This window comes from Pseudarthrobacter sp. NPDC058196 (assembly GCF_042882685.1).
Taxonomy (GTDB): domain Bacteria; phylum Actinomycetota; class Actinomycetes; order Actinomycetales; family Micrococcaceae; genus Arthrobacter.
Genome location: NZ_JBHVVN010000010.1, coordinates 113,702 through 227,401 on the forward strand (window position 1 = coordinate 113,702; position 113,700 = coordinate 227,401).

Genomic DNA, 113,700 nt, shown 5'->3' on the forward strand with positions numbered 1-113,700 from the left:
CGTGGGCAATGCCCTGGGCGCGTGGCTGGGCGGGGTCACCATTACCGCTGGATTCGGCTACACGTCGCCCATTTGGGCCGGGGCGATCATCACCCTTGCGGGAGTGGTGGTTATGGCGTTCGCCGCCGCGGCTGCCAAGCGGGGCGAACAGCGGCCGGGCGATGAGGCGCAGGCGGCGGAAGAGGTGGCTGTCCGCTAAGCGGCGGGGTCGGAGGAGCGGCGCACCATCAGGGCGGGCTCCAGCTTGAGGACGGTGCCGGGAGCGGCCGAGCCCCTTAACCGTTCCAGCATGGCCCCGGCTGCAAGCCTGCCCAGCTCTCCGGCGTGCTGGTCGATGGATGTCAGTCCGATCAGGGGAGAGGCCGCAACCTCGATGTTGTCGCAGCCAACAATTGCCACATCGCCGGGGACGGACAGGCCGCGGGCGGCCAGGGCCTCCATGATGCCGATCGCCGTAAGGTCGTTATGCGCGAAGACCGCGGTGGGGAGCGGGGAGCCGGAGTCCAGGAACTGCTCCATGACGGCCCGCCCGCCGCGTTCGGTCATGTCGCTGTGGACCAGCTGCGGCGCCAGGCCAAACTCCTTCATGGCGTGCAGGTAGCCTTCCCGGCGGGCCGTGTACGGGAGCCAGTCGGAGATGTCCACGTGCGCTATGCGCCGGTGCCCCAGTGCGTACAGGTGCTCCACGGCGAGTGCTCCGGAACGGAAGTCGTCGGTCAAAACGGAATCCACGCCGTCGACCTCCAACTCCCGGGTGATGACGACGGCGGGCGTCCCGCGCAAGGCCGCTTCCAGTTCTGCTGATGTGCCGGTGTAGCCGGCCAGCAGGACACCGTCCACCCGCAGGTCCGCGAAGGACCGGACGGCCTCCAGCTCCGTTCCCGGATCGGCGGAGCCGACGGCAACCATCACCTGGTTGCCGCTTCCCTCAAGGCCTTCGGTGATGCCGTCATACATGTCCGCGAACACGGAGTTGTGCAGGTCCAGGAACAGGACGCCCAGGGTGTTCGTCCGGTGGCTGGCAAGGCGGCTGGCCAGCCTGTTGGGAGAGTAGCCCAGGGCGGCGGCGCTTTCCAGTACGGCTGCCCGCCGGGCGGGGGACACCTTGGGCGAATCGCGCATCACCAGGGAGACCAGGGCGCGGCTCACCCCGGCGTCGCGTGCCACGTCTTCCATGGTCACCGACCGCGCAGACTGGAGGGTTTCTTTCACAAAACTCCACTATGCCAGTCCGCGGGCCGCGCTTGCCGATCCGCGGCCAGGGGACTTCAGGCTCCGAAGGGCAGCCGGGGATCGATGTTCTGGCTCTCCCAGGTCTGCCTCACCCAGCCGTGGTGCGGGTCGTCGCTGATCAGCCATTCGCGCACCGGTCCCGGGCCCGCCATCACGTTCAGGTAGTAGAGGTCGTACCCGGGGGCAGCCATGGCCGGGCCGTGCCAGCCGTAGGGCACCAGGACAACGTCGCCGGTGCGGACTTCTGCCGAGACGTCGATGGGCCGTTCGTCCGAGGCATAGACGCGCTGGTAGCCAATGGCGTCGGCCTCGGCCGGTGCGGCACTGCCGGCCGCCACCTGCGTTTCAAAGTAGTAGATCTCCTCCAGGGAGGTCTCGCCGTCCTTCTCCTCGTCATGTTTGTGCGGAGGGTAGGAGGACCAGTTGCCGGCCGGGGTGAGGACCTCGCAGACGATGAACCGGTCGGCCTCAAGCGCTGCCGGCGTGCCGAAATTATGGACCTGGCGCGAGCAGTTGCCCGCCCCGCGCAGTTCCACCGGGGTTTCGGCGGCGGGCACCAGCCGGGTGGGGTAGGAGGCCTGTGCCGGGGCGGTGGCAACGGCCACCCGGCCGCCGTCGGCCGACGTGATGCCGACGGTGCGTCCGGCGCCGGAATAGAGCACGTCGGTGGGGCCGGAGAAAACGGATGGGCGCCCGGTCAGCGGATATTCCGTGCCGTCCACGGTCACGGTGAACGACCCGCTGAGGGGCACCACGATCCGTTCTTCGCCTGCTGCGGGAAGGTCGACGGCGGCGCCCGCCGGCAAGGTGGCGACCTTCAGTCCGGTGTGTGCCCAGCCCTCGACGGAGAGGGCGGAATCGAAGGTGCCAATCGAAATGTCCCAGATGCCGTCCGTGGCTGTGCCCAGGGGATAGACCCAGTTGGTCATGGAGGTGTTCCTTTGCGCTAGCGCTGTACGAGGGTCATTTCAAAGCTGTAGGAATCGGCCCGGTAGACGTGGTGGCCGGTCTCGACGCGGCGGCCGGTATCGTCCACGGCCGTGCGTTCCATGGTCACCAGTGCAGACCCCGCGGCGGTGTCAAGCATGGACGCCTGGTAGTCGTTGGCGTTCACGGCGCCGATGCGCTGGTTGGCCAGCCGGAAGTTCACGCCGCCGCGGCGCAGGATCGAGTAGAGGCCCTCGGCCCTCAGCATGGCCTCGTCCATGTCGGCAATATCGTCGCGCACCCAGTTCTCCATCAGGGCCAGCGGCTTGCCGCCCACCTTCCGAAGCCGGGTGAAGTGGTAGACCTTGGAGCCGGCCGGAAGCTGCAGCGTGGCGAGGGTGGCGTCGTCCGCCTCCACGTGCGAAAAGCTGAGCACCTCGGTAGTGGGCTTCTTCCCGTTGTTGGTGAGGTCGTCGTAAAGGCTCGAGAGCTCCAGCGGACGGCGCACCTGGCTGGAGACCACCTGGGTTCCCACGCCGCGCTTGCGCACCAGGAGGCCCGAACGCACCAGCTCGTCCATCGCCTTGCGCATGGTGGGCCGGGAGAGGTTGAGCTGGGCGGCGAGGTCGATCTCGTTGTCCAGCCTGCTGCCGGGTTCCAGGACCCCGCTGTAGATCGCGGCTTCGATGCCCTGGACCACCTGGTGGTACAGGGGTACGGGGGAGGACCGGTCGATGCTCAGTCCCAGGTTGTTCGCCACGGTGCGTTCCCTCGTCGTTGGTGTCTGCGCGGCTGTCCGGTCCGGCCAGTCGTGCCGGCGGGCCATAGCCGCAATATGTTCGCTTGATAGGACATACTTACTTCCTCGATCGTAGCAGGCGCGTTCCCGGGGTCAAGGGGCCAGGTTCCGGCAGGGCGGACAATCCCGGGAAATCCTTCATGTGCTGACATTAAGACTTTCTATTGACGTGGAAGAATTAGAGCGCTCTAATAGCAGTGGCACGCATCACATTCCTGACCGGGTTTCCGGTCCCCGAAAGAATCTGAGAGGCAACAATGCTGTTGCAAAAACATCCAACGGGCGCAATGGGCACCCGGCGCCGCGGATACCTGGCCCGGCTCACCGTCATCTCCACCCTGGGCGGCCTGCTCTTCGGTTACGACACCGGCGTCATCTCCGGCGCGTTGTTGTACATGAACGACTCCCTCAACATGACCGCCGTCGAGGAAGCGACCGTGGTGAGCGCACTGCTGTTCCCGGGTGCCGCCGTCGGCGCCCTGACCGGTGGCCGCATGGCGGACAGGCTGGGACGGCGGGGCTCCTTGCTCGTCTGCGCCCTCCTGTTCCTGCTCGGTGCCCTGGGTTGCGCCCTGGCGCCGACCGTGTCCTTCATGATCGGTGCACGCATCGTGCTGGGGCTGGGGGTCGGCGCTGCTGCCGTGACCTGCCCGCTGTACCTGGCGGAAATGGCGCCGGCCCATCTGCGCGGCCGCATGGTGACCATCAATGAGCTGATGATCGTGACCGGCCAGATGCTCGCCTTTGCCATCAACGCACTCCTTGACGCCCTGATCCACGACAACGAGGTCTGGCGCACCATGCTGGGCATCGCCTCGATCCCCGCCCTCGCACTGCTGGCCGGCATGCTGATGCTCCCCGAGTCGCCCCGCTGGTACGCCATCCGCGGCCGCCTCGAGGACTGCCGCCGCGTCCTGGACCTCAGCCGCAGCCCGCAGGAAGCGGCCGCCGAATATGAGGAAATCGCCCAAGCGGCCCGCACCGCAAGAGAGGAGCGGGGCCACGCGTTGCGGGACCTGAAAAACAACCCCTGGATGCGCCGCCTGCTGTGGATTGGCGTTGGCCTGGCCACCGTCCAGCAGGCCACCGGCATCAACACGGTCAACTACTACGCCCCCACCATCCTGGAGAAGAGCGGGCTCGGCGTCAGCGCCGCGCTCGTGGCCACCATCGGCGTCGGCGTGACTTCCGTGCTGATGACCATCTTGGGCATTTGGCTGCTCGGCTTCGTCGGACGCCGCAAGATGCTGGTCATCGGTTTCTCCGGCGTCGTGGGTTCCCAGGCCCTCCTGGCAATCGTGTTCCTCCTGCCCCAGTCGGACCTGGCCAGTTACACCATCCTGGCGGCCATGATGCTGTTCGTTGCCTTCGTCCAGTGCTTCATCGGCACCTGCGTCTGGCTCCTGCTCTCGGAAATGTTCCCGCTGGCCATCCGCGGCTTTGCCATGGGAATCGCAGTCTTTGCACTGTGGACCGTGAACGCCGCCATTTCATTCCTCTTCCCCATCGTGGTCAACGCCTTGGGCTCCACGGGCACCTTCGGCCTGTTCGTCCTGGTCAACCTTGCGTCCCTGGCCTTCGTCATCAAGTTCGTACCGGAAACCAAGGGCCATTCACTCGAGGATCTGGAGGCGCACTTCCGTGACGGCCAGGTGCCGGTGAAGGCCTCGGCCTAAGGTCCCTCCACGGGGCCGGGCCCTGCCTTCCGGTAAAGACCGGAGGGCAGGACCCGGCCCTGTTTTTCGTGGGCGGTGCCCTAGGCTGGCTCCATGACCAGGACCGGAGGGAAGCAACCGTGAATTTCGCCGGAAGCCTTGGCCCCCGGCCCCGCACCCTCGAAGTCCAGGACCTGGCCAGCTTCGACCGGTTGGTTGCCGGAGGCGCCGTCAACCTGCATGGCTGGCACGCCCAGTCGCTGGATCTCCGGGGGCGGGCTGCGGCCCTGAAGAGGGTGGACGTGGAAGGGGCCATGTTCCTTGGCTGCCTCTTCGACGACGGCATGGAGGCCAACCTCCGCAGCCGTGGCGCGCTGATCTTTCCCCGGCTCGAAGGCGTCCCGTTCGATCCCTACCGCGCCGCCCTGTATTCCCCGGCCGAACTCTATGCCGGGCTGGCCTCGTCCCCCTACGAGGAACTACCCGATGCCCGCATCTACCACTGGAGCATCCAGCCCGGCCAGCGCCATCGCGTGGACGCGACCCTGGCCTCCGCCCTGCACGATCACGCCATCGGCGATGCGCTCGACGAACTCACCGGCACAGCGCCCTGGAACCGGCGGTCCATCGTAGGCGTCATGGGCGGCCATGCGGCGCCCCGCGGCAGTAGGGAGTTCGCCCAGGCGGCGCGGCTGGGCAGGCTGCTTGCCCGCGACGGCCATGTGGTGGCCACCGGCGGCGGACCCGGCGCCATGGAAGCGGCGAACCTGGGCGCGTACTTGAGCGAGGCGTCCGACGGCGACGTGCAGCGGGAGCTTGCGGCGCTCGCCGCCGTCCCCGGGTTCCGGCCCTCGGTCTCGGCGTGGGCACGCGCGGCCGCCGCCGTCGTCGACCGCCATCCGGACGGGACGCCGTCCCTGGGGATCCCCACCTGGTTCTATGGGCATGAGCCGCCCAACTACTTCGCCACGCACATCGCGAAATACTTCGCCAACGCCATCCGAGAGGCCATCCTCCTGCAACTGTGCCACGGCGGCATCGTGTTCCTGCCGGGAGCCGCGGGCACGGTCCAGGAGATCTTCCAGGACGCCTGCGAAAACTACTACGGTGCCCGGGAAAAGGTGGCTCCCATGGTGCTGGTGGGGCGCCGGCACTGGGAACAGGAGTTTCCGGCATGGCCCATGCTGGCCAGTCTTGCCGCAGGGCGCACCATGGCGGACTATATCTTCCTGGTGGACACAGTGGACGAAGCAGTGGAGGTCCTCCGGCGCCGCTGAACGGCGCCACAGGACCTCCAGTGGTTGAGCAGGTGGTGGCTAGCCCACCGCGGTGCCGAACAGCAGGCCCAGCAGGTACGTGATGACGGCGGCACCCAGGCCGATGGCCAGCTGGCGCAGGCCGCGGGTCAGCGGGGACGTTCCGGACAGCAAGCCGACAGCGGCGCCGGTGGCCAGGAGGGAGATGCCCACCAGGGACCCCGCCACCACAAGGGCGGCAACCCCGGTCAGGCCGAACAGGAACGGCAGGATGGGGATGATGGCGCCGGAGGCGAAGAAACAGAAGCTGGAGAGCGCGGCACCCCATGCGGTACCCACTGCCTCATGCTGGTCCTCTTCCTCGGGCAGCTCCGGCTGCAGCGACAGGCTCGGGTCGCAGTCGCAGGACAGCAGGCCGGTGCGCTCGGCAACCCGGTGTTCGGCAGCCTCCCGGGACATCCCGCGGGCCAGGTACACCAGCAGGAGTTCGTTGTGTTCGAGGTCCAGCTTGGGCGCGACCGCCAGGGTGACCTGGGTGGGGCGCGTGGCTGCCAGCAGCTCCCGCTGGGAACGGACCGAGATGAACTCGCCGGCACCCATGGACATGGCGCCGGCCAGGAGCCCGGCGATGCCGCTGAGCAGCACCACGCTGCTGGCCACTCCGGAGGCGGCCATGCCCATCACCAGTGAGAGGTTGCTGACCAGGCCGTCGTTGGCACCGAAGACTGCGGCGCGGAACGTGCCGGCCAAGCGGTTGCGGCCGCGGGTTGCCAGTCCCCGGACCACCTCCTCGTGGATCTGTTCGTCAGCCGCCATGGCTTCGGTGGCATTAGGGTCCTTGGAGTAAGGGGAGCGGCCCTCTGCGCGCTGGGCCAGGGCCAAGACAAAGACGGAGCCGAAGTGCCGGGCCAGGAAGCCCAGGAACCGGCTGCGGGCGGATGCCCGTTTTGGCTTGCCAGCGTGCTCGCCCAGCAGGGCCAGCCAGTGCGCCTCGTGCCGCCCTTCAGCATCGGCCAGGGCCAGCAGGATAGCCCGCTCTTCCCCTTGGCGGTTCTGTGCCAGGTCGCGGTAGACGGCGGCTTCCGCGCGCTCGTCGGCAAGGTACTGGCGCCACCTCTTGATGTTCGACGGTGAGGGCTGGCTTTGCGTGGTCGGGGCGGCCTCCGGGACGGCATGGGATTCGGACTGGGCGTGCTGCGACACTGGTACTCCTGGGCTTGGAAAGGGCATGGTTGCGGCGCCTTTGCCCTGCCAGCGTACTGCGAATTTCCGCGGTTTTTTGGCTGGCAAACCTCGCTGGGGAATTTCGGTTGACCGTAAAACCACACGCCGCATTTCCTCACTTCCGCGGCCTCCACTGGTGCCGCCGCGGCCCTTGACCCTCCGCCCGGCCGGTGCTGTGATGAAGGTGTGGCGCAGCCTGCGCCCGTCCCGAAAGAGCACGCCAGGCCTAGACACGGAGGTTGGATCATGAGCACCACCGGACAGCACCCGGACATGCCGCACCTGGACGCCGTGGAAGCGGACCCCGCCTACGATTACGCCGAGGATGCACCGGTGGACGACGCCGGCTGGGACGCCGAGCATGAATTCCTGGACCAGGAAGAGCCTGCGGTCCAGTCCCCGCCGGTCGTCATCGACGCCGAGGACCGCGAGGTCCCGCTGGATGACGACGAGCTCCGCGGCGAAGGGGAGTAGGACCAACGACGCCGGCGCCTCCCTTCGCCTGGAAGCGAAAGGAGGCGCCGTCGTCGTGCGCTGAAACCTCCTCGCCGAACCAGCCGGCAATGAACGGCGGGACATCTCTCCCGGCCGAAACAGTCACGAACAATCGCGCCGCGCGGCAAGCGTGTGGCATGCACGCGTCACAAAAGCGCCGCGGATTAGGATGGCTCGAGAGCGGAGCCGGGCTGCCGGCCATGAAAGGTTCGTAGATGAAGGCACTGCCAGTTGAGCCGAGCAACGTCCCGGTTGCCATCGGTTCCAGGATCCGGGCCGCCCGGCAGTCCCAGCGGCTCACCATCGAGCAGGTGGCGGACGCCACCGGGCTGACCAAGGGTTTCCTCAGCCGGGTGGAGCGGGACCTGACCTCACCGTCCGTAGCCTCGCTGGTGACCCTCTGCCAGGTGCTCTCGATTTCGATTGGCGACCTCTTCGCCGCGCCGGAAACCCACCTCACCAAGCGCAATGACGGCCCGCGTATCTCGCTCGGCGGCCAGGGTATCGTGGAGCGGCTGCTGACCGCCCGTTCGGAACGCCGGGTCCAGATTATCCAGGCCGTCATTGAGCCGCATGGCCGCGGTGAGTCCGAACTCTATGCCGTGGACTGCGACGTGGACGTGCTGCATGTGATTAAGGGTTCCATCAAGCTGATCCTGACCAACGAGGAATACGACCTCAGTACAGGCGATACGGTCACGTTCCCGGGCCGCGAGCCGCACACCTGGGTCAATCCCTCGGACAAGCCTGTCGAAGTTCTCTGGGTCCTGGTGCCCGCCGCCAGCCGCTGACTCACTTCCCGCGCTTGCGCCAGCCTCCGCGGCGGGGCGTCACGCTGAGCAGCCTTTGGGTGCCCTCCGGCAGGCGTATCCCCGGCAACACGCGCTTCCTGTCGCTTTCGGCTGCCCAAAGCGTGCTGTGCGTGACGCGGGCACACCGCCCGCGATGGGGCGAGAGTAAACATCTGATGCTCATTGGAAAACCGCGGTGTATGATGGCAGTCACACAGTCCCCTCAACTCCTCGAAGGAGAGGCCTCCATTGGAAGAGCTGCGCATCGAAGCCAACGGCAACCTTGGCCCCATCGATTCATCCCGGATACCGCGCTACGCCGGTGCCGCCACCTACGCCCGGCTGCCCCGCCTGGACCAGGTGGCCAAGGCTGACGTCACGGTGGTGGGTGTCCCCTTCGATTCCGGAGTTTCCTACCGGCCCGGCGCCCGGTTCGGCGCCAACCACGTTCGCGAGGCCAGCAGGCTGCTGCGCCCCTACAACCCGGCCTGGGACGTCAGCCCTTTCGAGAACATCCAAGTGGCCGACGCCGGTGACATGGCGGTCAACCCGTTCAACATCAACGAGGCGATCGAGACCATCCAGCAGAACGCACTGGACCTGACCGCGGCCGGCAGCAAGCTGCTGACCCTCGGCGGGGACCACACCATCGCCCTGCCGTTGCTCCGTGCCGCCGCAGAGCGGGCCGGCGGGCCCATTGCCATGCTCCACTTCGATGCGCACCTGGACACCTGGGACACCTACTTCGGCGCCGAGTACACCCACGGCACGCCCTTCCGCCGCGCGGTGGAGGAAGGCATCCTGGACACCGAAGCCATCAGCCACATCGGCACCCGCGGCCCGCTTTACGGCAAGAAGGACCTCGACGACGACCACCGCTTTGGGTTCGGCATCGTTACGTCAGCGGACGTCTACTACCAGGGTGTCCTGGAAACCGTGGCGAAGGTCCGTGACCGGATTGGCAACCGCCCGCTCTACATCTCCGTGGACATTGACGTCCTGGATCCTGCCCACGCGCCCGGAACCGGAACCCCTGAGGCCGGCGGCATCACCAGCCGCGAACTCCTGGAAATCATCCGCGGCTTCCGCGGCATGAACCTGGTGGGCGCCGACGTCGTCGAGGTGGCCCCGGCCTACGACCATGCCGAGATCACCGGCGTCGCGGCCAGCCATGTCGCCTACGAACTGGTGACCCTGATGGCGGACAACGCCGTTCCCGGGGAGCGCTTCGGTGCGGCCAACGGCTACGAGGCACAGGCGCTGGGCCGGGAGACCCGCCGGCCCGCCGGTTTCGCTGCCGCCGCCAAGGACTAGCACCATGACCGAACCTGTACTCCCCGCTCCTGCCGGCACCCCCGGAGGAGGCGCCCGCAACGGCGGGGACCTCGTCGTCGAAACGCTGGAGGCGCTGGGCGCCAAGACGGTGTTCGGCATCCCGGGCCAGCACGCGCTGGGACTCTTTGACGCGATGGGCCGCGGCAACCTCCACTTCGTCTCCTCCCGCGTGGAGAACAACTCGGCCTTCGCCGCCGACGGCTACTCCCGCGCCACAGGCGAAGTCGGCGTCCTCTTCCTCTCCACCGGCCCCGGCGCGCTGACCTCCCTCGCCGGGCTGCAGGAGGCCTACGCCACCGGCGTTCCGATGGTGGTGGTGGCAAGCCAGATTCCGCTCGAAGGCCTCGGCGCCCGCCGCAAAGGCATGCTGCACCAGCTCGATGACCAGAAGGCCTCGGCCGCCAACGTCACCAAGAGCCAGCGGCTGATCCAGCACGCCTCCGGCATCCCCTCGGCCATCCAGGACGCCTGGACCGAGGCGATTTCCTCCCCGCAGGGCCCGGTGTGGCTCGAAATCCCGCAGAACGTCCTGCTGGACCCCATCATGGTGCCGCCGGTGGAGGATGCGCTCGCCGAAGCCGCCGACAACCCGCCGCGCGTTGAGCTGGTCCGCGAGGCGGTGACCTGGCTTTCGGAGGCGAAGCGGCCGGCGATCATTGCCGGCGGCGGAACCAGGCGCGGCAAGGCGGAGAAATCGCTGTTGTCCCTGGCGGAGAAGCTGCGCGCCCCGGTCATCTGCACGCCCGGTGGCAACGGCGCGTTCCCCTGGAACCACAAGCTCTCGCTCCAGTCCTGGATCGAGGACCGGTACATGACGGAGCTGCTCGAGGACGCCGACGTGCTGGTGGTTATCGGCTCTTCGCTTGGCGAAGTCACGTCGAACTACTTCACCTTTGAGCCGCGCGGCAGGATCATCCAGATCGACGCCGAACCCCGGGTCCTGGAGTCCAACCGGCCCGGCCTGGGCATCCGTGCCGACGCCGGCCAGGCACTGGCGGCGCTTGACGCCGCCCTGATGGAGCCGCGCGGCGAACAGGCGGACTGGCATGGGACCTCGCCCGAGCACCTGGTCGAGGACACCCTCGCCAAGGTGAAGGCCCGGCTCGAAGCGCAGGACCTGGCCAAGGAACTGCGCTTCATGACGGACATCCGTGAGGCAGTCCCGGCGGACATGCAGACGTTCTGGGACATGACCATCAGCGCCTACTGGGGCTGGTCCTGCTGGGATGCCCGCCAGGGCCAGTTCCACTCGGCCCAGGGCGCCGGTGGCCTCGGCTTCGGCTTCCCGGCGGCGATCGGCGGTGCGGTGGGCCTGGAAACCACCGGCAAGGGCGCCAATGCCGCCCGGGTGCTGGCCGTGTCCGGCGACGGCTCGGCAATGTACTCAATCTCCGAACTTGCCACGGCAAAACAGCACAACGTGCCGGTCACCTGGCTGATTGTCGACGACGGCGGCTACGGCATCCTGCGCGAATACATGGTGGGCGCCTTCGGCAAGGCCACGGCCACCGAGCTGGCCCGGCCCGATTTCGTGAAACTCGCCGAGGCGTTCGGGGTCCCGGCAACCCGGGTGGCCCCGGAGGAGGTGGGGGACGCACTCAAGGCCGCGTTCGCCGCGGACGGCCCCAACGTCGTCGTGGTTGAAACACTCCTGAAGATGTTCGCGCCCACCCATCTGGACCACTGAACGCGCAGGCTTCTGCGCAAACGCTCCCTCACGTGCCGGCAACGGCTGCGTGGGGGAGCGTCGCCATTTAACGGGCACCCAGCAATAACTTCGTTTCCCTAAGCAACCTTTTTCTGGTACAGTTGCTTGCAGCAACTAATTCTTTAGGGAGGATCATGTCTGTCGCACCGGCCACCGCAGCCGACCTCGTCAGCCATATCTATGACCTCCAGCGCGCACTGCGCTGCGTCACCATGGTCAACGTCAAAGGTCAGGACACGGGCATCGCACTCCAAGGCGTGCTCAAGTTCATCGGCGAAGGGGAGACCCGCGCCGCACACCTCGCCGAACGGCTGGGGGTCAGCGCTCCGGTGCTCAGCCGGCACGTGGCGGAACTGGCGGACGCCGGCCTGGTGCTTCGCACTCCGGACCCCGACGACGGGAGGGCCCAGCTGCTGGCCCTCTCACCCAGGGGAAAGGAAAAGCTCGCGGAGCTGGTGCGCCACCGGGCAGAAACCCTGCAGGGCTACCTCGCCGACTGGAACGAGGACGACGCCGTTGCAACCGCAGCGATGCTGAGCAAGCTCACGGCATCCCTGAAGAATTCCATCCGGGCAAGGGCGGCCGGAACCACCAACGAACACGCAGGAGTCAACTAAATGGCCAACGTCACCGCCGCCGCGGACCAGGAGCAGGAGCGCCAGCGCCAGCGCTCCGCTAAACAGGAATCGCGGCAATCAAAGCGCCACGAACCCGGCGCGCCCATGAACCACCGGCAGATCATGGAAGCCCTGACCGGCCTCCTTGCCGCCTTCTTCACCGCCATCCTCAGCAGCACCATCGTGGCCAACGCGCTGCCCACCATCATGTCCGAGCTCAAGGGCACCCAGACCGACTTCGCCTGGGTCATCACGGCCGCCCTGCTGGCCAACGCTGCCACCACCCCCATCTGGGGCAAGCTCGCCGACCTCTTCGACAAGAAGGTCCTGGTCCAGCTGAGCATCGTGATCTTCGTTGCCGGCTCGGTCATGGCCGGCTTCTCCGAGAACATCCCGTTCCTGCTCACCGCCCGCGTGATCCAAGGCATCGCCATGGGCGGCCTCACCGCCCTGGCACAGGCCATCATCGGCTCCATCATCCCGCCGCGCGAACGCGGCAAGTACTCCGGCTACATGGGTGCCGTCATGGCGGTCGGCACCGCCGGTGGCCCGCTGCTGGGCGGATTCATCGTTGACAGCTCGCTTGGCTGGCGCTGGACGTTCTTCGTCTGTGTGCCGCTCGCCGTCGTCGCCCTGATCCTGCTCCAGGTCACCCTGAAGATCCCGCACGTCCGGCGTCCTGCCAAGATCGACTGGTTCGGTGCCGTCCTGCTGACCTCCGGCGTGAGCCTGCTCCTGATCTGGGTTTCCTTCGCCGGCAAGGCCGACTACTACGACTGGTGGTCCTGGCAGTCCGCCGTGATGGTGGGCGGCGGCGTCCTGCTGCTCGCACTGCTGGTGCTGGTTGAATCCAAGGTGTCCCAGCCGATCATCCCGCTCAAGATCATCTCCGAGCGCACCACCGCCCTGGCCATCGTTGCGTCCGTGGCCGTTGGCGTGGCCATGTTCGGTTCCTCCACCTTCCTGGGCCAGTACTACCAGGTGGCCCGCGGCGCCACGCCCACCGAGGCCGGCCTGCTCACGCTGCCCATGATCGCCGGCAACCTGGTTGGCTCGGTGGTGTCCGGCCAGCTCATCAGCCGGTACGGCAAGTGGAAGAGGTTCCTGATCGGCGGCACCATCCTGCTGATCGGCGGCCTGGCCCTCGCCGGCACCATGGACCACACCACCGAACTCTGGCTGACCGGCCTCTACACCGGCATCTTCGGCGTCGGGCTGGGCATGCTGATGCAGAACCTGGTCCTCGCCGTCCAGAACACCGTCCAGGCCAAGGACATCGGCTCCGCCAGCGCCTCCGTTGCGTTCTTCCGCTCCGTGGGTGGCGCGATCGGTGTGTCCGTCCTGGGCGCCGTGATGGCCAACCACGTCAAGGACCTGGCCACCGACGGACTGTCAAAGCTGGGCGTCCAGGCCAGCGGCGACGGTGGCGCCAGCATGGACCTCAAGGACCTGCCCGCCCCGATCGCCGACATCATGCGCGCTGCCTACGGTGACGCCACCGCCGGGATCTTCATGATTTCGGCCATCGTGAGCGCCGTTGCCCTCATCGCCGTGATCTTCATCAAGGAAGTGCCGCTGCGCAAGACCGTTGACATCACCCCCGAAGCGACCCTGCAGGCAAATGCCGCCGGTGAAGCCGAAATGACTGCCATGACCGGCCAGCTGCCCGTGGTTGCTGATGCCGGGAACGGGACCGTCCCGGGCGGCCTTGGAACCGGGACACGGAGTTCGGCGCATGCCGGTTCAGGAGCTGCCCCCGCGAAGATGTACGACGGCGGTGCTGCCGCGGCGGCTGCGGCGTCCGGCAGGGTTGCCACGGAGGACTTCGAGGAAGTCTTTGCCAGGAGTTTCCGCTCCGAGGGGCTGGACCTCCGGACCGCCGACAGCGTCGACAAGGCTGCGGACGCCGTGGCCAGCGCCGCTGACACGCTCCGGAAACTGCAGGACACCCAACAGCTCCTGGCCCGCCAGCAGGTGGAACTGGGCGGATTGGTCCTCGACGTCCAGGAGCAGCTGCGCTCGCAGCGGGAGGTTGCAGCCAAGCAGGCAGCCACGGCCGCAGAGCTCAGCAGGGTCCAGCGCAAGCTCCTGAAGGAGCGCAAGCTGCAGGCTGCGGCCGCGCTGTACCTGGCGGGCCACGGCAAGCACAGCGCCGCCGCCCCTGTGCAGTCGACCGCAGACGGTTCGGAGACCGTGCAGGGACGGTAGGCCGTCCCCGGCGGACCAGCCACGGCCCCTTGCTTGCGTTCCCATGCCGCAGCCCCGCATCCGGAAGTTCCTCCGTGTGCGGGCTGCGGCATTTCCACGTGCTCCGGGGATTACATTTGGGGCAGAAAAGCACCCCGTCCCGGCGTCAATGTCGGTGGGGATCGCTAGAGTGAAACCATGCTCCTGACCCTCATTCGGCGCTACTCCAAACCGTATTCGCCGTACATCCTGGCTGTCGTCGTTTTCCAGCTCGCGTCCACTATCGCCGCGCTCTACCTTCCCAGCCTGAACGCGCAGATCATCGATGAAGGGGTGGCGCGCGGAGACACCGATTTCATTTGGCGTACCGGTGCCATGATGCTCCTGGTGGCCTTCGCCCAGGTCGGTGCAGCAATTGCCGGCGTGTATTTCGGCTCCCGCACAGCCATGGCCGTTGGCCGGGACCTTCGCCGCGCTGTGTTCCGGAAAGTCACCAGCTTCTCTGCCAAGGATGTCAACGGCTTCGGAGCCCCAACCCTGATCACCCGCGGCACCAACGATGTCCAGCAGGTGCAGATGCTCCTGCTCATGGGGCTGAACTTCATGGTTGCCACCCCCATCATGTGCATCGGGGGCATCATCATGGCGCTGCGTGAGGACCTCAACCTGTCCTGGCTCGTCTGGGTGTCGGTCCCGCTGCTGGCGGTGGTGGTGGGGTACCTCGTGGTCCGGCTCATGCCGCTGTTCCGCACCATGCAGCGGAAGATCGACCGGATCAACGCCGTGCTGCGCGAGCAGATCATCGGCATCCGGGTGGTCCGGGCTTTCGTGCGTGAACCGTTCGAAACGGAACGTTTCGGCGGCGCCAACAAGGACCTCACGGACGTGTCGCTCCGGATCGGGGCTCTCTTTGTCCTGATGTTCCCGGCCATCAGCATGATCCTGCACCTGTCCACCGCCGCCGTACTCTGGTTTGGCGGCCAGCGGGTGGACGCCGGGGCCATGCAGGTGGGGTCGCTGACGGCGTTCCTGCAGTACCTGCTCCAGATCCTGATGGCCGTCATGATGGGCACCTTCATGGCCATGATGATCCCGCGCGCCTCCGTCTGCGCGGACCGCATCGGCGAAGTGCTCGGCGTGGAGCCTTCCATCCACGATCCCCACAGCCCGCAGGCCCCGGCCTCCCTGGCCGGCGTGGTGGAGTACCGCAATGTCACCTTCGCCTACCCGGGAGCCGAGTCTCCGGTGCTCAGCAACATCAGCTTCACGGCCAGTCCCGGACAGACCGTCGCCATCATCGGTTCCACGGGTGCGGGCAAGACCTCCCTCCTGTCCCTGCTGCCGAGGCTGTATGACCCCGTGGACGGCCAGGTTCTGCTGGACGGCGTGCCGGTGGACCGCATGGACCGTGCCGAGATCACCAAACGCGTGGCCCTGGTGCCGCAGCGTCCCTATCTGTTCTCGGGCACCCTCGAGCACAACCTCCGGTTCGGCAAGACCGAAGCCACGGACCAGGAGTTGTGGGACGCACTCCGGGTCGCCCAGGGAGAGTCCTTTGTCCGGGAGAAGAAGAACGGGTTGGACTCGCGGATCGCACAAGGTGGAACCAACGTGTCCGGCGGCCAGCGCCAGCGCCTCTGCATTGCCCGTGCGCTGGTGACAAAACCCCGGGTCTACCTCTTCGACGACTCCTTCTCGGCCCTGGACGTGGCCACGGACGCCCGGCTCCGGGCAGCCCTCAAAGGCACAACCTCGGACGCCACCGTCATCATCGTGGCCCAGCGGATCTCCACCATTACCGACGCCGACCAGATCCTGGTGCTGGACAACGGCCGGATCGTGGACCGCGGCACCCATGAGGAACTGCTGGAAACCTCGCCTACCTACCAGGAAATCGTCGAATCCCAGCTGAGCGTGGAGGAAGTGGCATGAGCGCCCGCAAGAAGGACTCCAGCCCGGTGGAAGAAACCGTGCCGGCCACGCAACCGGCGCCGGACGCCGGACCGCTCCCTGCCGCGCAGCCCGGGGACGAGGACTTTGTCGAGGAGGAATTCACGCCCACCGAAGCGGACGGCGGCATGTTCGGCGCCATGCCCGCCAAGAAGGCCGACCACTTCTGGCCCTCGGCTAAACGGCTCATGGGCCTGCTGAAGCCCGAAGCCGTTGGCATCTACGCCGTGGTGGGCCTGGTGGTGGTTTCCGTGGTCCTCAACGTCATCGCCCCCAAGATCCTGGGCCAGGCAATGGACGTCATCTTCGCCGGGGTCGTCGGCAAGCAGCTGCCCGCAGGGGCCAGCAAGGAGCAGTTCGTCGCTGGCCTGCGCCAGCAGGGCCAGGACAACTTTGCGGACATGGTCTCGCGGATGGAACTGGTACCCGGCACCGGCATCAACTTTGACAAGCTCACCACGCTGATCGCCGTGGTCCTGCTGATGTACTTCGTGGCCAACATCTTCATGTGGCTGCAGGGGTACGTGCTTAACCGCATTGTCATGAAGGTCATCCGGCGGCTGCGCGACGATACCGAGAGCAAGCTGAACCGCCTTCCGCTGAATTACTTCGATACCCGGCAGCGCGGAGACGTGCTGTCACGGGTGACCAACGACGTCGACAACATCCAGCAGGCGCTCCAGCAGGCCTTTGCGCAGCTGGTCAACTCCGTGCTGACCGTGGTGGGCATCGTGATCATGATGTTCATCGTGTCCTGGCAGCTGGCCCTGATCGCCCTGATCGCGCTCCCACTGTCCGGCGTGGCCGCCGGCATGATCGGGGTTCGAAGCCAGAAACTCTTTGCGGCCCAGTGGAAGAACACCGGCACCCTCAACGGCCAGATCGAGGAATCCTTCTCCGGGCACGACCTCGTCCGAGTGTTTGGCCGCGACGCGGACATGCTGGAGCGGTTCGAGGAACGCAACGAGGCACTCTACAAGGCAAGCTTCGGGGCGCAGTTCGTTTCCGGAATCATCTTCCCCGTCATGCAGTTCGTGTCCTACCTCAGTTACGTGGGCATCGCCGTGGTGGGCGGCCTGCGGGTGGCCTCCGGTGCCATGTCCCTGGGCGAGGCGACGGCGTTCATCCAGTACTCCCGCGAGTTCACCCAGCCGCTGGGGCAGATGGCCGGCATGGCCAACATGCTCCAGTCGGGCGTGGCGTCTTCCGAGCGCGTCTTCGAATTCCTTGACGCCGACGAAGAGGAAGCGGAAACCGCCACCGAGCACCTGCCCGCCAAGACCGACGGGCATGTGGACTTCAAGAACGTCACCTTCAGCTACACCCCTGACAAGCCGCTGATCGAGGACCTGTCCTTCACGGCCGAGCCAGGAAACACCGTCGCGATCGTTGGTCCCACCGGTGCAGGAAAAACCACGCTGGTGAACCTGGTCATGCGCTTCTACGAGCTCAACTCAGGTTCCATCATGCTCGACGGCGTGGACGTGACCCACCTGAGCCGCTCGGAGCTGCGCTCCAAGGTGGGCATGGTGCTTCAGGACGCCTGGTTGTTCGGCGGGTCCATTTACGACAACATCCGGTACGGCAATCTCGAAGCCTCCGAGGACCAGGTCATGGCAGCGGCGAAGGCGACCTTCGTGGACCGCTTCGTCCGTGCCCTCCCGGAGGGCTATGACACCGTGATCGATGAAGAGGGCAACAACGTCAGCGCCGGCGAGAAGCAGCTGATCACCATCGCCCGGGCCTTCGTGGCCAACCCTTCGCTGTTGATCCTGGATGAGGCCACCAGTTCCGTGGACACCCGCACGGAACTGCTGGTGCAGAAGGCCATGGCGGCACTGCGCAGCGACCGCACCAGCTTCGTGATCGCGCACCGGCTCTCCACCATCCGCGATGCGGATACCATCCTGGTCATGGAGAACGGACGAATCGTGGAACAGGGCAACCACCAGGTGCTGCTCGCGGCCGGGGGCGCCTACCACCGCCTGTACATGTCACAGTTTGCTGGTGCGGACGCAGGCGAGATGCCGGTGGATGATTCGACGGCGGTGCACAGCTGAGCGCGCACGGGGGCGGCCGGATCGAAGTCCTGGTGCCCATGCGGTGGGGCGACATGGACGCCTATGGCCACATCAACAACGTCCAGATCGTGCGAATGCTGGAGGAGGCGAGGATCGCGGCCTTCGGGCCGCCCAGGGGCGCCGGCCTGCCGGGCATCGAGCCGCACGTGTCCCTCTTCAATGACCTGCCGGCAGGAACCCTGGCCCTGGTGGTGGACCACAAGGTCCGGTACGTCAGGACACTGGAGTACCGCAACGTCCCCGCTGTGGTGCAGGTATGGATCGGCGCCGTGAAGGGTGCCAGCTTTGACATCCACTACGTGCTCCAGGACCCCGTCAGCAGGGAGGACTGCGTGAAGGCCAGCAGCCACCTGGCGTTCGTGGACGAAGCCTCCGGCCGGGTACTGCGACTCACCCAGGAACAAAAGGACCGGATGGCCCCCTACAGGCACTAAGCCCCTGTACAAGGCCGGCCGGACCTACTGGACTGGACCTACGACGAACAGCGAAAGGAAACCCGATGGCCAGCAACAAGAACCGTGCCGCGCGGAAGAAGAAGACGTGGAAGGAGATGTCCCCGTCCGGCAAGGCGGGCACCATCCTGACGGCGATAGTGCAGGTGTCGCTGCTCATTGCCGCCCAGCGGGATATCTCCCGCCGGCCTGCCGAGCTCATCAACGGGCCGAAGGCTGCATGGCGGGCGGCGTCCTTCGTCAACTTCATCGGACCGATGGGGTACTTCGTCTTCGGCCGGAAGCGGTCTGCCGGCGGGGCCTAACCCGGCATGCGGGGACGGCGGCCAAGCGGTGTGGAGCGGCCGCCCAGCTTGACCCTGTAAATTTGAGGGCATGACCCCCACCGCCACTGCTGCCATGACCCGCGCCCTCGGCATCTCCAAGGAGATAGAAGACGCAGCGTGGTTCGTCCTGGGCCCGGGCCTGCAGGGGAAGGCGTCGCCGCTGGACGGACGAACCCGGACGTGGTCGGTCGCGGCGGCCTCGGAGCTGCTGGACCGCCTGGAACGGGGCATCCCGGACGCCAAAGCCCCGATGATGACCAATCTCCGCGAGAACCTGGACGGCGCCACCCGTGGAGCCAAGCAACTGGCGGTGGAACTGCTCTTCCTGCAGTCCCTTCCGCTTGCCCATGAAGTGAAGTCCCTCAAGGTCAAGCGCGCCCGCGTGGCCGAGGCCGCCGGCTGGCTGGAGCCGCCGCTGGAGCTTCCCGAAGAGCTTTACGCGGGCATGACGGACCACGGCGTGATCCGCGACCGGACGGCTGAATTTAACTGGACCATCTGGGACCACCTCAAGTGGCTTTGCAGGTTCGTCCGGAACGTCGCGCAGCGGCCGGCGGCCGTGGTGCAGGCCGCCGTCAAGGATCCGCTGCAGTTCCACCGCCTCGCAGCCTCCACCCCGGATGACCAGCCTGCCATTCGGCGCAGTATCGAGTTCCTGGCGTGGCCCAGCTACTTCGAGCCGGTGGTGGCGGATGTGGAGCGGCAGGAAATCCGTGACGCGTTCGCCTCGCTCGTGGGCGGGGCCAACGGCGACAGCGAAGAGGACATCACCGCGGACATCCACCGCATCCGCCTGCACCTCGACGAGCAGGCGGGCCAGCGCATCGACTGGTACTCCCGGCAGCTGGTCAGCCAGTGGCGCAAAGTGGGCGACCCCGGACGGCGGGCCTGGCTGCTCCGGACCCACGGCGACCACCCCGAGCTGCTCACAGCCTGGCACGCCGAGGAGAAAGTGACCCTCGACGTCGAACATCTCCGGCCCTTGGAGCCGGGGGTCAGTGCAGGCGTGGTCCAACACGCCGTGGACGAGGACTACAAGCACCTTGGCTACGTGGAGCGTGAGGACACCAAGACCGCTGCCCTGGCGTTCCTCACGGTCATGAAGCCCGGCGACCTGGTGCTCTACCAGCACGCCGGCACGGTGCGGCTGGGCGGCGTGCTGGGGGAGCCCGAGTACAACGACGACAACCGCCGGCTGCGGCGCAAGGTGCGCTGGTTCGACGACGGCCACACCACCACCAGCCTTCCCCGCCACGTCCAGCGCCAGCTCAGCACGCCCGGCATCGTGGTGGACGCCACCAGGGTGGTGCAGGCACTGCAGGCGCTGCTGCCCGCCGAGGCGGAGACCGAGCCCGACGCCGACACGGAAGGCGCCGCCGTCGCACCTCCCGTCCAGGACGGCTTCCGCCCGCTGACGCCCGAATTCGCCGCATCCCTGCACATGGAGCTGGAACCGCTCCAGGAGATTGCCGAATTGCTCGAGGAAAACCGCCAGCTGGTCCTCTACGGTCCGCCCGGCACCGGCAAGACCTACCTGGCCAAGCACCTCGCGGCGGAGCTGGCGGACGACACCACGGACGAACGGGTCAAACTGGTCCAGTTCCACCCGTCCTACGCCTACGAGGATTTCTTCGAGGGCTACCGGCCGGACAAGACGGACGAAGGCCAGGTGTCCTTCAAACTGGTGGCCGGCCCCCTGCGCCGGCTGGCGGAAGAAGCTGCCAAACCCGGCAACGAGAAGAAGCCGTACTTCCTCATCATCGATGAGATGAACCGCGCCAACCTGGCCAAGGTGTTCGGCGAGCTGTACTTCCTGCTGGAGTATCGCGATGACCGGATCTACCTGCAGTACAGCCCCAACGAACCCTTTACGCTGCCGGACAACCTCTACATCATCGGCACCATGAACACCGCGGACCGGTCCATCGCCATGATGGACGCCGCCATCCGCCGCCGTTTCTCCTTCATCGAGCTGCACCCGCAGACGGAGCCGGTGAAGGGGTCCCTGCTCCGGTTCCTGCAGGCCCGGCAGCTGGACACCACCCCGGCGCTGTTGCTGGACGCGCTCAACGGAGCGATTGACGAGTGGGACCGGGACCTGATGATCGGTCCGTCCTACTTCATGAAACCGGCGGCCCAGAACCCGGCCGGGCTGCGCCGGATCTGGAAATACGAGCTCATGCCGCTGCTGGAGGAGCACTACCACGGCCAGCTGACCCGGGCGCAGCTGGAGGAACGTTTCGGGCTGGACCAGTTGCTGGGGCGCATTGCAGCGCGCTGACCCCCGGGTGTCCGTGCGGCACCTGGTCCTGGACGAACTGTCCGGCGGCATGGTGGAACGGCTGGACGCGCCAAGTGCTTCCTTCCTGAACGCCAGCGGCCTGGCGAAGGCTTCCCCCATGGGCATGGGGCTGTACCGGATCGAGCCGGTGGGCAAGGTGGGCTCCGTACGGACCTCCACTGTGCAGCTGGACGTCCGTCCCAAGGACCGGCTGGGACTGGGCAGGCTCCTGTTCCTGCTCAGCTATGCGGGGGAACAGGGCTTCCGCCAGGACGCTGTGGCCGCCGACGAGGAACGCGAACTGTGGAGCGCGCTGGCGGAATCCTTGGCGCAATTGGCCGAACGCGCCCTGGGCCGCGGCGTCCTGCAGGGCTACCTCACCGTGGACGAGTCCTTGAGGACCGTCAAGGGGCGGATCCGGATTTCGGACCAAATCTCACGCCGCCCCGGAATGCTGGTCCCGTTGGAGGTCTCCTATGACGAATTCACCGAGGACATCGCCGAAAACAGGATCCTGCGGGCGGCCTTGGAACGGATGGGACAGGTGCCCGGCGTGCGGCCTGAGGTGCTTGGCAGGCTGCGCCAGCTGAAGGGAAAGCTCGACGCCGTCACCCGCCTTCCAGCCGGCAGCCCGGTGCCGCCGTGGACACCCACCCGGATGAACCTCCGCTACCACCCCGTGCTGCGCCTCGCCGAGCTGATCCTGCGCAACGCCTCCGCAGAATCCGGCGACGGCAAGCAGCAGACTGCGTCGTTCGTGGTGGACATGGCCCAGGTTTTCGAGGATTTCGTAGGCACCGCGTTGCGCTCCGCGATGGCCGCCTACCCGGGGGAGCTGCGGCTCCGCTACAACGCCCTCCTCAGCGAGGCCGTGCGCGATTCAGACCGGTTGTCCGTCCGCCCGGACGCCGTCCACCTGCTGGGTGGACGCCCGGTGGTGGCCTACAACGCCAAATACCGGGCAGCCTCCGACGCCGGTGCTTCCCTGACCGCTGACCACTACCAGATGCTGGCGCACTGCACCGCCCTTGCGGTGCCTACGGCCTGGCTCGTCTACGCCGGAAAGGGCGAGGTCAAGCTCCGCCGGATCCTGAACACGGACATCGACATTGTGGAGTTCCCGCTGGACCTCAGCCAGCCGCCGTCGGACATCCTGGGGTCCATCCGGGAACTTGCCCGGCAGTCTTGGGGCGAAGTGGTCCGGGTTTCGACGGGCTCAACCACCGGTGGTTGAGCCCGTGGAAATCAGACGGGCACCCGGAACGTAAACGTCGTCCCCTTGCCGAGCGTGCTGTCGACGTCGATGGTCCCGCCATGGGCCTCGACGATTGCCTTGCTGATGGGCAGGCCCAGCCCCACACCGGGAATCGCGGTGCGCCGGACGTTGCTGGTGCGGAAGAACTTGGCGAAGACCTCCGACGCGTCTTCCGGGCTCATGCCCATGCCCGTGTCCGACACCCTGCAGGCCAGGTGTCCGTCCTCCTGCGCGAGCGAGACCACCACCTGGCCGCCGTCGGGGGAGTACTTGATGGCGTTGGACACCAGGTTGTCCAGCACCTGGGAGATCCGGGCGCTGTCCACGTGGGCCTCGAGCTGCGGCGGAGTTTCGGCACGCAGTTCCACCCCGGCGGCGGCAGCCCGCGGCATCGCCGAGGACACACTTCCCTGTACCAGTTCGGCCACGTCCACGGTGTGCGGCGTGACGATCAGCTGGCCGTTCCGGCTGGACAGCAGGTCCGAGACCAGGGTCAGGAGCCGCTCGGAATTACGGTGGATGATCTCCAGCATCTCCCGCTGCGACTGGTCGGGTTCGTCGGCGAGCAGGATCTCGACGTAACCCAGGATGGACGTCAGCGGGGTGCGGAACTCGTGCGAGACGCTGGAGACGAAGTCGTCCTTTGCGGCGAGGGCGTTCACCAGGTCCGTGACGTCGCTGAAGACGATCACGGAGCCGGCAAAGCCGCCGTCGGAATCCTTCATGGGCCGCGCCGTGGTCACCAGGGCCCGTTGCCGGCTTCCCTCACCCAGCCACACCAGGTAGTCGGTGAAGGTTTCCCCCAGGACGGCGCGGCGGACCGGACGTTCCTGCACGGGGATCAGAGTCTTCCGGTCCGGTCCGAAGACCAGGAGCTGGGACTCATTGGGGTCCGCAATATCCTTTGGCCGGGCCAGCTCGTGGTTGGCCCGCTGCTTCCGGTTCATCAGCACGTCGTGGCCGTCGGCGTCCACGGCCAGCACACCCAGGTGCACGGTGTCGAGGACGGTGTTCAGGAGCGACTCCTGGCGCTTGCTGGTGCGCAGGCTGGCCCGCAGTTGCTCATCTTTGTCCTCCAGCTGGTTCTGTTGGCGCATCATGCTCAGCGTCAGGACACTTACTGACACTCCAATCCCCAGCATCATGACGGGCAGCAGGAGGGACCGGGCGAAGTCCTGCGGGGTGTAGTTGCCCTTCAGGAGCAGCGGCACCCAGATGATGGCCAATGGACCCAGGAAGGAGAACCACAGCGCCGCCTTGGGATAGTACCCGGAAGCGCAGAGCCAGATGACGGGGAACACGGCCAGCAGGCTGATCCCGGTGAGGCTTTCCTGGCCGCCTTCGCGGCCTGCACCAATGGAGATGAAGTCCAGCACCGGGATGGCCAGGAAACTGGTGTAGGGCAACCGGTCCCACGGGACGGCGTAGCAAAGCGCCATGAGCGCCAGTTGTGAGATGAGGAACGTAACGAACAGGGGATTACCCATGGTGTCCGGGAAAAACGCCCACACCAGGAACGCCGTGAGGAGCGTGGTCACGAACAACGGCATCTGGCTCAAGGCCACCCGGTCCGTCAGCCGGTACTCATGGAAGGGCCGCTTGAAAAACCGCAGCCGGCCCGATGACCAGGCCGTCGGGGCGCTCATCGTTCGGTAGACGCAGAAGTCGGGGTGTTCGAGACCATACCAGCAGGATATCCGCAGCCAGCTATACTTCTGACGTTGGCACTGAGGGGGCTCTATGAGTGAGGCACGTGTGGGTCTGGTCATCGAAGATGACCACGACATTCGGGAACTGGTTCGCACTGTGCTGACCCAGGCTGGATTTGACGTTACCGTCGCCAGTGGCGGCGCTGAAGGCGTCCTGATGGCCAAGAGCCTGAATCCTGACGTTATTACGCTGGATTTGGGACTGCCGGACATTGACGGCTTTGAAGTTTCCCGGCAGATCCGGGAGTTTTCGGACGCCTACATCGTGATGCTGACTGCGCGCACCGAAGAACTGGACACGTTGATCGGGCTCGAGTCGGGTGCGGACGACTACCTCACCAAACCGTTCCGGCCCAGGGAGCTCCGTGCCCGGGTCGCTGCCATGATGCGGCGCCCGCGGTCCGTCCCGGAGCCCGGCGAGGTCGCGGTAGACCCGTCGTCCGACGGCGCCGCCCACCCGGAACGTGGAAACTTCAGCCACAATGGCCTTGAGTTGAGCTACGCGTCCCGTACCGTGACCGTCGACGGCACGGAAATGAACCTGACCCGCACCGAATTCGAGCTGCTGTACGCGCTCCTTGAGGCGGGCCGCACGGTCCGGACCAAGTCGGACCTGGTGCGCCGGCTCCGGGACGAGGATTACGACGTCGGAAGCTACATCAGCGAGGCTGACGAACGTTCGGTGGAAGTCCACATGGGAAACCTGCGCAAGAAGCTGGGCGACTCACCGCAGCAACCGCGGTGGCTGCAGACAGTCCGCGGCGTTGGTTACCGGTTGGCGCCGGGACAGCACTGAGCCTGCAACCGGTGGATGGTCTGCCGGCTGCACTGGGTGATGGGCCGCAGGAATGTCGCCGCCAGCCTCGGCAACGCCACCGACATGTCGGCGTGGCGGGCATCGGCCCTGATTTCAGCCTCCAGGTCCTGGGCCATGCCTGCCAGGCGTTCAGCGCCAACCATTTGGCTGGCGGTCTTCAGGCTGAGGACCGCGTCCATGGAACCCTCCAGGTCGCCTGTGGTCAGGGCGAGCCGCAGCTTGTCCAGCCGCTCCGGGAGGTAGTCGATGAAGTTCGCCACGAAGACCCGGCCGTAGCCCTCTTCCTCCTCAAGTTCTTCCCGCAGCCGGTCCAGGACCGATGGGTCCACCAGCGGTCTGGGTGCATCATCTGACGTGCTCATGACACTCCTTTCGGCTGAAATTGAGGACTCTGGAACCAGGCGGTTACGCGTCGGAACCGGTATTTGTTCAGGTTAGGACTGTTCCCGTACGGCATCCGTGGTTGGGAAATTAATTGCGGCTTTCTTGATGAGATTGCGGTTTTTGGCCCTATCATCAAGCCAGTGCTTTTCGCGCTACCACACAAGCGGCCTGGCCGCCTTCAAATCTGGGGATAAGTTGCCGTGATTCGTTCGCTGAAGACCTTTGTCCTTGCCTTGTTGGTGGCCTCCGGATTGGTTTTGTCCGTGGTCCAACCAGCCAGCGCGGCCACATCGCCGCAAATCACGCTCAACCCCGCGTCCGGTCCGGCCGGTTCGGCAGTGACGGTGGCTGGAACCGGGTTCAAGGCCTCCACCACCGGGACGGTGATTGTGGGTTCGGCGACTTTCGCCTTCCAGACCAGCTCAACCGGGGCGTTCAGTACCGGCATCACCATTCCTGCCGCGTCCACCGGAAGCGTCACCATTACCGCCAAGACCTCGTCCATCAAGGCATCTGCCACGTTCGTGGTGCAGCCGGCACCGGCTCCGGCCCCTCCCGCCGTCAGCAGCGCGGCCCTGCGCTTCGGTGTTGCCAATCCCGGAGGCCCGTTGGCCAGCAGCGAGTTGGACGAGGTGGCCACCCTTGCCGGGGAAAGTCCGTCCATGGTGATGATCTACAAGGATTTCCTGCAGGCGCCGCCGGTGGCTGAAATGGACGCCGCCCGCTCCCGGGGTGCCACCCCCTTGGTCACCTGGGAACCCTGGGCGTGGGGCGGTGGCGTGAACCAGCCTGCCTACGCTTTGGACCGGGTGGCCGCCGGCGATTTCGACGGGACCATCACCCAGTGGGGACAGTCAATCGCTGCGTGGGGAAAACCGGTTATGTTGCGTTTCGCCCATGAAATGAACGGCAACTGGTACCCGTGGGCGGAGGGCGTCAACGGAAACCAATCCGGCGACTACGTGGCGGCCTGGCGGCATGTGCACGACGTCGTTGCCGCCACGGGTGCCGGGAACGTCCAATGGGTGTGGTCGCCAAACGTGCCCTACTTTGGTTCGACCGACCTCGCGGGGTTGTTCCCCGGCGCAGGCTACGTCGACATTGTGGCCCTGGATGGCTACAACTGGGGCACGTCGCAAACCTGGAGCAGCTGGGTTTCACCGGTGGACCTTTTTGCCCCGGGCATCTCCCAGCTCCGCTCGCTGGCCCCGGGCAAACCGGTCCTGGTTGCCGAGACCGCAGCCAGCGAGCTGGGCGGTTCCAAGGCGACGTGGAACACGGACCTGGTGTCCTACCTGGCCGCGCAGCCTGACGTCATGGGATTCGTCTGGTTCCACATGCAGAAGGAAACCGACTGGCGGATCAACAGCAGTGCGTCGTCGGCCACCGCGTTCAAGTCAGCGTTGTTGGCCCGGAGGAGCTAGGGGATAGGGGGTGCTGCACCGGAACGACGAATGGCCTGCTGCTGTATCGCGACAACCCACTGATCATGTCCTGCCCGGATCAAGGACAGCGGCGATATCCGCCAAAGATTGCCTCAAGATTGCGGTGTCAGGGGCGTGCTTCGAGGAACTGGAGCAGGTGGGCTTCGAGGGCTGAGCGGTCCTTCATTTCGCACTCCCAGACGGTCAACACCTTCCAGCCTGCGCTTTCCAACTGGTGGAGTTGATCGGCGTCGCGTTCCCGGGTGCGGGTGCGTTTTGCCTCCCAGAAGTCCGCATTGGCCTTGGGCGCATGTTGGCCCACCCGGCAGTCATGGAAATGCCAGAAGCAGCCGTGGACGAAGATCACCTTGTGGCGCCCGGCGAAAACCAGGTCCGGACTGCCCGGCAGTTTGGTGCCGCCGGATGTGCCGTGCAGGCGGTACCTGTAGCCCCTGGCGTGCAGGAGCCGCCGCACCAGCAACTCCGGTTTGGTGTCCTTGCCGCGGATCCGGGACATGTTCCAGCTGCGCCGCTCGGGGGAGAGCTTGTCCCCGGTGGGTTCGGCTGCGCTGGAGGTGCCCGGCATTCTTCCAGTCTAGGAGTGCTAGATCTCGCGCTCCGGCTGTTCGCCGAACACGAAATGCCGGCCGCTGACGGAGGAGGGGGCGATCTCCACGTAGAAGTCCTTGAGCGTGGGAACCCAGGTCTTCAGGCCGAGCTCTTCAATGGCGGCCAGCTCGTCCGAGTTGCTCAGCACCCGCGCCGTACCCCTGAGCACCACCGACCAGGCCTCAGCAGACAGGATGCCATCGGTCTCAAAAAGGACCCGGGCATTGATGGTCAATTGCGCCAGTTTGTTCCCGGGCGCAGTGCGGAGATAGACCTTCCGGTTGGAGGTCACGTAGTTGACCGGAAAAATGTCGGGTTCGCCCGCGACAGAAACCACCAGCCGGCCATGTTGCGTGGCCGCCAGAAGCCGCCAGGACTGCTCATCGTCGAGTTCCAGGACGGGATTGCCGTCCGCATGTTCAAACATCATGGCGCCATTGTTCTCGTCCGGTCAGGAACGCGCCAGAGTCCGGAGTCCCCTTTACGAAGCGTGCAATCCGTGCCGGGAGCAGCTGGCCCACCAGCCCAGCGGAGAAACCTGGACCCTGAGCCTGCGGCCGCAAGACGCGCAAAAGCGCGGCGGCTCTAGTTGGAGAAGGTCCGCGCACCTGGCGTGGTGGTACGACGGCGGTGCGTCGCCGCCGTCGTCCTTTTCCTCCTTGGGCGCGTCCCCGTGCGGGGAATGGGGGTGCAACGGAAGCCCGCAGAGTTCGCAGTAGGGCGTGTCATCCGAGGGGAGCAGCAGGTCCGGGGTGCTCACAGGGTTTTCTGCAATTCCTTGATGGGCATGTTCAGGTCCACCAGGAGGTTGAGGTCGGCGGTGGCAGGGCGGCCCAGGGTGGTGAGGTAGTTGCCGACGATGACGGCGTTGATGCCCCCCAGCATCCCCTGGCGGGTGCCGAGGTCGCCGAGGGTGAGTTCGCGCCCGCCGGCGTAGCGCAGCACGGTGGCAGGCATGGCGAGACGGAAAGCCGCGATTGCGCGCAGGGCGTCTTTGCCGTTCATGACCGGCTGGTCCTGGAGCGGTGTGCCCGGCCTGGGGTTGAGGAAGTTGAGCGGAACCTCGTGTGGTTCCAGGGCTGACAGTTGCGTGGCAAGTTCGGCCCGCTGCTCAAGGGTTTCGCCCATCCCGATCAACGCCCCGCAGCACAGTTCCATGCCGGCATCCTTGACCATGGCGCAGGTTTCCAGCCGCTCCTCGTAGGTGTGGGTGGTGACCACCTGCGGGAAGAAGCTGCGGGCGGTTTCCAGGTTGTGGTTGTACCGGTGGACGCCCCAGCCGGCCAGTTGGTCCACCTGCCGCCGGGTCAGCATGCCCAGGGAGCAGGCGATATTGATGTCCACTTCCTGCTTGATGCGGTCGATGGCGAACTTGACCTGGTTCATGAGTTTAATGTCGGGGCCGCGTACGGCAGCCACGATGCAGAATTCCGTAGCGCCGGTGGCGGCGGTTTCCTTGGCGGCCTTGACCAGTTCCGGTATGTCCAGCCAGACGCCGCGGACCGGGGAATCGAACAGGCCGGACTGGCTGCAGAAATGGCAGTCCTCGGGGCAGCCACCGGTTTTGATGGAGATGATGCCTTCCACTTCCACTTCTTCGCCGCAATGCCGCAGCCGGACTTGATGGGCGAGTTCCAGGAGTGCCGGGAGTGCCGCGTCTGGAAGGCGGAGGACGTCCAGCAGTTGTTCCCGGGCCAGGCCGATGCCCTGTTCCAGGACCTGCCGCCTGGCCGTTTCCAGAATGGAGTGCTCCTGCAGGGGAGGGGAATTCGTCATTGCTGTCCTTTGGCTCGCCATCGTGTTCTTTCCGACGCTAGTTCGGTGCGAGGCTGCCTTTTTTGTGGACCGCCCACAAGGCCGGAGGACGGACTTTGTTGACACCTGCAGTCAATACTTAACGCCGCCGAAACAGTTCCGTGACCGCCCTGTCGTTTCGGCTGGATAGCGTCGCTTCGAGACGTTCCCTCCCATCGAAAGAGACAGGTACATGAGCCAGGACCTGGATACCCAGCAGCTGCTGGAACCCGCGGCACCCGCCGGGGCCGCCGTCGTCGGACATCCTCCGGCGACCACGGCGGCGGGAAACACCGCCGCCCTCCACGCCACCAAGGAAAGCCTGGAAGACTACACGCTGCGGTTCGCGCCGCGCTCCTACCGCAAGTGGAGCGCCGGGGTGGTGGCCACCAGCGCACTGGGCGGCATCGCGTATCTTGCAGACTTCTCGATCGGTGCCAACATCGGCATTTCCTACGGAACTGTCAATGCGATCCTGGGGATTGTGGTGGCGGCAGTGGTCATCTTCGCCACCGGATTCCCGCTGGCCTACTACGCTGCCCGCTACAACATCGACCTGGACCTGATCACCCGTGGCTCCGGTTTTGGGTATTACGGGTCGGTGGTCACCAACGTCATCTTCGCGACGTTCACCTTTATTTTCTTTGCGCTTGAAGGCTCCATCATGGCCCAAGGCCTGGAGCTGGGGCTCGGCATTCCGCAGTGGATGGGCTACGCCGCGTCCACCATCATCATCATTCCGCTGGTGATCTACGGCATGAGCACCCTTGCCAAGCTGCAGGTGTGGACCACACCGCTTTGGCTGCTCCTGATGGTGGTGCCGGTGGGGTATCTGTTGATCTCCCACCCCGAGAGCATCGACAGCTTCTTTGCTTATACGGGGGCGTCCGGCGACGGCGGCCCCAACCTTGCATCCGTGATGCTTGCCGCCGGGGTGTGCTTGTCCCTGATGGCGCAGATCGCGGAGCAGATCGACTACCTCCGGTTCATGCCGCCGCGTACGGACGCCAACCGGGGTGCCTGGTGGCGGGCCGTCATCCTGGCCGGTCCGGGCTGGGTGATCTTCGGTGCCCTCAAGCAGGTCGTGGGGTTGTTCATTGCCATCTACCTGATCGCCACGCTCGATCCTGCCGCTTCCGCCACCGCCAACGAGCCGGTTCACCAGTTCCTGGGCGTCTACCAGGAAATGATGCCGGCCTGGCTGGCCATGACCCTTGCGGTGGTGCTGGTGGTCATCTCCCAGATCAAGATCAACGTGACGAACGCGTACTCCGGCTCGCTGGCATGGACCAACTCCTTCACCCGGATCACCAAGACCTACCCGGGCCGGATGGTGTTCGTGGTGGTGAACCTGCTGATCGCCCTGGTGCTGATGGAAGCGAACATGTTCGATTTCCTGAACACCATCCTCGGGTTCTACGCCAACTGCGCCATGGCCTGGGTGGTCACGGTGGCGTCCGACATCGCCATCAACAAATACCTGCTCAAGATCTCGCCCAAGGTGCCGGAGTTCCGCCGCGGCATGCTCTACGCCGTGAACCCGGTTGGATTCGTGTCCATGCTGGTGTCCGCCGGCGTTTCGATCGCTGTGTTCTTCGGGGCGTTCGGTTCCGCCCTCCAGCCGTATTCGCCGATCTTCGCGGTCGGGCTGGCGCTGGTCCTTCCTCCGGTCCTCGCGGTGCTCACCCGGGGGCGGTACTACCTCCGGCGTCTTGATGACGGCATTGAGCTCCCCATGTTCGACGCCGACGGGAACCCCAGCGACGCCAAGCTGCTATGCCATGTGACCGGGATGGAATTCGAACGGCCGGACATGGTGCGCTCAGCCCAGGACGCGCCCGACGGCGGCCCGCAGTATGTTTCGTCGCTCGCCTTGTCCACCGACAAGACAGGCGAACTGGTGCTTCCGGCCACGAAATAGCCAGGTTTCATCAGTTCCTAGGAAGGAAGCCGGTGCCTGTGGGCGCCGGCTTCCTTTATGCCGTTTCTGCACTGCTATGACTTTTCTGTGCTGCGGGCCGGTGGTAAAACCGTTGGCGGTGGCCTGTGGATAAGTCTTAGCGCCACATTGTGACCTGGGCTACCCTTAAGTCACTGTTCGGAGCAAGCCGTCTTGAAACTATTGGGGGAATAGCGGCCCATGACACTACAGCACCTCTTTATGTCGCGCGCTTATTGGTCCCGGGCGCAACGGTCCAGCGCGGGAGCCCTTATGGTCGCGGGCTCGCTCCTGCTGGCCGGCTGCGCAGGCGCATCACCCGCGGATCCAGGCACAGCCCCGCCGGCGGCATCAGCGAGCGCCGCGTCCAGCGTCCCGGCCACCCCATCCCCGACGCCGAGCGCCGTCTACAAGCCGGCCGACGCATCCGGCCCCGCCCAAAACGTCCCGGTCCCTGTGCTTCCGGACGTGGCGAAGACGGAGACGAAGGAAGGGCTCGAGGCATTCGCTAAGTACTGGTACGCCACGCTCGGCTATGCCTACGAAACAGGTGACATGGTGCCGCTCGAGGCTGTATCGGATTCGTCATGCTCAACCTGCCTCAAAGTGAGGAAAGAGGTTACCGACTGGCACTCCAGTGGTCGTTGGCTGGAGGGTGGGCGTGTGAGCGTTGAGGCTGTCGACAGTAACTTTGTACAGAGCCAACCGTCCACATATCAAGCCATTGCTCAGGTGAAGCAGGAAGCTATCAGTTATCACTTGTCGGATGGAGCCGTGAAAGGACGGTTGGAGGCCCTCCCAACAACGCCTGACATCCTCGTGGCTAAATACGTTGGAAATGAATGGAAAGCTCAAACGGTCGAACATATGGTCAAGTAATGCAGTCACTTCTGCGTGGCGTGCCTTCGCTCGTGGGACTCCTTGTGTGCTTGATACTGAGCCTGTCCTCCCTGACCACGTCAGCAGCAGACGATTCCCCTTCCATCGGCTCGGGATGGTCTGGCAATGGTGCAAACGTGGGCGGCGGTTGGCGCCCGAACCCGGCGACAGGCGTCTTCGAACAGACTGAGGGCGGTGCACCGGAGGCTGACCCGTACCAGTACAAGTACGAGTACCAGTGCGACCTCGATGGAGGCGAGTTTGCCACTCCTTGCCTAGGTCGGGACCTCGCATGTAAAGGCGGACCGGAGGGGGAAGATGGAGTTCCTGTTGTTTGGTACCGGGCCCCGGCCGGTATAACAAACCCAACCTGGACTTACCACTCCGGGCCTACCTGTTTCTTTGACGCCAAACCGGAGGACCTCCTGCCACGGATCGCCGCAGAGATTCAGCGGCAGTTCCAGAACCTCCCCGTGAATGCCGGGAGTGTCGTGGCTCAGCCGAGCCCCAATACGCTGCGCGGCGCCGAAACCAATTTCTACGCGGAAGCCGTCGAGCAACAGTTCGACATCACCATGTTCGGCCAGCAGGTCCACGTCGTAGCAACACCCGTCCAGTACACCTGGAACTACGGTGACGGGACGGTCTTCGGCCCCCAGCCGTCAATGGGAGGTCCCCTGCCGCAGGAGCGCTGGGGAGAAAAGACCCGCACCAGCCACGCCTATGCCGCGACCGGGGACTTCCAAGTACTGCTGACAACGTCGTTCCAAGGCACGTACTCAGTGAATTCCGGTCCGCCATTGCCCATCCCGGGCCAAGGCCAGTTCAGCGCCCCGCCGCAAGGCATCAGCGTCTGGCGCTCGCTCACCCGCAACTACGCCGACGACTGCAACGCCAACCCCCAAGGCCAAGGTTGCCCAGGTGCCGTGACACCGCGCTGAGCCCGCTCCCGGATCCGAACGCCCAAAGTCCATGGAATGTGATCCCGGTCCCAGAAGGAATAGTTGCACGCGCCCTACAGTTGGCATGGACAGTACGTCTCCAGCCTTCGAAAGGAACTGCGCATGCTGTTTTCCCCACTCACCCTCGGTGAACTTGAGCTTCCCAACCGCCTGGTGATGGCGCCCCTGACCCGCCTTCGTGCCGGCGAAAAAGGCGTCCCGGGCCCGCTCCTGGCAGAACATTACCGCCAGCGCGCTTCCCTTGGCCTTATCGTCAGCGAGGGCACCTACCCCACCCCGGCCGGCCAGGCATACCCGGGCCAGCCAGGAATCGTCACCGAGGAGCAGGTCGCCGGCTGGAAGAAGGTCACGGATGCGGTCCACGCCGAGGGCGGCCACATGTTCGCCCAGATCATGCACGGCGGACGGGTATCCCATTCGGACATCACCGGGGGACTGGAAATTGTCGCTCCCAGCGCTGTAGCAATTGACGGGGTGGTCCGCACTCCCGACGGCAAGAAGCCGTACCCTGTTCCGCACGCCCTGACCACCGACGAACTCCCCATGGTCATCCAGGAATTTGTCAACGCCTCACTGAATGCCATCGAGGCAGGGTTCGACGGCGTGGAACTGCACTCGGCCAACGGTTACCTGCTGCACGAGTTCCTGGCCCCCAACTCGAACGTCCGCACTGACAGCTACGGCGGATCGCCTGAGAACCGGGCCCGCTTCGTCATCGAAACCGTCAACGCCGTGGTGGCAGCCCTCGGCGCCAACCGGGTGGGCCTGCGCATTTCCCCCGAGCACAACGTCCAGGGCATCTCCGAAACGGACGCAGCGGATGTCCGTGCCACCTATGAGGTCCTTGTGGACAGCATTGCGCCGCTCAACCTGGCGTACCTGAGCATCCTGCACCACGAGCCCACCGGCGAACTGGTCCAGGACCTCCGCGAACGCTTCGGCGGCCCCTTCCTGGTCAACACCGGCTTCGGCGTGATCACCACGAAGGAAGAAGCCGTGACCCTGGTGGCCGACGGCCACGCGGACGCCGTTGTGGTGGGCCGCCCCGCGATCGCCAACCCGGACCTCGCCCGGCGCTGGAAGGAAAGCCTTCCGCTGAACGAGCCCGACCCGTCCACCTTCTACGCAGAAGGCGCCACCGGCTACACGGACTACCCGGTGTACCAGGGCTAGGCTTTTCCCCGGCCACCCCGAACCAAACGACGACGGCGGCACCCTGGCCGGGTGCCGCCGTCGTTGGCTGTCAGGGGTGCTGGTCCCGGGCAGCAGCGCCGTGAGGCCATCCGACGGCCTCCGGCTGAGAATTTATGTGGCCCGCCGGACTCCCTCGGAAGCCGGCGGTGATCAGATGATACTCCAACGAATGGACTCTTACCAGAGCCAATTTAAGGTTCGATACCCTGCTCACAGCACGGCCTCACGGCCAGTGCCCTCCCTCATCAGCAGCCTGCCGTCCTCGATGGAAACCAACACGCTCTTGGGCCTGCCGCTGACCTTCGTGATGGCCTTGAGCCCGCGGTTGGTGACCTCTACTCCCACCTGCGCGCCCTTCGCCGGAAGCTCCACGGAAACTTCCGCGGCGATGCCGAGCAGCGGATTGGTGGAAACATCCAGGTCCCGGCGCACGACTTTGCCGTTGACCGTCACGGTGATGTTGGCCTCGTCGAACCCCTCCTGAAACACGACAAGCAGTTCCCGCATGGTGGCCTCTTCCTCGAGCGTGGGTACCAGTGGCTGCAAGTCCACTACAGCACTTTGCGGGCCTGAGCGGAATACTCGCTTTCCCCGGCTCCTGATCGTCAGCGCCAGCCGCGGTGGAGCCATGCGGGCCGGTAGGGCAAGATGTTCTGGTGACCCAACAGCCTGTGCCTTCCCCCGCTTCCACCTCCTCCGGCGCGTCAGCCGAAGACCCCATCTTCGGCCAGATCGCCGATGAACTGGGGGTCAAGGCCTGGCAAGTAAAGGCGGCGGTAGGACTGCTCGACGCCGGGTCCACAGTTCCCTTCATCGCCAGGTACCGCAAGGAAGCCACGGGGACGCTGGACGATACCCAACTCCGTGACCTCGACGAACGCCTCCGCTACCTCCGCGAACTCGGGGACCGGCGTCGTACGGTGCTTGAAGCGGTTGAGGCGCAAGGACAGCTGACGCCCGAACTCCGCAGGGCGATCCTGGCGGCGGATACCAAGTCCAGGCTTGAGGACATCTACCTGCCGTTCAAATCCAAGCGCCGCACCAAGGCCCAAATTGCCAGGGAAGCCGGGCTGGAACCGCTCGCCGACGCACTGCTGCAACGCCCGGACCTCCATCCTGAACGGGAAGCCGCAAAGTACCTCAACAGTGAGCACTCCATTGGCGACGCCGCCGCGGCGCTCGCCGGCGCCAGGGCCATCCTGGTGGAGCGGGTGGCCCAGGATCCAGACCTTGCCGCGACCCTGAGGGACCGTCTGTGGAGCCAGGGCCGGATGGTGTCCCGCGTGAAGAAGGGCAAGGAATCCGAGGGGCAGAAGTTCTCCGACTACTTCGAGTTTGCGCAGGCCCCGGACCGGATGCCGTCCCACCGGGTGCTGGCGCTGCTCCGCGGCGAGAAAGACGGGGTCCTGGACTTGGATCTGGCCGAAGCCGATCCCTCGGACGACGCCGCGCTGACCGCAGCCCGCGCACGCTACGAGTCCGCAGTGGCCAGGTTCCTCGGGGTCGCCGACCGCGGCCGTCCCGCCGACGCCTGGTTGCTGCAGACCGCCCAGGTGGCATGGCGTTCCCGCGTCCTTGCCCGGCTCACCGCTGACCTGCGGGGCCGGATGTTCGCCGCTGCGGAGGACGAAGCGGTGCGGGTGTTCGCCGCCAACCTGCGCGACGTCCTGCTGGCCGCGCCCGCCGGGAACCGTGCCACCCTGGGACTCGACCCCGGGCTGCGGACCGGAGTGAAAGTGGCCGTGGTGGACGGTACCGGCAAAGTGGTTGCCACGGACACGGTGTACCCGCACGCTCCGGTGCGAAAATGGGACGAAGCCCTGGCCACCCTGGTGCAATTGGCGCGCCGGCACTCGGTCGAACTCGTGGCGATCGGCAACGGGACGGCGTCGCGCGAAACGGACAAACTCGCCGCGGAACTGATCAAGCTGCTGCCGGGCGTCGACCGCAAGCCACAAAAGCTCGTGGTGTCGGAGGCGGGTGCCTCGGTCTACTCCGCCTCGGCGCTCGCCGCCGCCGAACTCCCGGGCATGGACGTTTCGCTCCGCGGCGCCGTGTCCATTGCCCGGCGCCTGCAGGATCCACTGGCCGAACTCGTCAAGATCGATCCCAAGTCCATTGGCGTGGGCCAGTACCAGCATGACGTGACAGCATCCAAGCTGGACCGGAGCCTCGACGCCGTGGTGGAGGACTGCGTGAACGCCGTGGGCGTGGACGTCAACACAGCCTCACCCGCGCTGCTGAGCCGGGTGGCCGGCGTCGGACCGTTGCTGAGTGAAAACATCGTGGCTTACCGCAACGAACACGGGCCGTTCTCCAAGCGGACTGACCTGAAGAAAGTCCCGCGGCTGGGCGCGAAGGCGTTCGAGCAATGTGCAGGCTTCCTGCGGATCACCGGGGGAGCGGAACCGCTCGATGCCTCGAGCGTGCACCCGGAATCGTACGCCGTGGCCAGGAAGATCCTGGTTGCCGCCGGGGCGGCGCCGGCGTCATCCTTGGACCCGCGGAAGTTCGTCGACGATGCCGTCGGCCTCCCCACGGTCAAGGACATCCTTACCGAGCTGGACAAGCCCGGCCGGGACCCACGTCCCGCCTTCGCAGCAGCAACATTCTCGGAGGGGATCGAGAAGATCTCGGACCTCAAGCCCGGAATGGTCCTGGAGGGGACGGTGACGAACGTTGCGGCGTTTGGGGCGTTTGTGGACGTGGGGGTTCACCAGGATGGACTGGTGCACGTTTCGGCCCTGGCCAACCGGTTCGTGTCCGATCCCCGCGAGGTGGTCAGGTCCGGCCAGGTAGTCCGGGTTAAAGTCCTGGAGGCTGATCCTGAACGGAAGCGGATTTCGCTGACCTTAAGGCTCGACGACGAACCGGCCGGCGGCGGGGCAGCTTCGGGGCGGCGAGGCCCGGGCACCGAAAAGACGGAGCGCACCGGAAAGACGGAGCGCACTGGAAAAGCTGAGCGCGGCGGAAGACCTGAGGGCGGCGAGCGTGGCGGCCGCCCCGGCCGCCAACAGCCCAAGCAACCGTCCGGGGCGCCGGATGGCGTCCGGTCGGCTCCCAGAGCCCAGGCCGGCACCAATACGGCAATGGCCGAGGCGCTCCGGAAAGCCGGCCTGGCCAAGTAGCCTGCGGCCAGCCCGGAGATGCTTTATCCGGGAGCGCCGATCATGCGTGGCCGTCCGAACCTGGTCCTGACTCCCGGCGAATAGAGCACCGAATCCGGCGGCCCGTCAACGTTGATCCCGGCAGCTCCAATCAGTCCATCGTTCAGCTGCTGGACCTCGGCCTGGAAGAGCGGCCATGCCTGGTGGGTGTTCGGCACGAAGGCGGTCCTTCCAAAAAAGCGGCCGTGCATGCCGAACCTCGCTGTCAGGAAGACAGACAGGGAATCGATGGCGGGCTCGCGGAGCTTGGGGACGACCGTGAAGTCGCCGCATGCCCCTGTGCTGCCAAACCGGCGCACGGTATAGCCGACCGGAAATTCATCGGTGGGGCCCGCACCCGCGGCGCCCGGACGCGGTGTTCGGCTCCCGCCGTCAGGAAAGGGCGGCCGTTGCCGTATTCGCGACCAGACGTAGGGGATTCCTGCTGCCCGTGTGGCCAGGACCACCGGCAGCCGGTTTGCATCCAGGCTCAGGAACACCACACCGCGGGTCCCGTCCGGCTCACGGGAGTACAGCCGGACGTTCACCTCGTTGAAGCTGCCCAGATAAGGAATCCCGGGGCCGCGCCCAAGCGCCGCCTGCTCCATGCGAAAGCCGATCAAACCCACCCAGGAACTGTCGTCGAACACATCCGGCCGGATTCCCGCAGGCATGAACGCGGCTGCCTCCTCCTCCGGGATGCGCCAATGAAGGAAGACAGCGTCCAGCCAGCGTTGGTCGGAGAACACCGGCGCCGGCAGCTCCGGCGGCCGTGGCCACACTGCTGCCGCACTTGCACTTCCGGTCACGGTCAATCGACTCCTTCGCTGGGCACGGCCGCGGACGCTCGACGTTGCTAGTTCAACGGACGAGTGTCCTCCGGAAGCTGTCCGCCGGCGATCAAGGCGGCCGCGGTGTCAGCCAGTGCGGTCAGTGCCACGCGCTGTGTCCACGGACCGTACGAGATCCGGGCGACGCCCAGTTCCTGCAGCCGGGCCGGGGGAAGGGAACCGGGGACGTTGATGACAGAGAGCTTGTTCCATCCAATACCTTCCACCAATGCGGTGACCGTAGGTTCATCCAGAAGCCCGGGCACGAAGACAGTAGTGGCACCGACGTCCAGGAATGCCCTGCCGCGGGCGATGGCGTCCGCCAGCACCTCGCCGGGGTTACGGTCCTTGCCCTTGAGGAAGGCGTCGGTCCGGGCGTTGAGGACGAAATTGACCCCTTCCGTCGACGCGGCGTGCACTACTTCTGACATTTGGTTGACCGCATCGGCCAGCGGCCTCATCTGGTCCTCGATATTTGCCCCGACAACGCCGACACCGATGGCCTTTCGGGTGGTCTCCCCGGGGTTGCCGTAGCCGGACTCCAGGTCGGCGCTAACCGGCAGGTGCGTGGCGGCGGCGATGCGGCCGACGCAGGCGATCATCTCGTCGACGGGAATGTTCTCGCCGTCCTCATAGCCCAACGAGGCGGCGATGGAGTGGCTTGCCGTTGCGAGGGCTGTGGTGCCAGGGACATCCGCTATGACTTTGGCGGTGATGGCATCCCAAACGTTGACCACTTGAAGGATCTCAGGAGCCTGATGGAGACGGAGCAGTTCGGACGCTTTGGTGCGAAGAGTTTCAGTCATGGCTGAAGCCTAACGGACGCTGCAAGGGCAACGCCGGGTCGTGGCCCGAACCTATATTCCTGAGCACGGATTCCTGCTTGCCCACACCGGGACCGACGGGGCGGGCCGGTGTTGGGTTTGCCCGCAAGTCCAGGCGCGGCGCCCCTACCCGGCGGGGGCGGCGGCGCCGGAGCGGGGTTCCGTCGGGCCTTTTTGCCAAGGCCAGCGGCCTGTGATCTCCAGCTCCAGGGAGAAGCTGAGAAAGGTCCTGATCAGCACGATGATGGCCAACACTCCGACGCTTTCGAACGTCGGCGTGACCGCGACAGTGCGGATGATGTCCGCAGCGACCAGCAATTCAAGGCCCAGGAGGATCGAACGGCCCAGCGACTGGCGGTACGAGCGGTAGAAGCTCAGTCTCTCCGCGCCGGCCGGGAGCTGCCGCGGCTGATACCCGCGGATCGCCGGCGGGAGGGACACCAGTGCCCCGATCACCATGACCGCGACCCCTGCGAAGTCGACCAGCTGGCCGGTGGCTTCAATGATCTGCCTGAATTCCATTCCCTGCCTTACTTTGAGCCAGGCATTTGCCGCCCGACGTGGAACCGACCGGGGTGCGGGGGTCCCGGCTACGGATGGCGGCTGCCGTTCCCTGCGATGACGTCCCTGTACCCCTCCCGGAAAGTGGGAAACGTGAAGTTGAACCCGGTGCTCCGCAGCAGGTCGTTCCGGCAGCGCTTGTTGCCGCCCCGGGCGGGACCTGCATCGCCTGCCTGGGGTTCGGGCAGCCCGAGTTCGGATGCCAGGAAGCGCAGTACGGCACCAAGATCGGCCGGTTCGTTGTCCACGCCGACATAAACCGGAGCAGGAGCATCCGCCAGCGTGGCCAGGTGCACGATCGCCGCCGCGGCGTCATCCCGGTGGATCCTGTTGGTGTAGCGCACGTCTTCCGGAATGACGGCCGAGCCGCTCCGCACCTGGTCGATCAGCCTGGTCCGGCCTGGCCCGTAGATGCCACCCAGCCGGAGGGCCGTGGTGGCGCTTGTGCCGGAAAGCCGGCTGTGCAGGAGCTCCTCGGCCTCAAGCAGCACTTTCCCGGAGAAACCACCGGGGTTCGGCTCCGTGGCCTCATCCACCCAGCCGCCCGCTGCGTCCCCGTACACAGCCGTGGACGAAACGAAGAGGACGCGTTCCGGGGTCACGCCGTCCCGCTCCAGCGCATCCAGGACATGTGCCACCCCGCGTACATACGCAGCACGGTATGCCTCCTCTGAGGGGGCATCAGCAGCTACAGCTATGACGACGACGGTGGTGTCCGCCGGGATCGGCGGCAGGGTGGGGGATCCCAAGTCTGCCGCGGCGCCTTCGATGGCTGCCGGCAGTTTTTCGGGGGAGCGCCGCCACCCTACGACCCGGTGGCCAAGGGCGGCGAACCGCAGTCCTGCCTCGGTGCCCAGGTCGCCGCACCCCGCCAGCAGCACGGTCATGGCTACGGGGCCTCGACCGGGAAGAACACGCGCGGGTCCTGCAGCAGGGCGGGGTAGGCGAAGGCTGAACGGTCGATGATCTCCAAAACCTCGAATGTCCTGCCAAAGCGGCCGTCATCGAGCGTGATGGGACGGCCCACTACCTGGCCAAGCGCGAACTTTGCCCCGTGTTCCAACGGGACAGCAACGGGCGTCTTCCCCGGGAGGGTGCGGAATGCCTCCTCCTGCGCCTGCCGTTTGCGGGTGGGCTTCTTCACCTGGGGCTTGGGCGGCGCTTTCTTCGGGGCGCGGGACGGACGCCGGGAACCGTCGTCAACATAGACCGGGGTGTAACCGTTGTCCGCGGTGGACATCACTGCCGAGGCGTTCCGGTTCACCGGTGGAAGTGCCACCGTGGTGAGCGACTGCGGGTCGACGTCGTCATGAGGGTCGCGGAGGATCCACAAGAGGTCCCCTTCCGGCTCCAGGGGCAGGAACTCGTGCCGCGGCTCCGGCCAGACGTAGTCCATCGACTGAATGGCGTCAGGGAACATGGAGGCGTAGACCTTGGGTTCCTTGTGCACCAGCTTGGACCGGTGGCTCAGGTGGAAGTCGGGATCTCCGAGCCACGGCGGCATGATGATCTTGGCGGCGTAGTCCGGGTGGGCTGCCTGCGGCGCGAACTCGGCGATGTTGGCCCGTGTGTTATCCGGGTGGCCCCGTTCCATCCACTCGTCCACCATCGCGAGCCCATACATGGTGAGGGCAGGAACATGGCCCATCCACATCCTGACCGCCGGGTGGGTCTGCCAGCCGTATTCGGGGATCACCAATGCACGGAGGGTTTGCAGCGCTTCAACCCGCTGCTTGCCCAGCCGCGCGGTGTCCAGGGCTGCGGCGCTTTGGCGGAAGTCAGGGTACGGGAGGAAAGTTTGCATCCATTCAGTCTGACGGCAGCCGGCGGAAGTGCCAATTGCTGTGCCCGCGGCCACATCCCGTGGCCGGTCCGCGACGCGATCTCCGCCACCAGCATGTCCAAATAATGGACGCCTACATACGGCTTCCAGGTTAAACCACTAAGATCTCGGCAACCACCCCAGCGTTTTGGAAGCCCACTCATGACATCTACACCTGAAAAGTCCCCAGCCGGCGCCCGCCCGGCTCTGCCCCGCTACGGACAGATGCTCGGCCCCGAGGCACAGGGCATCCTGGTCCTCGACGAGTTCACCATCGATCCCGCAGCCGCCCGGAAGGACCAACACCGGTTTCGCGACGGCCTGGCCGCCGTAGCGAGGACCGTGCGCCGGATTGCCGCCCTGCGCGTGGTGATCGCGCTCGTCGCCATCGGAAACCTGCCCCTGTTCCTGCTCTCCAGCGGATGGTGGATCTACGCCGTCTCGCTCACCCTCGTCGTCGCAGTTCACAGCGCCGTGACACTCTTGAACAGGCATGAGCCCCGGCTCAAGCAGCGCTCGGCGCTGGAACTGCACATGCACCGCGAACGCAGCGCCAACTACCGCAAGCTGCGCGACGCAGTGAAGTACATGATCGATACCCCCAGCCGCATGAACGAGCACCTCTACCTGGAATTGCTCGCCGTCAAGCGGGTGGCCCTGAACCTTGCGCACGGCACCGTGGCGCTGCTGGATACCAGCGACGAGTCCGCCTGGAAGGTGCGGATCGTCCGCGAACTGCCCGCCGCCTGACCGGCCGGCGCCTCCCCGCCCCGGCAGCAGGCACCGGTTTAACAGAACGACGCCGGCACACCCCTTGTGGGGTGTGCCGGCGTCGTTCTTTTGGTCAACGGAATTTGTCTATCGCCGACCTGTCTGTGGCGCCTTGGGAGGCGGTGCGGCCAGGGCCGCTGCCGTCAGGCGGGGAGCTGGATGACCTGTCCTTCGAACACCAGGTTCGGATCGGAAATGGTATCCAGGTTGGCGTCGGCCAGGTGCTGCCAGCCGCCCTGGATCCCCAGCTTCTGGGCAACGATGCTCAGGGTGTCGCCGGCCTGCAGGGTGTAGGTTTCACCGCTGAGCGGAACGGACGTTGCATGCCGCGGTGCCTGCTGCACGGGTGCGCTCTGCACCTGCGTGGCCTGCTTTACCGGGGCACCCTGCACCGGGGCGCTCTGGACGGGCGCGCTCTGCACCGGCGCGCCGCCCCCGCCACTCAGGCCGAGCTGCGACGCGCAGGAGGGCCAGGCGCCCCAGCCCTGGGAAGCCTGCACCCGTTCGGCCACAGCGATCTGCTGTTCGCGGCTGGCGTTTGCCGGCGAGCCGGTGCCGCCGTAGGCAGACCACGTGCTGGAGGTGAACTGCAGGCCACCGGAGAAGCCGTTCCCGGTGTTGGTGGACCAGTTGCCACCGCTCTCGCACTGGGCCAGGGAGTCCCAGGTGGAGGTGGGGGTTGCCGCGTTGGCGGCGGTAGCGGATAGGGCCAGGCCTGCCGCTGAGACGGCGGCCAGGGTGACGCCGCGGCGTGCGGCAGTACGGAATTTGGTGTTGTTCATGATGTGATGCTCCCGAGGGCCACCAGCGCTGGTTCCGTCCCCGGAGATCGTCGCGCTACTGCCCACCCCTGACAAATAGAGGTCAACGTCGGTGGCTGCCGCTGGGCAGTTCTGGTGGAGGCAGCACCGGGCAATCAAAAGCCCGCCAAACGGGCATGCATTTCACGCTAAGACATAGCCTTGGCGTTATCAAATCGGGACCTGCCCGGGTGTTGGCTGGCAGTTTCCTGGCCGAGTGCAGCTGCCAGGTAGGGAGCGGTGCGGCTTTCCGCGGACTGCGCTACGGCGATGGGTGTGCCGGCGGCCATGATGCTGCCGCCTTTGTCCCCTCCGGAGGGCCCAAGGTCAATGACCCAGTCAGCACCGGCCACAACGGCCATATCGTGTTCAACCACCACCACGGAGTTTCCGGCGTCCACCAGGCCGTGGAGCTGTGCCATCAGCAACTGCACGTCAGCAGGGTGCAGGCCGGTGGTGGGCTCATCGAGCAGGTAGAGGGTGTGGCCGCGCTGTGCCCGCTGCAGCTCTGTGGCGAGCTTGATCCGCTGCGCCTCGCCACCGGAAAGCTCCGTGGCGGGCTGTCCCAGCCGCAGGTAGCCCAGGCCAACGTCGCGCAGGCTCGTGAGGCTCCTCGCAGCGGCGGGAACGTCGGCAAGGAATTCGGAGGCGGCGTCCACGGTCATGGCCAGGACCTGGGCCACGTTCAGTCCGTGATGCTCCACCTCAAGGGTTTCAGGGTTGTACCGGGATCCGCCGCACTCCGGGCACGGACCGTAGCTGCCGGGCAGGAACAGAAGTTCCACCGCCACGAACCCCTCCCCCTGGCAGGTCTCGCAGCGTCCGCCGGCAACGTTGAAGGAGAACCGGCCGGCGCCGTAGCCGCGGGCCTTGGCTTCGTCCGTGGCGGCGAAGGCTTTCCGGACCGCGTCGAAGAGTCCGGTGTAGGTGGCAAGGTTGGAGCGCGGGGTCCGCCCGATCGGTTTCTGGTCAACTTTTACCAACCTGTCGATTTGCTCCAGCCCGGACACCGGGCCGACGCTGAGCGGGGCGCTGGGCTCCCCTCCGTTCTCTTCGTCGTCGGCTGCGCCGATGGATGTCGCGGCGCGCGGTTCACCGTCAGGGCGCAGCCAGTCGCCCGCCACCTCGGCCAGGACCTGGCTGACAAGCGTGGATTTCCCGGACCCGGAGACGCCTGTGACAGCGGTCAGGACGCCCAGGGGGAATTCGGCGGCGAGGTCTTGCAGGTTGTGGCGGCTGATGTCCCGCAGTTCAAGCCACCCTGCCGGTTTGCGGTCACGGGCCGGGGCGTCGTCGTCCGCTTTCCGACCGGAGAGATCCGGGAACAGGTACGGCCTGGTGACCGAGTCCTCCACCCCGGCCAGCCCGTCTACCGGACCGCTGTAGAGCACCTCGCCGCCGCCCTCGCCGGCGCGCGGACCCACGTCCACCAGCCAATCTGCGTGGCGGACAACGTCCATGTTGTGCTCCACCACGAACACCGAGTTGCCGGACGACTTCAGCTGCTCCAGCACCTCCAGGAGGGGCTCGGCATCTGCCGGATGCAGCCCGGCAGAGGGCTCATCGAGCACATAGACCACGCCGAACAGCCCGGAGCGCAGCTGGGTGGCGATCCGCAGCCGCTGCATCTCGCCGGGGGAGAGCGTGGGTGTGGAGCGGCCCAGGGCCAGGTAGCCCAGCCCCAGGTCCAGCAGCACGGTGACGCGCTCCAGCAGGTCGCGGGTGATGGCGACGGCCACCTCGTTGGCTTCCCCGGAAGACTCCTTCCGGGACGCCGTCCCGGCTGAGGCCAGCTCGGAGGTGGGACGGATGATCCGCGCCAGCCCTGTCAGCGGTACCTCGTTGAGCTCGGCGATCGTCCGTCCGGCGAAGGTCACGGCCAAGGCCTCCGGCCGCAGGCCGCTGCCGCCGCAAAGCGGGCACGGACCGGATTCCATGTACGCAAGCACGCGCTCACGCATGGACGCGCTCTGCGAATCGGCCAGGGTGTGCAGGACGTAGCTTCTGGCGCTCCAGAACCGGCCCTTGTAGGGTTTGGCCACGCGGTCGCGCTGCGGGGTGACTTCCACCACGGGCTGTTCCTCGGTGAAGAGGATCCAGTCCCGGTGCTTCTTCGGCAGCTTCCGCCAAGGGGTGTCGACGTCGTAGCCCAGGTGGGTGAGGATGTCCCGCAGGTTCTTTCCCTGCCAGGCGCCGGGCCAGGCGGCGATGGCGCCGTCGCGGATGCTCAGCGACGGGTCCGGGACCAGCGAGGCTTCGGTGACTGTGTGCGCCACGCCCAGGCCGTGGCACTCCCTGCACGCGCCCGCGGCCGTGTTGGGAGAGAAAGCATCCGAGTCCAGCTGCGTGCTGCCCTTCGGGTACGTGCCGGCCCGCGAGAAGAGCATGCGCAGCGAGTTGGAGAGCGTGGTGACTGTCCCCACCGTGGACCTGCTGCTGGGGGCGCCGCGGCGTTGCTGGAGTGCGACGGCGGGCGGCAGCCCGCTGATCAGCTCCACCTTGGGGTTGTGGCCCTGCTGGATGAGGCGGCGGGCGTACGGGGCGACGGATTCGAAGTAGCGCCGCTGCGCCTCGGCATAGATGGTGCCGAACGCCAGGGACGACTTGCCCGAGCCCGAGACGCCGGTGAACGCCACGATCGCATCACGGGGGACATCCACGTCCACGTTCCGGAGATTGTTCTCGCGCGCTCCCCGGACCCGGACAAATCCGTCCGCGGCCGGGCTGGGAACCGGGTGCTGCAGGTCATCAGTGTGCTTGGCGTTCTGCATTGGTTCGACTCTAGTGGTGATTCGGCCGCCGGGCATTATCCTGTCCGGATGGAAACCTACGCCGGCGGCAGCACCATGCCCGAATCCGAAACGGTCCCCGCGGAACCCGCGGTCCCCGCCAAGCCCCTCCCGGTGGCCGAACTGCACCTGCACATCGAAGGTACGCTTCAGCCTGAGCTCATCTTCGCCCTGGCCGAGCGCAACGGCATTGTCCTGCCCTACTCCGGGTTGGAAGAACTCCGGGAAAAGTACGAGTTCACTGACCTGCAGTCCTTCCTGGACCTCTACTACGCCAACATGGCCGTGCTGCGAACCGAGCAGGACTTCGCGGACATGACCCGTGCCTACCTCGAGCGCGCCGCTGCCGCCGGCGTCCGGCACGCCGAAATCATGATGGACCCCCAGGCGCACTTGTCCCGCGGTGTCCCGCTGGAAGCATGCGTCAACGGCGTGGCCTCGGTCCTGGCCACGTCCCGGCAGGACTACGGCATCTCCACCATCCTCATCGCCGCCTTCCTGCGGGACCTTCCGGAAGACTCGGCACTGGAAGTCCTGGACCGGCTGCTGGCCATGGACGCGCCCATCGGAGCCATCGGCCTGGACTCGGCCGAGGTCGGAAACCCGCCTTCAAAGTTCGAACGGCTCTATGCAAAGGCCCGCGAGGCCGGCCTGCGGCTGACGGCGCACGCAGGGGAGGAGGGCCCGGCGTCGTACATCATCGAGGCCTTGGACCTCCTGGGCGTGGAGCGTATCGATCACGGCATCCGCTGCATGGACGACCCGGACCTGGTGGAGCGCCTCGTCGACGGCCGGGTTCCCCTCACCGTCTGCCCCCTGTCCAACGTCCGGTTGCGTGCAGTGGACACCCTCGCGGACCATCCCTTGCCCGCCATGCTGGCCGCGGGCCTGAACGTCTCGGTCAACTCGGACGATCCTGCCTACTTTGGCGGTTACGTGGATGACAACTTCGCCCAACTGACCGCGGTGTTTGAGCTGTCCGACTTTGACAGGGCCCGCCTGGCCGCGAATTCCATCCACTCTTCCTTCGCGTCGGAGGAACGGAAAGCTGAGCTGCTGGAGGAATTGAACGGCCGGGAAGCCACCGCCTGAGCAACCACTGTGCCGCGGGCAACAGAGCGGCTCCCGGGCCGGTAAACTGGGAGCCGCAGGCGTGTCTGGGGAGTGCAGGGCAGCACCCATGCCAGCGCTTGAGGGTTATGCAGCCGGCCCTTACCCGAGACCTCCGCCTCACTTGCGGCACGATCCGCTTCATAGTCGGTCACGACACGCAGAGTTAACCAATTAAAGTCGCGCGATTTAATGGGCAGTTGGCAAGATGCCTAAGACCGATCGCTTTTATATAAGGGGAATCATGGCCAAGTCCACCGCAGAAAACACCTATCTTCGTCTCAAGACCGTCCTGGATGTCCTGACCGAAGGCGTGTGGTCCGGCGATGCACTGAATGCTGGCCAGGTCCTGGCGGAAGCAACGGCCCGCGTACCGTTCAACGAGCACGAGGCCGAACTCCTCAGCGGCGGCATTCCCCGCGGCCACAAGACCCTTACCTCGGCGACCGCCAAACTGGTCAAGGCCGGCTGGCTGGTCAAGGGCCGCACCGGCTGGACCATTACCGAGGACGGGATGCGCGCCACGGTTGCCTTCCCCGACGCGGTGTCCTTCGCGTCAGCGCTCGACGCCGGCACGCCCGTCCCTGCCGACGCTCCGGTCCCCACCGCTCCCGAAGGCTTCGTCCGCCCGGTCTCCGCCGCGGCTTCCGTCCTGGAAGTTCCGGCCAAGGATGACGCCACGGCGGCGAAGAAGGCTCCTGCCAGGAAGACTCCGGCCAAGAAGGCGGCCGCCGCCGTGGGCAAGGCCGCCAAGGCCATCGAAGACGCCGTCGAACCCGTGGTGAAGGCTGTCCGGAAGAAGGCTCCGGCGAAGGCCAAGGCCGAAACCGCAGTGCCCGCAACGGAGCCGTTCGAGGGTCCGGACGTCGAAACCCACCCGCAGCCGGAGGCCGTTGCCCTGGCCGGCGACTTCAACACCATCCTGGGCGCACCGGAGAACTGGGCGCCGCAGTACGACGAAGCGCAGATGGAGTTCGACTTCCTGGACCAGCTCTGGAAGAAGAGCGCCGAGCTTCCGGCCGGTTACTACACCTTCAAGATCGCCCTGAACCGATCTTGGGAGGAGAACTACGGCGCCTTCGGTGCGTTCGACGGCCCCAACCACGAACTGCACCACGCAGGCGGCACGGTGACCATCCGCTACAACCACGCCACCCGCGACATCACCATCAACTAGCCGGTATCTCCTCCCGGCCTCGGTACGCAGCGGCACAAAACCGCGTTTCAGTGCGGTCGGTGCCCGCGGCCGGGAGGAGGTTGCCGGTCCCGAGGAGGAACACCATGGGCAGGCACGCAGGCGCACCGAAGGACGGTTCGGCGCCGGATGCCGTGCGGCTGGACGCCCGGGTGTTCGGCATGGTCCAGGGTGTGGGCTTCCGGTATTGGACCATGGCCAAAGCGGAGGAACTGGGACTGTCCGGTGAGGTGACCAACCTCAACGACGGTTCGGTGTCAGTCGCAGCCGAAGGCCCCGAGCCCAAGGTCCGGCAACTCCTGGAATGGCTCAACTCCGGCAGCACTCCAGGCCGGGTGGAACGGGTGGACGGGACAACAACCCAGGCCCTGGGACACTTCCACGGTTTCCGGGCATACTGACCACCCGTTCCCAACCATGCGCCGACACGCCCGCCGTGCCTACTCCCGCGGACTGAGGCCGATGAACGCGCCGAGCTCCTCCAATGCCTCCGGTTTGTGCGGCATATAGCTGGTGAGTTCGGGGGAGCGGATGATGACGGCCCGCCACTGCCCGCGCGACACCGCCACGTTGATGCGGTTCCGGTTCAGCAGGAATTCCGCGCCTCGTGGAGCCTCCGCTACCGCAGAACAGGCCATGGAGACGAACACCACCGGCGCTTCCTGGCCCTGGAACTTGTCTACCGTGCCCACCCTCACCTCGGGCAGCCCGGCTTCCGCCAACGCCCTCCGGACCAGGTGCACCTGGGCGTTGTAGGCAGCCACCACCATCAGGTCCTGCTGCTCCAGTGGCCGGGATCCAGCATCCGGGCCACAGGTCCACTCCAGGCCGAGGTGGCGGCGCGCCTGGCGCACCACCTCCTCTGCTTCCTCCTTGGACGCTGTAGCATTCCCGCTGTGGTTGACGAACACCGTCTCCACCCCGGGGGGCATCCCATCGAGTCCGCGCAAGCCCGCGGCCGGTGCTGACTGCAGCTTTCCGTCGTAGCTGAGGTTGGAGACCGCCCTGCACAGCTCCGGGTGCATCCGCCAGGTATCGGCGAGGAAGTAGCCCAGGCTCGCGGGAAGGGTTGCATGACCCGCCGCCAGCCAGCCCAAGGCTGATTCGTCCACCGGTTCCGGATGTGCCCCTTGGGTGACCTGGGGGAGCTGTTGCGGATCACCCAACAAGAGCAGCCGGTCCGCAGCGCGGGAAACCGCAAGCGTGTTGGCCAGCGAGAACTGGCCGGCTTCGTCGATCACCAGCAGGTCCAGGGATCCGGCAGGGACTTCCTTGCCGGTCATGGTCCAGGCGGTCCCGCCCACCAGGCAGCCGCCCGGTGCGGCGAGCAGGCGTCCTACATCACGATCGTCCGTTGCCGTCCAGGGGACAGCGTGGGGCGCGGCGAGCTTCTTGGCCACGACGGAAGGATCCACGCCGCCGGCCTCGATAGCTCGGCAGAGCAGGTTTTCCACCACATTGTGCGACTGCGCAACCACCCCCACCTTCCAGCCCTCCCGCACCAGCTCGCCGATCACGTGCGCGCCGATATGGGTCTTGCCCGTCCCAGGGGGGCCCTGGACGGCCAGGTACGAAGCGTCGAGGTCCCGCAAGGAGACAGCAATGGCTCCGGCGTAGTCGGCTGTGCCGTCCGGCAGGTGCCGGACCCCGGCCGGGGCGCCCAGGCTGCGGAACCGCGGGGGCACCTTGCGCAGGATGTCAAGGCCCGGCTGTGCGGGCAGGCCCGGTGCGGTGGAGCCGACAATCCTGGCAAGTTCCGCGATGGCGGCCTCAATGTTGTCTGTCGGTATGGGCGTATCCTCGGTCAACGCCATCGGCAGGTGCGGGTAGGCGGCAACCTTCCCGGATTCCCGCTCCGAGATGGTGATGATGGTGTGCTCCGGGTTGTCCGGGACCGCCGCGAGGTCGTGGATGCGGGTCTTGAAGGCATACGCCCTGGCCTGCGGTGCTGCATTCGGGGCAGCCATGCCCTCGGGCCCGGGGGCTTCATACAGCCGGCACCAGCTGGAATCGACCCGGAAGTCGGAACCCTCCGTCATGGTTCCGCGCAGCTGCAGGACCCTGGTGCGCATCCGTTCCCGTGGTTTGGCCAGGGCCCAGTCCGAAATGACCTCCGCCGATGAAACCATGAACACGTTCCGCTGGTCCGCCCAGTTCTCCACGGGCGCTTCGACGCGGTCGAAGTGCTGCCACCAGAACTGTTTCCGCTCGCGCCGGTGGTAGCCGGTGGCCGCTGCAACCATGGCGACGGCCCGCTCATCATTGGTCCAGGGCCGGTCATCGGGAAGGCCCGCCAAATACTCGCGCAGCTGCACTTCCTCGGGAGTTTCGTCCGGCGCGTCCCGAAGGTTCTCGTGCGCGGGACCTCCGGGTGGCGCCGTGTCGGCCGGTGAGCCGCCGGCGGGTGCCGGTTCGGCGGTGTTCGCCGGCAGCCCGGCGGAGCCGGTGTCCTTGACTGCCTGTGGGGCGATCTCCAGCAGCCAGTCCCGGAGCCGGAGGGTGGAAAGGCAGTCGTATCGGTTGTACTCCGAAATGGACGCCAGGACGGCATCGGCTTCGTCCTGGCGGCCGGCATCCCGGGCGGCACAATATGCGGCATACGCCACCACGGAGGCGCCGGCGTCCTTGACGTCCCCGGACCGCAGGTTGTCCCCCATGTACAGCGGTTCCAGCTTCTTGATGGAATACGAGGCCTCGGAGATACGGATGGAATGCTTGACAGTGGCGTACAGGTCCACCAGCAGTCCCTGCCGGAGCCAATCGTCCACCGTGTCCTCGCCGGCCTGGTGCACCAGGGACAGGTTCCGCAGGGCCGTCTTTTCGTAGGCGGCGTAGTGATAGACGTGCATGTCGGGGTACCGGGCGCGCCGCTTCTCCACGTAGTCAAGGAACTCCAGGAAGGCGCGGCGTTCACCGGACCGGGAATGCGCCCAGAACGGACGGAATGCGGGCACCTGGCCGGCGTCCGCCGCGGGGGCTTCGATGACACCGAAAAGGTATTCGATTCCCCACGCACCCGTGGCTGGATCCTGCCAGAGCGGATCGCCTTCGAAGTCGAAGAAGATGTCTCCGGCGCTCGGAGCGGGAAGCGAACCGATCGCGTTGTCCGCAAGGACGGTATAGGAGACAGTGTGGGGCTGCCCGTCTTTCGTGAACGTGCGGGACCCTGCGGTTGTGTCCAAGCCCAGCTGCATGCGGGCTTGCGCGCGGAGGCGTGCCAGTGACCCCTGTGCATCCGGGGCGGGCATGGCCGCGAGCTGGTCAATGGTGGTGATTTGGGCGGTGTGGAGTTTGCGCCGTTGGACGACGGACATCCCGGCGACCATCAGGAGATCCCGGTGCAGGGTCACCTGCTCGGCGCAGTAATCGCAGCGCCCGCAATGCACGACGCCGGGCTGTTGCCACTGTACGGGGGCGTCTGCGGCTCGGTGGCCGGCCGTCAGATACCGGAAACGCCGGCGCCGTTCGCGGAAGACCGGAAGCAGGTCTGGCAGCGAATGGCTGCTTCGGAGCCAGTCGTCACCGACGCGGGTGCCGAGGACCAGCGTGACCACGGGCGAGGGTTCCAGCCCCATGCCCAGCAGTTGGTCTCCGTACGCGGCGAGCTGCAGCAACGCCCCGACTTTGGCGTGCCGGGCCAGTTTGGTATCCCAGACTTCGTAGCGGCCCGGGGTTCCAGTGCCTGCGGCCTCGTTGACCAGGAAGTCGGCGTAGCCCAGGAACTCGCCGTCGAAGAAGGTTGCCTGGAACACCACGTCTGCGCCGGAGCGAAGGGCAAGCTCGGTTTCCGCGTGCTTTGCCTGCAGCTCACCGCGCAGGTTCCGGCCGCGCTCCAAGGAGTAAACACCCGAACCCCGGCCGGCATCCCACCGGCCATACTTGGCCACCAGGCTCGCGAGGACAGTCTGCTCATGCCGGTCGCCCAACAGGCCTGCACGCTGCTGCATCTCATCAACCGGGAACTCTGCTTTGGGAGCACGTCCCAGTTTTTCGTCCAGCACGCGGAGCGTGCGGTACTCACACTCGCTGGCAGCCACAAGGTCGCTGGCTGAAAAGACAAGATCCGGCGAGGCTCCGGCCTCCGCGCCGGCAGCGTCGAGCAGAAACACGGGGCCTCCCCAACTGTTCGCAGGCCGCGGGAGGGTTCCCTTGGCCTGAAACCAAACCTAGCAAGGGGGACCGACAGAGGGCCCCGGCCCCGGCCGGTCCATTCCGGGCAGGACGCGTGGTTGGCGATCCCCCCCGAACCGGGCGCATAGTCATCCGGGCGAATTGCTCCTACGTGAGGCGGGCAACGCTCCGGCGGGACGGGCGCGGTGCGGTTCCGTCGGAGAACAGCTCCGGTGTGGCTTCCTGGATGCGCTGGACGTCTTCGAAGACGGCCCTCAGGTGCAGGCGCAGGCTGGTGTCCGCGTCCGACAAGTCGTTGGCCTCCAGGGCGTCCACCACGGCTGTGTGTTGTTCGATCAGGGTGGACACCGGACGGGTATCCAGCAGGCTCATCCGGCGGGCCCGGTCCAGGTGGGCTTTCGCCGAGTTGACCGCAGCCCAGGCGGACTCATGCCCGGCAAGCCGCAGGAGTTCGCGGTGGAAGTCCTCGTCCAGGCGGAAGAATTCCTCCACGTCGCTGCGCTCGTTGGCCTCGGACTGTTCCCGCAGGATCCGGCGAAGCCCGGCGATGCCGGTGCTGTCAACGGCGAGGTCGCGCAGGGAGGCGCATTCGATGGCTTCACGGACGAACTGCGCTTCCGAAACCCGCCCCAGGTCCACCAGCGAGACGAACGAGCCGATCTGGGGAAAGACCTGGACCAGTCCTTCTTCGCGCAGCAGGATCAGGCTTTCGCGCACAGGGGTTCGGCTGACGCCCAGCTCCTGAGCCAGCTCGTTCTCGGACAGCGGCTCGCCAGGCGGGAGCTGCAACGAAATGATCCGGCGGCGAAGCGTTTCGAGGGTCTGGTCCCGCACCGAGAGGCGGGGCGAACTCCCTCTTTTGTCCGTTGGCATGCCATCAGTCTAATCTGTTGACACACTAGAATGGTAGTGCTTGTATGGTAGTAGAAATCGTCTGCTGCCGGTCACTGTTGTCCGCACCCAGCGGCACCGGATACGGCACCCCCTCTACACCCTGGTTACGCCTCATCCCCATCCACAGCATCACCTGCAAAGGAGCAACTGATGACCGAAAGCATTGCGCCCCCTACAACCAGCCAAAGCGACCGCCGCAACACCCGAGACCTCGCCAAAGTTGCGGTTTCGGGCTGGCTGGGCACCGCCATGGAGTTCATGGACTTCCAGTTGTACTCCCTGGCGGCGGCGATCGTCTTCAACAAGATCTTCTTCCCCGACGTCAGCCCGGTCATCGGCCTCATCGCCGCGATGGCCACGTACGGCGTGGGATACGTTGCCCGCCTGTTTGGTGCCGTCTACTTCGGCCGCATGGGCGACCGGATCGGGCGCAAGAAGGTCCTCTACATCACCATCGCCTTGATGGGCGCCTCCACCACCCTGATTGGCGTGCTCCCCACCTACGCGATGATCGGCATCTGGGCCCCGATCCTGCTGGTGGCGCTGCGCCTGATCCAAGGCTTTGGTGCGGGCGCGGAAATCGCCGGCGCAACGGTCATGCTCGCGGAATTCGCATCCGCCCGCCGCCGCGGCATCATCTCCTCCCTGGTGTGCCTTGGCACCAACTCGGGCACCCTGGGCGCATCGGCGCTCTGGGCCATCCTGGTGGCATCGCTCTCCCAGGATGACCTGCTCAGCTGGGGCTGGCGCATCCCGTTCCTGGCCAGCTTCCTGATCATGATCTTCGCCGTCTGGATCCGCCGTTCCATCAAGGAAAGCCCCGTGTTTGAACAGCGTGCCGACGTCGTCGACGGCGTGGCCCTGACCAGGGAAAAGATCAAGACCGCAGCCGTCAAGGCCCCGGAACTCGCCGGAACCAGCACCATCGAAGCCGCCCTGCACCAAAAGAAGGGCAAGGCGTTCCTGATCGCACTGGGCCTCCGCTTCGGCCAGGCCGGCAACTCCGGACTGGTGCAGACCTTCCTGGTGGGCTACCTGGCCACGGTCCTGCTGGCTGACAAGAGCGTGGGCACCAACGCGATCATGTACGGCTCGCTCCTCGGCTTCGTCACCATCCCGGTGGTCGGCCTCCTGGGAGACCGTTTCGGCCGCCGCCCGCTCTACCTGGTCCTCAGCGCCCTCACCGCCGTCTACGCCATCCCGATGATGCTGATGATCACCAGCGGCAACACCGCCCTCATCACCGTTGCGATGGTGGTCGGATTGAACCTTGGCGTGCTTGGCCTGTTCGCCATGGAAAGCGTGACCATGGCCGAATTCTTCGGAGCCCGCACCCGCTTTACCCAGCTCGCCCTGGCCAAGGAAATCGGCGGCATCCTGGCTACCGCGATCGGTCCGCTGCTGGCTGCCACCCTCACCGCCGTGACCGGACACTGGTGGCCGCTCGCCGCGATGCTGATCGGATACTCGCTGATCACCCTGGTTTCCGCCGCCGTCGGCCCGGAAGTCCGTGGCCGCGACATGGTCCGGCTCGAGGACGCCGTATGAAGGCCGTCGTGGTCCACGGGGCCAACGACCTGCGCATCGATGACCGGCCGGAGCCGGTAGCAGGGCCCGGGGAAGTAGTGCTCGACGTCGAGTGGGGCGGTATCTGCGGAAGCGATCTTTCGTACTGGCGCCACGGAGCGTCGGGGACCGCGGCGCTGACGTCGCCGCTCGTCCTGGGCCACGAGGTGGCGGGCCGGATCGCCCAGCTGGGTGCCGGCGTCGAGCATCTCGAGGTGGGACAGCCCGTCACGGTGCACCCGGCCGAACTCGTGGGCGACGGCACCATGCCGGAGCGCCTGCGCGGCCGGACCAACCTCTACCCGCAGATCCGGTACTTCGGCTCGGCGGCATTCGACCCGCACACCGATGGCGGCTTCAGTGAACGGAAGCTCGCCAAGGCGTTCCAGGTCCGTGCCCTGCCCGACGGCGTGGACACGCTCCGCGGCGCCCTGGCGGAACCGCTCGCCGTGGCCATGCATGCCGTCGGCCGTGCCGGCAGCCTCGAAGGCCGCGATGTGCTGGTCAACGGTGCGGGACCCATCGGTTCGCTCGTGGCCGCGGCCGCCAAATACGCCGGTGCCAGGTCGGTGACCGCGACCGACATCAGCGACGCGTCGCTGCGGATTGCCAAGGCCATGGGGGCGGACGAGGTCCTCAACGTCTCCCGCAATCCATTGCCGGCGGACATGGAACTCGTCTTCGAAGCAACCGGCATCCCGGCAGTCCTGGGCGGGGTACTTCGTGCCACCGCCCGCGGCGGGACCATCGTCCAGGTGGGCAACCTGCCCGGAACGGCCGCCGCCGCAGCCCTGGGGGACCTGGTGACCCGGGAGATTACCTGGACCGGTTCCTACCGGTTCGTGGACGAGATCACCGACGCCCTGCATGCCATGGCAAACGGGCTGGATGTCTCGCCCATCATTACCCACACCTTCGGCATCGACGAGGCAGAACAGGCCATGCAAACCGCGGCAGACCCAGCCGCGGGGAGCAGCAAGGTCATGCTCCACCTGTCCAGACCCAACTGAGTAGCAGTAGATGTCGTTTTGAGCCCTCAAAACGACATCTACTGCGACCTACTTGCAAGACGCCCCCTGAAGTTAAAGGACCCCCAGTGAAAATCACCGACGCACGGGTTGTGGTTTCGTCGCCCGGACGCAACTACGTCACGCTCGTTATTGAAACCGAGGACGGCATCACCGGCGTCGGCGACGCCACCCTCAACGGCCGCGAGCTGGCAGTCGCCTCGTACCTCTCCGACCACCTGTGCCCGTTGCTGATCGGCCGCGACGCCCGGCGCATCGAAGACGCCTGGCAGTACTTCTACAAGGGCGCCTACTGGCGCCGGGGTCCGGTGACCATGACCGCCATCGCCGCGATCGACGTCGCCCTCTGGGACATCAAGGGCAAAGCCGCCGGCATGCCGGTCTACGAACTCCTTGGCGGGGCCGCGCGCGAAGGCGTGATGGTGTACGGCCACGCGAGCGGCAGCACCCTGGAGGACCTCAGCGCCGACTTCCAGCACCATCTGGACCTTGGCTACAAGGCGATCCGCGCCCAGGCTGCCGTACCGGGCCTGGACAAGACCTACGGCATCGCCCCGGTGGACGGGAAACTCTACGAACCGGCCAGCAGCAACGTGCCGCAGGAAGACACCTGGGAAACCACTGCGTACCTGGACTTTGCGCCCAAGATGATGGCGCACATCCGCGACCAGTTCGGTTACGGCATCCACGTCCTGCACGACGTCCACCACCGGCTGACCCCCATCGAGGCCGGCCGGCTGGGCGCTTCGCTGGAACAGTACCGGCCGTTCTGGATCGAGGATCCGACGCCGGCCGAGGACCAGTCGGCATTCCGCCTGATCCGCCAGCACACCACCACACCCATCGCCGTCGGTGAAGTGTTCAACTCCATCTGGGACTGCCAGCAACTCATCACCGAACGCCTGATCGACTACATCCGCACCTCCGTCTCGCACGCCGGCGGCATCACGCACCTGCGGCGCATTTTTTCGCTGGCGGACCTCTACGGTGTCCGCTCGGGATCCCATGGCGCCGGCGACCTGTCCCCGGTGTCTTTTGCCGCGGCGCTGCACGTGGACCTGTCCATCCCCAACTTCGGCATCCAGGAATACATGGGCCACCGCGACCCCGCGGGCGACGTCTTCAAGACCTCGTACACCTTCGCGGACGGCTACATGCATCCGGGCGACGCCCCTGGGCTGGGCGTAGAGTTCAACGAGGACGCCGCCGAGCGGTTCCCCTTCGACCCCAAGTACCTGCCGGTCAACCGGCGCCTGGACGGATCGGTGCACGACTGGTGAACACTGCAGCCCACGAACCCTATGACGTGGTGGTGATGGGGGAGATCCTCATCGAAGTCGCCACCGACCAGCCCTTCGGCCACGGCGTTCCAGCCCGGCTGGGCATCTCCGGAGACGCCCTCAATGTCGCCGCAGCCGCCGCGGCAGCCGGTGCCCGGGTGGGCCTGCTGTCCGTGCTCACCGACGACGACCTGGGGCAGGCCATCGCAGCCCGGATCGCCGGGCTGGGCATCGCCACCGACCTGTTGACGTTCCGCCGCGGGCAGCAGGGCGTCTATCTGGTGCACAGCGACCCCGACGGCGAACGCGAATTCTCCTACGCCCGCAGCGGCAGCGTCGGGTCCACCCTCGGACCGGACGACGTCGACCCGGACGTTTTCTCCGCGGCCGGCGCCGTGGTGGCGGGCGGCATTGCCTGCGCCATTTCGACGACGGCGCATGCCGCCGTCGCCAAGGCCGCCTCCCTGGCCGCCCGCTTTGTCTACGATCCCAACTTCCGGCCCCGGCTCACCACCGTGGCGGATGCGGCGGCGGCACTGACCGAACTTGCCCCACGGGCGTTCCTGGTGACGCCCTCCTTCCCGGGCGAGACGGCAGCGCTGCTCGGCGCGGCGTCCCCGCAGGAAGCTGCGGCCAGGCTGCGCTCGCTGGGGACCGCCAACGTCGCCGTCACCTGCGGGGCGGAAGGGGTCCAGCTCGAATGGAGCGGCGACGCCGCCCCGGGCGCCGGCTCTGCCTGGGTGCCGGCCATTCCCGCGCCCGCCGTGGTGGACCAGACCGGCGCCGGGGACGCGTTCGTGGGCACTCTCACCGCACGACTGGTGCTGGGCGACGACTTCCCGACTGCGGCCCGGTACGGGGCCGCCGCATCGTCGCTGGTGGTGGGCGGCAAGGGCGGAACCGGTTTCATTCCCACGTTCGCGCAGACCAAGTCCCACGCCTCCGGAAACTTCGCCGAAGGAGCGCAGCCATCGCACGCCTGACAGCATCTTCCCTGGCAAGCGGCGGACACCAGGCCAGCATCCAGCGGGACAAGCTGCTGCCCGGGATCGTCCACCTGGGACTGGGCGCGTTCGCCCGCGCCCACACCGCAGTCTTCACCGAGGACGCCATGCTTGCCGGGGGCGACCTTGAGTGGGGGATCGTCGGGGTTACCCAGCGTTCTGACACCGTGGCCCGCCAGTTGGTGCCGCAGGATGGGCTCTTCACCGTTGCCGAACGCGGCGACGGTGCCGCCCCGCTCCGGGTGGTCTCCAGCATCGTGGACGCCATCTCCGGGCGCGACAACCCTGAACTGGTGGTGGAGCGGATCGCCGCACCGGCCACAAGGATCGTCACCCTCACCATCACCGAAAAGGGATACCGGTTCGATCCGCAAACGCGCTCTCTCGACCTGGCAGATCCGGACGTCCAAGCCGACCTGGCAGGCCGGCCGCCGCTGACCGCCATCGGGCAGATCGTCCGCGGCCTTCAGCAGCGGGCAACGGCGGGCGCCGGACCCGTCACGGTCCTCGCCTGCGACAACCTCCCGGCCAATGGGGACCTAACGGCAACCCTTGCCATGGGTTTTGCGTCAGCCCTGCCCGCGAGCGAGAGTGGACCCCTGCTGGCGTGGATGCGGGAGAACGTGACGTTCCCGTCCACCATGGTGGACCGGATGGTGCCCGCCACCACGCCAGCTGACCTGGACAGCGTGGAACGTGAACTTGGCCTGCGGGACGAGGCTGCCGTGGTGGCCGAACCCTTCAAACAATGGGTAATCGAGGATAATTTCGCTGCCGGCAGGCCGCGCTGGGAGGACGCCGGCGCCCTGTTCACCGACGACGTCGCCGCCTGGGAAGCCGCCAAACTCCGGCTGCTCAATGCCAGCCATTCGATGCTCGCCTACCTCGGACTCCTGGCTGGCAAGGAAACCATCAGCGATGCCGTGGCCGTGAACGCGTTCCACACCGCCTGCCGGCGCATGATGCTCCAGGAAGCATTGCCCAGCATCGCCCTCCCGGCCGGACTGGACGGGGAGCAGTACTGCGACAGGGTTCTCCGCCGGTTCGCCAACCCGGCGCTGGGCCACACCACGGCCAAGGTGGGAAGCGACGGCTCACAGAAAGTCGGGCTGCGGCTGCTCACCACCGTCCGGGGAACGCTCGACGCCGGCCGCTCACCGCGGTGGGCGGCGCTCGCCGTTGCCGCGTGGATGCACCACGTGGCCGGCACTCCCGCAGCAGACCTGGACGATCCCCTGGCGCAGGGACTTCACGCCGCGCTCCCGGCCCACCGCGCCGCGGACACCGTGGTGCCGGCGCTGCTGGGGTTCCGGCCCGTCGTCCACCCTGCCCTCGCCGGGAACAACGGCTTCCGGGACCTGCTGCTGCACTGGTACCGCATTATCGAAACCGACGGGCCGGACGGCCTGGGAAATGAGATCAACAATGGCTGACGCATCAGGCGTCCTCAGCGTTTCACCGGTTATCCCGGTGGTCACCATCGACGACCCCCAGGACGCAGTGCCCCTGGCGCGTGCCCTGGTGGACGGCGGCGTGAAGATCATCGAGCTGACGCTGCGCACCGACTCCGCCCTGACCTCGCTGAAATTGATCGTCGAAGAGGTGCCGGACATCCTGGTGGGCGCCGGCACCATCCTCACACCGGGCCAGGCCGACGCCGCCGTCCAGGCGGGTGCCGGATTCCTGGTCAGCCCCGGGGTCACCCCCGCGCTGCTCACCCACATGCTGTCCCTGGACGTCCCGGTGCTGCCCGGCGTCGCCACCGTTGGCGAAGTCCTGGCCGTCCTGGAAGCCGGACTGGACGCGATGAAGTTCTTCCCCGCCGGCCCGGCAGGCGGTCCGCCCTACCTCGCCGCCATCGGCGCGCCCCTCCCGCACGTCCGGTTCTGCCCTACCGGCGGCATCAGCCTGGCCACCGCCCCGGACTACCTCAAGCTGCCCAACGTGGCCTGCGTAGGCGGCAGCTGGCTCACCCCGGCAGACGCCGTCGCAGCCAAGGACTGGGACCGGATCACCAGCCTGGCCGGCGGAGCAGCAGCCCTCCAGCGCTGACACACGAATCCAGGTAGCAGTTGTTGTGGTTATGGGCCCCAAAACGACAACGACTGCTGCCTGGTTGGGGGAAGCGCCGTCAGCCGTTGGCGGCCGCCCTGACCTGGGCCTTGTCATGCTCGTCATGGGCGCTGCGCAGCAGCTCCAGGAACTCCGTTTCGTGCCGGACAAGCCGCCTGTACTTCTCCGGAAGCTTGCGGATCTGGTCTTCTTCGCGGCACATCTTGGCGAAGATCTTGTCCCGTTCCGCCATGTCCGTCTCGTAGTTGAGGTCAAGGTACTCGACGGCGTGCCGCCTGGCCCCGGAGACGGCGTTCTTGGCCTTGCCCTTGGGGCTGAAGACCGACGCCAGGATGGTCAGCAGCAGCACGCCCAGGATCACGCCCAGGGAAACGCCGGTGCTGACCTCCACCACATTGACGTGCTTGCCGTCGTTGATGAACGGCAGGGTGTTCTCGTGCAGGGCATGCAGGATCAGTTTCACGCCGATGAAACCCAGGATGACGGCCAGCCCGTAGGAGAGGAAGATCAGCCGGTCCAGCAGGCCGTCAATGAGGAAAAACAGCTGGCGCAGGCCCATCAGCGAGAAGGCCGTGGCCGTGAAGACGATGAACACGTTCTGGGTCAGGCCGAAGATCGCCGGAATGGAATCCAGGGCGAAGAGGATGTCCGTGCCGCCGATCGCCACCACCAGCAGCATCGGCGTCAGCACCCGCTTGCCGTCCTCCACGGTGAACAGCTTGTCGCCGTCGTAGTGTTCGGACGCCGGCAGGAACTTCTTGGCGAGCCGCACCACCAGGCCGTCGGAGTCGTCGTCGTGGTCATCCGGCTTGAGCAGGTGGCCGGCGGTGACCAGCAGGATGAGCCCGAAAAGGTAGAAGACCCAGGCGAAACTGTTGATCAGCGCAGCGCCCAGGAAGATGAACGCGGTGCGGGCAATCAGGGAGAAAATGATGCCGAACAGCAGCACCTTCTGCTGGTCCGCGCGGGGCACCTTGAAACTGGCCATGATGATCAGGAACACGAAGAGGTTGTCTACGGACAACGCCTTTTCCGTGACATAGCCTGCGAAGTATTCGGTGCCCATGTCCGGCCCGCTGAAAACCAGGACAGCCAGCCCGAACAGCACCGCAATGCTCACGTAGATGGCGGACCAGATGGCCGATTCTCTCAGGGACGGGGTGTGGGCCTTCCGGACGTGGAAGAAGAAATCGAAGGCCAGCAGTCCCGCGATCACCACAATGGTCAGGATCCAGGCGTAAGCAGGGGTTTCCACGCGGCGGGCCTTTCGTCGGAGGTTTCCCCAGCCTACCTAAGCGGGCTTCAGGAGCTGGTGCTCCACGACGGCGGACCGGGACAACGTCTTGTACCCCTCCTGCTCGAACAGGACGGTGATCACGTCCCCCTCCTGCCGCATCACCAGGCCCGGGCCCCACTCCTTGTGGACCACTGCGGACTGTGGCGGGAACGGCCCGCCGGCTCTGTAGGCCGGGCCGCCGTCGTCGTCCGCGTACGTGCCGGCGGCGCGCGCGGCTGCCTGGTGGACGGCCGCCGTGCACGCGTCGCAGTTTCCGCATGGTTTGGGCAGATCCTCGCCGAAGTAGCCCAGCAGGAACTGCCGCCGGCAGCCGTCCGCCTCGGCGTAGGCGCGCATCATGCCCAGTCGGGACCGATCCACGCGTTGCCGGGCTTCGGCAAGCTCCACGGCCTCCTCGACCAGCGCGGCCGGCTTGGCACTGGACGTCAGCCGGATTCCCCGCTTCCCGCTGCTGGCGGCTCCGATCTCCTCCAGCTGGTTGACCAGCGCCGTGATGCGCCGTGCCGGGAAGCCCGTCAGTTCGGCCAGGGATGACTTCGGCGCGGGAGCCTTGGCGGCTTTGAGGACCTTCAAGACCGCCAGCAGCGAGCCGGGGTCGGGGGAGTGGGTGCTGAAGAATTTGCGCAGCCCCAGGTCCTCCGAGCGGTAATGCAGCACGGCGGCCGCGGAATCCCCGTCCCGGCCGGCCCGGCCAATCTCCTGGTAGTAGGCGTCGAGCGATTCCGGTATGTCGGCATGGACCACGAAACGGACATTCGGCGTGTCGATGCCCATGCCAAAGGCAGTCGTGGCCACTACCACATCCAATTGGTCGTGCAGGAACAGCTCGTGGACGCGTTCCCGGTCCGTGGCGCGGCGGCCGGCGTGGTACGCCTCGGCGCGGAGCCCTTTTGCCGCCAGCCGGTCCGCGTACTGTTCGGTGTCTTTCCGGGTGGCGGCGTAAAGGAGGCCCTTTCCCGTCCGGGCCAGGTCTGCCACCTGCCCCACCACCGCCTTTCGTTTGTCCTTGTCCTTGTGGTGCCGGACCACGGCCAGGCTGATGTTGGGCCGGTCGAAGCCGTGGACCAGGACCACGGGGTCCTTCATTGCCAGCCGCTCCACGATCTCATCGCGCACCGGCGGGGAAGCGGTGGCGGTCAGCGCGGCCACGGGCGGGTTGCCCAGTTGTTCCCGGACATTGCTCAGGCCCAGGTAGTCCGGGCGGAAGTCATGGCCCCAGGAGGAGACACAGTGGGCCTCGTCCACCACGAACAGGGACACTTCCAAGGCGTTGAGCCGGTCCACCGTTGACTGCCGGGCAAGCTGCTCCGGGGCCAGGAGCACGAACACTGCCGTGCCGTCCTCCACCGCCTGCCACGCGGCGTGGACTTCGGTGTCGCTGTGTGAGGAATTGACGGCGACGGCGGCATCCGGCCCCAGTGCCGCCTCCAGCGATTCACGCTGGTCCTCCTGCAAGGCGATCAGTGGGGAAACCACGACGGCGGGACGCCCGGTGAGGTTGTGCAGGTGCAGGGCTGCGACTTGGTAGATGGCGGATTTTCCGTACCCCGTGGGCATCACGGCCAGGACGTCGCGGCGATCGGCGAGGGCGGCCATGCCGGCCAGTTGGCCGTCCCGGAGGTCCTCCAGGGAGAAGGACGAGGCCGCAAGGGCGCGAAGGGCAGGTTCGTCGGACATGGAAAAGGGCTCCGCACGGATGGAAACAATGGCCGCTTGCTTCAGCCGTGGGAACCAGCCTACGCCAGGGCCCGGGTGCTTGACTTCACGGGAATGCTCAACAACTGTGGAGTGACATATCCGCCAATCCAGCCGGTCCTTCCGGGAGCCGGCGAACAAGGAGCATGTTGTGGCGCGCCAAAACCCGAAGGTCGAAGAACCAGAGGAGTCCGATCTCGAGGTGACCGGCCACCCCAAGACGTGGGCCGCGGGTGTCCCCGGCGTCTACCACTCGATGCAGCCGGCGGTCGAGCACATGGGCGTGGAGCGGTCGCGGAAGACCCTGTTGGCCCTCAACCAGAAGGACGGCTTCGACTGCATGAGCTGCGCGTGGCCTGATCCCGGCCACCGCAAGACGTTCGAGTTCTGCGAAAACGGGGCCAAAGCCGTCACCTGGGAGGCAACCCCGGTGGTGGTCGGCAGCGAATTCTGGGCAGAGCATCCGGTCAGCGAACTGCGGAAGCGGTCCGAATACTGGTTGGGAATGCAGGGCCGGCTCACCGAGCCCGTCTACAAGGCGGCGGGGGAGGACCACTACCGTCCGGTGACGTGGGAGCGCGCCTTCCAGGTCGTGGCTGACAAGCTGAAGTCCCTCCCGGACCCCAACCAGGCCACGTTTTACACCAGTGGCCGCACCTCGAACGAAGCTGCCTTCCTTTACCAGCTGTTCATCCGCGCCTTCGGCACCAACAACCTCCCCGACTGCTCCAACATGTGCCACGAATCCTCGGGGTGGGGGATGGGGCAGACCATCGGCGTGGGCAAGGCCACCGTGTCCTACGATGACTTCGGCAAGGCGGATTTGATCATCGTCATGGGCCAGAACCCGGGCACCAACCACCCGCGCATGCTGACTGCGTTGGAAGAAGCCAAGGAAGCCGGCGGCCATATCGTCGCTGTCAACCCGCTGCCCGAGGCCGGACTGATGCGGTACAAGAACCCGCAGAAGGTCAAGGGCATCATCGGCCACGGCACCCAAATCGCCGACCAGTTCCTGCAGGTGCGCATCGGCGGTGACATGGCGCTGCTCCAGGCGGTGTCCAAGCGCGTGCTCGACGCCGAGGCCGCCAACCCCGGGAAAGTCCTGGACCACGCCTTCCTTGCCGAGCACTGCGACGGCCTGGAGGAACTGTGGGCGCACCTGGCCAACTTGGACGAGGCCGCCGTACTGGAAGCCACAGGCCTGCGGTCTGAGGAAATCGATGAACTGGCGGCCCGCTACGTGGCGGCGGACAAGGTGATCATCACCTGGGCCATGGGTATCACCCAGCAGAAGAAGGGCGTTGCCACCATCAAGGAGATCATCAACCTGCTCCTGCTGCGCGGCAACATCGGCAAGCCCGGTGCCGGCGCCTCGCCCATCCGCGGCCACAGCAACGTTCAGGGCGACCGGACCATGGGAATCTGGGAACAGATGCCGCCGGCCTTCCTGGACGCCCTTGGCCAGGAGTTCCAGTTCGAGCCTCCGCGCGACCACGGCCTGGATGCGGTCCAGACCGTCCGTGGAATGCGCGACGGCGGCGTCAAGGTTTTCGTAGGGCTCGGCGGAAATTTCGTGGGCGCCATTTCAGATACCGCGGCCGCCGAAGCGGCCATGGAGAACACTGAACTTTCCGTCCAGATCTCCACCAAGCTCAACCGCTCCCACGCCGTGACCGGCGCCGAGGCCCTGATCCTGCCGACCCTGGGCCGCACCGAGATCGACCGGCAGGACTCCGGCCCACAGTTCGTCTCGGTGGAGGACACCGTCTGCGCCGTCCACGCCAGCCATGGCGTGGTGGAGCCGGTGGCCCCGGGGCTGCTCTCGGAAGTTGCCATCGTGTGCCGGCTTGCCGCCGCCACGGTGGGGGACCGGACGTCCGCTGACTGGGCCGGGTTTGAAAAGGACTACGACCTGATCCGGGACCACATCTCCCGCGTGGTGGTTGGTTGCGAGGACTACAACACGAAAGTCAGGCAAAAGGGCGGGTTCGTGCTGCCCAATGGTCCACGGGATTCCCGCACCTTCAACACCCCAACCGGCAAGGCCATGCTCACCGTCAACGAACTCGAACACGTTGACCGGCCGGCCGGGACCCTCATCCTGCAGACCATGCGCTCGCACGACCAGTTCAACACCACCATCTACGGCAACAACGACCGCTACCGGGGTATCAAGAAAGGCCGCGAGGTGGTGTTCGTGAACCCCGCGGACCTTGCCGAATTGGGCCTCGCCGACGGGCAACACGTCGACATCCACGGCGTCTACAAGGACAACGTGGCACGCGTCCTCCGCAACTACCGGGTGGTGTCCTACCCGTCCGCCAAGGGCTGCGCCGCAGCGTACTACCCGGAGGCCAACGTCCTGGTCCCGTTGGAGAGCGTCGCGGAGGGAAGCCAGACCCCGGCGTCCAAGGCCGTCATCGTCCGCCTCGAACCTGTGAAAGTCCTGGAAGAGGAGCCCGCGGCCGCAGGCTGACAGGTTGTTGGCCTGTCGAAACCCCGCTGACCGTTCCCCAGCGGCACGCGAACGAGCGACTCCCCGCCCTGTGGACTTTTCCCCGCGTCACGCGAAGGGGAAAAGTCCACAGGGCGGGGAGCCTGCGGGCCATTGCCGGCTACTGCCCCGTGTCCGCCCAGCCGCGCCCGGCAGGTCCGCCGTGCGCGCCGTCGTCGACCAGGCCCAAGGCGACCCGGGCCGCCTTGGCCACGGCAGCCGACGCCGCCTCCCGGCTCCCGGCGCTGCCCGTCCCCGCGTCCAGCGCCGCCGCGTACCCCACCAGGAACGTGGTGATGGGCGCGGCCGCATGGATCACGTTGTCGGCGGATTTGCGCGCCAGGTCAAGCAACAGCTCCTGGTCCACGTCGAGGTCCAGGATCTGCAATGCCTGCGCCAGCCGCTGGGTCCACTGATCCAGAACCTGGGCTTCGTCGTCGTTGACTGTCATGATTTCTCCTTTGCAAGCACCGGATGGCTCAGGTGTCGATAGTGGACATGTTCGGGTAGCGGGCGCCTGCTGTCGACCCCGCCGGGGCCAATTCGTCCAGCAGACGCAGCTCATCGGCGCTGAGCTCTACATCCACCGCACCCAGGTTCTCGCGCAGCCGCTCGCGCTTCTTGGTCCCCGGGATCGGGACAATGTGTTCGCCCTGTGCCAGCAGCCAGGCGAGTGCCAGCTGGCCGGGAGTGCACTGCTTCTGGTCGGCCAGCTCCTTCACCCGGTCCACGAGCTCAAGGTTCCGGGTGAAGTTTTCGCCCTGGAACCGCGGCGAGTGCCGGCGGAAGTCGTCGTCGGCGAAGTCGTCCACGCTGCGGATCTGTCCCGTCAGGAACCCGCGGCCCAGCGGACTGTAAGGAACGAACCCGATTCCCAGCTCTGCGAGCACGGGGAACACCTTGGTTTCCGGTTCCCGCTCCCAGAGCGAATATTCGGTCTGCAGCGCCGTGATGGGGTGCACCGCATGGGCCCGGCGGATGGTATCCGCCGATGCCTCGGACAAGCCGAGGTGCCGGACCTTTCCGGCCTGGACCAGTTCCGCCATGGCGCCCACGGTGTCCTCGATGGGCACCGTCTTGTCCACCCGGTGCTGGTAGTAGAGATCGATGTGGTCCACGCCCAGCCGCTGGAGGCTGGCATCGCAGGCCGACCTGACGTACTCGGGGCGGCCGTTGATGCCCACCCAGGAACCGTCCTCGCGGCGTTCGTTGCCGAACTTGGTGGCGAGCACCACGGCATCGCGCCGGCCCGCTATTGCCCGGCCCACCAACTGTTCGTTGGTGAAGGGCCCGTACATGTCCGCCGTGTCCAGCAGCGATCCGCCGGCGTCCAGGAACTCGTGGATTGTGGCAACCGATTCCTGCTCGTCGCCGTCGCCGTAGAACTCGCTCATGCCCATGCAGCCAAGGCCCAAGGCGGAAACAGTCAATTGTCCAATAGTGCGTGTTTTCATGCCGTTCTCCTCAACGGTAGAACTTGCCTGGGGACCGGCCCGCCTGCGCGCGCGTAAGCCGGTGGGTGCAGCGTACGCCACTATAGGCGCTTCCCCTTGGGGACGCCTCGATAAACATTTGCCCCGATAAACAATGGGGCGCGTACCCCTAGACCGCTTACGGGTGCCTGCCTAGACTGGGCGGACCCCAAGCCGGGAACCTGCACCTGGTCGTCATCAGGAATCGCCAGCCAAGCAGGGCGGGTCCCATATTCGGGGTTTCTCAACCTACCCAGATCACTGCCGTCCCACCGGACGGACCTGACTACAGGAGCGATAGATGACAGGGAACAAAGCCGTTGCCTACAAGGAAGCCGGCAAGGTCGAAGTAATTGATATTGACTACCCCACGTTCGAGCTCAAGGACGGGCCGGGGGTCAACCCCGCCAACGTGGGGCGCCCGGTCCACCATGGAGTCATCCTCAAGACGGTGGCCACCAACATTTGTGGTTCGGACCAGCACATGGTCCGCGGCCGCACCACGGCTCCGCCCAACCTGGTCCTGGGCCACGAGATTACCGGGGAAGTGGTGGAGGTAGGCCGCGACGTCGAATTCATCAAGGTGGGCGACCTCTGCTCGGTGCCGTTCAACATCGCCTGCGGCCGCTGCCGGAACTGCAAGGAGCGCAAAACCGGCATCTGCCTGAACGTGAACCCGGACCGGCCCGGCAGCGCTTACGGCTACGTGGATATGGGCGGCTGGGTGGGCGGCCAGGCGAACTACGTGCTGGTACCGTACGCCGACTGGAACCTGTTGAAGTTCCCGGACAAGGACAAGGCCATGGAGAAGATCCTGGACCTGGCCATGCTTTCGGATATCTTCCCCACCGGGTTCCACGGCGCAGTCACCGCCGGCGTGGGTGTTGGTTCCACCGTGTACGTGGCCGGGGCCGGTCCCGTGGGCCTCGCAGCAGCCACCAGCGCGCACCTGCTCGGTGCCGCCGTCGTCATAGTGGGCGACATGAACGAGGGCAGGCTGTCCCAGGCGCGCAGCTTCGGCTGCGAGACGGTGGACCTGTCCAAGGGTGATCCGAAGGACCAGATCGAGCAGATCCTCGGCGTCCCCGAGGTGGACTGCGGTGTGGACGCCGTCGGCTTCGAGGCGAAGGGCCACGGCCATGACGCCCAGGAGGCGCCCGCGACGGTCCTGAACTCGCTGATGGAGCTCACGGCGGCCGGCGGGGCACTGGGCATCCCCGGCCTGTACGTCACCGGCGATCCAGGCGGCGTCGACGACGCCGCCAAGAAGGGCGCCCTGTCGCTGAGCCTTGGCACGGGCTGGGCCAAGTCGCTGAGCTTCACCACGGGCCAGTGCCCGGTCATGAAGTACAACCGGCAGCTGATGATGGCCATCCTGAATGACCGGGTGCATATCGCCAAGAACGTTAACGCCAAAGCGATCCCGCTGGAAGACGCCCCCAAGGGCTATGCCGAGTTCGACGCCGGCGCAGCCACAAAGTACGTCCTGAATCCGAACGGCTACCTGAGCTGAGCCGGGGCGGACGGTGATGCCACCAGGGACTCCTCTTTAGCGGAAATAAGTGCTGCCCGGGCGGGGTTAGGCTTTGCACGGGCAGCACGACCGCAACGAAGGAGTTTCCCTTGAGTGACATCACCGTCCGCCACAACGCCGAGCGCAGCCGCTTCGAGATCCTCGACCGCGGGAACGTGATTGGCAAGGCCGCCTACCAGGATTACGACGGCGGCGCGTCACCACAGCGGGTTTTCTATCACACGGTGATCAACGAGGAATACGGCGGGCAGGGCCTGGCCGGGAAGCTGGCGGCGGCTGCCCTGGACGCGACGGTGGAGGCCGGGACGTCAATTGTCCCGGTGTGCCCGTTCATCAAGAAGTTCTTGGCCAAGCACCCGGAGTACTCCGACAGTGTGGTGGCCGTGGCGCCGGCGCACGTGGAATTCCTCGAGACCGCGCTCTCGGCCCGGGCCCGCGCGTAGCCAGGGGTCGCGCGAGCATTGGTTTCGCGCCGCCCGGGTGGTCCCGTGGAACGCCCCGCAAGTCTTCAGGAAGCTCCCAAACTCCGGTGATTTAATCTCATCTGTCAGCGCGGCCCAACGCCGCGCTGACGTTGTTTGTGATTGCCAAGGCAGGACAGGAGCCCTTGTATGTCCGAGCACCCCCAGGTGCCCTCACCAGGTCGCGCCGCTCCGCCGCCGCCGCCCGGCCGGCCGGCCCCGGGCAGGAGCCGCGGCCTCCGGAGGCTGGCCATCCTGGCACTTGCCGTAGTGCTGGTCATCGCCGGAACCGTCGCCCTTGCGGTGGCCCGGTCCGAGCCGCCGACCGGTTCCGTGGCGCCCACCCAGCCGGTGGCGCCGCCGGCACCCGTGGCGGCAGCCCCCGCGTCCCTGCAGGACAGCGTGGACACCATCCTCAACGAGGCGGACCGGTACCGGATCGGGCTGGCGCTCGCGGACGTGTCCGGCGGCGCGGAACGCACGTTCGGGGACGCCGATGCCTTCACCGCAGCCAGCACCGCGAAGGTCCTGACGGCCGCTGCCTACTACCACCTGGTGGAAAAGGGCGAGGCCGCCCTCGATGAGCCCATGGGCGACTACGACGCCGCCTTCCAGCTCAAAGCCATGGTCAATGACAGCAACAACGACTCCTGGCAGCTGCTGATGGACGCCGTCGGCTACCCCCAGCTGATTGCCTACGCGGCCTCCATCGGCGTTACCTACGACCCCGAAAAGAACCTGCTGACCGCTGCGGACATGGCCCTGATCCTGAAGAAGCTGTACGCGGGGGAGCTGCTCAACGCCGGCAACACCGCCGACCTGCTCAGCTACATGCAGGACACCAACAACGAAGACCTCATTCCCGCCGGCTCCAGGGCGGGAATCGACGTCCACCACAAATACGGGGAGCTCTCCGGTGAACTGCACGACGCCGCGCTGCTGAGCTACCGCGGCTCGACCTTCGCACTGGTGATCTACACGGAAAACCCGGACGGCGTGGCCGATGACGGGCAGGCCGAGGTGATCAGGGACCTGACCCGGGCCGTTGAGGATGCGCTGTTCCCGGTTGGGGTGGCGGGCAGGTAGCCAACGCCACGCCCGCGCAGCGGTCCGCCGACTCGCTCCCGGTGAGCGCTTTGGGCCAGACTGTTACCGTGAGCAACAACCCACGGACTGCCCTGGCCGTCGCAGGCCTCAGCCTGGGCACGGCACTGAACCCGCTGAACTCCTCCATGATCGCCGTGGCCCTGGTGGTGCTGCGCGCCGATTTCGGGCTCGACGTCGCCGCCGTCACCTGGGTGGTCACATCCTTCTACCTTGCCTCCGCGGCCGGCCAGCCCGTGATGGGCAGGCTGGCGGACCGGTTTGGGCCACGAAGGATGTTCATGCTGGGCATGGGGCTGGTTGCCATTACCTGCGCCGTGGCGCCGCTGGCCCCGAACTTTGCCCTGCTCTGCGTGGCACGGGCGGTCATGGCACTGGGTACCGCCACGGCGTATCCCAGTGCCGTGGTGATGGTGGGGGCGATTGCGCACCGGGCCAAGGTCGACTCGGCACGGCCGCTGGGCCGGCTCCAAATGGCGAATACGTCGGCTGCTGCCGTGGGTCCCGTCGTCGGGGGTTTGCTGGTGGGCTTCGTCGGCTGGCAGTCGCTGTTCCTGATCAATGTTCCGCTGGCGGTGGCGGCGCTGCTGATCGTGCGGCGGGCCGCACCGGCGGACCAGGTCCGTGAGCGCGGCAGCGTGGCGCAGCTGATGCGGGACTCGGATATTCCGGGCATTGCCGGGTTTATCGGTGCACTCTTGTTGGTTATGATGGCGGCGCTGAACGTGGCGCCGGCTTACCGCTGGTGGATGCTGGCCGCCGGCGTTGTTGTCGCAGGGCTCTTCGCCTGGCGGGAGCTCCGGTTCGCCAAGCCGTTCCTTGACCTGCGGCTGCTGGGCCGCAACAGGCCCCTCATGCTCGTGTACCTGGCGTTCGCGGTGTTCAGCAGCGTCTACTACTTCGTCTTTTTCGGCCTGCCGCAGCTCCTGCAGGAGGCGGGCGGCTACGATCCCGGCGTCGTGGGCCTGTTGATGCTGCCCCTCGCCGGGATGTCGGTGGTGGCCACCCCGTGGGCAGTCTCCGCGATGGGAAGGTTCGGTGTGCGCCGGGTGCTGCTCGCCGGCGTCGTCCTCCTGACGCTTGTGGCGGCACTGATGTGGCTGCTGACCGGGACGCTGGCCGTTCCGTTCGTGGTGGTGCTGACTGCGCTGATGGGGATTCCGTACGGAACCGTCAGCATCGCTTCCAACCAGGGCATGTTCGTCTCCACCCGGCCGCAGGACCGCGGCGTCGCAGCGGGGATCTACCAGACGTGCCGTTACGTGGGCGCGATCACCGCCACTGTGATGATCGGTGTGTTCGCGTCCGGCGGGGTGCACCAGGACAGCTGGATGCGGATGGTGGTGGCCATGCTGGTGCTGTGCGCGGTGACGTTCGGGATCTCCTTGCTGTGGCGGCAGCAGAAGGCGTAGCCTCCTTTACGCGCCGGCACCCGACGGCGGCGCCACCGGGGTGACCAGGACCCGGGCAATCCGCAGCTTGTCCATGCTGAGGACCGTCAGCACGTACCCCGGGACCTGCACCCGGTCACCGGCCTGCGCCAGGCGCCCCAGGCGGGACATCACAAAGCCTGCCACCGTTTCGTAGCGCCCCTCGGGCAGCAGGATTCCGGAGGCTGACGTGAACTCCTGCAGGATCAGGCCGCCGTCCACCTCGATGGAGCCATTGGCAACGGTGACGCGGTCTTCGTGCTCGGCGCCGGTGTCATACTCGTCGTAGATCTCGCCCACGAGTTCTTCCACGAGGTCTTCGAGCGTGACCACGCCGTCCGTGCCGCCGTATTCGTCCACCACCAGGACAATGTGCTGGTTGGTCTTGCGCATCCGGGACAGCGCCGGGAGGACCCTGTTGGTTCCCGGCATGGCCAGGATGGTCCTGGCAATGTCTTGTATCGGCGCCTGGTCCTGTGCCTCGTCCCGGGGCATCAGGTCTCGGATATGGACGAAGCCCAGGACGTCGTCGGGGGTCCTGCCAATCACCGGGAACCGTGAGTAGGGGCCGTCCCTGACCATCTCGCGGGCGGCAGCGACCGTTGTTGTCCCGTTGATGAAGGTCACTTCCGTGCGGGGCCGCATGACCTCCTGCAGTGTCCGGTCCCCGGCGCCGAACACATCGGCCAGGATGTGGCGGTTGCTTTCCTCGAGGGCCTCGCTTTCCGCCACCATGTCCCACAGCTCCTCCGACGTGATGCTTGCCCGCTTGGCATGCGGGTCGCCGCCAAAAAGCCGTACCACCGCGTCGGTGGAGACGGAGAGGAGCCAGATGACCGGCCGCATGACCCTGGAAAGGGTGATCAGCGGCGGTGCAAGGATCCTGGTCAGGGCCACGGGGTTTTGCAGGGCCAGCCTCTTGGGTGCCAGCTCGCCCAGGACCAGGGACAGGTAGGCCACCAGCAGCGTCATGCCGACGAACGACGCCGGCCCGGCTGCGGCCCCGAATCCCACGGCTTGCAGCAGGGGCACGACGACGGGCGCGATCGCCGAGGCGCCGTACGCCGCCGAGAAGAACCCGGCCAGGGTCACCCCGATTTGGACCGTGGAGAGGAACCGGTTGGGGTTCCGCGCCAAGGCGGCGGTCCGGACCCCGGAGTCGCCTGATTTTTCGATGCGCCGGATCTGGCCCTCGTGCAGGGACACCAGGGCCATTTCCGCTGCGGCGAAGACTCCGCCCAACAGAACGAAACAGAGAACCAGAGCGATGTTGACCAGGGTGCCGCTGTCCATGAGATGACCTTAGACCCGCGGGTGGGCCGGGTGTGTCCGTGCCGTGCTGCCGTCCGCAGCTGCCGGTGGTCAGCTGGCGTCCGGGGGACTTAGGTGTACATCAGCGACCCGGGCGTGGTGAGCTTCTCACCGGTCTCAAGCCAGGTCTTCAGGCCGGACAGGATCATGGGCCAGCCGCCGTAGAGCTGTTCGTTGGCGCCTTCGCGCAGGTCACTGTGGGTGACGGTCAGGTGGCATGAATCGCCCACCGCTTCGATTTCCCAGGTGATCTTCGAGGTGCCCTCGGCCTTGACGTCGTCGCCCCACAGCGCGCGCATGGTCTGGACAAGACGGCGCGGCGGATCCACTTCCAGGTTCTCGCCCTCGCCCAGGGCCTCCCCGGCCTTGGGGTTGCCCATCACGAACTTGCCCCCGGGTGTCCAGTCGGACTCCAGGGTGTTTCCGAACTGGTACTTGCTGCGGATATCACTGTCGGTGATGGCTTCCCAGAGCCGTTCCGGGGTGGTCTTGATGTAAATCTCGAAGATCTTTTCCATGGGACTTTCCAATCTTGATTTGAGGTCGCTGAGGGCAGCGGCCCATGGTTCTGCGTATTTGCTGACCCAGCGGTCATGGACCAGGCGGATGGGCACGGGGTTGAGGAAGTGCAGCTTTTCCCGGCCCCGACGGCGGGTGGCCACCAGGCCTGCGTCCTCCAGGATGCGCAGGTGCTTGGCGATGCCGAAGCGGGTCATGCTGAACCTCGCCTCGAGCGCACTCAGGGTCTGGCCGTCCTCGCGGAACAGCTCATCGAGCAGGTCCCGGCGGGTGGGGTCGGAGAGTGCTTTGAACACGTCGTCCATACCGCCCATGATAGGTGACTAAATGGTCACCTATCAAGGGTTTTCGGCAGTCGGTTCGCGCCGGGAGCCGCGTGGGCGGAAACGCCCGGCGGACGAGCCGGCGGTACACCGGCGGCCAGGTCGACTAGGGCCCCAGGGGCAGGAAGAGCAAAGAGAGCAGGGCGGGAAGGGTGGCGGCCAGGGTCCCCGGGAGGCTCTCCCACCGCCTCGGGTAGTGGCCCTGCAGGTCGGCCAGCAGCATGGTGGGGGCGGTGAGGACCATGTTCAGGCAGCAATAGACCACCAACGTGTACCCCACCACGGGTTCGCCGATGTTGACCGCCACCAGCCCGGCCGCTACTCCCAGCGCGATCACCAGGTTCTTGTACCCGGTGGGGATGGCCCACATCATCACGGCGGGCACGTTCTCCGGCGGCGTGCTGAGGAACTTCTGCGCCCATCTGCGGCGCGGGAGGAGGAAACTCTCCACCGGGAAGACACCCACGTAAATGGCCACCGCCAGCACCGCAAAGACCTGGGACATGATGCTCATGCCGGAAGGGTAGGGCCGCGGGACTGGTGTGTACCATCCCCGGAATGGGGGATTCCACGGCGGCCCGGGGAGTCGGATACTGGACCCATGTGGGAGGAACGCGCTGAGCGTGCCCGGCGGGAGATCGCCGCGCTGGCCACAGACGGACTGGACTTGGCCGCCCTCTATGCCGCCGCCCTGTCACTGGTCCGGCAGTCGGTGCCGTTCGACCAAGCCTGCTGGGCCGGCGTCGACCCCGACACCATGGTGATGAATTCGGTGATCAACTGGCGGCCCTGGCCCGTAACCGACGAGTACGCCGTCCGGTTCGCCCAATCCGAGTACCAAGGGAACGAGCCGAACACCTTCGCCCAGTTGATGCGCCGTCCGCACCCGGTGGCGCGGATATCGGACGCGCCGGGCCGTGCGGTCGCCGGCAGCATCCGGATCAACGACCTCCTGCGCCCGCTGGGACTGGTGCATGAACTGCGCGGCGCGTTCCGTGTGGACCAGTCGTGCTGGGGAGTGGGCAGCCTGTTCCGGAGCGGGGCGGGAGACTTCAGCGACCGGGAGGTGGAATTCCTGGCAGCGGTCACGGCCGCGCTTGCCGCCGCCACCCGCATCGCCGCCCGCGCCCACCACGGGGTGTGGCGGCAGCCTGAAGGTCCGGTCATCGTCCTCGCCGGCGATCGGGGGGAGTTGCGCGCCGCCACCCCGGCCGCCACTACGTGGCTCCAGGCACTCGAGGACGCGGCCCCGGGCCGGTTCAGCATGGTGCTGTACGCCGTGGTGGCACAGGCAAGGGCATCACGCACCGGGACGGCGAAGACCCGGATGCGGGACCTCGACGCCGGTTGGGTGGTCCTTCAGGCCAGCCGGCTCCTCACCGGGGACGATCCCGTGCAGATGGTGGTCACCGTGGAGCCGGCCACAACCGGCCAGCTGCTCACCCTGCTCCTGGCTGCCTACGGCCTCACCCCCAGGGAACAGGAAGTCTGCCTGGAACTCATGGCAGGCTGCCCGGACGCGGACATCTCCCGGCACCTGTCCATCTCGCCGCACACCGTCCACGACCACCTCAAATCCATCTTCGACAAAGTGGGGGTGGGCAGCCGTGGGGAACTGGTCGCCAGGTTGACGGCAACTGGGTAGCCTTGGGCGCATGCAAAAGATATCGGTCGACGCCCTGGCGCGCCAGCAGCTCGAAGCAGCGCTCGCATCCCCCACCGGCCGTGCCGCCGATACCGTTTACGGCGGCCACGAGAAGGTCCTCCGACAGTCCGTGATGGCTATGGCGGCCGGAACCCAGCTGAGCGAACACAAGAACCCCGGCGACGCCACGGTGTTCGTGATCCGCGGCTGCGTCAGGCTGACAGCCGGGGAGGACTCCTGGCAGGGCAAGGCGGGGGACCTGCTGATCGTCCCGCCCGGCCTGCACAGCCTGACAGCCGAGGAGGACTCCACCTTCCTGTTCACCGTGGCCAAGCACCGGAAATGACTGGCGGGCCGTAGGGGACGACGCCGACTGCCGGACTTCCCGGCGACAGACACTGGGTACCCGGTTCGTGAGTCGAATCCGGACAGCCCGGCGGTGGGCATGGGGGAGGTCCCCGGTTTTTTGAGCCGGGGACCTCCTTTTCTGCCTTCCGGCCTTACGGTCGGTTAACTGTTGGCGATGGTGAAGCGCTCAACGCCGCACGCGGATGATGCCGGGAGGTTGTAGGCGTCTCCGGTGTAGCTGGAAGCCCAGCGCCAGGTTCCCTCAGTGGTGGCGTGGAACGCGCTGTTGGTGGTGCTGTACGTTGCATTCCCATTCACGGTCACGGTTTGGGTGTACGCGGGTGTTCCCGAGCAGGTCGAGTCACTCGGGGCGTAAAGGTTGAACGTGATGCTTCCCGTGGGAGTACCGAGTCCCGCAGACAGGATGAAATTGTCATTCGGAATGAGGTCCTGGGTGGTGGCGACGGTGGGCTGTGCCTTGGTGAAGGAGTTGGTGTACGTGCACGTCACGTTTTGGCCCGCGCCGAGGGCGATCGACGCCTGCTGCCCGGTGATGGTCACTCCCGATGCCGTGTCGCATGTCAGCGAGACGAAGCTCCATGGTGCAGACTGGGCACCTTCAGTCACCGAATAGGTTCCGGACCCCAGCTTTGTGTAGGTCCGTGAGCCGGCGTTGTTCAGCGTGAAGCTGGACGGAGTCAGGTTCGACGACGTGGTGTAGGCGAAGGATTGCGTTCCGGGAACTGGCTCGTTTTGCGTCACTTTGTTGATGGTGATGCTGCCGCAGTTGCTGATGTTGACAGCAATCGGGGCGATGAAGTCCTTCAACTCAGCGGTAAAGGACGACGACGAGCGGCTCTTGGCGAATGCGGTACCAAATGCCTCGCAGACACCGGCCGGGAAGACGCCGGCGGCCGTCAGGTTGATGGACGCCTCACCAAAGAGCCCGGTGGTGAGAGTGCCGCCCGCTATCGGCTCGGAGACGGTGGCAGCGTTGACTGCGCCTTCGGCGGTGGTGCTGCCGAGGGTCACATGCTTACCCCAGCAGGGCAGGGCGTTGGCCGAGAAGCAGTCGCTCGCCGAGCCTGTGGCAGACGTCACCCAGAAATTAAGGCCCAGCGTTGGGGTGCCGCTCCCGCCGAAATCGTACGTGACCAGCAGGTCGCCAGCGGTGCGGTTCAGGGCCAGCGGGCCGGAGGCCGTTCCGGTGAAGCCGGTGGTGGCGCTCTGGTTGATTTCGAAGTCAAGGTTGGCGTTGCCTATATTGACCAGCCGTTCCCACCCCAGGTACAGGAAGATGTCGCCGTTCGAAGCCTGTTCCGAAGCCTCATAGAAGCGGGTGAGGTCGTTCTTGTTGGGCGGGATTGCGCCCGTGACGACAGTAACCGCGGCGTTGTCTTCCTTGGTGCCCTGGCCGAATGAATTGTCTGTTTGTCCCGTGGGCCTGTCGATGCCGGTGTGCCGGCCGGGCACGTTGGCCCAGTCCAGGTTGCCGGGGGTGTTGACGACGAGGTTGCCGTCATTGCCTTCAAAGGCACTGCCGGACAGATTTGCCTGCGCCGCAGTGGTTCCGCCAAGGACCAAAGCCAGACAGGCGACACCCACGCCCCAACGGGCGCGCGTGATGCTCTTCATGGTGTGCTCACTTCCACAAGTGGCCAATTGCTCTTGCTGCGCGGGACCGGGGTCCGGCAGCGATGTTCCCAGCATCTCCCCAATAAGATCGGTGGCCACCCGCGCAGTGGGTGCCAGCCGCACTACTCCGGTGATGGCGCTGTTGCCTCACGGAGTCGGTACCGCAGCACGCGGCCAAGGGAAATTGTTGGCGGTGTACCGGTGATGTCGCTGGGCAGTCTGCGCATCAGTCATCCTTATGCGTGGGCAAGGGTCAACGCCCGCCCGTCCCGGTCTGAGTCCAGGACCTGTTACCTTCACGTAACCCAGCGGTTTGAGTTTACGCGCGGGCAAGGCGTGGTACAATACCCCACCCACTGCCCGGTGTCGACAATCAGGGGCTTTTTGTGACGGTTTCCTTCACCGGCCGGGGCTCCAGCCAGACCCGCTCCCGCGGGCCCGGCGGGTAGGCGTACTTCTTCCCAGCAAAGGTGATCACCAGCGCGGCAACCACCGGGACCGCGGCGGCCACGGGAACCAGCAGCGGTCCGCCCGCCACCAGCGCCCCGGAGCCGTAGAGTGCGCCGACGGTGATGCCCAGCTGGATGGTCAGCACGGTCAGCCCGTTGGCGGCCTCGCTGTATTCACCGCCGGCCCGGAGGATCGCCGACTGGTTGTAGATGCCGATCGCCCCGAGGCCGGCCCCCCAAACCGTCATCAGCGCCAAGGTGACGGGGAGGTTCCCCACCGCCAGGGGGAGGAAGAACATCGAAGCGGCGATGGCCGCCGTCGTCATGATCAGCGAACGGCGCGGGCGCGAATCCACGGTCAGCCCTGCAATCCAGATGCCCAGCAGGCCCGAGCCGCCCAGTACGGTCAGGGAGAGGCTGGTGGCGTAGTCCGGCAGGTGCGCCTCACGAATGAAGGGCGCGATGTATGTGAAGAGAGCGAAGTGGGCCAAAACCAGCAGCGGCCAGGCGACGGCCACAGACTTCACGCCGGGCTGGCCAATGGCCTTGCGGAGCGACGGCCGGGCGGCGTCGGTAATGCGCCGGACCCGGGGGAGCAGCCAGAACGCGAGGACGGTGAGGACCACCCCGAAGCCAGCCAGCACCAGGAACGCCGTCCGCCACCCCAGGAACCCGCCCAGGGCGGTGCCCACCGGGGCCCCGATGGCCAACCCCAGGCTGTTGCCGCTGAACACGATGGCCAAGGCCTTGCCCACCTTGTCCGCCGGGACCACCCGGGCCACGAACGGCGCCATGGTGGTCCAGAGCAGCCCGTGCGCCAATCCGCCCACCAATCTTGCGATCATCGCCGAGGTGAAGTCCGGCGCCAGCCCCACCATGGCGTTGCTGAGCGCGAACGTCAGGACCAGCGCCACCAGGAGCGCATGCCGCGGAATCTTACCCAGGAGCCGCGCCGCCGGAACCACGGTGACGACAATGACGGCGGCGTACGCGGCAGCGAGGTATCCGGCCACTGGCTCGGACACGCCAAGGCCGGAGCTGATCTGCGGCAGCAGCCCGGACGGCAGCAGCTCCGTGGTGATGGCAGTGAAGGCTATGGTGGCCAGGACCGCCATGGCGGCGTAGGGAAAACGGGCAGGGGACGGCGCGGAAATCGCGGAAGGCATGGGGGTTGCGTCCATTCAAGGGGTGGGATTGGAAAGCGGCTCGCTGGCCGGACAATTCCTCCCTTAAATTTACAGGATCGAACCCCCTGCTCCGTTCCGGTTACGGCGTGTTCAGGCGTGCGTCCAGCAAGCCGGCCGCGACCGCTGGAGCCAGCCCGGGAGCCAGCGGGAGGCGCGGGACCACCAGGCAGTGCCACAGGTGGTAAATGTCCGCCTTCCCGGACCACACGGTTGAGGTGACATTGCCGTTCTCGTCGAGTTCCTGCTTCCAGGAACCGTGCTCGTAGTCGATGAACCAGTCGCGGGCGTGGTCCCAGATCCGCTCGTACCAGTCCGCGTACTGCTGCTCGCCCGTGGCGATGTACAGGGCAGCAGCACCGCCGATCGCCTCCGCGGGTACCCACCTGATCCGGGTGGTGACAACGGGCTTGCCTTCCCAGTCGACCGTGTAGACAAATCCCGGATGGCCGTCCGGTTGCCAGGCATCCCGGATGGCGGCATCGAACAAGCCGCGTGCATCCTCGAGGAGCCACTCAGGGATGTCCAGGCCGCGGGCCTCGAGCCCGGCACGGAGGTGGAGGAGCAGCCGCGCCCACTCCACCCAGTGGCCGGGGGTTCCACCGTAGGCGCGGAACTGGCTGGCGCGGTCATCGGTGTTGTACTCGGGCATGGGCTTCCAGTCCGGGTCGAAGTGCTCGAACACCCGGTAATTGTTGTCGCGCGCAAACCGGTGGATGAGCACCTCGGCGATGTGCAGGGCCCGTTCGAGCCACCTGTTCTCTCCGGTCACATCGGCCACGATGAGGTAGGCCTCCACCGAGTGCATGCTGGCGTTGCCGCCGCGGTATGCCTCCGTTTCCGTGAAGTCCCGGTTCCATGAGTCGAAGCACATGTTGGCCTCGTGGTCCCAGAATTTCGTGTCGGCGACCCGCAGCGCCTCATCCAGCAGCTCCCGTGCTCCGGGGCGCCCGGCCGCGACGGCGCTGGCAGCAGCCAGGAGTACGAAGGAGTGCTGGTAGCCGGACTTGGTGTCGTTTACCGGACCGTCCTGGTCCACCTCGGCGTACCAACCGCCAAACTCGTCATCGTGAAGGACGCCGTTGAGGGCGGCAATTCCGTGGTCCACGAGCGTGGCCGCTCCCGGCCGTCCCATCAGGGCAGCGACGGCGAAACTGTGGGTCATCCGCGCGGTGATCCACAGGTGGGTTGGCTTGTCGGCGAACACCTTGCCGTAGTTGTCGAGCCAGCCGAATCCGGTGGCGACCTTGGAGGCCTCGGCGAAACGGACCAACCGGTCGGTTTCCGCCTCAAGCCATCGTGCGTGGGCGGGGCTGTTCAGCCACGTCATGTCATGTCCTCTCTGTTGCAGGGTAGAAAATAGGTCAGCCGGCGGCTTCGAGCACGCCGCGGATAATGGTGGCGGCCGCCCCCAGGTAAGCCAGGACGACCAGGAGTTTCTGCGCTGCCCGGGCAGGGACGAATTTCGAGGCGACGTCGCCCAGTACCAGCCCGGCCAAGCACGCGGCGGCGACGGCACCCCACATGGCCAATGGCATCACAGGGAACGTTGTGGGGGCAGTGATGGCCTTGGAGACGAGTGAGAAGGTACCGATGGTGAAGAAGTACGGCTGCATGGTGGCAGCGAACGACCGGTGCTGCCATTTGGTGGCGATCGAGTACATGCTGACCGCGGGCCCGCCCACGCCGGCGGCCGTGTTCATGAATCCGCTGAGGCCGCCGGCGGCTAACAGGTAGCGCCGGCGCGACGGCAGCGTGGCGGACTTCAGTGCCAGCAGGACGGTCAGCCCGGCCGCGAGGAGCACCCCGATGGAGATCTCCAGCACCGGCGCCGGAATCAGGCGGATCAGGAAGGCCGCCGGAATGATGCCGAGCAAGGCAGCGGCAGCAAGAAACACGTAGCGCTTCCAGTCGATGTCGCGCAGCACCCGGAAGATAATGGCTCCTGCCGTCACCGCCCCGCATACATTCACCAGCACCACGCCTTCCACCGGGCCCAGGAGCAGAACCAGGAACGGGGCGGCCACCAGCGCGAAGCCCATCCCGGTGATCCGCTGCATCCCGGCACCCATGACGACGGCCCCGAGGACCAGCCCGGTGGTCAGCATTTACGGTCTCCAGGCCACGTACTGGACCTCTTCGAACTCTTCGAGGCCCAAACTCGATCCTTCCCGTCCCAAGCCTGACTGTTTGGCGCCGCCCATCGGGGCGAAGGCAACGGACGGAAGGGGGTCGTTCACGCCGACGATGCCGGCCTCAAGCTGCTCCGGGATCTCCCAGCCGCGCTTCGGGCTGCCGCTCCACACGTAGGCGGCCAGGCCCATCTCGGTGGCGTTCGCCTTCCGGATGGCGTCCTCCTCCGAGGAGAAGGTGACGACGCCGGCGGCCGGGCCGAACACTTCTTCGGTCACCAACAGTGCGTCGTCCGGGACATCGGCCAGCAGGGTGGGCGCCATGAACGCACCCCCGCCAGGGACCGCCGTGCGCTGGGTGACGCGGCGGGCGCCCCGGTCCAGGGCGTCGTCCACCAGTGCCTGTACCGCGGACACCCTGTCGGCGTCGATGACCGGGCCCAGGTCCGGGACCGGCGCGCCGCCGTCGGGAACGCCGTGACCGATGGTCATCGCGTCAAAGCGGGCGCCCAGCCTCCGGGCGAACTCGTCGGCGACGGTGTCCTGGACCAGGAACCGGTTGGCGGCCACGCAGGACTGGCCGGTGTTGCGGAGCCTGCCCAGGACCGCGCCATCAACGGCGGCATTAAGGTGCGCGTCCTCGAAGACGATGAACGGTGCGTTGCCGCCGAGTTCCAGCAGGGGCCGGACCACGCGCTCGGAGGCTGATGCCATGATCTGCCGGCCCACACCCGTGGAACCGGTGAAACTGACGGCACGGACCGCCGAGTGGGCCATCAACGCCGCGGTGATTTCGCGTGAGGGGCCATGGACCAGATTCACCACGCCGGCGGGAAAACCGGCGTCGTGCAGGACTTCGAACAGGCCGGTCGCAGCCAGCGGGGCCTTCTCCGAAACCCTGCCCACCACGGTGCACCCGGCGGCGAGCATCGCGGCGAGCTTGCGGGCCTGGATGGAGACGGGGAAGTTCCACGGGGTGAGGCTGAGGGCCACGCCGACGGGCTTGCGGCTGCTGAGGTGCCGGCGCCCTTGGAGTTCAGGTGGGCTGATGGTGCCGGTGGCGCGGCGGACCTCCTCGGCGAACCAGCGGAAGTACTCCACTGAGAAGTCCACCTCGCCCTGCGCTTCGGGAAGCCTTTTGCCTGCCTCGAGTGCCAGCGTGTGCGCGATTTCGTCGCGGCGTTCCGCCAGAAGCGCCGCCGCGTTGCGCAGCAGGTCTGCCCGGTGGCGGGCGGTGGTGCGGGACCAGGTGCCGAAGGCTTCGGCGGCGGCGTCGGCGGCCTTGGTGGCGTCCCCGGCCGAGCCCCAGGCGACCTCGCCCACGGTGCTGCCGTTGCCCGGATCAGTCACGTCCTTGGCGGTTCCGGCAGTGTGCCAGGTGCCGTTGACAAGGTGCCGGGCTGATGTGAGGTTCATGGAAGGAGCCTTTCGTTGGGCCGTGAGGGCACCACCGGTGCCGCGCGTCGTCGTCGTACTCATCCCTTGCTTGCCCCTGCCGTGATGCCGGCAACGAAGTAGCGCTGCAGGAAGACGTAGGCCACCACTACGGGCAGGGAGGCCAGGATCACGCCGGCGAACAGCAGCGGGTAGTTGGTCTGGAACTCGCCCTGGAAGCTGAGCAATGCCAGCGGCAGGGTCCGGTTGCCGGGGGACTGGATGAACAGCAGCGGGTAGAGGAGCTCGTTCCAGTGGATGACGAACAGGAAGATGGCGGCCGCGGCGATCGACGGTGCGGAGAGCGGCAGGGCGATGGAAGCGTAGGTCTTCCACGGCCCGCTGCCGTCGATGGAGGAAGCTTCATAGAGTTCCTTGGGCAGCGTCCGCATGAACCCGCCCAGGATGAAGACGGCAATGGGCAGCGTGGACACGACGTTGGCCAGGATCAGGCCGGCCAGGTTGTCCAGCAGGCCCAGCCTGCCGAAGAGGACGTAGAGCGGCACCATGTTGGCCTGTGCCGGGATGGCCATGCCCAGGACCAGGAATCCGAAGATGGCCCAGGACATGAACCCCTTCAACCGCGACACGGCGTAGCCGGCCAGGCTGGCCACGAACAGGGTAAGTGGGACCGAAATCCCGGTGACGATCACGCTGTTCATGAAGGACGAACCCAGGTTCTGGCCGCCCACCACCTCGACGAAGTTATCCGGGGCAAGTGAATGCGGAAGGCTGAACGGGCCGGCGAACAGTTCCTGGGTGGACTTGAAACTGCCGAACGCCACCACTGTCAACGGAATGATGATGATGACCGCGTAGATGGCCAGGATGGCGCGGCGGCTTAGTGTTGCGAGCATGCTGCTAGTCCCCCTTCGGGGTGAGCCGGAGCAACCGGCGCTGCAGCCAGGTGACCAGGGCGATCATCGCCATGAAGATGATCGACTGGGCGGCGGCGTAGCCGAACTCCGAGTTGGCAAAGGTGCTGTAAATGCGGGTGGAGAGGATATCCAGGGCTGCCTTGGGCGGGTTGCCGGCAATGCCCAGGATCAGGTCGAAGGCCTTGAAGGACTGCACCGTGGTGTAGGCCACCACGATGGAGGTGGCCGGTGCCACGAACGGCCAGGTGATGGATTTGAACTGCTGCCATTTGTTAGCGCCGTCCATCTCCGCCGCTTCGTAGAGTTCCTTGGGGATGGCCTGCAGCCCGGCGATGTAGACCACCATCATCTGGCCCGAATGGAACCAGACCTGGGTGACCGCCACCCAGTACAAAGCCTGGGCGTCGTTGCCGAGGTAGGCTCCACCGTCCACCCCGACGGTTCGGAGGACCGAGTTGGCCAGGCCGAAGTTGGGGTCGTAGATGAATTTCCAGATGAAGGCCACCGAGACGGAGGACAGGATGGTGGGGAAAAAGAACAGTGCCCTCAGCAGGATGCTGCCCCGCGAGTTCTTGGTCAGCAGCAGGGCCAGGACCAGCGAGAACGCTGTCTGGGCGATCACCACCAGCAGCACGAACTTCAGGTTGTTCGTCAGCGCGTTCGTAAACAGCGAGTCCTTGGTGAACGCCCGGACGAAGTTGTCCACGCCCACGTAATTGAACGCCGCGGAGAATCCGTTCCAGTCCGTGATGGCGTACTGGAACGCCTGCAGCGTGGGCATCACCAGGAAGAAGGCGACGACGGCGACTGCGGGCAGCGGGAAAAGGTACAGGGCCGGATTCACCCGTGTGGGAGAGCGGCGGCGCACCTTGGCAGGGTTGTCGGGGGTGTGGCTGTCCGGGGCCTTCCGCCGGGCAGCCGTTCCGGGATGGATGCTCATAGCCGTTCGTCAACAATCTTCTGGGCGGCAGCGGCTGCCTGCTCCGGGCTGGTGCCGGAAATGACGGCCGTGGCGCTGGCCTCCACCGCGTTGCGGACATCGAGGTTGTTGAACTGGAAGCGGGCGGCGAGTGCCGTCTTCTTCTGCAGCCAGGGACTCAGGCGCTTCAGGTCCGGGTTGGTGTACTCCACCTTGTCCACGGAGACGTGCTGCGCGGTTTGGTTGGCGTAGTAGCCGGCGTTCTCGGGCTCGGAGAGGAAATCGATCCATGCCGCAGCGGCGGCCTGGTTCTTGCTGGCGGAGTTGACGCCCAGGATGAAGGTGGCGTTGTAGGCGCCCTCGTATTTGCCGTTGCCGTCGGAGGTGGTGTTGGGGAACACCAGGTCGATCGGGAACTTGGCACCGAGTCCGCGGACTGCCGCGAGGTGGTAGGAGCCGGTGGCGAGCATGGCGGCCTTGCCCTGGGAGAACAGGTTCTGGGCCGGTTCAACGGCGGTGCCGGTGGCGTTGGGCTGCACGAAGGGCTTCAGGTCCTTGTACTGGCCCAGCATCTTGATGAACCAGTCGTCCGTGCACTTGAGCTTCCCCTGTTCGATCTGGGCGCACATGTCGTCCACGGGGGCGTTGTTGGCAATCATGCAGTTGAACAGTTGGCCGCCGTTTCCAACATCGCCGCCCGGCCAGGAGATGGGGATGACGCCGGCAGCGGCGAGTTTCTCGCACATGCCCAGGAAGGCGTCCCAGTTCTTGGGGGAGGTTTCGGCGCCGGCCTTGTCGAAGAGGTCCAGGTTGGCCATGGGCATGGGGAACACCACCTGGTAGGGCAGACCCAGCTGGTTGTCGCCGCTCTGCCCGGCGGACAGGAGTCCCTTTTGGTAGTTGCCTACGGCTTTGCTGCCCTTGAGGTCGGTGTACACCCCGGCCTCGGTGAAGTTCTTGAACTGTGAGCCGCGGAAGGTGGCAAACGCGTCGCCGATGGAGCCGCCGCGGAGCTTCTGCAGTGCTTGGGCGTTGTAGTCGTTGGAGGTCGAGATGTCCTGGGCAACTTCCACGCCGTCGTGTTGTGCCACGAAGCGCTTGATGAGTTCGTCGAACACGGCCTTGTCCTCGCCGCGCCAGTGGGCGAAGGACACCTTGCCGGTGACGGCTCCGGTGGCGGGTGCCGACGGCCCGGTTGCCCCTCCCGGCTTGGTGGAACCGCCGGGCCCGGCGCACGCTGCCGCAGCGGCGCCGAAGCCCAGGGCCCCGAGAAGGGCGACTGCCTGCCGGCGTGAAATCTGACTCACAATAATCTCCTCGTTGAGTGTTTGCTGTGCCTTGTTTGCTTGCTGCTGAGAGGGGCCGGGCCCCGTGAGGGTGCTGTGGTGCGGGAGAACTGCCTAGGCGTTGGTCCTTTGGGCGGACACGACGTCGTCCACCACGGCGCAAAGGCGCTGCAGCCTGCGGACGGCATCGGTGGAGAGGGATTCGACGACGTCGGGGGCTCCGATGCAGGAAGCCCAGACTGCGCGTCCGGAGAGGAACCCGCTGGCACCTTCGAGGCAGGCCCACCGGACGGCGTCCGGAAAAACGTCCTCGGGAACGCCGGAGGAGAGGACCACCCAGGGGCCGTCGATGGCTTTGGTGAGCTCGGCGCAGGCGTCGCGGACGTCGGCTTCCGAAGCCTGGCCGTGGAACGGGACCTCGGCTTTGTACAGGTCGGCGCCCAGGCTGCCCAGTTCCTTGGCGGCGGCCAGGATGCCGGCGTTCCAGTCAAAGTCGCCGCCGGCCAGGGGCTTGCGGGAGACGGGTTCGATGATGCTGATCAGCCCGGCGGAGCGGCAGCTGTCCACGAACTCGCGGACCATGGCCACGCGGCCCTCGGCGGGCTCGTCCGGGCGGTAGAGCACCAGCAGCTTCAGGGCCTTCACGCCCAAAGCTGCGTACTTGTGCGGATCCACCAGGCGGTCGATGGTGACCTCGCCCACCAGTTCGCCGTGGGCGGGTTCAAAGTGGTCGGCGGAGGCGATCAGCCCGCAGCCGGGGTCCACCACGCCGGCCTCGATGGCCTGGTCCAGGGCGAACTGGCGGTCGATGAGGACGCCGGAGGCGTATGGCGTCAGGATCCGGGCCGCCTCGAGCTTGAAGTCGCGGAGGTCGTGGTCCGTGACGGGCTGGTCGGTGTGCTCGGCGAACATGTTGCGCATGGCTTCGCGCTGGTCAACGGCGAGCATCGCAAAGGCGCCTGAGGGCCGTTGGAGCGGGGAGAGGTCTGCATGGTTCATGGGCTGGCTACTTTCAGCTGGGCGGGTTGGGTCAGGAATGGTGGTTGGAGGCGAATTCGGCGGTGATGGCCCGGCGGGGGATGGCAGAGCGGCCGTCCAGCCCGGCACAGGATGCGGCGGCGGTGCGGCCCGCGAATGCGGCGGCGTCCGCCAACGGCAGGCCTGCGGCGACGGCGGCGAGGAGCGCGCCGTGGTAGACATCGCCGGCGCCGAGGGTGGAAACGATGTCCGCCGGCGTGGCCGGCACGTGGACGGGGTCCCCGCCGCGTTCCAGGACCCAGGCGCCGTCTGAGCCGGCGGTGGCGACGACGGCCGCGGCGCCGTCGTCGAGCGCTTTGCGCAGGAGGGCGCCGGGGGAGTGCCCAGCGCCGTACTCTGCCTGGAGCCTTTCCATGGTGGGCACGTAGAGTGCGATGCCGCCGGGGCTGAAGGAGGGGATGGGATTGCCGGCGTCCACGCTGATGTTCAGCGCTGCGGGGCGGGCACCTGCCACTGCATTCCATCCCAGGTGGTCGGTATGGACCCAGGCGGCCGATGCCAGCAGGTCGAAGAAGCGGCTGCCCGCAGGGAAGCTGACCGGCGGCACGGGCCTGGTGACGATGGCCCGGCTCTCGGTTGCCTTGCTGACAATGATCACGCTGGCGCCGGTCTTGACGCCGGGATCGCGGATCACGGCGGAGGTGTCCACGCCTTCGGCTTCCAGCCCGGCAATGATGCGGTCGCCTTCTTCGTCGGTGCCGAGGACGCCGGCGAAGGCAGTATCGGCCCCCGCCCGTGCCGCTGCGACGGCTGCCGTGGCCGCAGGGCCGCCGCCCGCCGTCGCGAAATCCGTGGCGACGGTCCGGCTGTCCGCGGCGGGGTAATCCTGCACCAGGGCAATGGAGTCAAGAGTGGCGCAACCTACGAAGAGCAGGGGTCCAGTTGACGGTTGGGGCACGTTCCACCTCGTTGTAGTTCCGGCTGGTATTGAAGAAATATACACACGCTATGTTGGAAAAACAACACTTTCTGTATAGTTGTGTTTGGGATGCAACGCCGCAGCCCCCCACTCAACGTAGAGAAACGGAGCAGCTCATGTCATTGCCTACTGCGGAATCTGTCCGGACCATCCGGTACGGACTCATCGGGGCAGGCCACATGGCCCGCGAACATGTCAGGAACCTTGCCTTGATCCCCGGGAGCCGGATCACCGCAGTGTCCGATCCCACGCCGTCATCCCTCGAGGAGACTGCCAAGGAGATCGGCTATGACGTGCAACTCTTCGCCTCCCACCAGGAACTGCTGGCCTCGGGACTGGTGGACGCGCTGGTGATCGCCAGCCCCAACGACACCCACTTGGGCATCCTGAAGGACATCTTCGCCAGCGGCACCAACCTCCCGGTCCTGGTCGAAAAGCCCGTATGCACCAGCGCAGAACAGGCGGACGAGCTCGAAGTCCTCGCCGCTGGCTACCCGGCGCCGGTGTGGGTTGCCATGGAGTACCGGTACATGCCGCCGGTCCAGGAGGTTGTCCAGGCCGCACACGATGGAAAGCTCGGCAACATCTACATGCTTTCCATCGTGGAACACCGCTTCCCGTTCCTGCACAAGGTGGATGCCTGGAACCGCTTCGCCGAGCGGACGGGCGGCACCCTGGTGGAGAAGTGCTGCCACTTCTTCGACCTGATGCGCCTGATCCTTCAGGACGAGCCCGTCCGGGTCTACGCCAGCGGCGGCCACGACGTCAACCACATGGACGAGGTGTACGACGGCCGGGTCTCGGACATGGTGGACAACGCCTACGTCATCGTCGACTTCAAGGGTGGACGCCGGGCCATGCTGGAGCTGTCCATGTTCGCCGAAGGGTCCAAATTCCAGGAGCGGATCTCAATCGTCGGCGACGCCGCCAAGATCGAAACCCTCATCCCGGTGGCGGCCAACCACTGGATCCCCGGCGACGAAGCCGAGGCAACCGTGGAATTCAGCCCCCGGTCCCCGCTCGGCCCGGAAAAGCATGACGTGCCGGTGGATGAGGCTGTCCTCGCGGCCGGAGCACACCACGGTTCCACCTATTACGAGCACCTCGGCTACCGGAAAGCCATCCTGGGCGAAGGCCCCGTGGAGGTCACTGTTGCCGATGGCCTGCAGTCCGTGCGGATGGGCCTGGCGGCGGAACGTTCTATTACGGAAGGACGCCCCGTGGAGCTTGCGAATGCGGTTTCCGGGGTACGTTCGTAAGAAGATTTGTGTTGGAAGTCCAACACGCCGCCCGGGTCTGCCCGGCGCATTGGGGAGGGAAGAGCAGCTTATGAGCACAGCACATGGAGAGGCGCCGCTGACGCCGCGCCAGCGCACCATCCTCGATGAGTTGGGTCGGAAAGGCTTCATATCCACGAACGACCTCGCGGGGACGTTCGCAGTCTCCGACATGACCGTGCGGAGGGACACCCGGGTGCTGGCCAAGCGGGGCCTGGCCCGGGTGGTCCACGGCGGGGTCAGCGCCGTGGACGGGCACGGCCAGAACGCCGACTTCGCCGCCCGGGTCCGGGAGGACGCCGACGCCAAGCTCCGGGTGGCACGGGCCTGTGTGTCGATGATCAGCGAACGGGACGCCATCATCCTTGATGCCGGCACCACCACCTACCAGATCGCCCAGGAACTGCCCACGTCCTTCAGGGGGACCATCATCACGCACTCAGCCCCGGCCATCCAGCGCTGCCTGCAGCTGACGGAGGCCCGCACCATCTGCCTCGGCGGGGAACTGTTGCTGGACAGCCAGGCGTTCAACGGTCCCATGACCGTGAGCGCGGCTGCCGGTTTGCGCGCCAAGACGGCGTTTATCGGGGTGACCGGGATCCACGATGAGGCCTTCTACATCGAACGCGACGTGGAGCGCGCCACTAAGATCGCCCTTATGAATTCGGCGGAACAGGTAGTGGTGGTGGCAACGCACCAGAAGATGCTCAGGTACGCGCTGGCGCGGCTGGCAGCTTTTGATGCGGTGGACATCCTGGTGACGGATGCCCGGCCGCCGCAGGAAATCGAGGATGCCCTGGGCGCTGCCAACGTCAAGCTGATGGTCGCCGCATGAGCGCCCGCCTCCGCGTCTGCCTGCCCGCCCAAAACCTGCTGGACGCGCTCGCCCCGGTGGGCGGCGTCGACTTTGTGCTCTGGGACCTCACCGGCCCCGCCCCCGAGGGCCGGCTCGACCTCCTGGTGCCGCCCTACATGGGCAAGCCGTCCGCGCTCGCCGCGCTGGAAGGTGTGGACGTGGGCCTGGTGCAGAGCCAGTCCATCGGGTACGACGGCGTCGCCGCAGTTCTGCCCGCTGGTGTCACCTTTGCCAACGCGGCCGGAGTCCATGAGACCTCGACGGGGGAGCTTGCCGTGGGCATGATGGTCGCCGCCCAGCGCGGCGTTCCGGACTTTGTCCGGAACCAGGAAAGCGGCACATGGGACAACAGCCCGCGTCCCAGCCTGGCGGACAGGCGCGTCCTGCTGGTGGGCTATGGGGGAGTCGGCAAGGCCATCGAGGCCAGGCTCCTCCCGTTCGAAGCCGAGGTCACCCGGATGGCAAGCCGACCACGCGAGGACGGCCGTGGAACCATCCACGGGATCGACTCGCTCTATGAACAGCTGCCGCTGCACGAGATCGTAGTGGTCAGTGTTCCGCTCAACGGGCAGACGGAGCAACTCGTGGACGCCAAGTTCCTCGCCGCCATGCCGGACGGCGCCCTGCTGGTGAACGTGGCCCGCGGCCCCGTGGCCAACACGGACGCGCTGCTGGCCGAGACCGCAACCGGCAGGCTACGCGCCGCCCTGGACGTCACCGATCCGGAACCGCTGCCCGCCGGCCACCCGCTGTGGACCACCCCGGGAGTGCTCATCACTCCCCACGTGGGCGGCGCCAGTTCGGCCATGTTCCCCCGCATGGTGCGCCTGGTCAGGAAACAGATCGGGCTGCTGCTCGATGGCCGGGAACCCGTCAACGTGGTCCTCCCTTAACGCGGGCGGGCCGCGGCCCTATGCTTGGCCCATGTCTACTTTCGAAGTCCGTCGCAGCGCCGTCATCCCTGCCCCCGCCGAGGAGATCTTTCCGCTGGTGAACAACTTCCACGAATGGACCGCATGGTCCCCTTGGGAGGCGGTGGACCCGGGCATGAGCCGCCGCTACTTCGGCAGCGAATCAGGGACCGGCGCGGGCTATGAGTGGAGCGGCAACCGCAAGGCCGGCAGCGGAACCATGGAGATCGTGGAGTCCGTCCCTTCGAGCCGCATCGGGATCCGGTTGCAGTTCACCAAGCCGTTCAAGGCCCTGAACCCCACCACGTTCACCTTCAGCCCGGCGCCGGGAGGCACCGAGGTGACGTGGCTGATGACCGGGGAGAACAAAGGGATCGGCAAGGTCTTCGCGCTGTTCATGAACATGGACAAGCTGGTGGGCGGCGACTTTGAGCGCGGCCTTGCGGCCCTCGCAACCACGGTCGCCGCCCGGAAGAGCTGACGCTCCTTGGGCGCCGTTGACGAAGCGCTGGCCGCCGCCACTGAACCGGACCGCGGCTGCCTGCGCCATGTGGTGGCGGTGGCACGGTCCGTGGCCCCGGACGCGACGGAAGGCATGAGCTACGGGATGCCAGCCCTGAAAGTCGACGGAAAGCCGCTGCTTGCGGCGGTGGCCGCAGCCAAGCACCTCTCGATCTTTCCGTTCTCCTCGGCCGTGGTGGAGGCGGTGGCCGGCCGCTTGGAGGGCTACTCGTTGTCCAAGGGAACCATCCGCTTCAGCGCAGCCCGGCCGGTACCGGATGACGTCATAGCGGACATCGTCAGGTTACGGCTGGCGGAAATCCGGCGGTAGGGACGTGGCAGCCAGGACCTATGGACCTGTTTGCCATCCGGATCGGCGCCTATCCTGAACCCATGGCTGACACCTTCGCGTCCCTCGTTGACACCTTCAAAAACATGGGCGTGGCCCGGGCCTACGGCACTCCGGTGAACCTTGGCGGTAAGGAGATCGTGCCCGTGGCGCTGGTGTCCTTCGGCTTCGGCGGGGGCATGGAATCGGAGGAAGGTGCTTCCGGCGGAGGCGGCGGCGGATTCGTCCTGCCCCTGGGGGTGTACCGGACAGTCAACGGGATCCCGGCGTTCCGCCCCAACACCATCGCCGTCCTGGCCTGCCTGGTTCCCCTCGTGGCGGTGGCGGGCAGGGCCGCCCGCAGGGCCATCTCCGCAACCCGGAAATAGTCCGGCCGCCCTGCCTTGCCCCCAATAAAAACCCCTATTCCATGCGGGAACGAACAGTTCCATAATGGCCTCGTAGACTTCGGGAACCCCGTGCCGATGGCTTCTGCCATCGCGGATCAGGGAGCTCCAGGTGGCCGCCCCGGCATTCGGCGGGAAGGACGGCCACGAGGCCCGGCGGGGGACGGCCGGACCGATTCGGGGGAGAGCATCGCCATCAGGAAATGTGGCAAGGAGAGTTGTTGTCATGCTCAAAGATCTGGAAGTCATGGCTGTTTTGCCGGCGAAGGACGTTGACCGGGCACGGGAGTTTTATCGGGACAAGCTGGGGCTGGAGCCCGAGCGGACCATGGGTGACGGCGGGCTTGTCTACCGGTGCGGGAAGGGTACCGCGTTCCTGATTTATCAAACAGACAATGCCGGGTCAGCCAAGAACACGCAGATTGGCTGGGAAACCGACGATGTGCAGCGCGACGTGGACGAGCTCCGCGGCCGAGGCGTTGTTTTCGAAGAGTACGACATGCCCGGCCTGAAGACCGAGAATGGCATCGCATCGATGGAAGGCGTGGGCCAGGCAGCCTGGTTCCTGGACAGCGAGGGCAACATCCTGAACATTTCCTCGCTTCCGGCTTGACCGCCACCGCCCGCAGTTGCAGGCTCAGCAGATAAGTTGACGACGCCGGCACGTGCCGCCCGCAGCACCCGCACCCGGGTGCCCGGCAGCGGCAGGGCCGGCGCCGCCGTAGGGCCCGGCTGATGGAAGGAGACGCAATGGGAGTCGGGGAGGTGGTGCCGGAGACGGCCGGTGTCTCAGTAGAGTTGCTGGCAACGGTTGACCTTGGCGGCGAGATCGACGGGATGGAAGGGCGCCAGTTGCGGATGCGGATGGTGACCATCGCGCCCGGGGGCGTCTTTGGCCCCTTGCATGACCACGCGGGCCGGCCCGGCACCGTCTACATCCTCTCGGGGACCATCACGGACCACAGGGACGGGGTGGCCACGGAGTACGGGCCGGGCGCGGGCTGGCCGGAGGACCGGAACACCTCGCACTGGCTGGAGAACCGGGGAGCGGTGCCGGCGGTCGAAATCTCGGTGGACATCGTCGCCGCGCCCACGCTCTAAGGTCCCATCGCGGGCTGCCGCCGGTGCCGTCGTGGGCCATTCCTGCCCAACCGTCCCTCAGACGGCCGGTTCCCGCCTGCCCAGCGCCATCCGGAGCGCGCCGCGGAAGGTGATCCGGTTCCGCCTGCTCACCGCCACCACAGCCGCGATTCCGGCCAGGAGCACCACGATGCCGCCGGATGCGACGGACCAGCGGGCACCGAATTGGCTGCCGATCCAGCCCACCAGCGGCGAACCCAGTGCGGTCCCGCCTTGCAGCACGGCCAGGTACAGCGCCAGGACGCGGCCGCGGAACGGGGCTTCCACGGAGAGCTGGATGCTGGTGTTGCAACTGTTCAGGAAGGTGATGGATGCCAGGCCCACCGGAACCAGGATGGCGGCGTAAGTCCAGAACGACGGCGCCACGCTGCCGAGGATCGTAAAGAATCCCAAGCCCAAGGCGCCGCCCAGCAGGAAGCGCAGCCGCGGGCCGGACCGGCGCGCCGCCAGGAGGGCGCCGGCCAGGGTACCCACCGCCATGATCGAGCCGAGGAGACCGAATTCGCTGGGTCCCATGCTGAACTCGGTGGTGGCCATCAGCGAGTTGATGACCGGAAAGTTCATCCCGAACGCGCCCAGGATGCCCACCAGGACCATAATCAACATCAGATCCGGACGGCGCCGCACGTACCGTATGCCCTCCACCACCTGGTGCTTGTTGCGTTGGCCTGCCACAGGAGCGGCCTGGCTGGTCCGGATCCGGAACAGGGAGACCAGTACGGCGGCGAAGCTGGCAGCGTTGAGCAGGAATACCGGGCCGGTGCCCACCCACGCGATGAGGACGCCGGCGATCGCGGGGCCGGTGAGCCGGGCAGTATTGAAGGATGCCGAGTTCAGGGCCACGGCATTGGAGATGTTGTCCTGGCCAACCAGTTCGGACACGAAGGCCTGGCGGGCGGGGGCATCCACGGCGCTGGCCACACCCAGGCAAAACGCAGCCACGTAGGCGTGCCACAACTGGGCAGTGCCGGTGACCACCAGGAGGCCGATGGCCAGGCCGGTGAAACCCATGGCCAATTGCGTCCACATCAGGATGATGCGTTTCCGGTAGCGGTCCGCCAGCACTCCGCCGTAAGGGCCGAACAGCAGCATGGGCAGGAACTGAAGTCCGGTGGTGAGGCCCACGGCGGCGCCGGAGTGGTCGGTCAGGACGGTCAGGACCAGCCAGTCCTGTGCCACCCGCTGCATCCAGGTGCCGATGTTTGACACGATCGCCCCGCCGGCCCAGATGCGGTAGTTGGGGTTTTCGAGGGCCCGGAACATTGCGCTCATTTGCCGCTCATTTCCTGCATGATGCGGGCCGCGCGGCTCAGGGTGAGCCGGTCGTCCTCGCTGAGCCCTGCCACGCGCCGGGCCAGCCAGGCGGTCCGCTGCCGGCGTGCTTCCTCAAGGACCGTCCTGCCCGCGTCGGTGATGCCCACGCGGACCTGGCGGCCGTCGTCGGGATGGGCGGACCTGGTGACGAAGCCCTGGTCGGCGAGGGCGTTGACGATTCTGGTCATGGAAGGGGCCTGGACGTGTTCGCTCTCGGCCAGTGCGCGCAGCGTGCTCGGACCGCTGCCGTTGAGCAAGGCCAGGACGGTGTACTGGCCGGGGGTGATGATGTCGCCGGTGGCTTCGACGCGGAGCCGCCGGGACGTGCGCATCACGGCGGTGCGAAGGTCGATGGCGAGCGTGTCGGGGGCGGTGGGGTCAGCGGTTGCCTGGGGCTTGGTGTGGGCGGGTGTCATATAAGCGGGTGCGCCTCCTGCAAGTATTATTTAGCACTGCTAATTAGTTCTGCTAACTATTATGCCGCGCATGGTTGCCCGTGGCAACGGCCCACGGTGTGGTTTTGCTGACAGGCTCGGGCAGAATGGGAGCCGTGACTGGGCGCAGAACCGACAAAAACCGCAGACCCCCGCAGCCGTGGAAGAAAAAGCTGAACCTGGCGGTGACCGTCCTGGTCATCTGCCTGGGGCCGATCATGATCGGCGTGGGCAGCTTCATGATCAACGCCGACGAGCAGCTCGCGCGCACCGGCGCCCGGACTTCGGGGACAATCGTCCACTTTGACGACGTCACCAAGGCCTCCCAGCGAAGGATCCAGGTGGACTTTACGACGCCGGACGGGTCAGCCCACAAAACGTTCGCGGCCGTGGACCACGACCAGCACCCGGTGGTGGGAACCGACGTTCCGGTGATCTATGCCGAAGACGATCCTGGCCGGGCGATCGTGCCTGGCTATGAGAGTGACGGCGAGTGGTTCCGTGGTGCCGGCGTGGTTTTGACAGTGATCTTCGGCGCGATTGGCGTCCTGGCCGTCGTCCTGATGGGAGTTGGAGCCTTGCGCGGCTTCTTCCGGAGGCGCGGCACGCAACGCGTCGTATGAGCCGCAGCGGGTCTGGCCGCTTCGCCACCTCGGGCGTAGGCTCTGACGCACCATGACTGAACAGCAGCCCTTTGACGTGGTCCGCACCTATCCGCACTTCGAGCTGCGCCGGTACCCGGACTGTGTGGTGGCCGAGGTCAGGGTGACCGCTGACTTTGACCGCGCCGGCAACGCCGCCTTCCGCCATCTCTTCAACTACATCACCGGGAGCAATACCGCACGGCAGAAGCTGGCCATGACCGCTCCGGTGATCCAGGAAGCGGCATCCCAAAAGCTGGCGATGACGGCGCCCGTGCTGCAAAGCGGACCACTGCCCGGAACGGGTGGCGCTGCCGAATTTGTGGTGGCATTCGTCCTGCCGGCCGGGCTGACCGTCGAGACGGCGCCCGTCCCCACCGACCCCAGGGTTACGGTGCGGGGAGTTCCCGGATCCCTGTCCGCCGCCCAGGGCTTCTCAGGAAGCGGCTCCGCCGCCTCTTTCGAGCGCCACAACAACGGGCTGCAGGCGGCACTCGGGCTAGCGGACCTGGTGCCGGTTGGCCTTCCCAGGTTCACCCGCTTCGATCCGCCCTTCAAGCCCTGGTTCCTGCGCCGCAACGAGGTGGTGCAGGACGTCCGGCAGCCCCAATAGCGGGCGGCCCGGGGGATGGGACCCTGCGCCAGGCAGTGTTCTCATGAGGCGGACTCAAGCCAGGCGTTGATGGCGGCGCGGGCGGCGTCGGGCTGTTCATGGCAGATCCGATAGTTTCTTTCCAGCCTGGATATTCTTGAACCCGGCATGCTTCCGGATCGCCGCTTTTCGGGCCCGCAAATGGCTCAGGCACACCCTTGTTAGCGTTCCCATCCACGGCGCTGCGCCCAAGGAAGTGCGCTCCTACTTTCCCGTAGTTGTTGTTATTGCTGAAAGTTTACGATAGTTTCTCTGTGTGATGCAGGTCGCAATGGTGGGGAGCCCGCGGCCAACATGCCAACCAAAGGACAATGATGACCAGCGAGCAACGCACCCATACCCCCGAACACCGGCTTAAGCGCCTGCATGAGCGGCTTGGCGGCATCGCGTACGGCGGGGACTACAACCCGGAACAGTGGCCGCGCGAGGTGTGGGACGAGGACGTCCGCCTCATGAAGGAAGCGGGGGTCAACCTGGTCACCCTGGCCGTCTTTTCCTGGAGCAGGCTCGAAACGGCAGACGGAGTCTACGACTTCGGCTGGCTGGACGAGATCATGGACCTGCTGCACGCGAACGGCATCGGCGTGGACCTGGCCACCCCTGACGCCGTCCCGCCCGCCTGGCTGGTTGCCCGGCACCCGGACATCCTCCCGGTCCTGGCGGACGGCAGCACCTTCGGCTTCGGCTCCCGCCAGCACTTCGACGTCTCCCACCCCGTATACCGGGCAAAGTCCCTGGCAATGGCGGAAAAGATGGGAGAACGGTACGCCGCCCATCCCGCCCTGTGCATGTGGCACGTCAATAACGAGTACGGCCCCGTCTCCTACGGCCCGCACGCCGACCGCGCCTTCCGCGAGTGGCTCCAGGCCAAGTACGGCAGCCTGGAGGAAGTGAACCGGGCCTGGAGCACCGACGTCTGGGGCCAGGTCTACACCGACTGGGCGCAGGTCAATGCACCTGCCCAGCCCCGCGCCTGGTCCAACCCGTCCCGCCGCCTCGATTACCACCGGTTCACCTCGGACAGCATGCTGGCGCACTACAAGGCCGAACGGGACATCCTGCGCCGGCACACGCCGGAGCTGCCCGTGGTCACCAATTTCATGCGCTTCTACAAGAACAACGACTACTGGGCCTGGGCCGCCGAGGAAGACGCCGCGGCGCTGGACATCTACCCGGACCCGCGCGAAGCCGACGCCCACGTTGCGGCCGCCCTCAATTTCGACCTGATGCGCTCGCTGCGGAAAGGCCAGCCCTGGCTGGTCATGGAACAAGCCACCGCGGCCGTCAGCCAATGGTCCGTCAACGTCTCCAAGCTCCCCGGCAAGATGCGTCTAGGCTCCTACCAGGCGATCGCGCAGGGAGCCGATTCCATCCTCTTCTTCCAGTGGCGGCAGGCCAGGGGCGGCACGGAACGCTTCCACTCCGGCATGGTGAACCACGCCGGGCCGGACACCCGGGTATTCCGCGAAGTCTGCGAACTGGGCCGGGAACTGAAGGACCTGGCAGGAATCACCGGCACCCGCTCCACCGCCAAGGTGGCCCTCGTTTTCGACTGGGACTGCTGGTGGGCCCTGGAGCTGGGCAACTCGCCCCGCTCGGACCTGAACTACGCGCAGGAGGTCCTCCGCCTGTACCGGCCCTTCTTCGACGCCAATATCACCGTGGACTTCGTGGACACCGGCAGCGACCTCCGCCAGTACAGCCTGGTGGTCCTTCCCGCCACCTACCTGCTTACCGACGATGCCGCCCGGCGCCTGGAAGATTACGTCTCCGGCGGCGGCCGCCTGGTGGCAAGCTACCTTTCCGGCATCGTGGACCAGGACAACACCATCCGGCTGGGCGGTTACCCGGGCGCCCTCCGCAACGTCCTGGGTGCGTGGAGCGAGGAAATGCACCCGCTGGCCGGGGACGGCGAGGCCGTCAAGCTTTCAACGGCCGACGGCGGCACGGCCTCAGCGGATTACTGGACCGAACACCTGCACACCACCTCGGCGGAGGTGCTGGCCAGCTACGCCTCGGGCAGGCTGGCCGGGTCGCCGGCTGTCACCCGCAACAGTTTCGGCCGCGGCACCGCGGTCTACCTCTCGGCGAGGGTGGACGGCACCTTCCTGGAGGAACTGCTCGACGCCGAACGGACCGCTGCGGGGATCCGCCCTGAACTGGACGCGCCGCTGGGAGTCCAGGCCCGGCGTCGTACCGGCAACGGACGCAGCTACCTGCTGGTCCTCAACCACAACGACGCGCCCGCCCGGGTGGACGTCGGGGCAGGCGGCACGGACGTGCTCACCGGCACCCGCCTCACCGGCGCGGTGGAACTTGCCGCCTACGGGGTCCTGGTCCTGGAAGAGGCAGCTGGAGAACACGCCCGCACACACGCAGAAACCGGCCGGTAGGAGGCAAAATGGCCACGCGATTGGAAGTACCTCCCGGGGCGGTCACCACAAACCCGCCCGGCAGCAAGGACAAACCCCGGAACAAGCCCGGCGGCTGGAAGCTGGCCATCAAGCGCGACTGGCGGCTCTACACGCTGGTGCTGCTGCCGTTGGCCTACTTCGCCATCTTCCGCTACCTGCCCATGGCCGGCAACGTCATCGCGTTCCGGCAGTTCCAGCCCGGCGGCAGCATCTTCGGCGAGAAGTGGGTGGGGCTGAAGTACGTCACCTTGTTCATCAACGATCCCAGCTTCTGGCAGGCCTTCCAGAACACCATCATTTTGGGCGTGCTGACGCTCCTGTTCTGCTTTCCCATGCCCATCATCTTTGCGCTGATGCTGAACGAGCTGCGCTCACAGAAGTTCAAGAAATTCGTCCAGACCGTGGCATACCTGCCGCACTTCATGTCCGTGGTGATCATCGCGGGAATGATCCTGCAGAACTTCTCCATGACCGGAACAGTGAACCAGATCGCCAGCACGGTGTTCGGCAGCACGGTGAACTTCACGCAGGACGCCGCCTGGTTCCGGCCCATGTACATCAGCTCCGAGGTGTGGCAGACCATGGGCTGGGGCGCCATCCTGTACCTGGCCGCCCTCACCAGGGTTGACGAGTCGCTGTATGAGGCCGCCAGGATCGACGGCGCCAACCGCTGGCAGCAGACCTGGCACGTTACCCTCCCGGCCATCCGGCCCACCATCATCACGCTGCTGATCCTGAACATCGGCACCTTCATGGCCGTGGGCTTCGAGAAAATCCTGCTGATCTACAACCCGCTCAACTACCAGACCTCGGATGTCATCTCCACCTACCTGTACCGGGTGGGTCTGGAATCCTCCAACTTCAGCTACGCGGCCGCGATCGGCATGTTCGAATCCGTCATCGGCCTCACGCTGATCCTCTCCGCGAACGCCATCTCCAAACGGCTCGCCGGAACGAGCCTGTGGTGAAAGGGGCCACCGTGAAAGGGATAACCGTGAAGGAAACCGCAGTGCAGGAGGCCACGGCGCCCACGGCGGACACCGGTGTGCTGGTCAAGGATATGAAGGTCTCCCGCAGCATGCGGGTGTTCCGCGTGGCCAACCTGGTGTTCCTGCTGGTGGTGGTCTTCCTGACCATGTATCCGTTCCTGAACATCCTGGCGCAGAGCTTCTCCAGCGAAGGGTTCATCAACGCGGGACAGGTCAACCTGTTCCCGCTGGGGTTCAATACCCAGACCTACCAGCTGATCCTGGCGGACCCGGTGTTCTGGCGGAATTACGGCAACACCATCCTCTACACGGTGGTGGCTACCGCGATCTCGATGGTCCTGACCACCAGCTTCGCGTACGCCATCGCCAAGAAGGACCTCAAGGGACGCAGCGTGTTCATCGGCATCGCCGTGTTCACCATGTTCTTCAACGGCGGGCTGATCCCCAACTACGTGCTCATCACGTCGCTGGGCATGCGGGACACCCTGTGGGCGGTGGTGCTGCCCAACGCCATCAGCGTCTTCAACCTGCTGATCATGAAGTCGTTCTTCGAAAACATGCCACGGGAACTGGAGGAGGCGGCCGCCATCGACGGCCTCACCCAGTACGGCGTCCTGTTCAGGGTGGTGCTGCCGCTGAGCAAGGCCATCGTGGCCACCATGGTGCTGTTCTATGCCGTGGCCAACTGGAACTCCTGGTTCCAGGCGTTCCTCTACCTGGACAACCCGGACCTGTTCCCGGTGACCATCTACCTCCGCAACATGATTGCCGGGGTCACCACCGCGGGCTCCGCCGGCGGCACGGCAGAGAACGTGGGCCAGATCGCCGCCAACATCCAGTCGGTGACCATCGTGCTCACCATCATCCCCATCCTGTGCGTCTACCCGTTCGTCCAGAAGTACTTCTTTTCGGGCGTCATGCTCGGCTCCGTCAAGGAATAACCCGTTATGAAAGGAAAACCCATGATCCGCAGACGAGACTTCCTCGGCCTGTCCGCGCTCGCAGCCTTCGGCCTGGTGATGGCCGGGTGCGACTCGGATTCCGGCAGCAAGGTGGACACCTCAAAGGCCCGCAACGGTGCGATGGACAGCTTCGGGGTGGGGGACACGTTCAAGGCGACGACGCCGCTGAGCTTCACGTTCCTGTTCAGCGATCAGCCCACCTACCCGTACAAGAAGGACTGGCTGCTCTTCACCAAGATGGCCAGCGACAACAACGTCACGCTGCAGCCCACCATCGTCCCCAGCAGCGACTACGAGCAGAAGCGCAGCCTCCTGATCAGCTCCGGCAGTGCCCCGGAGATCATCGCCAAGACCTATCCCGGCCAGGAGAGCGCGTATGTGTCCTCCGGCGCGGTCCTCCCGGTCAGCGACTACGTGGACCTCATGCCCCACTACCAGGACAAAATCAAGAAGTGGAAGTTGGAACCTGAAATCGCAGGACTCACCCAGGAGGACGGGAAGTACTACGTCCTGCCCGGCCTGCACGAGGAGCTCTGGCCGGACTACACGCTCGCGTTCCGCACCGACGTGCTGGAAAAGGAAGGCATTGCCGAGCCCAAGAGCTGGGACGAGTTCCGCGAGGTGCTTCGCAAGCTCAAGAAGTCCCACCCCGACGTCGTGCCCTTCTCCGACCGGTTCAACGGCAACAGCGTTCTGAACGTTGCGGGCACCGCCTTCGGCACGGTGGCCGGCTGGGGCCTGGTGGATGGCCTGGCGTTCGACGACGCCAAAAAGCAATTCGCCTTCGGCTCGGCCAGCAGCCAGTTCAAGGACCTGGTCACCTACTTCAACTCGCTGGTTTCCGAAGGCCTGATGGACCCGGAAAGCTTCACCCAGACCGACGATTCCGCCATCCAGAAGTTCACGTCCGGCAAGTCGTTCGTGATCAGCGCCAACTCGCAGAACATCATCACCTACCGCACCTCCATGGAGCAGTCCCTGGGCAAGGGCAACTTCGCGGTCCGCAAGATCACTGTCCCGGGCGGCCCTGCCGGTGACCTGATCGGCGGGTCGCGGCTGGAGAACGGCATCATGCTGAACTCATCGGTGAAGGACAAGGACAGTTTCGTGGCGCTGATGCAGTACATCGACTGGTTGTTCTACAGCGACGCCGGCCAGGAATTCTCCAAGTGGGGCGTGCCGGGCACCACCTACACGAAGGACGGCAGCAAGCGCGTCCTGGCGAAGGACATCAACTTCCAGGGCCTGAACCCGGCCGGCACCAAGGACCTCCGCGTGGACTACGGCTTCTCCGGCGGAAACTTCTCCTATGGCGGCACCACGGACCTGCTGCAGTCCACCTTTAATGACGAGGAGCTGGCGTTCCAAAAGGCCATGAAGAGCAAGACGCCCAAGCCGGTGGCGCCGCCCGTGCCGTTCAGCGACACGGACCGCGAACAGGCCACGCTGGTGCTCACACCGCTCAAGGACCACGTCAAGCAGAACACCCTGAAGTTCATCACCGGACAGCGGCCCCTCTCCGAGTTCGACGCTTACGTCAAGGAGCTGGACAGCAAGGGCATGGGCAAGTATGTAGATTTGGCCAACAAGGCATACAAGGCTTACGCGGACAAGAAGTAGAGCGGACGACGGCGGCAGCGGGCCTGCCGCGGTGACCGAAAGGCAGTTGGTGGTTCAGAAGAAAGCGGAGTACGGTGCCGGCCCCCTGTTCAGGGCGGCCGGCACCGTGGCGGGCGTGATGACGGGCTCGGCCCTCCTGGTGCTGGCCAACGTCCTGCTCCCGGTGGCACTCGTGGCGGCCCCCTTTGCAGGGGTTTGGCTGGTCCTGCCGGCGCTCGTTCCGGCCGGGCCGGCCCTGGTGGCATGCATGTACGCGTTCAACCGCGTGCTCGCCGGGCATGAGGGCCAGGTGTACCAGGACTTCATCCGCGGCTACCGGACGAATGCGGGCCAGGCCCTGCAGGTGTGGCTGCCGTACCTGCTGGTCCTGGCCGTCATCGCGGTCAACCTCGCGGGGCTGCCGTCGCTCGGGCCGGCCGCGCCGGCACTCCGGCCGGCGTTGGTGGTCCTTGCGCTGCTCATGGCCACGGCGGCCTTGAACGCGCTGCTGCTGTTGTCCCGCTTCTCGTTCCGGACCCGGGACCTCTACCGGCTCTCCCTGTACAGCTTCAGCGCCCGGAAGCGGGTCTCGTTGGGCAACGCCGGCATCCTGTTCGTCACCGCCACACTGCTGCTGATGACCACCACTTACCTGCTGCCGCTGCTCGCCGGGACCGTGGTGTTCCTGGCGTGCCTGAACTCCCGCCCGCTGCTGGCGCTCGTTGAGGAGAAATTCACTGCCGCCTGACCCCTTCAGGCGGTGCGGGAAGCGGCTGACTGAATGGCTTTGGCGAGGTCACCCGATGGACCCTACGCCGATCTGGCAGCAGCAGGTGTCCGGAAGACCATGGATGTCCTCGATCCCAAAACCCGGGCATGAGCCGGCGAGCTGGCCCACCGCGTCCGGGTCACCGCGCTTCCCGCCTCGTGCCGCGCCATCAAATCCGCGCTGGAGGAGGCGATGGACGAGGTGCGCGCGATCCGCCTTCGCTACACGGCGGGGGACGGAACCACCACCACCCTCTCCGGTCAGTACGCCTGGAGCGGCGTTACCGTTACCGGTGTCAGCATCTCCCGGTCAAAGCCCACCACGCGGCGGCCGCCGTGCAGGATGAGTTCGTGGGTGTGGATGTCCCGGCTGCTGGAGGTTGAAACATGCAGCTTCACCAGGCCCGGGGTCACCACGCGCTTCAGGTCCACGCCGGTGAAGGACGTCCGGTCCGCGTGGACCGTGAACTCCACGTGGGCCGAGGCGCCGGCGGCGACGTCCACCCGGGCATAGCCAATCAGTTCGCGGACCGGCCGGACCACCTCGCCCACCGGGTCCTCGAGGTAGAGCTGCACCACTTCCGCCCCGTCAACCAGGCCGGTATTGGCCACCGTACATCCCACGGTGATGGCGCCCGACGTCGTCATGGTGGGCCCGCTGGCCGTGTGGCAGGAAAAGTCGAAGGTGGTGTAGGACAGGCCGTGCCCGAACCCGAACAGCGGCGACGGATCCAGCGCGCTGACGCCGGACGGGCCGGCCAGGCGGCTGTGCAGGTAGGTGCCAGGCTGCCCGCCGGAAGTCCGAGGGACGGACACCGGCAGCTTGCCGGAGGGGCTCACGGCTCCGGTCAGGACGTCCCACAGCGCCTCGGCACCCTCCTCGCCCGGGAAGAACCCCTGGATGATCGCCCCGGCCCTGCCTGCGAAGTCGCCCAGGGCGTAAGGCCGGCCGCTGAGGACCACCACGATGGTGCGCGTTCCGGCAGCCTCGGCCGCGGTGAGGACCTGGTCCAGCATGCGGTGCTGGTCACCAGGGAGCCGAAGGTCGGCAGCGTCGTTGCCTTCGCCGGAGGTGCCGCGGCCAAAGAGGCCCGCATTGTCACCCACCACGATCACGCAGGTGTCCACGACTGAGGCAAGCCGGCAGGCTTCCAGGATGTGCGGGTCGCTGATGGCCTCGCACGTTCCGGTGGCCGCGGTCCGGATCCGGCCAAAACGCTCGGCGGCTGCGCCGGCCACAGTGGGAACCCGGATGCCCATGGGCACCTCGGGATGGGAAGCGCCGACGTGGGCGTCAAAGGAGTAGCAGCCCAGCATGGCGAACGGGTCCTGCGCCAGCGGTCCCACTACGCCCAGCGACGCCAAAGCCGCCGCAGGCAGCGGCAGGCTTGGCCCGTCGTCGTGCGTCCTGTTGCTCAGCAGGACCAGGGACTGTGCCGCGATCTCCCTGGCCAGTGCCCGGTGGGCCGCCGGATCAAGGTCAATGGCGCCGGCAGCCAGGGCCGGGGGAGCGGGGTCGAAGTCAGGCGAGAGCAGGCCGGCTTCCTGCTTCTGCCGGAGCACCCGCAGAAGCGCGGTGTCAACCAGGGATTCGGGGACCTCGCCGGAGCGCACGCGCCCAAGCAGGGGCGTTCCGTAGCAGTTCACCGTGGGCAGTTCTACGTCGACTCCCGCTGCCAACGCCAGGGCTGCAGCCTCCCCGGAATCGGCGGCGACGCCGTGCGTGGCGTTGAGGAACGCGATGCCGAAGTAGTCCGCCACCACGGTCCCGGCGAAGCCCCACTCGTCCCGGAGCAGGGAAGTCAGCAGGGCGCGGTTGGCCGCGGCGGGAATACCGTCGGTGTCCGTGTAGGCGTGCATTACGGAACGGGCGCCGCCGTCCTTGATGGCCAGTTCGAACGGTGGCAGCATGACGTCCGCGATTTCCCGGGGACCCATGGAGACGGGCGCGTGGTTCCGCCCGGCGCGTGAGGCGGAGTAGCCTACGAAGTGCTTGAGGGTGGCCACGATCCCTGCCGCTTCCAGCCCTTTGACGTAGGAGCTTGCCAGGGTGCCCACCAGGTAGGGGTCCTCGCCAATGGTTTCTTCCACCCTGCCCCAGCGGAGGTCCCGCACCACATCCAGTACCGGCGCCAGGCCCTGGTGGACGCCCAGTTGCCGCATCTGGCCGCCGATCAGGCCGGCCATCCGGCGCACCAGCACCGGGTTGAAGGTGGCGCCCCATGCCAGCGGTACAGGGAAGGCGGTCGCTTTCCAGGCGGCCAGCCCGGCCAGGCATTCTTCGTGCACCTGGGCGGGGATCCGGAACCGTGAGGCGGCCATGATCTGCTCCTGGGCAGCGGCCAGCCGCCGCGCCCCCTCGAGCGGTTCCAGCGGAACCGTGCCGTACATCCGGGTGATCTGGCCGAGGCCCGCAGAGATCACGTCCTCCCAGGAACGGGCGTCCCCTGCCATTTCGTTCTGCAACGGAGCAACGGAGTCGCCGTCAGTGGAAGCATTCACCCACACGCCCACCAGCTGGGCCAGTTTTTCCTCCAGGGTCATCTGCCGGACCAGCTCGTCGGGGGACAGGTGTCCGACGGCGGCAGGCGGCTCGACGCCCTCCGCGGGTGAGGGGAGGGCTTGCTTTTCGGCGGCACCGCTGGTCACGGGCGTCTCCTAGGATCGGAAGATGTTTCTAAGAAAGTATCAGAAACTTATGTTTAGTTTCTAGATGAAAAACCCTTGACTCTGGAATCCAAATCTTCCTACCGTTGAAGTCAGGCCTGTTCTGCAGCTGTTCTGCAGCTGTACGGATCATCAGAAACTTCGGCTTGAGTACCGAAACTTTCTTATGGAAGGCCCGCAGCGCGGCGCCAACCCCTGCTGGCTCAACGCCAGATGGCCTGGCACCTTCACGGGCAACGACTTCACTGCAACGACGGAGAGAACATGCGGACGTACAAAGTGGCCATCGTGGGCACCGGCGGGATCGCCGCGGTCCACGCGGACAACCTGGCACGGACAGGCGGGCGCGCCGAGCTCGTGGCAGCCTGCGACGTGGACCAAGGCCGGCTGGACTCCTTTGCGGAGAAGCACGGCATTCCCGGCACATACCTAACCGTGGCCGAACTGCTCGCGGGGGCCCAACCGGACATCGTGCACCTGTGCACCCCGCCCATGCTGCACATCGACCAAGCCATCGAATGCCTCGAGGCCGGGGTGCACGTGCTCTCGGAGAAACCCCCGGCACTGAGCCTGGCGGACTTTGACCGGCTGGAGAAAGCCCAGGCCAAAGGCGGCGCCCAGTTCTCCTGCGTGTTCCAGCACCGGTTCGGGGATGCAGCCGGCGCTGCCCGGGAACTGATCGGGGGCGCCGGGTTCGGCCGCCCGCTGGTGGCCCGCTGCGATACCCTCTGGTACCGGCCGGACAGCTACTGGGACCTGCCCTGGCGCGGCACTTGGAACGCCGAGGGCGGCGGCCCCACCATGGGCCACGGCATCCACCAATTCGATCTCCTCCTGCACCTGCTGGGACCGTGGGAGGAAGTCACTGCGATAGCAGGCCGGCAGGCACGTGCCACGTCCACCGAAGACCTGTCCGCCGCGCTGGTCCGGTTCCGCAACGGCGCCGTGGCCACCATCGTCAACTCCCTGCTCTCGCCCAGGGAGACCTCGGACATCCGGATCGACTGCGAGTTCGCCACCGTGGAACTGAGCCACCTTTACGGCTACGCCACGGACAACTGGACCGTTACCGGCGCGCCAGGCCACGAAGACCAGGTCCGCACCGAATGGCACAGCCGGCCGCTGGAACGCGGCAGCGGACACTCCGCCCAGTTCCTGGCGATGTACCACGCGCTCGACGCCGGGCTTCCGCTGCCCGCCGGCGCGGACTCCGCCAGGCAGACCCTTGAGCTCGCTGCCGCGATCTACGCTTCCGCCTTTACCGGCAGGGCCGTCCGCCTCGGCGAGATTGTCTCCGGCCACCCCTTCTACCGCGGGATGGACGGAGACGGGCTGGGCACTGCCGCCTTGGATGCGACGGCCCTCAACGATTCAGCTTTAGACGCAGCACGCGCCTGACACCCCATACCCCCAGGAGCTTACCGCCATGCCCACCACCACCCCTTCAGCCGTCCACACTGCCCGGCTGGATGTCACCGACGACGGCGCAGCCCTCACCTTCACCGCCGACGGCAAGCCCATCGCCACCTACACCTACCGGCCCACGGACCCCCAATACGAGAGCCCCCGCCCGTTCTTCCATCCGCTCACCACCCTTGGCGGAGACGACGTGACCATCTCCCGGCCCTGGGACCACGTCTGGCACAAGGGCCTTTCCTGGGCGCTCCCGAACGTGGGCAGCCACAACTTCTGGGGCGGCGCCACCTACACACGCGCCACGGAGTACGCCAACCTGGACAATAACGGCGCCATGACCCACACCTCCTTCACTGGGATCGAGCACTCCGGCGCAGGGATCACGGCGTCGGAATCCCTCACCTGGACCTCGCAGGACGGTGACCCGGTCATGGCGGAGGACCGCCGCTTCACCATCCAGCTGCTGCCGGACAGCGGTGCCGGCGAAGAAACCGGGGGTGCCTACGCCATCCTCTTCGAAACCCGGATGGGCAACATCTCCGGGGCAGAGATCCGGATCGGCAGCCCCACCACGGAAGGCCGCCACAACGCAGGCTACGGCGGCCTCTTCTGGCGCGGGCCCCGGTCCTTTGCCGGCGGCGAATTCCGCAACGAGGACGGCACCGGAACCGACGAATTCATGGGCACCCGCTCGCCGTGGATCGCCTTCACCGGCAAGCACGATGTCAGCTGCCGGTCCTCCACCGTTGCCTTCGTGGAGGACGGTTCAAACCCCGGCGCACCCAACCAGTGGTTTGCGCGGTCCTCCATGTTCGCCTGCCTGGGTTCGGCCCCCTTCTTCAGCGCAGAGGTCCCGCTGCGTGAAGGCGAACCGCTGACGTACCGCTATGCGGTGGTGATCGCCGACGGCGAGGTGGACTCCCGCCGCGCCGCGGCGCTGGCGGCGGCCGCGCAAACCGCCCTTGGCAGCTGGGCCTGAGCGTGGGCTCGACGTTCCCGGGTGCCACCGGACTGTCCGAGATCAGCATTTACGACTGGCCGGGGGTGGACGGCGCCGCCGGCGGGTCGCCGCACGTGCACACCGCCTCCACCGAAGCCTACGTGGTGCTCGAAGGCTCCGGCCGGCTGGAGACCCTTGATTCACGCGGGTTCACCACCACTGCGCTGGTGCCCGGGGTGGTTCTCTGGTTCACCCCCGGCACAGTCCACCGGGCCATCAACGATTCGGGGGACCTGAAGATCCTGGTGGTCATGCAAAACGCGGGGCTGCCCGAACACGGGGATGCCGTGATGACCTTCCCGCCGGAGCACCTCACCGACCCGGCCGCTTACGGCCGCGCCGCCGCCCTGGAGCACAAGGATGCCGACACTGGACTGGCCGTAGCGGAGGAAGCCGCGCGCCGTCGTCGTGACCTGGCGCTGGAAGGCTACCTGGCGCTCAAGGACGCTGTCCTCAAATCCGGGCCGGCGGCGTTGGCGGGATTCCACGCCGCGGCCGCCCGGCTGGCGTCAGCCAGGGCCGGAGCCTGGGCCGGGCTTCTCGCAGGGGGCGCAGCCCGGCAGGCGGAGGTCACCAGGCAGCAACTGGTTTCCCTGGACACGGCGGAAAGTATCTATCTGGCGAACGCGCGAACTACGATGGGAAAACGGGAAAACCGCAGGATTTACGGCATGTGTGGCCGGATCCAGGCGTGGGAACTTTCCGATAATTAGCCCCGGGCGCGTGACCCGGGTGAAAGGGTGGTTTCCGTGGTGAGCAAACAGGACACCGGGCGCGCGACGATCAGCGAGATTGCCCGCGAGGCCGGCGTATCCGTTCCCACCGTGTCCAAGGTGCTGAACGGGCATGCCCACGTGGCCGCGGAGACCCGGGCACGGGTGGAGGAAATCATCGCCCGGCGGGATTACGCGCGCCGCCCTGCCAAGCGCCGGCAGAAAGCCGGCCTGGTGGACCTCGTGTTTCCCGGTCTGGGCTCGGAATGGGCCCTGGAGATCATCGAGGGCGTGGAACGGGTGGCGCAGGACGCCGGGTACGGAACCGTGGTGAGCAGCCTGAGCCTGGACGGGTCCCGGATCCGGCCCTGGCTGGCCAACCTCGCGGAGCGGAAATCGGACGGCCTGCTGATGGCCGTGTACCAGCTGGACGCCAAGCAGATCCAGCGGGTGAAATCGCTGGGGATCCCGGTGGTCCTGATCGACCCCGTGGGCCAGCCCGGACCGGACCTGATGACCGTGGGCGCGGCCAACTGGGAGGGCGGCTACTCGGCCACGGAGCACCTGCTCAAGTTGGGGCACACGCGGATCGCCATGATTGGCGGACGCGAAGACCTGCAGTGCAGCAGTGCCCGTGAAAACGGCTACATTTCCGCGCTGCGCCGGGCCGGCATTGCGCTGGACCCGGCACTGATGGTGCCCGGCGACTTCTCGATCGAAGCCGGCGAGGCGGCCACCCGCAAGCTGTTGGCACTGCCGGACCGGCCGACGGCGATCTTCACCGGAAACGATGACCAGGCACTGGGTGCCTACCGTGCTGCGCGCTCTGCCGGGCTGCGCATCCCGGAGGACCTGTCCATCATTGGATTCGACGACATTCCGGCCGCCGAATGGGTTGAGCCGGGCCTCACCACCATCCGGCAGCCGGTGGTGCAGATGGCGGAGACCGCCATGCGTGCCCTGCTCCGGCACCTGGACGGCGACGAGGAACTGCCGCAGCGGATCGAGCTGGGCACGGAACTGGTGGTCCGCGGATCCACGGCGGCCCCGGCAAAACACTGACCCGGCGCCGGCCCTGATTAGGCTGGAGCGATGGATTATGTACTTCGCCGGGCCACCCCGGAGGATGCCGAGGCCATCGTGCTCATGCATACGGCGGCGCATGAGGAAAGCTACGGACACCTGCTCTCGCCCGGATTTTTTGCTGAACGGCGGCGCTCAATCCCGGAACGCGTGGCCCGGCGTCGGCCGTATCTTGACGTTCCCCACCCACGGATCGTCGCCGAGGATGCCAGCGGTGAAATTGTGGGCCTTGCCGATGCCGGCCCGCCACGGGAGGACAGCCCATTTCCGCTGGAGCTGTACTCGATCTTTGTCTTGTCCCGGGCACAGGGGAGCGGACTGGGGAAGGCGCTGCTGGGGGCCGCCCTCGGCGATTCGCCCGCCTATTTGTGGGTGCTGGAAGAGAACGTGAGGGCGCAGTCCTTCTACCTCCGCCAAGGCTTCGCGTTCGACGGCGGTCGCGGCAACCTTCCGCCGGAGTGGGAAAGCGTGCCGGAACTGCGGATGGTCCGGGACCGGCCCGCTACCGCGCCGATCCTATCGGACCACATTGAGGTCTAGACAGATTGTTGAACAACTTTTAGACTGATGAACACTTCGGGGCACATCCACAACCCCGTCTACTTGGGATTTCTTCACCCCATATTCCAGAGGGAACTCCTCTGCCACTCCTGCATTTTTTTGGGCAAGCGCCCCCAATCCATGAGGTCATCATGACAAAAGTACAAGAGATCGGCTCCAACGAAGACGTTGGCAGATTTGCTTGGTATAAAACGCTGGGAGCCCGAGGCCGCAAGGCCTGGATGGGTGCCTTCGGCGGTTATGCGCTCGATTCCTACGACTTTCAGGTACTGCCACTCGCTCTTGTAGCGATTGGTACGTACTTTCACATCTCAACAGGCCAAGCGGGCCTGCTCACCACCGTCACCCTTGTCGTTTCGGCGGTTGGCGGTGCCCTCGCCGGCATCATGGTAGACCGGATAGGTAGAACCCGGACCCTCATGATCACGGTCGCGTGTTTCGCCGTGTTCACCGTGCTGTGCGGCTTTGCCACCAGTTTTGAGCAACTATTGGTGTTTCGTGCCCTACAAGGGCTGGGATTCGGTGGCGAATGGGCAACCGGTGCAATCCTTGTCGCCGAATACGCGAAACCCGAATACCGCGGCCGGGCCGTCGCTTTCATCCAGAGCTCCTGGGCCGTCGGCTGGGCACTCTCAGTCATTTCCTACACAGTGATATTCAGCTTCGTTCCCTCGGATATGGCCTGGAGAGTCCTGTTCTGGACAGGCGCGATTCCAGCCGCGCTGCTGATTTTCGTGCGTCGAAACGTCAAGGACGCAGATTCCGCGACAGAGCGGCGACTCGCCAGTTCGTCCCGGGGCCGGTTCTCCCAGATCTTTTCCGGCCCCCTCGGCCGGACCACCTTCTTCGCGTCGCTTTTAGCCACGGGAGTTCAAGGCGGTTACTACACGCTTGCATCCTGGGTGCCAACCTTTCTGAAGACGGAAAGGGGACTCAGTGTTGTGGGTACCGGCGGCTACCTGGTGTTCCTCATCTCCGGAGCATTCATCGGTTATATTTCCGGCGGGTACCTGACGGACAAGCTCGGGAGGAAGAAGACGTTCTTCCTCTTCTCGATCCTCTCGACTCTCATTATTTTCGCCTATGTGAACATTCCGGCCGGTGCGAACACCCTGGTTCTCGTTCTCGGGTTTCCCCTTGGCTTCTTCACCTCTGCTATTTTCAGCGGGTTCGGGGCGTTCCTCTCCGAACTCTATCCGTCCCACCTCCGGGGAACCGGGCAAAGCTTTACCTACAATTTCGGCCGTGCCGTAGGGGCCTTTTTCCCGGCGCTCGTAGGATTCCTCGCGGGTAGTTGGGGACTGGGCGGAGCCATGGTTTTCGGTGCCGCGGGCTACGCCATCGCCGTGCTTGCCTTGCTCGGTCTACCTGAAACCAAAAACCGCGAACTGGCCTGACAGATCCACTAAGGAAGACATGAAATCCCTGGACCTTCTAAAAGCTCGTAACATCACCCCGGAGGCCGCCCGGGCCGGCTTCCGGGCGGGAACTGCGGTCCCCACCTCGGGTTGGGCTGCCGGTTTTACGCAAGTCAACATGATCTCGGTACCGTCAGACTGGGCCTACGATGTCTTGTTGTTCTGCCAACGAAACCCCAAGCCGTGCCCCGTTCTCGACGTGACCGACCCTGGCTCCACGACAACGGCGCTGGCTCCTGCCGCCGACTTGAGGACAGACCTCCCCCGCTATCGTGTCTGGCGAGACGGGCGCCTGGAGGACGAAACCCCGAATGTGCTTAGCGAGTGGCGCGAGGACCTCGTCACGTTCCTCATCGGATGCAGCTTCACGTTCGAGTCCTTGCTGGTGAAAGAAGGAATCCCGCTCCGGCACGTGGAGCAGGGCAAGAACGTCTCCATGTACATCACTGATATTCCCTGCCGACCCGCCGGCCGCCTGCATGGACCAATGGTTGTTTCAATGCGGTACATCAAGGCTGACCTTGTAGAGACCGCGGTCCAGGTCACTGGGCACATGCCTGCCGTACACGGGGCCCCGGTCCACATCGGCAACCCCGAAGCCATCGGCATTCGGGATCTGAACCGTCCGGATTATGGTGATGCCGTAATTCCACAGAAAGATGACGTTCCCGTGTTCTGGGCATGTGGTGTTACCCCCCAGGCTGCGCTCCTGGAGTCCCGGCCGCCCTTCGCAATTACTCACGCGCCTGGCTACATGCTCATCACCGATGCCGCCGACTCGGACTATCAGATCTTCTGAGCACTCGCGGGCGTCCGTGGTCAGGCTTTGTGGGCGTTTCGGACTGCCGGCGGGGTTTGTCCCTGCATGACCCAGCGGTTGCCGTCGGGGTCGCTGAAGTAGGCGAACAGGACGCCGCCCAGGTCCTGGATTTCGCTGATCTCCGCCCCGCGGTGCACCAATTCTGTCCGGACGGCGGGGAGGTCCGGTACCACCAGCTGCAGCCCCTCCAGGCTGCCCGGCGCCATGGCGGTCATGCCGGTTCCGATCACCACCGAGGCGGCGGAGCCTGGCGGCGTCAGCTGGACAACGCGCATGCCGGGAATGTGCTCCACGTCGTGGTCCAGCACAAAGCCCAATTGTTCTGTGTAAAACGCTTTTGATTTCTCGACGTCGGAAACCGGGACCTGGACAACCTCGAGGCGCATCTGCATGCGGGCAACTCTACCTTTGCCCATGGCAACGGGGAACGGTTGTCCGCCGCGGGTTGAGTCACCTTCCCCTCGGAATTATGACGCGCGGGAAGGCCTCTTCCTCAAGGTTCCCTCAAGACTGGCTGAATGTTGGCCGAGTATTCCCGTAGACGAGAAATCCGCACGTCACAGGGCCGTAGGCTCAGCGGCATCGAGTGTTGCACGGCTTAGCAGAAGGCCAGGCAAACAAAGGGGTGCCGAATTGCTTGGCCTCCTCGTCATTGGGGAAAAATGTCCGACTACGAGACCCTTTTGGGGGTTGCTCCGTCCGCGCCGGCGCCGAAGCCGCCGCGGAATCCACGCGCTTCGACGTTCATCATCGGAGCTGTTACCGCCATCTTGATGCTCCTGGGCGCACTTAGCGGCGGTATTGGAGGCGCCCTGATTTTCCTGGGCATCTCCGTTGCGCTGACTGGTCTATACGTCCTGCTCACGGGGCGGCGTTCCTGGGCCTGGCTGCCGGCGAAACGCAAGGCCGGCGGCGTCGCGATCGCGGCGTCCCTCGCCCTCCTCATCGGCGGTGCCGTGGCGCTGCCCCGCGTCGCAGGCGCGGACCTTGAGGCGGCCTCCGCGGAGAGCAGGGCGACGGCGAGGGCCGCAACAGCGAGCGTCACTGCGCCAGCCGTGGAGGCGCCGTCGCCCACTCCCACCCCTGCGCCCGTGGCTGAGGAAACCGGCGAACCTCTGGACCCGGACACTCCGAATGCCGTGGCTGCGGGTGCCAACGTGGCAGCGCCCAACACGCAGCCCGCCTACGCCACCAAGGCGATCGACCTGCTGG

The 113,700-nt window shown here is 66.3% G+C and carries 102 protein-coding genes and 1 pseudogene (2 of these 103 only partly in view); 63 read left to right on the top strand and 40 right to left on the bottom strand.

Annotated elements, in window-relative coordinates:
- Positions 1-199: the 3' portion of an MFS transporter gene (locus tag ACFVVC_RS15525; RefSeq protein WP_387455033.1), read on the top strand. Its footprint begins 1,004 nt before the window's first position; the window shows 199 of its 1,203 coding nt (coding positions 1,005-1,203); its start codon lies off the left edge, out of view; the stop codon is at positions 197-199.
- On the opposite strand, the gene ACFVVC_RS15530 is transcribed toward ACFVVC_RS15525, so the two are convergent.
- Genes ACFVVC_RS15530 through ACFVVC_RS15540 form a run of 3 tightly spaced genes read right to left on the bottom strand, consistent with a single transcriptional unit; the run spans position 196 to position 2,920 of the window.
- Positions 196-1,212: a LacI family DNA-binding transcriptional regulator gene (locus ACFVVC_RS15530; protein WP_387455036.1), complete on the bottom strand. Its 1,017-nt coding sequence runs from the start codon at positions 1,210-1,212 to the stop codon at positions 196-198. The genes ACFVVC_RS15525 and ACFVVC_RS15530 overlap by 4 nt on opposite strands.
- Positions 1,213-1,268: 56 nt before the next feature.
- Positions 1,269-2,162: a 5-deoxy-glucuronate isomerase gene (iolB, locus tag ACFVVC_RS15535; RefSeq protein WP_387455038.1), complete on the bottom strand. Its 894-nt coding sequence runs from the start codon at positions 2,160-2,162 to the stop codon at positions 1,269-1,271.
- 17 nt (positions 2,163-2,179) lie between these two features.
- A complete protein-coding gene (locus ACFVVC_RS15540) occupies positions 2,180-2,920 on the bottom strand; it encodes a GntR family transcriptional regulator (RefSeq protein WP_387455314.1) in 741 nt (246 codons plus the stop codon).
- A 296-nt stretch (positions 2,921-3,216) separates the two neighbouring features.
- On the opposite strand from ACFVVC_RS15540, the gene ACFVVC_RS15545 reads away from it, so the two are divergent.
- Together ACFVVC_RS15545 and ACFVVC_RS15550 are read left to right on the top strand one after the other, a co-directional pair.
- Positions 3,217-4,635 carry a sugar porter family MFS transporter gene (locus tag ACFVVC_RS15545; protein WP_387455041.1) on the top strand — a complete coding sequence of 473 codons (1,419 nt, stop codon included), beginning with the start codon at positions 3,217-3,219 and terminating at the stop codon, positions 4,633-4,635.
- Positions 4,636-4,754: 119 nt separating this feature from the next.
- Positions 4,755-5,891: an LOG family protein gene (locus tag ACFVVC_RS15550; RefSeq protein ID WP_387455043.1), complete on the top strand. Its 1,137-nt coding sequence runs from the start codon at positions 4,755-4,757 to the stop codon at positions 5,889-5,891.
- Between the two features lie 39 nt (positions 5,892-5,930).
- On the opposite strand, the gene ACFVVC_RS15555 is transcribed toward ACFVVC_RS15550, so the two are convergent.
- A complete protein-coding gene (locus tag ACFVVC_RS15555; RefSeq protein ID WP_387455046.1) occupies positions 5,931-7,073 on the bottom strand; it encodes a VIT1/CCC1 transporter family protein in 1,143 nt (380 codons plus the stop codon).
- A 267-nt stretch (positions 7,074-7,340) separates the two neighbouring features.
- Here ACFVVC_RS15555 and ACFVVC_RS15560 point away from each other — a divergent pair, with 267 nt between their 5' ends.
- The 12 genes from ACFVVC_RS15560 to ACFVVC_RS15615 all read left to right on the top strand — a co-directional run bounded on the left by ACFVVC_RS15560 (position 7,341) and on the right by ACFVVC_RS15615 (position 22,551).
- On the top strand, positions 7,341-7,568 hold the full coding sequence (locus tag ACFVVC_RS15560; RefSeq protein ID WP_387455049.1) for a hypothetical protein: 228 nt from the start codon (positions 7,341-7,343) through the stop codon (positions 7,566-7,568).
- A gap of 236 nt (positions 7,569-7,804) precedes the next feature.
- On the top strand, positions 7,805-8,380 hold the full coding sequence (locus ACFVVC_RS15565; protein WP_387455052.1) for a helix-turn-helix domain-containing protein: 576 nt from the start codon (positions 7,805-7,807) through the stop codon (positions 8,378-8,380).
- 249 nt (positions 8,381-8,629) lie between these two features.
- Complete coding sequence (speB, locus tag ACFVVC_RS15570; RefSeq protein ID WP_387455055.1) at positions 8,630-9,694, top strand: agmatinase; 1,065 nt, start codon at positions 8,630-8,632, stop codon at positions 9,692-9,694.
- A 4-nt stretch (positions 9,695-9,698) separates the two neighbouring features.
- Positions 9,699-11,402 carry a thiamine pyrophosphate-binding protein gene (locus ACFVVC_RS15575; protein WP_387455058.1) on the top strand — a complete coding sequence of 568 codons (1,704 nt, stop codon included), beginning with the start codon at positions 9,699-9,701 and terminating at the stop codon, positions 11,400-11,402.
- 155 nt (positions 11,403-11,557) lie between these two features.
- Positions 11,558-12,040: a MarR family winged helix-turn-helix transcriptional regulator gene (locus ACFVVC_RS15580; RefSeq protein ID WP_387455060.1), complete on the top strand. Its 483-nt coding sequence runs from the start codon at positions 11,558-11,560 to the stop codon at positions 12,038-12,040.
- Entirely contained in the window at positions 12,041-14,248 is a 2,208-nt protein-coding gene (locus ACFVVC_RS15585; protein WP_387455062.1) for an MDR family MFS transporter, read from the top strand.
- Positions 14,249-14,425: 177 nt separating this feature from the next.
- Positions 14,426-16,159, top strand: coding sequence for an ABC transporter ATP-binding protein (locus ACFVVC_RS15590; RefSeq protein ID WP_387455065.1), 1,734 nt, complete (start codon positions 14,426-14,428; stop codon positions 16,157-16,159).
- On the top strand, positions 16,156-18,237 hold the full coding sequence (locus ACFVVC_RS15595; protein WP_387455068.1) for an ABC transporter ATP-binding protein: 2,082 nt from the start codon (positions 16,156-16,158) through the stop codon (positions 18,235-18,237). The genes ACFVVC_RS15590 and ACFVVC_RS15595 overlap by 4 nt, the downstream gene beginning before the upstream one ends.
- Before the next feature lie 38 nt (positions 18,238-18,275).
- Positions 18,276-18,692, top strand: coding sequence for an acyl-CoA thioesterase (locus ACFVVC_RS15600; protein ID WP_387455071.1), 417 nt, complete (start codon positions 18,276-18,278; stop codon positions 18,690-18,692).
- 65 nt (positions 18,693-18,757) lie between these two features.
- Positions 18,758-19,015: a PLD nuclease N-terminal domain-containing protein gene (locus ACFVVC_RS15605; protein WP_387455073.1), complete on the top strand. Its 258-nt coding sequence runs from the start codon at positions 18,758-18,760 to the stop codon at positions 19,013-19,015.
- Positions 19,016-19,085: 70 nt separating this feature from the next.
- Complete coding sequence (locus ACFVVC_RS15610) at positions 19,086-21,317, top strand: McrB family protein (RefSeq protein ID WP_387455076.1); 2,232 nt, start codon at positions 19,086-19,088, stop codon at positions 21,315-21,317.
- A complete protein-coding gene (locus ACFVVC_RS15615) occupies positions 21,304-22,551 on the top strand; it encodes a restriction endonuclease (RefSeq protein WP_387455079.1) in 1,248 nt (415 codons plus the stop codon). Before ACFVVC_RS15610 ends, ACFVVC_RS15615 begins: the two co-directional genes overlap by 14 nt.
- 11 nt (positions 22,552-22,562) lie before the next feature.
- On the opposite strand, the gene ACFVVC_RS15620 is transcribed toward ACFVVC_RS15615, so the two are convergent.
- Entirely contained in the window at positions 22,563-24,218 is a 1,656-nt protein-coding gene (locus ACFVVC_RS15620; RefSeq protein WP_387455082.1) for a sensor histidine kinase, read from the bottom strand.
- A 94-nt stretch (positions 24,219-24,312) separates the two neighbouring features.
- Here ACFVVC_RS15620 and ACFVVC_RS15625 point away from each other — a divergent pair, with 94 nt between their 5' ends.
- On the top strand, positions 24,313-25,077 hold the full coding sequence (locus tag ACFVVC_RS15625; protein ID WP_387455085.1) for a response regulator transcription factor: 765 nt from the start codon (positions 24,313-24,315) through the stop codon (positions 25,075-25,077).
- On the opposite strand, the gene ACFVVC_RS15630 is transcribed toward ACFVVC_RS15625, so the two are convergent.
- Positions 25,050-25,460 (bottom strand): Hpt domain-containing protein, encoded by a 411-nt coding sequence (locus ACFVVC_RS15630; protein WP_387455088.1) that lies wholly within the window; start codon positions 25,458-25,460, stop codon positions 25,050-25,052. The two genes, ACFVVC_RS15625 and ACFVVC_RS15630, sit on opposite strands and share 28 nt — an antisense overlap.
- Before the next feature lie 222 nt (positions 25,461-25,682).
- On the opposite strand from ACFVVC_RS15630, the gene ACFVVC_RS15635 reads away from it, so the two are divergent.
- Positions 25,683-26,906, top strand: coding sequence for a glycosyl hydrolase (locus tag ACFVVC_RS15635; RefSeq protein ID WP_387455091.1), 1,224 nt, complete (start codon positions 25,683-25,685; stop codon positions 26,904-26,906).
- Between the two features lie 127 nt (positions 26,907-27,033).
- On the opposite strand, the gene ACFVVC_RS15640 is transcribed toward ACFVVC_RS15635, so the two are convergent.
- The 3 genes from ACFVVC_RS15640 to bioB form a co-directional block, all read right to left on the bottom strand.
- Positions 27,034-27,492 (bottom strand): very short patch repair endonuclease, encoded by a 459-nt coding sequence (locus tag ACFVVC_RS15640; protein ID WP_387455093.1) that lies wholly within the window; start codon positions 27,490-27,492, stop codon positions 27,034-27,036.
- Between the two features lie 18 nt (positions 27,493-27,510).
- Positions 27,511-27,945 carry a pyridoxamine 5'-phosphate oxidase family protein gene (locus tag ACFVVC_RS15645; protein WP_387455096.1) on the bottom strand — a complete coding sequence of 145 codons (435 nt, stop codon included), beginning with the start codon at positions 27,943-27,945 and terminating at the stop codon, positions 27,511-27,513.
- 326 nt (positions 27,946-28,271) lie between these two features.
- Positions 28,272-29,291, bottom strand: a complete 1,020-nt coding sequence (gene bioB / locus ACFVVC_RS15650; protein WP_387455099.1) for a biotin synthase BioB — start codon at positions 29,289-29,291, stop codon at positions 28,272-28,274.
- Positions 29,292-29,502: 211 nt separating this feature from the next.
- Here bioB and ACFVVC_RS15655 point away from each other — a divergent pair, with 211 nt between their 5' ends.
- The 4 genes from ACFVVC_RS15655 to ACFVVC_RS15670 all read left to right on the top strand — a co-directional run bounded on the left by ACFVVC_RS15655 (position 29,503) and on the right by ACFVVC_RS15670 (position 34,262).
- Positions 29,503-31,230 carry a purine-cytosine permease family protein gene (locus ACFVVC_RS15655; RefSeq protein WP_387455102.1) on the top strand — a complete coding sequence of 576 codons (1,728 nt, stop codon included), beginning with the start codon at positions 29,503-29,505 and terminating at the stop codon, positions 31,228-31,230.
- Between the two features lie 291 nt (positions 31,231-31,521).
- Positions 31,522-32,127 carry a DUF6318 family protein gene (locus tag ACFVVC_RS15660; protein WP_387455105.1) on the top strand — a complete coding sequence of 202 codons (606 nt, stop codon included), beginning with the start codon at positions 31,522-31,524 and terminating at the stop codon, positions 32,125-32,127.
- 491 nt (positions 32,128-32,618) lie between these two features.
- Complete coding sequence (locus ACFVVC_RS15665) at positions 32,619-33,068, top strand: PKD domain-containing protein (RefSeq protein WP_387455108.1); 450 nt, start codon at positions 32,619-32,621, stop codon at positions 33,066-33,068.
- Between the two features lie 123 nt (positions 33,069-33,191).
- Positions 33,192-34,262, top strand: a complete 1,071-nt coding sequence (locus ACFVVC_RS15670) for an alkene reductase (protein WP_387455111.1) — start codon at positions 33,192-33,194, stop codon at positions 34,260-34,262.
- Between the two features lie 231 nt (positions 34,263-34,493).
- Here the strand turns inward: ACFVVC_RS15670 and ACFVVC_RS15675 are convergent, their stop codons facing one another.
- The gene (locus ACFVVC_RS15675) at positions 34,494-34,790 is read right to left on the bottom strand and encodes a hypothetical protein (protein ID WP_387455317.1); all 297 of its coding nucleotides are present in this window, start codon (positions 34,788-34,790) and stop codon (positions 34,494-34,496) included.
- Positions 34,791-34,954: 164 nt separating this feature from the next.
- Between ACFVVC_RS15675 and ACFVVC_RS15680 the strand changes: the two genes are divergently transcribed.
- A complete protein-coding gene (locus tag ACFVVC_RS15680; protein ID WP_387455320.1) occupies positions 34,955-37,411 on the top strand; it encodes a Tex family protein in 2,457 nt (818 codons plus the stop codon).
- 23 nt (positions 37,412-37,434) lie between these two features.
- On the opposite strand, the gene ACFVVC_RS15685 is transcribed toward ACFVVC_RS15680, so the two are convergent.
- From ACFVVC_RS15685 to ACFVVC_RS15705, 5 genes are all read right to left on the bottom strand, one after another.
- Positions 37,435-38,238: a YqjF family protein gene (locus ACFVVC_RS15685; protein WP_387455113.1), complete on the bottom strand. Its 804-nt coding sequence runs from the start codon at positions 38,236-38,238 to the stop codon at positions 37,435-37,437.
- 47 nt (positions 38,239-38,285) lie between these two features.
- On the bottom strand, positions 38,286-39,065 hold the full coding sequence (locus ACFVVC_RS15690) for an isocitrate lyase/phosphoenolpyruvate mutase family protein (protein WP_387455116.1): 780 nt from the start codon (positions 39,063-39,065) through the stop codon (positions 38,286-38,288).
- A gap of 144 nt (positions 39,066-39,209) precedes the next feature.
- Positions 39,210-39,605 carry a DUF1622 domain-containing protein gene (locus ACFVVC_RS15695; RefSeq protein ID WP_387455119.1) on the bottom strand — a complete coding sequence of 132 codons (396 nt, stop codon included), beginning with the start codon at positions 39,603-39,605 and terminating at the stop codon, positions 39,210-39,212.
- Positions 39,606-39,673: 68 nt separating this feature from the next.
- Positions 39,674-40,531, bottom strand: a complete 858-nt coding sequence (locus ACFVVC_RS15700; RefSeq protein WP_387455121.1) for an SDR family oxidoreductase — start codon at positions 40,529-40,531, stop codon at positions 39,674-39,676.
- 2 nt (positions 40,532-40,533) lie between these two features.
- Complete coding sequence (locus ACFVVC_RS15705) at positions 40,534-41,448, bottom strand: MSMEG_6728 family protein (protein ID WP_387455123.1); 915 nt, start codon at positions 41,446-41,448, stop codon at positions 40,534-40,536.
- A gap of 180 nt (positions 41,449-41,628) precedes the next feature.
- On the opposite strand from ACFVVC_RS15705, the gene ACFVVC_RS15710 reads away from it, so the two are divergent.
- Positions 41,629-42,216, top strand: a complete 588-nt coding sequence (locus ACFVVC_RS15710) for a hypothetical protein (protein WP_387455126.1) — start codon at positions 41,629-41,631, stop codon at positions 42,214-42,216.
- 164 nt (positions 42,217-42,380) lie between these two features.
- Here ACFVVC_RS15710 and ACFVVC_RS15715 read toward each other — a convergent pair whose 3' ends face one another.
- Both ACFVVC_RS15715 and ACFVVC_RS15720 read right to left on the bottom strand, forming a co-directional pair.
- On the bottom strand, positions 42,381-43,019 hold the full coding sequence (locus tag ACFVVC_RS15715) for a transglycosylase family protein (protein ID WP_387455129.1): 639 nt from the start codon (positions 43,017-43,019) through the stop codon (positions 42,381-42,383).
- 167 nt (positions 43,020-43,186) lie between these two features.
- Entirely contained in the window at positions 43,187-45,808 is a 2,622-nt protein-coding gene (locus tag ACFVVC_RS15720; protein WP_387455132.1) for an ABC transporter, read from the bottom strand.
- Between the two features lie 48 nt (positions 45,809-45,856).
- Between ACFVVC_RS15720 and ACFVVC_RS15725 the strand changes: the two genes are divergently transcribed.
- The 3 genes from ACFVVC_RS15725 to ACFVVC_RS15735 all read left to right on the top strand — a co-directional run bounded on the left by ACFVVC_RS15725 (position 45,857) and on the right by ACFVVC_RS15735 (position 48,532).
- The gene (locus ACFVVC_RS15725; protein ID WP_387455135.1) at positions 45,857-46,918 is read left to right on the top strand and encodes an adenosine deaminase; all 1,062 of its coding nucleotides are present in this window, start codon (positions 45,857-45,859) and stop codon (positions 46,916-46,918) included.
- A gap of 262 nt (positions 46,919-47,180) precedes the next feature.
- Positions 47,181-48,113 carry a glycosidase gene (locus ACFVVC_RS15730; RefSeq protein ID WP_387455137.1) on the top strand — a complete coding sequence of 311 codons (933 nt, stop codon included), beginning with the start codon at positions 47,181-47,183 and terminating at the stop codon, positions 48,111-48,113.
- Between the two features lie 104 nt (positions 48,114-48,217).
- Positions 48,218-48,532 (top strand): acylphosphatase, encoded by a 315-nt coding sequence (locus ACFVVC_RS15735; RefSeq protein WP_387455140.1) that lies wholly within the window; start codon positions 48,218-48,220, stop codon positions 48,530-48,532.
- A gap of 39 nt (positions 48,533-48,571) precedes the next feature.
- On the opposite strand, the gene ACFVVC_RS15740 is transcribed toward ACFVVC_RS15735, so the two are convergent.
- Positions 48,572-52,240: a TM0106 family RecB-like putative nuclease gene (locus ACFVVC_RS15740; protein ID WP_387455142.1), complete on the bottom strand. Its 3,669-nt coding sequence runs from the start codon at positions 52,238-52,240 to the stop codon at positions 48,572-48,574.
- Between the two features lie 169 nt (positions 52,241-52,409).
- On the bottom strand, positions 52,410-53,135 hold the full coding sequence (locus ACFVVC_RS15745; RefSeq protein WP_387455145.1) for a GntR family transcriptional regulator: 726 nt from the start codon (positions 53,133-53,135) through the stop codon (positions 52,410-52,412).
- 171 nt (positions 53,136-53,306) lie between these two features.
- Here ACFVVC_RS15745 and ACFVVC_RS15750 point away from each other — a divergent pair, with 171 nt between their 5' ends.
- From ACFVVC_RS15750 to eda, 6 genes are all read left to right on the top strand, one after another.
- Positions 53,307-54,704, top strand: coding sequence for an MFS transporter (locus ACFVVC_RS15750; RefSeq protein WP_387455148.1), 1,398 nt, complete (start codon positions 53,307-53,309; stop codon positions 54,702-54,704).
- Positions 54,701-55,732: an L-idonate 5-dehydrogenase gene (locus ACFVVC_RS15755; protein ID WP_387455151.1), complete on the top strand. Its 1,032-nt coding sequence runs from the start codon at positions 54,701-54,703 to the stop codon at positions 55,730-55,732. The genes ACFVVC_RS15750 and ACFVVC_RS15755 overlap by 4 nt, the downstream gene beginning before the upstream one ends.
- Positions 55,733-55,818: 86 nt before the next feature.
- Positions 55,819-57,030 (top strand): D-mannonate dehydratase ManD, encoded by a 1,212-nt coding sequence (manD, locus tag ACFVVC_RS15760; protein WP_387455154.1) that lies wholly within the window; start codon positions 55,819-55,821, stop codon positions 57,028-57,030.
- Complete coding sequence (locus tag ACFVVC_RS15765; RefSeq protein WP_387455156.1) at positions 57,027-58,013, top strand: sugar kinase; 987 nt, start codon at positions 57,027-57,029, stop codon at positions 58,011-58,013. Before manD ends, ACFVVC_RS15765 begins: the two co-directional genes overlap by 4 nt.
- A gap of 38 nt (positions 58,014-58,051) precedes the next feature.
- Entirely contained in the window at positions 58,052-59,467 is a 1,416-nt protein-coding gene (locus tag ACFVVC_RS15770) for a mannitol dehydrogenase family protein (RefSeq protein ID WP_387455323.1), read from the top strand.
- Positions 59,460-60,086 (top strand): bifunctional 4-hydroxy-2-oxoglutarate aldolase/2-dehydro-3-deoxy-phosphogluconate aldolase, encoded by a 627-nt coding sequence (gene eda, locus ACFVVC_RS15775; protein ID WP_387455159.1) that lies wholly within the window; start codon positions 59,460-59,462, stop codon positions 60,084-60,086. The genes ACFVVC_RS15770 and eda overlap by 8 nt, the downstream gene beginning before the upstream one ends.
- 79 nt (positions 60,087-60,165) lie before the next feature.
- Here the strand turns inward: eda and ACFVVC_RS15780 are convergent, their stop codons facing one another.
- Positions 60,166-61,362, bottom strand: coding sequence for a TerC family protein (locus tag ACFVVC_RS15780; RefSeq protein ID WP_387455161.1), 1,197 nt, complete (start codon positions 61,360-61,362; stop codon positions 60,166-60,168).
- 36 nt (positions 61,363-61,398) lie between these two features.
- Positions 61,399-63,081, bottom strand: coding sequence for a RecQ family ATP-dependent DNA helicase (locus ACFVVC_RS15785; protein ID WP_387455164.1), 1,683 nt, complete (start codon positions 63,079-63,081; stop codon positions 61,399-61,401).
- Positions 63,082-63,250: 169 nt separating this feature from the next.
- Here ACFVVC_RS15785 and ACFVVC_RS15790 point away from each other — a divergent pair, with 169 nt between their 5' ends.
- Positions 63,251-65,578 (top strand): FdhF/YdeP family oxidoreductase, encoded by a 2,328-nt coding sequence (locus ACFVVC_RS15790; RefSeq protein ID WP_387455167.1) that lies wholly within the window; start codon positions 63,251-63,253, stop codon positions 65,576-65,578.
- Positions 65,579-65,717: 139 nt separating this feature from the next.
- On the opposite strand, the gene ACFVVC_RS15795 is transcribed toward ACFVVC_RS15790, so the two are convergent.
- Together ACFVVC_RS15795 and ACFVVC_RS15800 are read right to left on the bottom strand one after the other, a co-directional pair.
- Complete coding sequence (locus tag ACFVVC_RS15795; protein WP_308931919.1) at positions 65,718-66,047, bottom strand: DUF6457 domain-containing protein; 330 nt, start codon at positions 66,045-66,047, stop codon at positions 65,718-65,720.
- A gap of 28 nt (positions 66,048-66,075) precedes the next feature.
- Positions 66,076-67,050, bottom strand: a complete 975-nt coding sequence (locus ACFVVC_RS15800; RefSeq protein WP_387455171.1) for an aldo/keto reductase — start codon at positions 67,048-67,050, stop codon at positions 66,076-66,078.
- A gap of 319 nt (positions 67,051-67,369) precedes the next feature.
- On the opposite strand from ACFVVC_RS15800, the gene fdhA reads away from it, so the two are divergent.
- The 4 genes from fdhA to ACFVVC_RS15820 all read left to right on the top strand — a co-directional run bounded on the left by fdhA (position 67,370) and on the right by ACFVVC_RS15820 (position 71,579).
- On the top strand, positions 67,370-68,581 hold the full coding sequence (gene fdhA, locus ACFVVC_RS15805) for a formaldehyde dehydrogenase, glutathione-independent (protein WP_387455173.1): 1,212 nt from the start codon (positions 67,370-67,372) through the stop codon (positions 68,579-68,581).
- A gap of 110 nt (positions 68,582-68,691) precedes the next feature.
- Positions 68,692-69,045 (top strand): GNAT family N-acetyltransferase, encoded by a 354-nt coding sequence (locus tag ACFVVC_RS15810; protein ID WP_387455176.1) that lies wholly within the window; start codon positions 68,692-68,694, stop codon positions 69,043-69,045.
- Positions 69,046-69,213: 168 nt separating this feature from the next.
- Positions 69,214-70,149 (top strand): serine hydrolase, encoded by a 936-nt coding sequence (locus tag ACFVVC_RS15815; RefSeq protein WP_387455179.1) that lies wholly within the window; start codon positions 69,214-69,216, stop codon positions 70,147-70,149.
- Positions 70,150-70,217: 68 nt separating this feature from the next.
- Positions 70,218-71,579 (top strand): MFS transporter, encoded by a 1,362-nt coding sequence (locus ACFVVC_RS15820; protein ID WP_387455182.1) that lies wholly within the window; start codon positions 70,218-70,220, stop codon positions 71,577-71,579.
- Positions 71,580-71,585: 6 nt separating this feature from the next.
- Here the strand turns inward: ACFVVC_RS15820 and ACFVVC_RS15825 are convergent, their stop codons facing one another.
- From ACFVVC_RS15825 to ACFVVC_RS15835, 3 genes are all read right to left on the bottom strand, one after another.
- Positions 71,586-72,890 (bottom strand): hemolysin family protein, encoded by a 1,305-nt coding sequence (locus ACFVVC_RS15825; protein WP_387455185.1) that lies wholly within the window; start codon positions 72,888-72,890, stop codon positions 71,586-71,588.
- Between the two features lie 89 nt (positions 72,891-72,979).
- Positions 72,980-73,732: an ArsR/SmtB family transcription factor gene (locus ACFVVC_RS15830; RefSeq protein WP_387455188.1), complete on the bottom strand. Its 753-nt coding sequence runs from the start codon at positions 73,730-73,732 to the stop codon at positions 72,980-72,982.
- 124 nt (positions 73,733-73,856) lie between these two features.
- A complete protein-coding gene (locus ACFVVC_RS15835) occupies positions 73,857-74,264 on the bottom strand; it encodes a DUF1304 family protein (protein WP_387455191.1) in 408 nt (135 codons plus the stop codon).
- Positions 74,265-74,351: 87 nt separating this feature from the next.
- On the opposite strand from ACFVVC_RS15835, the gene ACFVVC_RS15840 reads away from it, so the two are divergent.
- Both ACFVVC_RS15840 and ACFVVC_RS15845 read left to right on the top strand, forming a co-directional pair.
- Entirely contained in the window at positions 74,352-75,395 is a 1,044-nt protein-coding gene (locus ACFVVC_RS15840) for a helix-turn-helix transcriptional regulator (protein WP_387455193.1), read from the top strand.
- A gap of 10 nt (positions 75,396-75,405) precedes the next feature.
- Entirely contained in the window at positions 75,406-75,741 is a 336-nt protein-coding gene (locus ACFVVC_RS15845; protein ID WP_387455196.1) for a cupin domain-containing protein, read from the top strand.
- A 164-nt stretch (positions 75,742-75,905) separates the two neighbouring features.
- Here the strand turns inward: ACFVVC_RS15845 and ACFVVC_RS15850 are convergent, their stop codons facing one another.
- From ACFVVC_RS15850 to ACFVVC_RS15895, 10 genes are all read right to left on the bottom strand, one after another.
- A complete protein-coding gene (locus ACFVVC_RS15850; RefSeq protein ID WP_387455199.1) occupies positions 75,906-77,378 on the bottom strand; it encodes a hypothetical protein in 1,473 nt (490 codons plus the stop codon).
- Between the two features lie 373 nt (positions 77,379-77,751).
- Positions 77,752-78,993, bottom strand: coding sequence for an MFS transporter (locus ACFVVC_RS15855; protein ID WP_387455201.1), 1,242 nt, complete (start codon positions 78,991-78,993; stop codon positions 77,752-77,754).
- Positions 78,994-79,093: 100 nt separating this feature from the next.
- A complete protein-coding gene (locus tag ACFVVC_RS15860) occupies positions 79,094-80,341 on the bottom strand; it encodes an AGE family epimerase/isomerase (RefSeq protein ID WP_387455204.1) in 1,248 nt (415 codons plus the stop codon).
- Positions 80,342-80,375: 34 nt separating this feature from the next.
- Positions 80,376-81,119: a sulfite exporter TauE/SafE family protein gene (locus ACFVVC_RS15865; protein ID WP_387455206.1), complete on the bottom strand. Its 744-nt coding sequence runs from the start codon at positions 81,117-81,119 to the stop codon at positions 80,376-80,378.
- Positions 81,120-82,559: an NAD-dependent succinate-semialdehyde dehydrogenase gene (locus tag ACFVVC_RS15870; RefSeq protein WP_387455209.1), complete on the bottom strand. Its 1,440-nt coding sequence runs from the start codon at positions 82,557-82,559 to the stop codon at positions 81,120-81,122. It abuts the gene before it with no gap.
- A 59-nt stretch (positions 82,560-82,618) separates the two neighbouring features.
- Complete coding sequence (locus tag ACFVVC_RS15875; protein ID WP_285249185.1) at positions 82,619-83,434, bottom strand: carbohydrate ABC transporter permease; 816 nt, start codon at positions 83,432-83,434, stop codon at positions 82,619-82,621.
- Between the two features lie 4 nt (positions 83,435-83,438).
- The gene (locus tag ACFVVC_RS15880; protein WP_387455211.1) at positions 83,439-84,395 is read right to left on the bottom strand and encodes a carbohydrate ABC transporter permease; all 957 of its coding nucleotides are present in this window, start codon (positions 84,393-84,395) and stop codon (positions 83,439-83,441) included.
- The gene (locus ACFVVC_RS15885; protein WP_387455214.1) at positions 84,392-85,681 is read right to left on the bottom strand and encodes an ABC transporter substrate-binding protein; all 1,290 of its coding nucleotides are present in this window, start codon (positions 85,679-85,681) and stop codon (positions 84,392-84,394) included. Before ACFVVC_RS15885 ends, ACFVVC_RS15880 begins: the two co-directional genes overlap by 4 nt.
- Before the next feature lie 93 nt (positions 85,682-85,774).
- A complete protein-coding gene (locus tag ACFVVC_RS15890) occupies positions 85,775-86,659 on the bottom strand; it encodes an aldolase (protein WP_387455217.1) in 885 nt (294 codons plus the stop codon).
- 31 nt (positions 86,660-86,690) lie between these two features.
- A complete protein-coding gene (locus ACFVVC_RS15895; RefSeq protein ID WP_387455220.1) occupies positions 86,691-87,596 on the bottom strand; it encodes a PfkB family carbohydrate kinase in 906 nt (301 codons plus the stop codon).
- A 137-nt stretch (positions 87,597-87,733) separates the two neighbouring features.
- Here ACFVVC_RS15895 and ACFVVC_RS15900 point away from each other — a divergent pair, with 137 nt between their 5' ends.
- From ACFVVC_RS15900 to ACFVVC_RS15935, 8 genes are all read left to right on the top strand, one after another.
- On the top strand, positions 87,734-88,876 hold the full coding sequence (locus tag ACFVVC_RS15900; RefSeq protein WP_387455223.1) for a Gfo/Idh/MocA family protein: 1,143 nt from the start codon (positions 87,734-87,736) through the stop codon (positions 88,874-88,876).
- Between the two features lie 70 nt (positions 88,877-88,946).
- Positions 88,947-89,729, top strand: coding sequence for a DeoR/GlpR family DNA-binding transcription regulator (locus ACFVVC_RS15905; protein ID WP_387455226.1), 783 nt, complete (start codon positions 88,947-88,949; stop codon positions 89,727-89,729).
- On the top strand, positions 89,726-90,643 hold the full coding sequence (locus ACFVVC_RS15910; RefSeq protein WP_387455228.1) for a 2-hydroxyacid dehydrogenase: 918 nt from the start codon (positions 89,726-89,728) through the stop codon (positions 90,641-90,643). Before ACFVVC_RS15905 ends, ACFVVC_RS15910 begins: the two co-directional genes overlap by 4 nt.
- A 31-nt stretch (positions 90,644-90,674) precedes the next feature.
- On the top strand, positions 90,675-91,142 hold the full coding sequence (locus tag ACFVVC_RS15915) for an SRPBCC family protein (RefSeq protein WP_387455231.1): 468 nt from the start codon (positions 90,675-90,677) through the stop codon (positions 91,140-91,142).
- Between the two features lie 6 nt (positions 91,143-91,148).
- Complete coding sequence (locus ACFVVC_RS15920) at positions 91,149-91,493, top strand: iron chaperone (RefSeq protein ID WP_387455234.1); 345 nt, start codon at positions 91,149-91,151, stop codon at positions 91,491-91,493.
- Positions 91,494-91,555: 62 nt separating this feature from the next.
- On the top strand, positions 91,556-91,879 hold the full coding sequence (locus tag ACFVVC_RS15925; RefSeq protein WP_387455325.1) for a hypothetical protein: 324 nt from the start codon (positions 91,556-91,558) through the stop codon (positions 91,877-91,879).
- A gap of 244 nt (positions 91,880-92,123) precedes the next feature.
- Positions 92,124-92,510: a VOC family protein gene (locus tag ACFVVC_RS15930; protein ID WP_387455237.1), complete on the top strand. Its 387-nt coding sequence runs from the start codon at positions 92,124-92,126 to the stop codon at positions 92,508-92,510.
- Positions 92,511-92,647: 137 nt separating this feature from the next.
- Positions 92,648-92,998 (top strand): cupin domain-containing protein, encoded by a 351-nt coding sequence (locus ACFVVC_RS15935; protein WP_387455240.1) that lies wholly within the window; start codon positions 92,648-92,650, stop codon positions 92,996-92,998.
- Between the two features lie 57 nt (positions 92,999-93,055).
- On the opposite strand, the gene ACFVVC_RS15940 is transcribed toward ACFVVC_RS15935, so the two are convergent.
- Positions 93,056-94,309 carry an MFS transporter gene (locus tag ACFVVC_RS15940; protein ID WP_387455243.1) on the bottom strand — a complete coding sequence of 418 codons (1,254 nt, stop codon included), beginning with the start codon at positions 94,307-94,309 and terminating at the stop codon, positions 93,056-93,058.
- Complete coding sequence (locus ACFVVC_RS15945) at positions 94,306-94,767, bottom strand: MarR family winged helix-turn-helix transcriptional regulator (protein ID WP_387455245.1); 462 nt, start codon at positions 94,765-94,767, stop codon at positions 94,306-94,308. The genes ACFVVC_RS15940 and ACFVVC_RS15945 overlap by 4 nt, the downstream gene beginning before the upstream one ends.
- A 134-nt stretch (positions 94,768-94,901) precedes the next feature.
- Here ACFVVC_RS15945 and ACFVVC_RS15950 point away from each other — a divergent pair, with 134 nt between their 5' ends.
- The 8 genes and pseudogenes from ACFVVC_RS15950 to ACFVVC_RS15985 all read left to right on the top strand — a co-directional run.
- On the top strand, positions 94,902-95,408 hold the full coding sequence (locus tag ACFVVC_RS15950) for a DUF3592 domain-containing protein (protein ID WP_387455248.1): 507 nt from the start codon (positions 94,902-94,904) through the stop codon (positions 95,406-95,408).
- 52 nt (positions 95,409-95,460) lie between these two features.
- Positions 95,461-96,039, top strand: a complete 579-nt coding sequence (locus tag ACFVVC_RS15955) for an SOUL family heme-binding protein (RefSeq protein WP_387455251.1) — start codon at positions 95,461-95,463, stop codon at positions 96,037-96,039.
- 353 nt (positions 96,040-96,392) lie between these two features.
- Positions 96,393-98,471: a beta-galactosidase gene (locus ACFVVC_RS15960; RefSeq protein WP_387455254.1), complete on the top strand. Its 2,079-nt coding sequence runs from the start codon at positions 96,393-96,395 to the stop codon at positions 98,469-98,471.
- Positions 98,472-98,479: 8 nt separating this feature from the next.
- Positions 98,480-99,460: an ABC transporter permease gene (locus tag ACFVVC_RS15965; protein ID WP_387455257.1), complete on the top strand. Its 981-nt coding sequence runs from the start codon at positions 98,480-98,482 to the stop codon at positions 99,458-99,460.
- 92 nt (positions 99,461-99,552) lie between these two features.
- Positions 99,553-100,422: a carbohydrate ABC transporter permease gene (locus tag ACFVVC_RS15970; protein WP_387455328.1), complete on the top strand. Its 870-nt coding sequence runs from the start codon at positions 99,553-99,555 to the stop codon at positions 100,420-100,422.
- Between the two features lie 6 nt (positions 100,423-100,428).
- Entirely contained in the window at positions 100,429-102,063 is a 1,635-nt protein-coding gene (locus tag ACFVVC_RS15975; protein ID WP_387455260.1) for an extracellular solute-binding protein, read from the top strand.
- Between the two features lie 49 nt (positions 102,064-102,112).
- On the top strand, positions 102,113-102,790 hold the full coding sequence (locus tag ACFVVC_RS15980) for a DUF624 domain-containing protein (RefSeq protein ID WP_387455262.1): 678 nt from the start codon (positions 102,113-102,115) through the stop codon (positions 102,788-102,790).
- A 36-nt stretch (positions 102,791-102,826) separates the two neighbouring features.
- Positions 102,827-103,063: pseudogene (locus ACFVVC_RS15985) on the top strand (transcriptional regulator); the annotation flags it as partial.
- A gap of 8 nt (positions 103,064-103,071) precedes the next feature.
- Here ACFVVC_RS15985 and ACFVVC_RS15990 read toward each other — a convergent pair.
- On the bottom strand, positions 103,072-105,459 hold the full coding sequence (locus tag ACFVVC_RS15990) for a glycoside hydrolase family 3 N-terminal domain-containing protein (RefSeq protein ID WP_387455265.1): 2,388 nt from the start codon (positions 105,457-105,459) through the stop codon (positions 103,072-103,074).
- 282 nt (positions 105,460-105,741) lie between these two features.
- Here ACFVVC_RS15990 and ACFVVC_RS15995 point away from each other — a divergent pair, with 282 nt between their 5' ends.
- From ACFVVC_RS15995 to ACFVVC_RS16025, 7 genes are all read left to right on the top strand, one after another.
- Positions 105,742-106,875 carry a Gfo/Idh/MocA family protein gene (locus ACFVVC_RS15995; RefSeq protein WP_387455268.1) on the top strand — a complete coding sequence of 378 codons (1,134 nt, stop codon included), beginning with the start codon at positions 105,742-105,744 and terminating at the stop codon, positions 106,873-106,875.
- A 28-nt stretch (positions 106,876-106,903) separates the two neighbouring features.
- Positions 106,904-107,872: a PmoA family protein gene (locus ACFVVC_RS16000; protein WP_387455271.1), complete on the top strand. Its 969-nt coding sequence runs from the start codon at positions 106,904-106,906 to the stop codon at positions 107,870-107,872.
- Between the two features lie 2 nt (positions 107,873-107,874).
- Entirely contained in the window at positions 107,875-108,606 is a 732-nt protein-coding gene (locus ACFVVC_RS16005) for a cupin domain-containing protein (protein WP_387455272.1), read from the top strand.
- Between the two features lie 36 nt (positions 108,607-108,642).
- Complete coding sequence (locus tag ACFVVC_RS16010) at positions 108,643-109,668, top strand: LacI family DNA-binding transcriptional regulator (RefSeq protein ID WP_387455275.1); 1,026 nt, start codon at positions 108,643-108,645, stop codon at positions 109,666-109,668.
- A 30-nt stretch (positions 109,669-109,698) separates the two neighbouring features.
- Positions 109,699-110,229, top strand: a complete 531-nt coding sequence (locus tag ACFVVC_RS16015; protein WP_387455278.1) for a GNAT family N-acetyltransferase — start codon at positions 109,699-109,701, stop codon at positions 110,227-110,229.
- A gap of 152 nt (positions 110,230-110,381) precedes the next feature.
- On the top strand, positions 110,382-111,647 hold the full coding sequence (locus tag ACFVVC_RS16020; RefSeq protein WP_387455281.1) for an MFS transporter: 1,266 nt from the start codon (positions 110,382-110,384) through the stop codon (positions 111,645-111,647).
- A 19-nt stretch (positions 111,648-111,666) separates the two neighbouring features.
- Positions 111,667-112,467, top strand: coding sequence for a putative hydro-lyase (locus ACFVVC_RS16025; RefSeq protein WP_387455284.1), 801 nt, complete (start codon positions 111,667-111,669; stop codon positions 112,465-112,467).
- Between the two features lie 20 nt (positions 112,468-112,487).
- On the opposite strand, the gene ACFVVC_RS16030 is transcribed toward ACFVVC_RS16025, so the two are convergent.
- Positions 112,488-112,880: a VOC family protein gene (locus ACFVVC_RS16030; RefSeq protein WP_387455286.1), complete on the bottom strand. Its 393-nt coding sequence runs from the start codon at positions 112,878-112,880 to the stop codon at positions 112,488-112,490.
- Between the two features lie 270 nt (positions 112,881-113,150).
- On the opposite strand from ACFVVC_RS16030, the gene ACFVVC_RS16035 reads away from it, so the two are divergent.
- Positions 113,151-113,700 carry the beginning of a DUF1524 domain-containing protein gene (locus ACFVVC_RS16035; protein ID WP_387455289.1) on the top strand. 839 nt of this gene lie beyond the right edge of the window, so 550 of the gene's 1,389 nt are visible here — the first part of the coding sequence; the start codon lies at positions 113,151-113,153; its stop codon lies off the right edge, out of view.

Excerpts from the sequence above, each read along its gene's own strand:
- ACFVVC_RS15715 (WP_387455129.1), bottom strand. The coding sequence starts at position 43,019 with ATGAACAACACCAAATTCCGTACTGCCGCACGCCGCGGCGTCACCCTG.
- ACFVVC_RS15965 (WP_387455257.1), top strand. The coding sequence starts at position 98,480 with ATGGCCACGCGATTGGAAGTACCTCCCGGGGCGGTCACCACAAACCCG.
- ACFVVC_RS15545 (WP_387455041.1), top strand. The coding sequence starts at position 3,217 with ATGCTGTTGCAAAAACATCCAACGGGCGCAATGGGCACCCGGCGCCGC.
- ACFVVC_RS15795 (WP_308931919.1), bottom strand. The coding sequence starts at position 66,047 with ATGACAGTCAACGACGACGAAGCCCAGGTTCTGGATCAGTGGACCCAG.
- ACFVVC_RS15655 (WP_387455102.1), top strand. The coding sequence starts at position 29,503 with ATGAGCCAGGACCTGGATACCCAGCAGCTGCTGGAACCCGCGGCACCC.
- ACFVVC_RS15590 (WP_387455065.1), top strand. The coding sequence starts at position 14,426 with ATGCTCCTGACCCTCATTCGGCGCTACTCCAAACCGTATTCGCCGTAC.
- ACFVVC_RS15725 (WP_387455135.1), top strand. The coding sequence starts at position 45,857 with ATGGAAACCTACGCCGGCGGCAGCACCATGCCCGAATCCGAAACGGTC.
- ACFVVC_RS15960 (WP_387455254.1), top strand. The coding sequence starts at position 96,393 with ATGACCAGCGAGCAACGCACCCATACCCCCGAACACCGGCTTAAGCGC.
- ACFVVC_RS15560 (WP_387455049.1), top strand. The coding sequence starts at position 7,341 with ATGAGCACCACCGGACAGCACCCGGACATGCCGCACCTGGACGCCGTG.
- ACFVVC_RS15970 (WP_387455328.1), top strand. The coding sequence starts at position 99,553 with ATGAAGGTCTCCCGCAGCATGCGGGTGTTCCGCGTGGCCAACCTGGTG.
- ACFVVC_RS15670 (WP_387455111.1), top strand. The coding sequence starts at position 33,192 with ATGCTGTTTTCCCCACTCACCCTCGGTGAACTTGAGCTTCCCAACCGC.
- ACFVVC_RS15625 (WP_387455085.1), top strand. The coding sequence starts at position 24,313 with ATGAGTGAGGCACGTGTGGGTCTGGTCATCGAAGATGACCACGACATT.
- ACFVVC_RS16025 (WP_387455284.1), top strand. The coding sequence starts at position 111,667 with ATGAAATCCCTGGACCTTCTAAAAGCTCGTAACATCACCCCGGAGGCC.
- ACFVVC_RS15575 (WP_387455058.1), top strand. The coding sequence starts at position 9,699 with ATGACCGAACCTGTACTCCCCGCTCCTGCCGGCACCCCCGGAGGAGGC.
- ACFVVC_RS15815 (WP_387455179.1), top strand. The coding sequence starts at position 69,214 with ATGTCCGAGCACCCCCAGGTGCCCTCACCAGGTCGCGCCGCTCCGCCG.
- ACFVVC_RS15735 (WP_387455140.1), top strand. The coding sequence starts at position 48,218 with ATGGGCAGGCACGCAGGCGCACCGAAGGACGGTTCGGCGCCGGATGCC.
- ACFVVC_RS15695 (WP_387455119.1), bottom strand. The coding sequence starts at position 39,605 with ATGGAATTCAGGCAGATCATTGAAGCCACCGGCCAGCTGGTCGACTTC.
- ACFVVC_RS15840 (WP_387455193.1), top strand. The coding sequence starts at position 74,352 with ATGTGGGAGGAACGCGCTGAGCGTGCCCGGCGGGAGATCGCCGCGCTG.
- ACFVVC_RS15640 (WP_387455093.1), bottom strand. The coding sequence starts at position 27,492 with ATGCCGGGCACCTCCAGCGCAGCCGAACCCACCGGGGACAAGCTCTCC.
- iolB (WP_387455038.1), bottom strand. The coding sequence starts at position 2,162 with ATGACCAACTGGGTCTATCCCCTGGGCACAGCCACGGACGGCATCTGG.
- ACFVVC_RS15785 (WP_387455164.1), bottom strand. The coding sequence starts at position 63,081 with ATGTCCGACGAACCTGCCCTTCGCGCCCTTGCGGCCTCGTCCTTCTCC.
- ACFVVC_RS15690 (WP_387455116.1), bottom strand. The coding sequence starts at position 39,065 with ATGACTGAAACTCTTCGCACCAAAGCGTCCGAACTGCTCCGTCTCCAT.
- ACFVVC_RS15595 (WP_387455068.1), top strand. The coding sequence starts at position 16,156 with ATGAGCGCCCGCAAGAAGGACTCCAGCCCGGTGGAAGAAACCGTGCCG.
- ACFVVC_RS16030 (WP_387455286.1), bottom strand. The coding sequence starts at position 112,880 with ATGCAGATGCGCCTCGAGGTTGTCCAGGTCCCGGTTTCCGACGTCGAG.
- ACFVVC_RS16015 (WP_387455278.1), top strand. The coding sequence starts at position 109,699 with ATGGATTATGTACTTCGCCGGGCCACCCCGGAGGATGCCGAGGCCATC.
- ACFVVC_RS15935 (WP_387455240.1), top strand. The coding sequence starts at position 92,648 with ATGGGAGTCGGGGAGGTGGTGCCGGAGACGGCCGGTGTCTCAGTAGAG.
- ACFVVC_RS15645 (WP_387455096.1), bottom strand. The coding sequence starts at position 27,945 with ATGATGTTTGAACATGCGGACGGCAATCCCGTCCTGGAACTCGACGAT.
- ACFVVC_RS15890 (WP_387455217.1), bottom strand. The coding sequence starts at position 86,659 with ATGAACCATGCAGACCTCTCCCCGCTCCAACGGCCCTCAGGCGCCTTT.
- ACFVVC_RS15620 (WP_387455082.1), bottom strand. The coding sequence starts at position 24,218 with ATGAGCGCCCCGACGGCCTGGTCATCGGGCCGGCTGCGGTTTTTCAAG.
- ACFVVC_RS15630 (WP_387455088.1), bottom strand. The coding sequence starts at position 25,460 with ATGAGCACGTCAGATGATGCACCCAGACCGCTGGTGGACCCATCGGTC.
- ACFVVC_RS15855 (WP_387455201.1), bottom strand. The coding sequence starts at position 78,993 with ATGCCTTCCGCGATTTCCGCGCCGTCCCCTGCCCGTTTTCCCTACGCC.
- ACFVVC_RS15565 (WP_387455052.1), top strand. The coding sequence starts at position 7,805 with ATGAAGGCACTGCCAGTTGAGCCGAGCAACGTCCCGGTTGCCATCGGT.
- ACFVVC_RS15995 (WP_387455268.1), top strand. The coding sequence starts at position 105,742 with ATGCGGACGTACAAAGTGGCCATCGTGGGCACCGGCGGGATCGCCGCG.
- ACFVVC_RS15875 (WP_285249185.1), bottom strand. The coding sequence starts at position 83,434 with ATGCTCGCAACACTAAGCCGCCGCGCCATCCTGGCCATCTACGCGGTC.
- ACFVVC_RS15910 (WP_387455228.1), top strand. The coding sequence starts at position 89,726 with ATGAGCGCCCGCCTCCGCGTCTGCCTGCCCGCCCAAAACCTGCTGGAC.
- ACFVVC_RS15955 (WP_387455251.1), top strand. The coding sequence starts at position 95,461 with ATGACTGAACAGCAGCCCTTTGACGTGGTCCGCACCTATCCGCACTTC.
- ACFVVC_RS15825 (WP_387455185.1), bottom strand. The coding sequence starts at position 72,890 with ATGGACAGCGGCACCCTGGTCAACATCGCTCTGGTTCTCTGTTTCGTT.
- ACFVVC_RS15585 (WP_387455062.1), top strand. The coding sequence starts at position 12,041 with ATGGCCAACGTCACCGCCGCCGCGGACCAGGAGCAGGAGCGCCAGCGC.
- ACFVVC_RS15700 (WP_387455121.1), bottom strand. The coding sequence starts at position 40,531 with ATGACCGTGCTGCTGGCGGGGTGCGGCGACCTGGGCACCGAGGCAGGA.
- ACFVVC_RS15830 (WP_387455188.1), bottom strand. The coding sequence starts at position 73,732 with ATGGACGACGTGTTCAAAGCACTCTCCGACCCCACCCGCCGGGACCTG.
- ACFVVC_RS15800 (WP_387455171.1), bottom strand. The coding sequence starts at position 67,050 with ATGAAAACACGCACTATTGGACAATTGACTGTTTCCGCCTTGGGCCTT.
- ACFVVC_RS15880 (WP_387455211.1), bottom strand. The coding sequence starts at position 84,395 with ATGAGCATCCATCCCGGAACGGCTGCCCGGCGGAAGGCCCCGGACAGC.
- fdhA (WP_387455173.1), top strand. The coding sequence starts at position 67,370 with ATGACAGGGAACAAAGCCGTTGCCTACAAGGAAGCCGGCAAGGTCGAA.
- ACFVVC_RS15925 (WP_387455325.1), top strand. The coding sequence starts at position 91,556 with ATGGCTGACACCTTCGCGTCCCTCGTTGACACCTTCAAAAACATGGGC.
- ACFVVC_RS16020 (WP_387455281.1), top strand. The coding sequence starts at position 110,382 with ATGACAAAAGTACAAGAGATCGGCTCCAACGAAGACGTTGGCAGATTT.
- ACFVVC_RS15580 (WP_387455060.1), top strand. The coding sequence starts at position 11,558 with ATGTCTGTCGCACCGGCCACCGCAGCCGACCTCGTCAGCCATATCTAT.
- ACFVVC_RS15705 (WP_387455123.1), bottom strand. The coding sequence starts at position 41,448 with ATGCAAACTTTCCTCCCGTACCCTGACTTCCGCCAAAGCGCCGCAGCC.
- ACFVVC_RS15845 (WP_387455196.1), top strand. The coding sequence starts at position 75,406 with ATGCAAAAGATATCGGTCGACGCCCTGGCGCGCCAGCAGCTCGAAGCA.
- ACFVVC_RS15975 (WP_387455260.1), top strand. The coding sequence starts at position 100,429 with ATGAAAGGAAAACCCATGATCCGCAGACGAGACTTCCTCGGCCTGTCC.
- ACFVVC_RS15850 (WP_387455199.1), bottom strand. The coding sequence starts at position 77,378 with ATGAAGAGCATCACGCGCGCCCGTTGGGGCGTGGGTGTCGCCTGTCTG.
- bioB (WP_387455099.1), bottom strand. The coding sequence starts at position 29,291 with ATGACGAATTCCCCTCCCCTGCAGGAGCACTCCATTCTGGAAACGGCC.
- ACFVVC_RS15930 (WP_387455237.1), top strand. The coding sequence starts at position 92,124 with ATGCTCAAAGATCTGGAAGTCATGGCTGTTTTGCCGGCGAAGGACGTT.
- ACFVVC_RS15660 (WP_387455105.1), top strand. The coding sequence starts at position 31,522 with ATGGTCGCGGGCTCGCTCCTGCTGGCCGGCTGCGCAGGCGCATCACCC.
- ACFVVC_RS15940 (WP_387455243.1), bottom strand. The coding sequence starts at position 94,309 with ATGAGCGCAATGTTCCGGGCCCTCGAAAACCCCAACTACCGCATCTGG.
- ACFVVC_RS15835 (WP_387455191.1), bottom strand. The coding sequence starts at position 74,264 with ATGAGCATCATGTCCCAGGTCTTTGCGGTGCTGGCGGTGGCCATTTAC.
- ACFVVC_RS15945 (WP_387455245.1), bottom strand. The coding sequence starts at position 94,767 with ATGACACCCGCCCACACCAAGCCCCAGGCAACCGCTGACCCCACCGCC.
- ACFVVC_RS15720 (WP_387455132.1), bottom strand. The coding sequence starts at position 45,808 with ATGCAGAACGCCAAGCACACTGATGACCTGCAGCACCCGGTTCCCAGC.
- ACFVVC_RS15755 (WP_387455151.1), top strand. The coding sequence starts at position 54,701 with ATGAAGGCCGTCGTGGTCCACGGGGCCAACGACCTGCGCATCGATGAC.
- ACFVVC_RS15675 (WP_387455317.1), bottom strand. The coding sequence starts at position 34,790 with ATGCGGGAACTGCTTGTCGTGTTTCAGGAGGGGTTCGACGAGGCCAAC.
- ACFVVC_RS16000 (WP_387455271.1), top strand. The coding sequence starts at position 106,904 with ATGCCCACCACCACCCCTTCAGCCGTCCACACTGCCCGGCTGGATGTC.
- ACFVVC_RS15865 (WP_387455206.1), bottom strand. The coding sequence starts at position 81,119 with ATGCTGACCACCGGGCTGGTCCTCGGGGCCGTCGTCATGGGTGCCGGG.
- ACFVVC_RS15610 (WP_387455076.1), top strand. The coding sequence starts at position 19,086 with ATGACCCCCACCGCCACTGCTGCCATGACCCGCGCCCTCGGCATCTCC.
- ACFVVC_RS15745 (WP_387455145.1), bottom strand. The coding sequence starts at position 53,135 with ATGCCAACGGACAAAAGAGGGAGTTCGCCCCGCCTCTCGGTGCGGGAC.
- ACFVVC_RS15750 (WP_387455148.1), top strand. The coding sequence starts at position 53,307 with ATGACCGAAAGCATTGCGCCCCCTACAACCAGCCAAAGCGACCGCCGC.
- ACFVVC_RS15710 (WP_387455126.1), top strand. The coding sequence starts at position 41,629 with ATGACATCTACACCTGAAAAGTCCCCAGCCGGCGCCCGCCCGGCTCTG.
- ACFVVC_RS15905 (WP_387455226.1), top strand. The coding sequence starts at position 88,947 with ATGAGCACAGCACATGGAGAGGCGCCGCTGACGCCGCGCCAGCGCACC.
- ACFVVC_RS15915 (WP_387455231.1), top strand. The coding sequence starts at position 90,675 with ATGTCTACTTTCGAAGTCCGTCGCAGCGCCGTCATCCCTGCCCCCGCC.
- ACFVVC_RS15730 (WP_387455137.1), top strand. The coding sequence starts at position 47,181 with ATGGCCAAGTCCACCGCAGAAAACACCTATCTTCGTCTCAAGACCGTC.
- ACFVVC_RS15870 (WP_387455209.1), bottom strand. The coding sequence starts at position 82,559 with ATGAACCTCACATCAGCCCGGCACCTTGTCAACGGCACCTGGCACACT.
- ACFVVC_RS15860 (WP_387455204.1), bottom strand. The coding sequence starts at position 80,341 with ATGACGTGGCTGAACAGCCCCGCCCACGCACGATGGCTTGAGGCGGAA.
- ACFVVC_RS15600 (WP_387455071.1), top strand. The coding sequence starts at position 18,276 with ATGCGGTGGGGCGACATGGACGCCTATGGCCACATCAACAACGTCCAG.
- eda (WP_387455159.1), top strand. The coding sequence starts at position 59,460 with ATGGCTGACGCATCAGGCGTCCTCAGCGTTTCACCGGTTATCCCGGTG.
- ACFVVC_RS15605 (WP_387455073.1), top strand. The coding sequence starts at position 18,758 with ATGGCCAGCAACAAGAACCGTGCCGCGCGGAAGAAGAAGACGTGGAAG.
- ACFVVC_RS15900 (WP_387455223.1), top strand. The coding sequence starts at position 87,734 with ATGTCATTGCCTACTGCGGAATCTGTCCGGACCATCCGGTACGGACTC.